General features: G+C 53.5%; 81 protein-coding genes, 1 tRNA gene and 2 pseudogenes (1 of these 84 running past the window's edge). 51 read left to right on the forward strand and 33 right to left on the reverse strand.

Going from position 1 to position 115343, the window contains the following annotated elements:
* Window positions 1-53: 53 nt before the first annotated feature.
* Entirely contained in the window at window positions 54-1256 is a 1203-nt protein-coding gene (gene pheA / locus MK110_01710) for a prephenate dehydratase (protein MCH2209990.1), read from the reverse strand.
* Between the two features lie 545 nt (window positions 1257-1801).
* Here pheA and dnaK point away from each other — a divergent pair.
* Window positions 1802-3700, forward strand: coding sequence for a molecular chaperone DnaK (gene dnaK, locus MK110_01715; protein MCH2209991.1), 1899 nt, complete (start codon window positions 1802-1804; stop codon window positions 3698-3700).
* 208 nt (window positions 3701-3908) lie between these two features.
* The gene (clpB, locus tag MK110_01720; protein ID MCH2209992.1) at window positions 3909-6530 is read left to right on the forward strand and encodes an ATP-dependent chaperone ClpB; all 2622 of its coding nucleotides are present in this window, start codon (window positions 3909-3911) and stop codon (window positions 6528-6530) included.
* Window positions 6531-6663: 133 nt separating this feature from the next.
* Here the strand turns inward: clpB and MK110_01725 are convergent, their stop codons facing one another.
* The gene (locus tag MK110_01725) at window positions 6664-8163 is read right to left on the reverse strand and encodes an AAA family ATPase (GenBank protein MCH2209993.1); all 1500 of its coding nucleotides are present in this window, start codon (window positions 8161-8163) and stop codon (window positions 6664-6666) included.
* Window positions 8164-8587: 424 nt separating this feature from the next.
* Here MK110_01725 and MK110_01730 point away from each other — a divergent pair, with 424 nt between their 5' ends.
* From MK110_01730 to MK110_01745, 4 genes are all read left to right on the forward strand, one after another.
* The gene (locus MK110_01730) at window positions 8588-9667 is read left to right on the forward strand and encodes a protein arginine kinase (GenBank protein MCH2209994.1); all 1080 of its coding nucleotides are present in this window, start codon (window positions 8588-8590) and stop codon (window positions 9665-9667) included.
* Window positions 9668-9684: 17 nt separating this feature from the next.
* Window positions 9685-11538, forward strand: a complete 1854-nt coding sequence (locus tag MK110_01735; GenBank protein MCH2209995.1) for a UbiD family decarboxylase — start codon at window positions 9685-9687, stop codon at window positions 11536-11538.
* 228 nt (window positions 11539-11766) lie between these two features.
* Window positions 11767-12819, forward strand: coding sequence for a DUF1080 domain-containing protein (locus MK110_01740; GenBank protein MCH2209996.1), 1053 nt, complete (start codon window positions 11767-11769; stop codon window positions 12817-12819).
* 102 nt (window positions 12820-12921) lie between these two features.
* Entirely contained in the window at window positions 12922-14808 is a 1887-nt protein-coding gene (locus tag MK110_01745; GenBank protein MCH2209997.1) for an MBL fold metallo-hydrolase, read from the forward strand.
* 133 nt (window positions 14809-14941) lie between these two features.
* Here the strand turns inward: MK110_01745 and MK110_01750 are convergent, their stop codons facing one another.
* Window positions 14942-15256, reverse strand: coding sequence for a zinc ribbon domain-containing protein (locus tag MK110_01750; GenBank protein ID MCH2209998.1), 315 nt, complete (start codon window positions 15254-15256; stop codon window positions 14942-14944).
* Window positions 15257-15855: 599 nt separating this feature from the next.
* Here MK110_01750 and MK110_01755 point away from each other — a divergent pair.
* The 4 genes from MK110_01755 (at window position 15856) to MK110_01770 (ending at window position 19322) form a co-directional block, all read left to right on the forward strand.
* A complete protein-coding gene (locus MK110_01755) occupies window positions 15856-16200 on the forward strand; it encodes a DUF1501 domain-containing protein (GenBank protein MCH2209999.1) in 345 nt (114 codons plus the stop codon).
* Between the two features lie 424 nt (window positions 16201-16624).
* Entirely contained in the window at window positions 16625-17386 is a 762-nt protein-coding gene (locus tag MK110_01760) for a hypothetical protein (GenBank protein MCH2210000.1), read from the forward strand.
* Entirely contained in the window at window positions 17387-17725 is a 339-nt protein-coding gene (locus MK110_01765) for a redoxin domain-containing protein (GenBank protein ID MCH2210001.1), read from the forward strand. It begins immediately after the preceding gene.
* 529 nt (window positions 17726-18254) lie between these two features.
* Window positions 18255-19322 carry a cyclase family protein gene (locus tag MK110_01770; GenBank protein ID MCH2210002.1) on the forward strand — a complete coding sequence of 356 codons (1068 nt, stop codon included), beginning with the start codon at window positions 18255-18257 and terminating at the stop codon, window positions 19320-19322.
* Between the two features lie 261 nt (window positions 19323-19583).
* On the opposite strand, the gene MK110_01775 is transcribed toward MK110_01770, so the two are convergent.
* Window positions 19584-20450 carry a hypothetical protein gene (locus MK110_01775; GenBank protein MCH2210003.1) on the reverse strand — a complete coding sequence of 289 codons (867 nt, stop codon included), beginning with the start codon at window positions 20448-20450 and terminating at the stop codon, window positions 19584-19586.
* Window positions 20451-21029: 579 nt separating this feature from the next.
* Between MK110_01775 and MK110_01780 the strand changes: the two genes are divergently transcribed.
* Together MK110_01780 and MK110_01785 are read left to right on the forward strand one after the other, a co-directional pair.
* Window positions 21030-21980, forward strand: coding sequence for a 3-hydroxyacyl-CoA dehydrogenase NAD-binding domain-containing protein (locus tag MK110_01780; protein ID MCH2210004.1), 951 nt, complete (start codon window positions 21030-21032; stop codon window positions 21978-21980).
* Entirely contained in the window at window positions 21977-22924 is a 948-nt protein-coding gene (locus MK110_01785; protein ID MCH2210005.1) for a hydroxyacid dehydrogenase, read from the forward strand. The genes MK110_01780 and MK110_01785 overlap by 4 nt, the downstream gene beginning before the upstream one ends.
* Window positions 22925-23087: 163 nt before the next feature.
* Here the strand turns inward: MK110_01785 and dcm are convergent, their stop codons facing one another.
* A complete protein-coding gene (dcm, locus tag MK110_01790) occupies window positions 23088-24281 on the reverse strand; it encodes a DNA (cytosine-5-)-methyltransferase (GenBank protein MCH2210006.1) in 1194 nt (397 codons plus the stop codon).
* Between the two features lie 347 nt (window positions 24282-24628).
* Between dcm and MK110_01795 the strand changes: the two genes are divergently transcribed.
* The 4 genes from MK110_01795 (at window position 24629) to MK110_01810 (ending at window position 29886) form a co-directional block, all read left to right on the forward strand.
* Window positions 24629-25990 (forward strand): aspartate aminotransferase family protein, encoded by a 1362-nt coding sequence (locus tag MK110_01795; protein MCH2210007.1) that lies wholly within the window; start codon window positions 24629-24631, stop codon window positions 25988-25990.
* 382 nt (window positions 25991-26372) lie between these two features.
* Window positions 26373-27815, forward strand: coding sequence for an Nramp family divalent metal transporter (locus MK110_01800; protein ID MCH2210008.1), 1443 nt, complete (start codon window positions 26373-26375; stop codon window positions 27813-27815).
* Between the two features lie 14 nt (window positions 27816-27829).
* The gene (locus MK110_01805) at window positions 27830-28861 is read left to right on the forward strand and encodes a hypothetical protein (GenBank protein MCH2210009.1); all 1032 of its coding nucleotides are present in this window, start codon (window positions 27830-27832) and stop codon (window positions 28859-28861) included.
* Complete coding sequence (locus tag MK110_01810) at window positions 28858-29886, forward strand: zinc-binding dehydrogenase (protein ID MCH2210010.1); 1029 nt, start codon at window positions 28858-28860, stop codon at window positions 29884-29886. Before MK110_01805 ends, MK110_01810 begins: the two co-directional genes overlap by 4 nt.
* 77 nt (window positions 29887-29963) lie before the next feature.
* Here MK110_01810 and MK110_01815 read toward each other — a convergent pair whose 3' ends face one another.
* Both MK110_01815 and MK110_01820 read right to left on the reverse strand, forming a co-directional pair.
* Complete coding sequence (locus tag MK110_01815) at window positions 29964-31229, reverse strand: Gfo/Idh/MocA family oxidoreductase (protein MCH2210011.1); 1266 nt, start codon at window positions 31227-31229, stop codon at window positions 29964-29966.
* Between the two features lie 3 nt (window positions 31230-31232).
* A complete protein-coding gene (locus MK110_01820; GenBank protein MCH2210012.1) occupies window positions 31233-32594 on the reverse strand; it encodes a hypothetical protein in 1362 nt (453 codons plus the stop codon).
* A gap of 1105 nt (window positions 32595-33699) precedes the next feature.
* On the opposite strand from MK110_01820, the gene MK110_01825 reads away from it, so the two are divergent.
* The gene (locus tag MK110_01825; protein MCH2210013.1) at window positions 33700-34188 is read left to right on the forward strand and encodes a histidine phosphatase family protein; all 489 of its coding nucleotides are present in this window, start codon (window positions 33700-33702) and stop codon (window positions 34186-34188) included.
* A gap of 129 nt (window positions 34189-34317) precedes the next feature.
* Here the strand turns inward: MK110_01825 and MK110_01830 are convergent, their stop codons facing one another.
* The 5 genes from MK110_01830 to MK110_01850 form a co-directional block, all read right to left on the reverse strand.
* Window positions 34318-34734, reverse strand: a complete 417-nt coding sequence (locus tag MK110_01830) for a peptidyl-prolyl cis-trans isomerase (protein ID MCH2210014.1) — start codon at window positions 34732-34734, stop codon at window positions 34318-34320.
* 554 nt (window positions 34735-35288) lie between these two features.
* Entirely contained in the window at window positions 35289-36083 is a 795-nt protein-coding gene (locus tag MK110_01835; protein MCH2210015.1) for a phytanoyl-CoA dioxygenase family protein, read from the reverse strand.
* A complete protein-coding gene (locus MK110_01840; GenBank protein MCH2210016.1) occupies window positions 36074-37138 on the reverse strand; it encodes a Gfo/Idh/MocA family oxidoreductase in 1065 nt (354 codons plus the stop codon). Before MK110_01840 ends, MK110_01835 begins: the two co-directional genes overlap by 10 nt.
* 250 nt (window positions 37139-37388) lie before the next feature.
* Window positions 37389-37475, reverse strand: a tRNA-Ser gene (locus MK110_01845).
* A gap of 403 nt (window positions 37476-37878) precedes the next feature.
* On the reverse strand, window positions 37879-38583 hold the full coding sequence (locus MK110_01850; GenBank protein MCH2210017.1) for a PTS sugar transporter subunit IIA: 705 nt from the start codon (window positions 38581-38583) through the stop codon (window positions 37879-37881).
* 1131 nt (window positions 38584-39714) lie between these two features.
* Here MK110_01850 and MK110_01855 point away from each other — a divergent pair.
* Window positions 39715-40893 (forward strand): hypothetical protein, encoded by a 1179-nt coding sequence (locus MK110_01855; protein ID MCH2210018.1) that lies wholly within the window; start codon window positions 39715-39717, stop codon window positions 40891-40893.
* Here MK110_01855 and MK110_01860 read toward each other — a convergent pair.
* A complete protein-coding gene (locus MK110_01860) occupies window positions 40890-43376 on the reverse strand; it encodes a TolC family protein (protein ID MCH2210019.1) in 2487 nt (828 codons plus the stop codon). The two genes, MK110_01855 and MK110_01860, sit on opposite strands and share 4 nt — an antisense overlap.
* Before the next feature lie 522 nt (window positions 43377-43898).
* Between MK110_01860 and MK110_01865 the strand changes: the two genes are divergently transcribed.
* The 3 genes from MK110_01865 (at window position 43899) to rseP (ending at window position 48734) form a co-directional block, all read left to right on the forward strand.
* Window positions 43899-45140, forward strand: coding sequence for a peptidylprolyl isomerase (locus MK110_01865; protein ID MCH2210020.1), 1242 nt, complete (start codon window positions 43899-43901; stop codon window positions 45138-45140).
* A 298-nt stretch (window positions 45141-45438) separates the two neighbouring features.
* Window positions 45439-46680, forward strand: coding sequence for a 1-deoxy-D-xylulose-5-phosphate reductoisomerase (gene dxr / locus MK110_01870; GenBank protein MCH2210021.1), 1242 nt, complete (start codon window positions 45439-45441; stop codon window positions 46678-46680).
* Window positions 46677-48734: an RIP metalloprotease RseP gene (gene rseP / locus MK110_01875; protein MCH2210022.1), complete on the forward strand. Its 2058-nt coding sequence runs from the start codon at window positions 46677-46679 to the stop codon at window positions 48732-48734. Before dxr ends, rseP begins: the two co-directional genes overlap by 4 nt.
* Window positions 48735-48790: 56 nt before the next feature.
* Here the strand turns inward: rseP and MK110_01880 are convergent, their stop codons facing one another.
* A complete protein-coding gene (locus tag MK110_01880; GenBank protein MCH2210023.1) occupies window positions 48791-48982 on the reverse strand; it encodes a hypothetical protein in 192 nt (63 codons plus the stop codon).
* Window positions 48983-49060: 78 nt separating this feature from the next.
* Window positions 49061-50338 carry a nickel pincer cofactor biosynthesis protein LarC gene (gene larC / locus MK110_01885; GenBank protein MCH2210024.1) on the reverse strand — a complete coding sequence of 426 codons (1278 nt, stop codon included), beginning with the start codon at window positions 50336-50338 and terminating at the stop codon, window positions 49061-49063.
* A gap of 223 nt (window positions 50339-50561) precedes the next feature.
* Here larC and MK110_01890 point away from each other — a divergent pair, with 223 nt between their 5' ends.
* On the forward strand, window positions 50562-52400 hold the full coding sequence (locus tag MK110_01890; protein ID MCH2210025.1) for a divalent metal cation transporter: 1839 nt from the start codon (window positions 50562-50564) through the stop codon (window positions 52398-52400).
* Window positions 52401-53169: 769 nt separating this feature from the next.
* Here the strand turns inward: MK110_01890 and MK110_01895 are convergent.
* Window positions 53170-53331: pseudogene (locus MK110_01895) on the reverse strand (prepilin peptidase).
* 748 nt (window positions 53332-54079) lie between these two features.
* Between MK110_01895 and MK110_01900 the strand changes: the two are divergent.
* The gene (locus MK110_01900; GenBank protein MCH2210026.1) at window positions 54080-54559 is read left to right on the forward strand and encodes a hypothetical protein; all 480 of its coding nucleotides are present in this window, start codon (window positions 54080-54082) and stop codon (window positions 54557-54559) included.
* Window positions 54560-54836: 277 nt separating this feature from the next.
* Here the strand turns inward: MK110_01900 and MK110_01905 are convergent, their stop codons facing one another.
* Window positions 54837-55571 carry a hypothetical protein gene (locus MK110_01905; GenBank protein ID MCH2210027.1) on the reverse strand — a complete coding sequence of 245 codons (735 nt, stop codon included), beginning with the start codon at window positions 55569-55571 and terminating at the stop codon, window positions 54837-54839.
* Window positions 55572-56071: 500 nt separating this feature from the next.
* On the opposite strand from MK110_01905, the gene MK110_01910 reads away from it, so the two are divergent.
* The 4 genes from MK110_01910 (at window position 56072) to MK110_01925 (ending at window position 60572) form a co-directional block, all read left to right on the forward strand.
* Window positions 56072-56866, forward strand: coding sequence for an aldolase/citrate lyase family protein (locus MK110_01910; GenBank protein ID MCH2210028.1), 795 nt, complete (start codon window positions 56072-56074; stop codon window positions 56864-56866).
* Window positions 56867-57101: 235 nt separating this feature from the next.
* On the forward strand, window positions 57102-57686 hold the full coding sequence (locus MK110_01915; protein MCH2210029.1) for a hypothetical protein: 585 nt from the start codon (window positions 57102-57104) through the stop codon (window positions 57684-57686).
* Between the two features lie 94 nt (window positions 57687-57780).
* Complete coding sequence (locus MK110_01920; protein MCH2210030.1) at window positions 57781-59328, forward strand: hypothetical protein; 1548 nt, start codon at window positions 57781-57783, stop codon at window positions 59326-59328.
* A 407-nt stretch (window positions 59329-59735) separates the two neighbouring features.
* Window positions 59736-60572 (forward strand): SMP-30/gluconolactonase/LRE family protein, encoded by an 837-nt coding sequence (locus MK110_01925; GenBank protein ID MCH2210031.1) that lies wholly within the window; start codon window positions 59736-59738, stop codon window positions 60570-60572.
* A gap of 35 nt (window positions 60573-60607) precedes the next feature.
* Here MK110_01925 and MK110_01930 read toward each other — a convergent pair whose 3' ends face one another.
* From MK110_01930 to MK110_01945, 4 genes are all read right to left on the reverse strand, one after another.
* The gene (locus tag MK110_01930) at window positions 60608-61966 is read right to left on the reverse strand and encodes a DUF1501 domain-containing protein (GenBank protein MCH2210032.1); all 1359 of its coding nucleotides are present in this window, start codon (window positions 61964-61966) and stop codon (window positions 60608-60610) included.
* 268 nt (window positions 61967-62234) lie between these two features.
* Window positions 62235-63641: a DUF1501 domain-containing protein gene (locus tag MK110_01935; protein MCH2210033.1), complete on the reverse strand. Its 1407-nt coding sequence runs from the start codon at window positions 63639-63641 to the stop codon at window positions 62235-62237.
* Window positions 63642-63744: 103 nt separating this feature from the next.
* Complete coding sequence (locus MK110_01940) at window positions 63745-66345, reverse strand: PSD1 and planctomycete cytochrome C domain-containing protein (protein MCH2210034.1); 2601 nt, start codon at window positions 66343-66345, stop codon at window positions 63745-63747.
* Between the two features lie 164 nt (window positions 66346-66509).
* Window positions 66510-67628, reverse strand: a complete 1119-nt coding sequence (locus MK110_01945) for a muconate cycloisomerase (protein ID MCH2210035.1) — start codon at window positions 67626-67628, stop codon at window positions 66510-66512.
* Window positions 67629-67965: 337 nt separating this feature from the next.
* Between MK110_01945 and MK110_01950 the strand changes: the two genes are divergently transcribed.
* From MK110_01950 to MK110_01965, 4 genes are all read left to right on the forward strand, one after another.
* A complete protein-coding gene (locus tag MK110_01950) occupies window positions 67966-68157 on the forward strand; it encodes a hypothetical protein (GenBank protein MCH2210036.1) in 192 nt (63 codons plus the stop codon).
* Window positions 68158-68557: 400 nt separating this feature from the next.
* Window positions 68558-69496 carry an aminotransferase class IV gene (locus MK110_01955; protein ID MCH2210037.1) on the forward strand — a complete coding sequence of 313 codons (939 nt, stop codon included), beginning with the start codon at window positions 68558-68560 and terminating at the stop codon, window positions 69494-69496.
* Window positions 69493-70452, forward strand: coding sequence for an amidohydrolase family protein (locus MK110_01960; GenBank protein MCH2210038.1), 960 nt, complete (start codon window positions 69493-69495; stop codon window positions 70450-70452). The genes MK110_01955 and MK110_01960 overlap by 4 nt, the downstream gene beginning before the upstream one ends.
* Window positions 70453-70492: 40 nt before the next feature.
* Window positions 70493-72004, forward strand: coding sequence for a sodium/solute symporter (locus MK110_01965; protein MCH2210039.1), 1512 nt, complete (start codon window positions 70493-70495; stop codon window positions 72002-72004).
* 514 nt (window positions 72005-72518) lie between these two features.
* Here the strand turns inward: MK110_01965 and MK110_01970 are convergent.
* Entirely contained in the window at window positions 72519-74651 is a 2133-nt protein-coding gene (locus tag MK110_01970; protein ID MCH2210040.1) for a hypothetical protein, read from the reverse strand.
* A 292-nt stretch (window positions 74652-74943) separates the two neighbouring features.
* On the opposite strand from MK110_01970, the gene sppA reads away from it, so the two are divergent.
* The 9 genes and pseudogenes from sppA to MK110_02015 all read left to right on the forward strand — a co-directional run bounded on the left by sppA (window position 74944) and on the right by MK110_02015 (window position 86065).
* Entirely contained in the window at window positions 74944-75990 is a 1047-nt protein-coding gene (gene sppA / locus MK110_01975; GenBank protein ID MCH2210041.1) for a signal peptide peptidase SppA, read from the forward strand.
* Window positions 75991-76037: 47 nt separating this feature from the next.
* Window positions 76038-77879 (forward strand): apolipoprotein N-acyltransferase, encoded by a 1842-nt coding sequence (gene lnt / locus MK110_01980; GenBank protein MCH2210042.1) that lies wholly within the window; start codon window positions 76038-76040, stop codon window positions 77877-77879.
* Window positions 77880-77932: 53 nt separating this feature from the next.
* Entirely contained in the window at window positions 77933-78289 is a 357-nt protein-coding gene (locus tag MK110_01985; GenBank protein MCH2210043.1) for a hypothetical protein, read from the forward strand.
* A 193-nt stretch (window positions 78290-78482) separates the two neighbouring features.
* Entirely contained in the window at window positions 78483-79022 is a 540-nt protein-coding gene (locus MK110_01990) for a DUF2062 domain-containing protein (GenBank protein ID MCH2210044.1), read from the forward strand.
* Between the two features lie 429 nt (window positions 79023-79451).
* Window positions 79452-81200 carry a phosphoenolpyruvate--protein phosphotransferase gene (gene ptsP / locus MK110_01995; protein MCH2210045.1) on the forward strand — a complete coding sequence of 583 codons (1749 nt, stop codon included), beginning with the start codon at window positions 79452-79454 and terminating at the stop codon, window positions 81198-81200.
* 437 nt (window positions 81201-81637) lie between these two features.
* Complete coding sequence (locus MK110_02000) at window positions 81638-83176, forward strand: Rne/Rng family ribonuclease (GenBank protein MCH2210046.1); 1539 nt, start codon at window positions 81638-81640, stop codon at window positions 83174-83176.
* A 262-nt stretch (window positions 83177-83438) separates the two neighbouring features.
* A complete protein-coding gene (gene rplU / locus MK110_02005) occupies window positions 83439-83816 on the forward strand; it encodes a 50S ribosomal protein L21 (GenBank protein MCH2210047.1) in 378 nt (125 codons plus the stop codon).
* A 264-nt stretch (window positions 83817-84080) separates the two neighbouring features.
* Entirely contained in the window at window positions 84081-84842 is a 762-nt protein-coding gene (locus MK110_02010) for a glycosyltransferase family 2 protein (GenBank protein MCH2210048.1), read from the forward strand.
* A gap of 363 nt (window positions 84843-85205) precedes the next feature.
* Window positions 85206-86065 (forward strand): annotated as a pseudogene (locus tag MK110_02015) (nitrilase).
* 279 nt (window positions 86066-86344) lie between these two features.
* Here MK110_02015 and MK110_02020 read toward each other — a convergent pair.
* Both MK110_02020 and serC read right to left on the reverse strand, forming a co-directional pair.
* Window positions 86345-86725 (reverse strand): hypothetical protein, encoded by a 381-nt coding sequence (locus MK110_02020; GenBank protein MCH2210049.1) that lies wholly within the window; start codon window positions 86723-86725, stop codon window positions 86345-86347.
* Between the two features lie 84 nt (window positions 86726-86809).
* Complete coding sequence (gene serC / locus MK110_02025; GenBank protein MCH2210050.1) at window positions 86810-87895, reverse strand: 3-phosphoserine/phosphohydroxythreonine transaminase; 1086 nt, start codon at window positions 87893-87895, stop codon at window positions 86810-86812.
* Window positions 87896-88371: 476 nt separating this feature from the next.
* Between serC and MK110_02030 the strand changes: the two genes are divergently transcribed.
* The 4 genes from MK110_02030 (at window position 88372) to MK110_02045 (ending at window position 94513) form a co-directional block, all read left to right on the forward strand.
* The gene (locus MK110_02030) at window positions 88372-89391 is read left to right on the forward strand and encodes a ribose-phosphate pyrophosphokinase (protein ID MCH2210051.1); all 1020 of its coding nucleotides are present in this window, start codon (window positions 88372-88374) and stop codon (window positions 89389-89391) included.
* A gap of 163 nt (window positions 89392-89554) precedes the next feature.
* The gene (mutS, locus tag MK110_02035; protein MCH2210052.1) at window positions 89555-92191 is read left to right on the forward strand and encodes a DNA mismatch repair protein MutS; all 2637 of its coding nucleotides are present in this window, start codon (window positions 89555-89557) and stop codon (window positions 92189-92191) included.
* A gap of 174 nt (window positions 92192-92365) precedes the next feature.
* The gene (locus tag MK110_02040; GenBank protein MCH2210053.1) at window positions 92366-93295 is read left to right on the forward strand and encodes a sulfurtransferase; all 930 of its coding nucleotides are present in this window, start codon (window positions 92366-92368) and stop codon (window positions 93293-93295) included.
* Window positions 93296-93595: 300 nt separating this feature from the next.
* Complete coding sequence (locus MK110_02045) at window positions 93596-94513, forward strand: alpha/beta hydrolase (GenBank protein ID MCH2210054.1); 918 nt, start codon at window positions 93596-93598, stop codon at window positions 94511-94513.
* Window positions 94514-94722: 209 nt separating this feature from the next.
* Here the strand turns inward: MK110_02045 and MK110_02050 are convergent, their stop codons facing one another.
* Genes MK110_02050 through MK110_02060 form a run of 3 tightly spaced genes read right to left on the reverse strand, consistent with a single transcriptional unit; the run spans window position 94723 to window position 97253 of the window.
* Window positions 94723-95526: an ABC transporter permease gene (locus tag MK110_02050; GenBank protein ID MCH2210055.1), complete on the reverse strand. Its 804-nt coding sequence runs from the start codon at window positions 95524-95526 to the stop codon at window positions 94723-94725.
* Entirely contained in the window at window positions 95523-96314 is a 792-nt protein-coding gene (locus tag MK110_02055; GenBank protein MCH2210056.1) for an ABC transporter ATP-binding protein, read from the reverse strand. Before MK110_02055 ends, MK110_02050 begins: the two co-directional genes overlap by 4 nt.
* A gap of 9 nt (window positions 96315-96323) precedes the next feature.
* The gene (locus MK110_02060) at window positions 96324-97253 is read right to left on the reverse strand and encodes a PmoA family protein (GenBank protein ID MCH2210057.1); all 930 of its coding nucleotides are present in this window, start codon (window positions 97251-97253) and stop codon (window positions 96324-96326) included.
* Between the two features lie 607 nt (window positions 97254-97860).
* Here MK110_02060 and MK110_02065 point away from each other — a divergent pair.
* On the forward strand, window positions 97861-99402 hold the full coding sequence (locus MK110_02065; GenBank protein ID MCH2210058.1) for a hypothetical protein: 1542 nt from the start codon (window positions 97861-97863) through the stop codon (window positions 99400-99402).
* Between the two features lie 318 nt (window positions 99403-99720).
* Here MK110_02065 and MK110_02070 read toward each other — a convergent pair whose 3' ends face one another.
* Window positions 99721-100911: a Gfo/Idh/MocA family oxidoreductase gene (locus MK110_02070; protein MCH2210059.1), complete on the reverse strand. Its 1191-nt coding sequence runs from the start codon at window positions 100909-100911 to the stop codon at window positions 99721-99723.
* 351 nt (window positions 100912-101262) lie between these two features.
* On the opposite strand from MK110_02070, the gene ahcY reads away from it, so the two are divergent.
* Complete coding sequence (ahcY, locus tag MK110_02075) at window positions 101263-102579, forward strand: adenosylhomocysteinase (protein MCH2210060.1); 1317 nt, start codon at window positions 101263-101265, stop codon at window positions 102577-102579.
* A gap of 27 nt (window positions 102580-102606) precedes the next feature.
* On the opposite strand, the gene MK110_02080 is transcribed toward ahcY, so the two are convergent.
* Complete coding sequence (locus MK110_02080; protein MCH2210061.1) at window positions 102607-103797, reverse strand: CPBP family intramembrane metalloprotease; 1191 nt, start codon at window positions 103795-103797, stop codon at window positions 102607-102609.
* Window positions 103798-104008: 211 nt separating this feature from the next.
* Between MK110_02080 and trpC the strand changes: the two genes are divergently transcribed.
* The 4 genes from trpC to MK110_02100 all read left to right on the forward strand — a co-directional run bounded on the left by trpC (window position 104009) and on the right by MK110_02100 (window position 109767).
* Complete coding sequence (trpC, locus tag MK110_02085) at window positions 104009-104812, forward strand: indole-3-glycerol phosphate synthase TrpC (GenBank protein ID MCH2210062.1); 804 nt, start codon at window positions 104009-104011, stop codon at window positions 104810-104812.
* A gap of 47 nt (window positions 104813-104859) precedes the next feature.
* Window positions 104860-105468: a phosphoesterase gene (locus MK110_02090; GenBank protein ID MCH2210063.1), complete on the forward strand. Its 609-nt coding sequence runs from the start codon at window positions 104860-104862 to the stop codon at window positions 105466-105468.
* A 144-nt stretch (window positions 105469-105612) separates the two neighbouring features.
* Entirely contained in the window at window positions 105613-106275 is a 663-nt protein-coding gene (locus tag MK110_02095; GenBank protein ID MCH2210064.1) for a hypothetical protein, read from the forward strand.
* Window positions 106276-106776: 501 nt separating this feature from the next.
* On the forward strand, window positions 106777-109767 hold the full coding sequence (locus MK110_02100; protein MCH2210065.1) for a proline dehydrogenase family protein: 2991 nt from the start codon (window positions 106777-106779) through the stop codon (window positions 109765-109767).
* A gap of 173 nt (window positions 109768-109940) precedes the next feature.
* On the opposite strand, the gene MK110_02105 is transcribed toward MK110_02100, so the two are convergent.
* The 4 genes from MK110_02105 to MK110_02120 all read right to left on the reverse strand — a co-directional run bounded on the left by MK110_02105 (window position 109941) and on the right by MK110_02120 (window position 114431).
* On the reverse strand, window positions 109941-110546 hold the full coding sequence (locus MK110_02105; GenBank protein MCH2210066.1) for a hypothetical protein: 606 nt from the start codon (window positions 110544-110546) through the stop codon (window positions 109941-109943).
* Window positions 110547-110971: 425 nt separating this feature from the next.
* Window positions 110972-112198 carry a c-type cytochrome gene (locus MK110_02110; GenBank protein MCH2210067.1) on the reverse strand — a complete coding sequence of 409 codons (1227 nt, stop codon included), beginning with the start codon at window positions 112196-112198 and terminating at the stop codon, window positions 110972-110974.
* A gap of 194 nt (window positions 112199-112392) precedes the next feature.
* Window positions 112393-113493 carry a 50S ribosome-binding GTPase gene (locus MK110_02115; GenBank protein ID MCH2210068.1) on the reverse strand — a complete coding sequence of 367 codons (1101 nt, stop codon included), beginning with the start codon at window positions 113491-113493 and terminating at the stop codon, window positions 112393-112395.
* Between the two features lie 425 nt (window positions 113494-113918).
* Window positions 113919-114431 carry a carboxypeptidase-like regulatory domain-containing protein gene (locus MK110_02120; GenBank protein ID MCH2210069.1) on the reverse strand — a complete coding sequence of 171 codons (513 nt, stop codon included), beginning with the start codon at window positions 114429-114431 and terminating at the stop codon, window positions 113919-113921.
* A 673-nt stretch (window positions 114432-115104) separates the two neighbouring features.
* On the opposite strand from MK110_02120, the gene MK110_02125 reads away from it, so the two are divergent.
* Window positions 115105-115343 carry the 5' portion of an SLBB domain-containing protein gene (locus MK110_02125; protein MCH2210070.1) on the forward strand. The gene runs 937 nt beyond the window's last position, so the window shows 239 of its 1176 coding nt (coding positions 1-239); it begins with the start codon at window positions 115105-115107; its stop codon lies off the right edge, out of view.

Genomic DNA, 115343 nt, shown 5'->3' on the forward strand with positions numbered 1-115343 from the left:
GGAAAATTTTCCTACTGCAGTCCGGTCACGGTCGGTATGCAGCTGACCACGCACTAATCAGCAGGCTGGCTGCGCGGGTAGGATCCGAGAATCTCAAGTCGGTCCGCCATCCTTTCCAGTTCTCGAATTGCCTTGCGGATTTTTGTGTCGCTAACGTGCCCTTCGAAATCCACAAAGAACAAATAGCCGGATTCCGGAGCACGGAGTGGAAAGGATTCAATCCAGGTCAGGTTCACTCGACACGTTTTGAAAACGGTCAGGGCGTCGGACAGTGCTCCTGGTTTATGTGAAACCTGAAGCAGGACCGCGGTTCTGTCTCGGCCGGTTGCCTCGGCGATCGTATCACCAATTACCGCGAATCGTGTGATGTTGTTCTGGTTGTCTTCAATATTTGCGGCGACGATCTGCACTTCGTACTGCACGGCTGCCTGGTGACTGGCCACAGCCGCAGCTCCCGGCTTTTCACGGGCCAGCTGAGCTGCGGTGGACGTGCTGGTTACTTCAATCAGCCGAGCCTGCGGCATATTTCGGGCCAGCCAGTCTCGACACTGTGAGAGTGCCTGTGGCTTACTGTATATTTCGTTGATTTCACTGCGATCGCAGCGAGCCAGCAGATTGTGATGCACGTGAAGCTGGATTTCACCACAGATCCGCAGCGGCAATCGGGTAAACATGTCCAGCGTATCAACAATCCTGCCGTCGGTACTGTTTTCAATCGGGACCAGGCCAAAGTCGACATGTCCTCGATTCACTTCGTCGAAGACCGTGGCAATTGTGCTGACAGGAACCAAATCTGCCGAATGTCCAAAGCGATTAATTGCGGCCAGATGTGTGAAGCTGTACGCGGGGCCCAGGTAGGCAACACGTGTGCGACGCACGCGTTGTCGGCCGGCACTCAGTAAGGTGCGGAAAACCTCTTTTAATTCAGTTGATTCCAGCGGTCCCTTGTTGGACTTTTCCAGATGCTGCCAAAGTTGAGCGTCGTCGCTCAGGTCGAAAACAGCCTTGGTCGGAATCTCTGACTCACCAGCTTTTCGAAGAAATAAAGTCGTCCGCTCATTGAGCAGTTCGACAAGTAGTCGGTCAACCTCAGTAAGTCGTTCCTCGGGAGTCTGAACGATTTTCTTCGGTCGGGATGATGCCGAACTGGTCCGCTGCGTTGTTTTCTTCTTCTTGGCAACCGGTTTTTTGCGGGCGACTTTCTTTGCGGGTGCCTTAGCTCGAGGAGACCGTTTTGTTGTTTTTTTCTTTGTCATCGTCGTATCCGATCAAATCACACGGCCGCCTCACGTGAATTAAGGGAACCGACAACCAACAGGCGTCCTTTTCGAGCTTGTACTGCTCCCCAAATCGAGTGTCAAGTACCCTGTACTCAAGCGCCGGTTGATGCATCTAAATGCAGCCTGCCAAATGGTTTTAGTCAACCTGGTTGATCTAACCAGATCAATCCGCTGCCACAGTGGCACAGCAGGAATGCCGGGAGGAGCTGCCACTGTGGCATGTAAAAATGAAGGTTGTGCAGGGCCAGCCACTGTCAGTCTGACACCATGATGACAGGCTAAGGTCGATCCGTATGTTACAAGTCATTTTAGAGAAAAGACTTGTGGCATTCTGTCGAGTTTCGGCACGGCGGATGCTAATCGAGGGTCTACTAAGCGGTTTGTGGTCTGCCGACACTGATCTTATTCGGCGGAATAAAGTTGAACAATTTTCACGGTGAATGATTGTCTGGAGCAACGCCGCTGACGCGCGGTTTCATACAACGTCGAAGTCATAATTCGTGTGCCGGGAGTAAAGAGTCATGCAGGGTGAAAAAATCATTGGGATTGACTTGGGAACAACCAACTCTGTGGTTTCGGTCATGGAAGGTGGTGAGCCGCGTGTGATTGCAAATCAGGAAGGCGCACGAACCACTCCCAGCGTGGTGGCGTATACGGACAAAGGTGAGACTCTTGTCGGGGATCCTGCGAAGCGTCAGGCCGTTACGAATCCAACAAACACAATTTACTCAATCAAGCGGTTTATGGGCAGACGCCACAGTGAAGTTCAGTCAGAAGAAAAGATAGTTCCTTATACAATCGTTGGTGGCGAAAGCGACTACGTCAAGGTTGATGTTTCGGGCAAGGATCAGACTCCCCCGGAAATATCTGCACTGATCCTGCGTAAACTAAAACAGGCAGCGGAAAGCTATCTGGGTCACACTGTCAACAAGGCTGTCATCACGGTTCCCGCCTACTTCAACGACGCCCAGCGACAGGCTACTAAGGACGCCGGACAAATCTCCGGACTTGAAGTGGCGCGTATTATTAACGAGCCAACCGCAGCCGCACTGGCATATGGCCTGGAAAAAAAATCGGATGAAAAGATCGTTGTTTTCGATCTGGGAGGCGGAACGTTCGACGTCTCCATCCTCGAAGTGGGAGACGAACTGGTCGAGGTGTTGAGTACAAACGGTGATACTCATCTTGGCGGAGACGATTTTGATGAGGTGTTGATCGATCATCTGGCCACGGAGTTCAAAAGAACGGATGGTATCGATCTTCGCAGTGATCCGATGGCTCTTCAGCGACTTCGTGAGGCAGCGGAGAAAGCCAAGAAGGAACTGTCGACCCAGCAGACAACGGACATCAATCTTCCGTTCATTACGGCAGATGCGTCCGGCGCCAAACACCTGCAGCTGTCCATTACCCGATCTCAATTTGAAGAGCTGATTGATCCGCTTGTGGAGCGTTGTCGGCAGCCGGTTCAGAGTGCACTCAAAGATGCAAAGCTCGACCCGTCACAGATCAATGAAGTTGTTCTGGTCGGCGGGTCCACTCGTGTTCCCAGGGTGCAGGCCTTTGTACGGGAAATGTTTGGTAAGGATCCTCATCAGGGTGTCAATCCTGATGAAGTGGTTTCACTGGGTGCTGCCATTCAGGGTGGGATCATTGCAGGTGATGTTAAAGATGTTGTATTGCTGGACGTTACGCCGCTGTCACTCGGCATTGAGACTGAAGGGGGCATCATGACGACACTCGTCGAACGCAATACGACGATCCCGACGACCAAGTCAGAGACCTTTTCCACCGCTGCAGACAATCAGCCGGCCGTCACGGTGCGGGTTTTTCAGGGTGAACGTCGAATGGCTGCAGACAACCGACTGCTGGATCAGTTCGACCTGTCGGATATTCCTCCGGCTCCGCGAGGCGTGCCGCAGATCGAGGTGAAATTCGATATTGATGTGAACGGGATTCTGAATGTTTCCGCGAAAGATAAGGCAACGGGCAAGGAACATTCTATTCAGATTAAGCAGTCCAGCGGACTTTCGGACGACGAGATCGACCGAATGAAGCAGGATGCTGAAGCCCACGCCGAAGAAGACAAGCAGAAGGAAGAACTGGCGACGGCAAAGAACCAGGCATCAACACTGGTCAGCGCTACCGAGAAGACACTCAAAGAACACGCCGACAAGCTTGATGATGCCTCAAAATCGGCCATTGAAGCGTCGATTGAGAAAGTGAAATCTGTTTCTGCCGGTGACGATGCTGCTGCGATCAACAGCGCCCTGGAGGAACTGTCACAGGCTGGTCAGGCCCTTTATCAGCACATGGCCGCCGATGGCGAAGCCGGTGCAGAATCACCGGAGGCAGCTGCGAGCACCTCCGCAACAGATGATGATGATGTGATCGACGCGGAGTTTGAAAAGAAAGAAGCGTAGGCACCGATTTTCACCGCTGTGTTTTCCTGATTCGGGATTTCTGCAGCGGCGAACCGTCCTTGTTTCTTTTTCGAATCCCAGCTGCACGATCGTTCCGACGTACCGTGCCCTGCACTGACGACACTGTTTCCTGGGCAGTCGTGTTATTTGCTGCGCCGTGTGCAGTCTTCTGCGGAATTCTTCTGACCTGACGAAGGGAGAAAAACTGATGGCATTCAATCCGGAAAAGCTGACCGTAAAAGCGCAGCAGACGCTGCAGCGGGCTCAGGAACTGGCGGAATCAAAACAGCATGCCATCCTGCGGCCACTTCATTTACTGAAATCACTACTCGATGAATCCGATGGCATCATGTCTCCTCTGCTGCATCGAATTGGAGCAAACAAAGACCAGTTGTGTGGAATCGTTGATACCGAACTAAATCGTTTGCCGCAAAGCGGTGGTCAGTCTGATTCGCCCGGTGCCGGACCGGAAACTGTCAAAGTCCTCAATGCTGCACAGGATCAGGCTCGTCTGATGAAGGACGAGTTTCTGTCCACCGAGCATCTGCTGATTGCATTGACGCAGGTCGATGATCAGGCAAAACGTATTCTTGAGATGCACGCCGTGGACGAAATGGACATCCTCGCAGCTCTGAAGGAAATTCGTGGCAGTCAGACGATTACGGACGCACATCCGGAAGACAAATTCATGGCTCTGGAAAAATACGGTCGTGATCTGGTGGAGCTGGCTCGCCAGGGGAAGGTCGATCCTGTGATTGGTCGCGACACAGAAATTCGTCGGGTGATTCAGGTGTTATCGCGCCGGCGAAAAAACAATCCGGTTCTGATCGGAGAACCAGGTGTCGGGAAGACCGCAATTGTAGAGGGACTGGCTCATCGGATCGTGCTGGGGGATGTGCCGCAGAACCTGAAGGATAAACAGGTGTTTGCACTGGATATGGGGTCACTGATTGCCGGTGCAAAATTCCGGGGTGAGTTTGAAGATCGACTGAAAGCCGTTCTGAAGGAGGTTCAGGAATCGAACGGCCAAATCATCATGTTTATTGATGAGCTGCATACAGTGATCGGAGCAGGCGCCAGTGAAGGCGCGATGGATGCATCCAATCTCCTGAAGCCGACACTGGCCCGGGGGGATTTGCACTGCGTGGGCGCAACCACTCTGGACGAGTATCGAAAGTACATCGAAAAGGATGCTGCTCTGGAACGTCGGTTCCAGCCTGTCATGGTTCAGGAACCCACGGTGGAAGATACGATTTCCATTTTGCGCGGGCTGAAGGATCGATACGAAAGCCACCACGGTGTCCGAATCACCGACGATGCCATCATCGCGGCAGCCTCCATGTCCGATCGATACATCGGCGACCGGTTTTTGCCGGACAAAGCCATCGATCTGGTTGATGAGGCTGCGAGCCGTCTGCGAATGGAAATTGACTCAATGCCGGTGGAGATTGATGAGGCAACCCGTCTGCTGACCCGAATGCAGATTGAGGCCACAGCTCTGGAGCGGGAAAGCAGCGATGACAGCCGAGCCCGGCTGGACGAACTGCGAAAGCAGATCGCCGAGAGCAAAGAAGAAACCGACCAGCTCAAAATGCGGTGGGAAGCCGAAAAAGCGGTGCTGTCCGGACTGAGACCGCTGAAGGAGGAGATCGAACAGCTTAGATCCGCCTACACCCGCGCCTTTTCACAGGCTCAGCAGACCAACCGCAATGAAGATTTTCAACAGGCGTTCGAGGCCGAGCAGGCGCTCAAGGTCAAGGAAGCCGAACTGACCGGGCTGGAATCGAGATCGCTTGAACTCGCTGAAAGTCAGGATGAGCGTTTGTTGCGTGAAGACATCACTCAGGAAGATATCGCCCGGGTGGTCAGTTTGTGGACCGGGATTCCGGTGGCCCGGATGATGCAGGGAGAACGGGAAAAACTGCTGCGGATGGAGGAAGAAATCCACAAACGAATGATCAATCAGCACGAAGCCGTGACGGCTGTGGCCAACGCGGTCAGACGAGCGAGATCCGGCATGCAGGATGCCAGTCGGCCGATCGGATCATTCATCTTTCCCGGACCAACTGGTGTGGGTAAGACCGAATTGTGTCGGTCCCTGGCCGAATACATGTTTGATGACGAACGGAATATGGTGAGGATCGACATGAGCGAGTTCATGGAACCTCATTCGGTCGCCCGACTGATCGGAGCCCCCCCCGGCTATGTGGGTTATGAAGAAGGAGGTCGACTGACAGAAGCCGTGCGGCGAAATCCTTACTGCGTCATCCTGCTGGATGAGATTGAGAAAGCTCACCGGGACGTGTTCAACGTACTGCTGCAGGTGCTGGACGACGGGCGACTGACCGATGGTCAGGGACGAACCGTGGACTTTACCAACACCATCGTGGTGATGACGTCCAATATCGGCAGTCAAATTATTATGGAGAAGGCCGAATCCGATGATCATGAGTCCATTCGCAGCAGCATCGACGAAGCCTTGCGCCGTGAGTTTCTTCCGGAATTTCTGAATCGAGTGGACGAAATCATCGTGTTTCATCCGCTGGGGCGTCGGGAAGTTCGGGAGATTGTTGATTTGCAGATCGAGCGACTCAGAAAGCAGATGGAAGCAGCCGGTTATCATCTGAGCGTCAGCGACAACGCGCGTCAGCTGGTCGCTAATGAAGGATACGACCCTCGCTACGGGGCACGTCCGGTGAAACGAGTCATTCAGCAGCGTCTGCAGAATGCTTTGGCCGGTGAGATTCTTTCGGATCGGTTTGTCGAAGGTGATTCGATTCAGATTGATGCAGCCGCCGACGGCTTCGTGTTCACGAAAGACGCTGAATAAAGGCCCCGTCTTCTGCACTCTGACCGTTCTGTCTGTGCAGACCTGTCAGCGAATCCAGAGTGTTGAGTGGCCGGCAGATGTTCCGATCAAAGGCAAAGTTTCGGCGCTGGACACTCCGGTTGCGACCCGACACTCAGTCTGCCAGAACACAGCGGTTTTTGGCCCAGCTGCGCAACTGATCGATTTTTTCGGCCATCAAAGAAGACAACGGGTGTGTTTCCGCAATTGCTTTAAGAACGTCTTCTGTGGTGACCTGTCGATCTTCGGAGAAGGCATGAAACAGTCCCGATATGATCGCATGTTCGATTTCCGATCCGGTCAGATCTTTGGAGGAATCGGCCAGCTGGTCCAGGTCGAAATCGGCCGGATCACGATTACGTCGCTGCAGATGGATTGAAAAAATCTGACGACGAGCGTCTGTTGGCGGCAGGTCAATAAAGAAAACTTCATCGAACCGGCCCTTGCGCATCAGTTCCGGAGGAAGAGCAGATATGTCGTTGGCTGTGGCGACCATAAAAATGGGTTCACGATGGTCCTGCATCCAGGACAGCAGCGTTCCGAACATACGTTGAGATAACCCACCGTCTGACGAGCTGGATGATGCTGACGCAAATGCCTTTTCAATTTCGTCAATCCACAATATGACCGGTGCCATGGCTTCGGCCTGCAGAATCGCCTGACGCAACTCGTTTTCGCTTTCGCCAATGAATTTCTGATACAGCACGCCGGGATCCAGTCGTAAAAGCGGCATTTGCCAGTCGGCAGCAACCGCTTTGGCGCACAGGCTTTTACCACAGCCTGGAACTCCCAGCATCAGCACGCCGCGAGGAGGTTCGATGCCAAACGCCCGCGCCTTCTCCGAAAACCCGTCCCGTCGTTTTTTTAGCCACTGTTTCAAACCTCGCAGGCCGCCCACTTCACTGATATTGAAATCGATTGTCATCGATTCCAGTGAACCGGTTCCTTCCAGCAGCCGGCGTTTGGCTTCGATCACACGCTGCAGATCCGTTGCTGTGAGTTGCTGATCATGCAGCAGCACAGATTCCACAATTCGAACAGCCTGAGATCGTGTGAGTCCCCGCAGGTTCAGGACCAGCTGCTGAAACTCACTTCTTCTGATGTTCGTGTTCAGATCTACGTCGAGCTCACGTTTCAGTCGTTTGTACGTGGTGCGGACGAGTTCGCCAAGTTTATCGGTATTGGGCAGACCAGGATGCCAGGGCACCGCCAGTCGGCGTACGCGGGGGGACAGTGTTTCTTCGTCCATCAGGATCAGACTCATCTGACTGCTGTCAGCTTCGATGATGTAGTCCTGCAGCAATCGCTGGACGCGGGGCTGTTTGGTGTAGGAAGCCAGTCCTCGGAAGCAGGACAGATACGGACGTTTTTGCCGCAGCAGGTATTCGAGGGCAAGCTCGGGTTTTTCTGTGTCACTGACGGCCGCAGCATCCGGTGTGAGCGGAGAATGGACGCGGATTCCCTGAGTGACGGACCAGTCGATCAGATTGCGATCCAGATCCTGCGCGAGGCTGGAAATGGTCTGTCTTTCAAACACTTCATCTGTGCTGACCAGACTGATCAGTGCGTTGTGTGTTTTAATCAGTGAGTGAAGTTCGTCAGGCTGTTTGGACATGACACGTTCGTTGCGATAAGGCAGAGATCGCCGTCGGTTTCGTGAATCGGACCTGTAACATACGAGACTTTCCCGCAGTGTCCGGCTGTGAGGAACGCACTACACACATTATTCCCCTGTGGTATCCGAGAAACCAGTGTTTGCCCTTTCTGCCTCGGAACTATAGTCACCATGACACTAAGTCCGGCTGAGTGCCCCAATCTATGGGTCCCGACAACCGGCCGCTTCCCACAGAGCATTGAATGTAGACTGATCCGGCTTTCCCTTATCTTTCTAGACAATATAACCGATCGGGCGGGAGACCATTTCCGGGCAGGAACAACGGTTCTTTGTCAATCGCGTACGGACTCCTATAATTACGGACGGTGTCGGCTGTTCTGCCGGCAAAGACTCAGATTGCGTGCACTCACACCGGGAACACCACGTGTCCGCGGATGACAAAAAAGAGACTGAATTTCTGGACGATCTGGCAAAGTCCAGTGGGGCATGGCTTCGTGGTGACGGACCTGATGCCGATATCGTGGTCTCCAGTCGGATTCGTCTGGCTCGAAATGTGGCTGGATTTCCGTTCATGGCAAAAGCCGACGATGACGTCCGGCTGCGACTTGTCGAGACACTTCGGTCTGCTGTGACAGCTGCGAGTTCCAGTCAGAATTTTCAGTTTTTGAATATTGCCCTGCTTGAGGAACTCGACGCTCAACTGCTCATGGAACGTCAGCTGATCAGTCGTGAACTGGCCGATATGAACGGTCCGCGTGGAGTGATTGTGGGGCCGGGTGAACACGTGAGCGTTATGCTTAACGAGGAAGACCATCTGAGGATCCAGGTGCTGCAGAGCGGTTATGCTCTCAAAGAGTGCTGGAAGACTGCCGACGAACTGGATACCGGTATTGAAAAGTCGGTGACATATGCCTTTGACGAAGAATTCGGATATCTGACCGCGTGTCCAACCAATGTGGGGACAGGAATCCGCGTCAGTGTCATGATGCATCTGCCAGGTCTGCGAATGACCCGTGAGATTCAAAAGGTCAACCAGGCGGCTCAAAAAATTAACCTCGCAGTACGCGGTCTGTATGGGGAAGGCAGTCAGGCACTGGGTGATTTCTTTCAGATCTCGAATCAGATGACGCTTGGGTGTCCTGAACAGGAATTGATCGACAACATGATGGAGGTTGTTCCTCAGATCGTCGGGTACGAGCGACGCGTTCGCGATTTGTTGTGCCGCGAAAACCGTCAGGCCCTCGACGACAAGATTTCTCGCGCGCGAGCCATTCTCACAGGTGCCCGGTCGATCAGTTCCGACGAAACCATGCATTTGCTGTCGAATCTGCGCATGGGGATTAACCTGGGCATCATCGAAGATATCAGCATCGGTGATGTCAATGCGTTGTTTGTGCATACTCAGCCAAGTCATCTGCAGAAGCTGCACGGTGGACCACTCAAAACAGCTGAACGCAATGCAGCGCGAGCCGGATTTCTGCGCAATCGACTTGGCAGCCTTTAACAGTTCGCACGTTCAGCATGGGATATCGTAACCTTCGGCAGTGTGTGGATGACCTGCAGAAGACCAGGCAGCTGGTTCGTATCGACGAAGAAATCGATGCGGATCTGGAAGCGGCAGAGGTCCAGCGTCGTGTTTATGCGGCCGGCGGTCCTGCAATATTTTTTGCAAACGTTCGCCACTGTTCGTTTCCGATGGTGAGCAACCTGTTCGGGACGATGGACCGGGCAAGGTATATTTTTCGTGATGCCATTCACGGCGTTGAAGCCCTGATTGCTTTAAAGAAATCACCGCCGGCTGTCCTGAAAACTCCCTGGAAACTGCCGGAAATTCTGAGAACTCTGGTTTCCATGCGGCCTGCTCTCCGTCGGTCCGGTCCGGTCATGGAATGTCGGACCACGATTGATCAGCTGCCGCAGCTAAGGTCGTGGCCGATGGATGCGGGTGCGTTCATCACACTGCCACAGGTCTATTCCGAACACCCCGATCAGCCAGGCTATTTTCGTTCGAACCTTGGTATGTACCGTATCCAGCTCAGTGGCAACAGGTACCAAATCAATGAGCAGATCGGACTGCATTATCAGATTCATCGCAGTATTGCCGGACATCATGCAGCCGCATTGAAACGTGGCGAATCTCTGCCGGTTAATATCTTCGTGGGCGGCCCTCCGGCCATGACTCTTTCGGCCGTTATGCCGCTGCCCGATGGTATACCGGAGGTCGCATTTGCCGGTGCACTGTCGCGTCGAGCCATTCGCATGGTGCGACAGGCCTCCGGTCCCCTGGTCTGTGCCGAGGCTGATTTCTGTATCAGCGGAACCATCTCTGACGAACAAATGCCGGAAGGTCCCTTCGGTGATCATCTGGGTTACTACAGTCTGGCCCATGATTTTCCGGTTCTTAACGTGAACAAAGTGCGGCATCGCCGGGACGCCGTCTGGCCGTTCACCGTCGTCGGTCGTCCACCACAGGAAGACACCGTCTTCGGAGAACTGATTCATGAACTGACGGGCCCGGCTATCCCGGCCGTACTGCCCGGCGTGAAAGCGGTTCACGCTGTGGATGCGTCCGGTGTGCATCCCCTGCTTTTGGCGGTTGGCAGTGAACGCTACGTGCCGTGGGCAAAAACAACCGACCGCTATCCTCAGGAATTGCTCACACTGGCCAACGCCATACTCGGTCAGGGACAGTTGTCTCTGGCAAAATATCTGTTGATTGCTGCGGAGGGAGATGATCCTCAACCCGATATTCACGACATTCGTTCATTTCTGATGCATGTGCTGAAACGCGTGGATCTGACGCGTGATCTGCATTTCCAGACACGGACCACGATCGACACACTGGACTACACTGGTTCCGGATTGAATCGCGGCTCCAAACTGGTGATTGCTGCGGCAGGTCCGGAACGTCGTCAACTGGCAACGCATCTGCCGCCGGATCTGAAACTACCGGACCGATTTCGTGATCCGATCGTCTGTCTTCCGGGGGTGCTGGCTGTGACTGCACCGCAGTGGTCCGCAGAAGCACACGGAACAGATCCGGCTGTGGCCGAATTTTGCGAGGCAATGGAACCAGCAGACGGGCTGGATGAGTTCCCGCTGATTGTTCTGGCAGATGACAGTCAATTTTGTGCGGAGTCACTGAACAACCTGTTGTGGGTAACGTTTACGCGGTCAAATCCTGCATCAGATATCAGTGGGATCAGGGCGTTTCACCAGGATAAACACTGGGGCTGCCGCGGCAGCCTGGTCATTGATGCGCGGATTAAAGCTCACATGGCACCACCGCTGATCCCTGATCCGCAGGTTTCCGCGCGTGTTGACCGACTGTTTCGCAGAAGTGGACCGTTGCACGGAATCGCTAGTCAGCGTTGAGCAGTACCATACCGCTGTTTCGAACACACGGTCCTAGTCAACATACGACTCTTTTCAGCCGGGAGGCCGTTTGCACGAACAGACGGGGACACATAAGCAAACCTGATCCGGTATGTGTCGGCGGTGTGAACTGTGTTGTCGGCAGGTCATACGGGAGATTCCCGGACCGGGGCGATTGTTGCTGCCTTGTCTGCCGCGGGCTACGATGTGCCCTGAGGAGTAGCAGACATGAAGAACACGACCGTTATCGTCATTACGGGACTGATGTCCTGGATCACCACGCACAGCATGGCTCAGGCTGAAAAGGGAACTGCGTTTCTTGACGCCGAGTCTGCCGGGCCGGACTTTAAAGTGCAGGGTGAGTACACAGGTCTGGTGGGAGGCACCGTGAAAATTGCGGCGCAGATCATCGCCCTTGGAGACGGACGGTTTGAAGGAATCCTGTATGCCGCTGGTCTGCCTGGTGATGGATGGGACGGGAAACTTCGCTTTCATCTGAAGGGAGAACGCCAGGGGGACGTTTCGCATTTCGCAGGGGCGCACGGAGAACGACTCAAATTCGTCAACGAAAATTTCTCCGGTCGCATCGTTGACGGAATCTTTACCGGTCGGGCCACTATGTTCCGAAATGTTGTGGACGATCACGAATTCCGCATGCACAGAGTGCAGCGGGAATCCCCCACGCTGGGAGCAAAGCCGCCGCAGAATGCGATTGTTCTGTTTGACGGCAGCGACGTCGATGAATGGATCGACGGTACGCTTGAGGAGGGTGGTTTGCTTGGTATTGGAACCGTGTCCCGGCGGCATTTCGGCAGCGTGATGTTTCACATTGAGTTTCGCACTCCGTTCATGCCGTTCGATCGAGGCATGAAACGCGGCAACAGCGGAGTTTACGTCAAGAACGAATATGAAATTCAGGTGGTGGATTCGTTTGGGTGGAATTCGAGCAATCGAAAGTTCGAACGACTCTCAGGATTCGGTCGTTGCGGCGGGCTTCACGAAATGCTGAAACCGCGGATCAATGTGTGTTTTCCGCCGCTGTCCTGGCAGACTTATGACATTGATTACACCATGGCTCGTTTCAACGACGCCGGTGAGAAACTGGCCCCTGCCCTGCTCACCGTGCGCCACAATGGTGTGCTGATTCACGATCGGGTGGTGCTGCCTGCGACTCCGGCGGAGAGTCCCACTACGAACGAGCGTGCGACCGGCCCGCTGTTTTTGCAGAACCACCGTGATCCGGTGCGCTACCGAAATATCTGGGCCGTTCCCAGGTCCTGAGACAATCCGACGAGCGTAATGGCCGGTAGATTTCCGGACAACGTATGACCTGCTCAAAATCCAACCTGGCTGAACACCGAGTCCGGGCTCCGGAGGATAACGATGACCGACAAACTGACTCAACTGTCCGAACACCTGTACCGGTTTACCGATACCTGCAACGTATACGTGATTACCGATGGCGACAGCGGGCTGCTGATTGACACCGGGTCCGGTGAGATTGTTGAGCATCTTGATGAAATTTCAGTCCGACAGGTGGAATGGGTTCTGCATACACATCATCACCGTGACCAGTGTTCCGGAACTCCCCGTCTGCAGGACCACGGAGCCAAAGTTGCAGTCCCCGAGTACGAACGACATCTATTCGATCAGGTCGAACTGTTTTGGCAGATGCGCCGCACATACGACAACTACAACGACCGCAATACATTCTTTTCGGTCGGTACGGATATCGCCGTCGACGAAGTGCTGCAGGATTATGAAACGTTCCGGTGGCGCGGATACGAGTTTCACGTTCTGCCTGCCAAGGGGCATACACTGGGATCCAGTGCGCTGCTTGTCCAGGTGGATGGCCGCATGCTCGCGTTTACCGGTGATCTGATGAGTGCCGGGGGGAAACTGTATCAGCTTCATGCGATGGAATACTGTTACGGGTCGATGGAAGGCATCCTGTTCACTCTGCAGTCGATTCAGGCGCTGCGCAAAAAATCACTCGACATCGCCTATCCGTCTCATGGGGAACCGATCTCAGCGGTCACACGAGACATCGATGTCCTCGAACGCCGACTGATGGACTGCACAGAACTGGGACGCGGAATGCGTGTGGCAGGTCGCGACAGTCTGCCCGAACCGATTTTCCTTCCGGAGCCAAAATTTATCCCGCTGTCACGGCATCTGTTGTGGGGTGGAGTCTGGACCTGTTCGAACTTTTATGTCGTGTTGAGCGAATCCGGCAAAGCCCTGTTTGTGGATTACGGACATGCGTTCGCACCACACATGCACACCGGTGCCGATCACGATGGCCTGGAAAGCATGCGGTTTGTCGAACACCACCTGGACGAATTGCGCGATGATTATGGTGTCACGGACTTCGATCTGGTGGTTCCCACACACATTCACGATGATCACACCTGCGGTATTCCGTATCTACAAAGGCATCACGGGACCAGGTGCTGGGCACTTGAACAGGTCGGTCAGGTGCTGGCCGATCCCGCAGCATGGGCAAGTACGCCCTGTACCTTTCCAAAACCGATTCGTATCGATCGCTGGCTGAAGGACGGTGAGACATTTCAGTGGGAAGAATACGAATTCGAAATCCACTTTGCTCCGGGACAAACGGAATTCCATTCCGTTTACGCCGGTTTGATCGACGGACGCAAGGTGGCGTTTACCGGAGACAATTACTTCACTGCTGAAGTGTATGCAGGTGGCAAAACAGAAATGCGTCCCTATCAGACAACTGTTCTGCGAAACAGCTTCCAGTTAGGGATGCATCGTCGCTGCGCCGAAGTGATGCGCCGAGTTAATCCTGAGCTGATTTGTCCGGGACACCGCGACGTGCATCAGTGCAACAAGCAGGAGCTGGATACTTACTGCGACTTCATTGTCCAAAAGGAACAGGTCTTTCGTGAACTTGTTGGCGAACCGGCAGACCACTACATCGATTTGTTTTGGTCACGACTGATTCCCTGGCTCAGCGTGGTGGAACCCGGTGAAACCGTTGAATACCGACTGCTGTTGAGAAACAACTTCGAACGATCGGCGCGGTATGAGGCTCGACTGCGGCCACCATCGGGCTGGGACACGTCTCCGGAGTTTCAAACGCTGACGCTGGAGGCAGGCGGACGCGGTGAACTGCAACTGAGTGCCACGGCGCCGCCGCAGGCAGACAGCACTCGCCGATTGCTCACTGCGGAGATCCGAGTGGACGGACAGTCCCACGGTGCTGTCAGTGAGGCGTTGGTTACCGTCAGGCCCCCTCAGTCGTAATTCGATGTCGGACATCCGTATCGACGCCGCCAGTCCGGTCCTGAATTCCGGCTGATTGTCGATGCCGCATCCCAGCCTCGATCGTTTTCATGTTGATCGCCACTTGCACTGGCTGTGTGTGTGGAACGCCGGGCTAAAAAAAAGACAGTAATTGCACGGCAAACGGCAGCAGCAGTGAGACGACGACTGCCAAAATCACAAGTTGTATCCAGAAATTTTTTGTTTGTTCTGTCGCGGGACGATCGCTATTGCCAAATTCACGTTCCACGAATGCTTCGTAATCAAAGGTATCGTCTTCCGTGTATCCGTCCTCAATGAACTCTTCGCAGGACTCCTGCCAGCCACACTCATTTGACGCTCCGCAGCGACGACAACGGTTCGCTTCTGCTGGCAACTCCTTACCGCAGTGTGGACAATTGAAAGAATCTGCAGGACAGAATCGGGACATTCTCAGGCAATTCCTGGATCAGAAATCTAATACGTTATTCTGATGATCCGCAGCAAATCAATCCACAACACCGGGTAGTTGGGCCGTGCTGACAGGCAGCGGTTCTCGCGAACTCCAGGATCGTCACTCTAATGGCCAGTGAAATCCGCGGCAACAATCACACCACCGGGGCCGAAAGACTCATATCAGGATCAGGAAATGCCACGGCAAATGGCAAGATCGCCGACACATCGGCTGTTCGTCTCGCAGGCACAGACAACCGCAGTGTCCCGAATAAGAGTTTAAAAGGTCTGTGGAATTCATCTGGTGTGGACAGTCCCAACAATGCCATCATGATTTATTTTCCAACTGTTCCTGTCGGGAACCGCCGCCCACCCCGGCTGTCTTTCCGTCTACAGAGCTATGGCGTATGTGTGTGACCCTGTAGAAGCAGCGGTCGGTCTGACATGCCATTGGCAGCTTGCTGGTCACGTACTTCGGTCCGGCGGTTACCTGTTGGTGATGGCGGGTAGCAGGACCGCAAATGTCAAGAACTTTGCTTCGGTCGCGATTATCATGGTCGTGCACATGACTGGTGAGACATAAGAGACGTTGTCACTGTGTGGGAAATAAATCAGTATCCGACCCACGACTTCGGTCATATGTGTCTGTTGCTGAGACGGGTTTCCAAGCGGGGAGTTGGATTGTTTCATTCGTCTCGCAGCTGCAAACGCGATCAGCATGGAGGATTCAAGGTGGAGTATGAACCTAACGTCCTCACGGTTGACATTTTTGTTGCCGGTTTGCTGAAGGATTTGAAACGCCGCGGTCTACCCGTTGATACACTGGTCTTTTGGGCCAGGGAGCCTGACAGAAATTCGGTCGAGGAAAGCAGGGAAGGACGAGCCATCAATTTTATGGCGAGACCCTCTGGATGGCTGGTGGCGACGTCAAAGGCGGTGTGACCAATAGTCCCGCGGACGAAATCGGTGTTTTTGCAGTGAAAACAAAATGATGCCCTGTGGTCTGCACGTTGTCATTCTGGGTCACTGGGGATTGGATCATGAACCGTTGACCAGCTAATATGACGTAGTGGATTTTGATGGTGAAGTTGTTCACGGTGTTCTGGTCTGGTGCTCCGGACGTATCGCGATTGGTGCTCTGCACAAATTCTTCGATAGAACCGTTCGGACAGAATTACGGAAGCGCTGAATCCCGAATTCCAACCAGGGTACGCCGACACGACGGCCGTCTCCTGCATTCATGTTTTCGATTGGGTACTCGGCGATGAAACATAATATTCCGATGTGCCTTTCCCCGTCCTGTTTGCGACGTGGTTTGGCTTCCCGCCGTCTGTTGTCAGACGAGGTGACGGAAATTCTTTGTGCAATGAACATCAGATCCTGTGTTGTTGGCTGGTGGGCGTTTCTTGTTGTCGCGATCATTTGTCAGTCCACCCAGGCACAACAAAATCCACATGGTCAGTTACCCGTGGGCAGATCTTCTGAACCGTATTTGTTTCTGCTTCGGGATCCGCTGGTCCATGTGCAGCTTGCACTGACCACGGACCAAAAATCGCGGTTGCAGACCATCAATGATCAGTTGGATGATTCACTGTGGCCCATGCGAAACCAGCCGCTGCAGCAGGTCAAAGCAAAGGCGCGAGTTTTAAAAACAAAGACCATGCAGCAGTTACAAAGAGTTTTGCGTCGCGATCAGATTCGGCGTCTGGATGAAATCGAAATGCGAATACTCGGGATGAGAGCGTTTTTACGTCCCGAGATTGTTCAGATGTTTGAAGTGAATCAGGAACAACAGGATTCCATCCGTGCAATCTTTTCGGAAACTCGTGAATCGGTGAAACAGTTGAGACTGAAATCACTGCAGGACAGCCTGAATCAGCATATTGAGGATGCTGTCCTGCAGTTGCGGATCTCGGAACAAATGAAAGTGCTTGCCGTTTTGAACGACCAGCAACGACAGAAATGGGAGACGTCACTGGGGTTACCCGTGGATTTGCGAAAGATCGGGCGAGTGAAATTTCGGGCGCCTGAATTTTTGGGACAGGGGGAGTGGCTCAACTCTCCTCCTTTGACCCGCCAGAAGCTTTCCGGAAAAGTCGTCGCCGTGTTTTTTTACGCCTATGGCTGAGTGAACTGCCATCGGAATTACCCTTGGTACAAGGGTTGGCAGAACACGTTTCAGCAGCAGGGTTTTACGGCCCTGGGAATTCACACTCCTGAATCAACCGAAGAAAAGGATCTCGAATCTGTTCGGCAGCGGGCTGCCGAACAGCAATTGGACTTTCCGATTCTGGTTGACAATCAAAAACAGAACTGGGACGCCTGGGGGAACTCGATGTGGCCCAGCACCTATTTGATTGATAAACAGGGGTACGTGCGCTACTGGTGGTACGGGGAACTGAACTACCGGCAACAGGGTGTCCAAAAAATTTTGCGTCAGCGAATTGAGGAACTGCTGAGCGAATAAGCACGCAATGGCTGCGACGACCTGAAGCTTCGGTTATGTTCGTTTTTGTATCGGTAACCGTTGTGATTCCGGATCATACGACACTTGGCCCTCGGAAAAGTTCAGAGGTGTTTGCGGTGCCGTTTCAGCACGTGATGTATCCCGCAGGTTTGTTATACAGGTTGGGGTGGTCGCTTCTTTGGCAGCCACGTCGTTGCGCTGGTCACCCTTCAGATGGCCTTTCCGCCCGTACCTGTTGAACTGTTCGCAGCGGTCATTGCGGAAATAAATCTGACTTCGATGCTGTCGCAGGTCATATGACAGCGGTGGAATCTATAACGTGTGCCTGGTGAAAATGTCGGCAATGCGTCCACTGAGCCGGCACAACTGGCGAAGTTCGACTCCTGGAAGTCGCGCAGGATTGTTCTGTTCCCGCTGGAATCAGAGGTACCTGCAACGATACGATCGTTGATCAGAAAACACCTCTATTGCCATCTGTCGAATCATGCCTCTGGATAATCGGCGTGACAAAGAAACTGGAGCTGTGGTCATGATTAAACAATATCGTTCCGTTGTTTTGCTGATGTTGGGCGTTGTGTTGGGTGTTCTGCTGACACAAATCGGACCGCAGTTGCTAAAGACGTCTTTGGCGAACACCGCCACCGGGCAGGACGACACTTTACTCGCGGCTGCGACCCTCGAATCGACGCGGGAATACACCGGCAGTGAGACTCCCATCGGAAAAAAATGGTGGCCGTCGAAATGGGGTGCGAACGATCAGCGGGGTGCTGCCAATCTGATGACGGCAGAAAAAGTTCTCGAAGCTCAACAACTGATTAACACCGGAAAGGTTTACCAGCTGGGACGTGTGTATGAGCGTGACATGCCCACGTTTCCGATGCGTACTTTTCGACTCACGATCCCCGCGTTCCGGGCGGCACCACGCGGCCCCAATATGCAGGTGGGACGTGATGAATTTTTTGTTGGCGAAATCGGACAAATGGGTACGCAACTGGACGGCATGGGGCACGTCGGTGTGCGTTTGCCGGACGGTGACACGTGGTACAACGGCCACAAATCGACCGATATCGAAAGCGCCTACGGTTTGAAAAAACTGGGCATCGAAAACGTGGGAGTTTTCTTCACCCGTGCGGTGCTTGCGGATGTTGTGTCCTATCGAAATGTGGATCGGCTGCCGGTTGGTTATGAGATTTCCCTGGACGAGCTGCAGGGAACGCTTGAGCAGCAACAGACGACGATTGGTGCCGGTGATGTGGTCCTGATCCGCACCGGACATTCCAAGGCATGGATCACAGAGAACGAAGTGTATAACTCAGGACAGCCCGGGATCGGGATGGAGGCGGCTCAGTGGCTTGTGGAGCAAAACATTACCATGGTGGGGGCTGACAACTGGGGTATTGAGGTCGATCCGCCACCCAGCGGCAGAGCCATTGAAGTCCATCAGCACATGATCACAAGAAACGGCATCTACTTTCTTGAGAACCTTGATCTGGAGGAGCTTGCCGCTGACAAAGTTTACGAATCCGCCTTTGTGTTCGCTCCGCTGCGGTTGAAAGGAGCCACCGGATCGCCCGGAAATCCGATCGCCGTGCGTTAAAACCCGGGGGACTTCCCGGTGTCCGCCTCCGTGTCATATTCGGATTCCATCATTCGTGTCAACTCGTGTGTCGGTGTGAGGAAAACACAGCTAAAAGTGCCGGAAAGGGATTCCTCGGAGCGTTACATTGATCTCGGAAGGATTCGTCACCGGCATTCCTGCGCGTCGATTCCTGTTTCAACTGGATCCGTCACGGTTTACATAAAAAACACGACCATGACAAAAGTTATCAGTGCAGGAAGGAGGGACGGGATCCGGTGATCATCCGGAGTATCGTTGTTCAGGAAAATCCCCACGATAACGCTTTAGCAGTGCCGATTCGTCGGCCGGAACAACATACAGCCTGCCACGAATCGTTTTTGTTTGGTCAGGTTTCAGGCCTCCGATGCGAAAATCATTATGCAGGCAGGTGATCACTCCCTGGAAGATTTCCTGATAAGGTTCCCAGGCGACCGCAAGAATCATGTTTTCATCGGCTGAATAACACCCTGTCAGGCCACTTGTCGGCACATGATGGCTGAGAGGCCGGGGATTTACGTCGTTTCGATCAACGTGAGCCGGAACATAGACCTGGCCGGGAACGTAACGAGCCTGCACAGCCCACGGTTCGGTCGGCATCCGCATCAGCTTTCCGTCCAGAATCAGAAAACACTTTCGCAGATAAGGCGGAGACACTTCTCGTGCAGCCGCCGGATCTGATCCGGTGAATCCATCCACCCGCATGCACGGCTGAGCCCAGTGCGCCTGTGATTCCGTCTGCGTGGGGTTGGTGGCCGTCACCACAAATGTGACCTCGTCGATCCCGGCCTGTATCAGGTGATGCACAATCACACCGTCACTGAGCCGGTCTTCGATTTCAAGGCGTTTTTCGTCTGCTGACGCCGATACCAGTCGGCTTTGGTGTGGTATGACGGTTTTGTTCCAGTCGCGGTCCGTTGAACCCGGCCGACAGTAAGCTTCCAGATAAAGCGTGCGCACAGGTCCGCCGGGAATCGCGGCTCCTTTGACTTCCAGATAACTGTCTGCCCAGGAAATCGTCAGTCCGGACGGATTCGCCCTGTTGTGGGATGATCCGGACACCGGTGCCTGGCCGGTCATGAAAGTTGTCACGGGACGTTGTACGGACACTGTGTTCTCCTGCGAAATCGGGCTACCGAGTCCGGATGCTGCCACAGAGAGGAATCACGGTGAAGAAATATGTCGAAGATTCACGACCTGTGATCAGGACCGGTGAGCACGGGACATGCTGTCCAAACCATGCTGTTGGTGTACTGCTGAACACATTTGTGACAGATTGTGAGACACTTTGCATAGTCATTTCGTTTCATCAGACGCACGGGCATCTACTGATGCTGTTGCATGACTGGATTCAAGATGACGTGGATCGGCACTGCGGATTTGCCGCAGCCTGGAGTGCTGAAGTGTGTGTATGGTATCATCACTCTGTGTGACATTCATGGTGACACAACACTGGCCGAAGTGTTGTGAGACTGGTGAACCTGTGGTCAGGGACGACTCCTGGTCCGGCTGCGGTGATGGATGTGAACAATGTCGTTCGACTTCGTTGCCGGCTGAGTATTTTCGATTTGGCACCGTTGACAGAAGCTGAGGTAACGGAGTGATGTCCGGTGCCGGTGGTGCGGGATTTCGATACGGTGTTGTGTTGACGTTATATTTCTTCAAACGATGTCCTTAATGGTGCATTCAATGCCGGATATTCGAACAGTAGGTGTTTGTGGTCTGGGACAAATGGGAGCTGCCGTTGCGGTTTCTTTTAAGCGTGCCGGATACCGGGTTCTTGCCTGGAACCATCATCCCGGTCGGCTGGAATCGCTGCAGGAGACAACCACAAAGCTGGACACCTGGATGGATCAGCACGGTGCACCTGCATCCGGGACCGACGGTGTGATCGAAGCCCACGCCGATACCGCCGCTTTGGATAAAGAAGCGGACGTGATTCTGGACTGCATTGCTGAAGACATGGAACTGAAAATTTCGCTGTTTCGGCGTTTTCCGGCGGCCCGGGACCGCGATGCTGTGTTCATTACCACCACCAGTGGTTTGAGTATCACTGATATGGGCAGAAGCAGTGGTTGCGGCCACGTACTGGCCGGAACGCACTTCTGGAACCCGCCGCATTTGATGCCACTGGTGGAAGTGATTCGGGGAGGCGATACTCCGGACTGGGTGATGGACAGCGTTTGTGAACTGGTGACTTCCATCGGCAAGAGACCCGTGCGTGTCAACCGGGATGTGCCGGGGTTTATTGGCAATCGTCTGTTGCATGCTCTGTGGCGCGAAGCCATCAGTCTGGTCGATCGCGAAATTGCCACGCCGGAAGACATTGATCTGGTGGCTCGACTCACCTTCGGTTTAAGACTGCCGGTGATGGGTCCTCTGGAAAACATGGACCTGGTGGGACTGGATCTGATTGAACGCATTCACCAGTACCTGCTGGACGACATCGCAGACAACCATGGACCGTCTGAACTTTTGACTAAAAACGTGCAGGAACAACGTTTGGGAATGAAGACCGGACAGGGATTTTACGACTGGAACGCCCGCAGCGGCGACGAACTGATTGAACGTCGGGATCAACAGATTGTTCGGCAGCTTGAGTATCTCCAGGAAATTGAACAGCAGGAGAAGAAATCATGAAGCCGATTGTGTTTATTCCTGAACCGATTGCTGAGTGCGGTCTGGATCTGCTGAAGTCGGATTATGACTGTGTGGCTCCGTGGCAGAACGGTACGGAAGCCGATCGGAAAGTTCTGTATGACGCCGACGCGGTGATCGTGCGACTGTTTAGTGTCGGTCAGCAGGACTTCGAACAATGTCGGCGGTTGAAGGTGGTGGCCAAGCACGGTGTGGGTGTGGACAACATCGACGTCCAGGCGGCTGCGGAGGCCGGGATTTCGGTTGTCAGTACGCCCAGAGCCAATGCCAATGCGGTGGCGGAACACACCTTGACGTTGATGCTGGCTCTGGCACGAAATATTGCTCCGGCCGGGTCGGCCATTGCGCAGGATCGCTTCAGTGACCGAGGTCAGTATCAGGGAGTGGAACTGGAGGGCAGGACTCTGGGAGTCATCGGTCTGGGGAACGTGGGGCGTCGAGTGGCTCGGATGGCGGCCAATGGACTGGGTATGTCGGTGCTGGCTTACGACCCGTTTTTACCGGAAGGTGCTGAAACCGACCCGGCCGTGCTGGAACCGTCTTTGGAAGCCCTGTTGTCCGCGGCAGATTTCCTGACGCTGCACGTGTCGCTCACTCCGGAAACCAGGCACCTGATCAATGCAGAGTCGCTGCGGCTGATGAAACCTGACTGCCGCATTGTCAACACGTCGCGAGGCGCAGTGATCGACGAGATCGCTTTGGCCAGTGCTTTGTCGCAGGGGCATCCGGGCGGGGCCGCCCTGGATGTGTTTGAGGAAGAGCCCATACCGGCCGACCATCCACTGGTCAGCGCTCCGAACACTCTGCTGACTCCCCATATCGCCTCCTCGACCAAAGAATCCCTCGACCGTATGTCTCTGCAGGCGGCTCAGGGAGTGATCGACGTGCTGAATGGCAAAACACCGCAGTATCCGGTGAATTCATGATTCCATGAATTCCCGGCCGGGATCGTTCATTCTGCAGAGCACACCACAGCAACACTGAAACCGACTGACCTAAATTTGTGTAGTGTCGGCATGTGATGCGGGGCGCGGTCGAGAGTGATTTTGCCGATCAGGTTCAGCACGCTCCGGTACAGCGTCAGGCGTCTTATCCCTGAGCCGGCAGGGTCAGTCGTTGCCACAGCATGACTTTGACGATTTGACGTGCCACTGCTTCGGCAACCGGAGGGACGACCGCGTTTCCATACTGTTTGTAGGCCCGGGTGTCTGACACAACCTGATTGTCGGCGTATTGCGGCGGGAATCCCATCAGCCGTGCGCTTTCCACCGGCATCAGTCGGCGTGGGTTTTTGCGTTTTTGCGGAATCAGGATCTCCGCGCCATCTTTGTAGTACCGGGCACTGAGTGTGCGGCTGATCCCGTTGCGATCTGCCAGGCCAAAGCCGAAACCATTGCCGCGGGCCGCATGCCGCTTTTTGTATTCCTGCAGGTAGTTCCACAGTTGGTCCGACAGTGTGTATTTGTCGGGCACTTTTGTCGAAGGTTCCAGAATGTCGCCAAACCGAGGCCTGGGAATATCGGGCGGGTCCGGAAATTCGAATGGTGGATCCTCACCGTAGATGTCCTTTCGGAATCCCACGATAAAGATTCGTTCCCGATGTTGCGGCACGTAGCTGGCCGCATCGATGGTTTCATCAAAGACACGATACCCCAGTTGATCCAGGCGGTTGCAGATCGTCTGCCAGGTGTCACCCTTGTTATGGGACCGCAGATTTTTCACGTTTTCCAGCAGCAGAATTTCCGGTCGTTTCATCTCGATGATGGTTGCCAGCTGAAAGAACAGGGTTCCCTGTGCTTTGTCTTTGAATCCGTGGTCGCGTCCGAGGCTCTTCTTTTTAGAGACACCGGCGATTGAAAACGGCTGACAGGGAAAACCGGCTGCGAGGACGTGATGTTTCGGGATCTGTGCGCCGGACGCAAAATCCCGAATGTCTTCATCAGGTTCGTCACCAAACCAGGCCTTGTAAGTTTTTCGGGCATACGGATCGATTTCGCAGGAAAACACGCACCTGCCACCCGCCTGTTCCAGACCAATTCTTAACCCGCCGATTCCGGCGAAGAGATCAATGAATCGAAACGGAATCTGTCCATCCTGTGTTGATGTGCTGTCCGGAACAGCAGGTTCGTCAAACAGCGATGGTCCGTTTGACCGCTCCATCGCGTCCTCGATCAACGAAACCACGAACGCTTTCTGTGAAAGTCCGGTTCGTTCCGATGTGTGCCGAACCCATTTGTGAATCGGTTGAGGAACACGGATATTAAGTTGAATCGTTTCTGTCACGGCATCCTCCGTCGAGTGAACCTGCCGGCATGCTAGCAAGTTGACCCGCCGGAGGAAGGCCTGGATGTTGTCTCTGCCGGACGGATGAAAAATCAGCTGAATTCGTAACGTCGGAGTGACTGATGCCATGTTGATCGGTGGCGTTGTTTCGCGGAGTGGCCTGCGGTGGACAGTCGATCTTTGCCGACCTGGATGCAAACAATCGTGTGCGTGTTTCGCCTGCAAAGAGGCGAATCTATACTGTTTGGAATTCCATTGAACAGCACGGGTGCCAATTGCCTGGATGCTGGTCAGAGACTTCGTTCAGTTAACTTCTGTGTTCGTTTGTCCGAATCCGGAAATGCATGATGTCCAAAACGTCGCTGCCTGATGCTGACTCTGACCCGTCGAAGGCTGCTGCACTGCGTGCCCTGGCGGATGAGCACCTGATCCGATACGGCGGTGAGTTTGTTGCTCCGCTGATCGAACGTGCTTTCGGTTGCAGTCTGTATGATTCCGACGGCCGTGAAATTCTTGATTTCACGTCGGGGCAGATGTGTGCGACCCTCGGTCACAATCATCCGGATGTTGTCTCCGCCATCGAACGGAGCTGTCGGCAGTCGATTCATCTGTTCAGCTGGATGCTCTCACCGCCGGTGATTGAACTGTGTCACGCCCTGGCTGAAATGCTGCCACCGACATTGCAGAAAGTGCTGCTGCTGAGTACCGGCGGAGAATCGAATGAAGCCGCGCTGCGGATGGCCAAGTTGTATACAGGTGGTTTCGAAATCGTTGCGCTGACGAATTCGTATCACGGAATGACCAGTGGAGCCGGTTCCAGTACGTATTCGATCGGCCGCAGTGGCTATGGACCGGCGATGCCCGGTGCGATGGCGATTCCTGCTCCGAACTGCTACCGCTGTCCGATTCGGCACTGTGTTGACCAGTGTGATTTGGCCTGTCTGGATGCGGGGTTTGAACTGGTTGATAATCAGTCGGTGGGTGCCCTGGCGGCTGTGATTGCTGAACCGATCATCAGTGCCGGCGGGGTGATTGTGCCTCCTCCAGGCTACTTTCCACGACTGAAAGAACTGTGTGAAGCCCGGGGAATGCTGCTGATCCTTGATGAGGCTCAGACCGGACTGGGACGGGTGGGTGCTCGTTTCGCCTTTGAACAGGATGGAGCTGTTCCCGACATTCTGACACTTTCCAAAACACTTGGCGGCGGTCTTCCGCTGGCGGCGACGGTGACGGGAGCGGAAATTGAAGAATCGTGCTATCAGAAGGGATTCATTCACGTGACGTCTCATGAGTCGGATCCCATGCCGGCCGCTGTCGGACTTGCCGTTCTTGAAGTCATCCTTCGTGATCGACTGATTGAGCAGGCGGCGCAGATGGGTAACTATCTGAAGCGAGGACTTGATGAGTTAATGCAGCGGTACGAATGCATTGGAGACATTCGTGGGCGGGGACTGTTGTGGGGTGTGGAAATTGTCAGGGATCGGTCGACGCGTGAGCCGGATGCAGACTTTGGAGCTATCGTGACGCGGCGCTGTCTGGAACTCGGGCTGAGCATGAACATTGTGACGTTTCCGGGGCTGGCCAGTGTCTGGCGAATGGCTCCTCCCCTAAACGTGGGTACCGCAGAAATTGACAGGGCGCTGACAATCCTGGATCAGGCACTCCACGAGACTCTGCACAACACGGCGGCTGGTTGCAGTCCCGACTAGCTCTCACGCTTTGGGCATGACTCCGTGTTGAGGCGTCTGCTGCGAACACGGCCCGGCCCCGATGGGTTTACTGCAACCTGCTCGTGCCGCGTTATCAGTCATCAGTTATCGGAGCCGGTTTGTATTTGCCCGACCGGAGAGAAGTGTGGACGAACGCGCCTGCTGATTGGCGGTGGCTTTGGAAACTCGATACAACCTAAAATGTCGATGATTGTGCGAGGCATGGAACGGGAACGGAACTGTCTACCAAAAAATTCATGTTTCCGGACTGCCACATGTGTCGGTCTGTTGACGAATGACGAACAAAAGACGTGTTAAACCATAGTGGACGCGGTGCACCGGCGGCGACTGTCGGGATGCACGGCGAGTATGAGGAACCACAGTGACGTCAAAATATCCTGAACTCCCACCCGAAGTTCGTGACCTGTCATTTCGGGGTATGCTCTTGATCTTTGGTCCTGGTGCCATCATTGCTTCGGTTACTATTGGCAGCGGCGAGACTGTATTTCCGTCACGGAGCGGTGCGATCTTTGGCTATTCGCTGCTGTGGTGCTTCGTGTTGGGTACGATTATCAAAGGATTCCAGATCTACAGCGGGGCCCGCTTCATGACGCTGTCGGGACGGCATCCGCTGGAAAGCTGGAGCGAACTGCCGGGGCCCAAAAACTGGTTCGTGTGGTGCATGACTGTGCTTTCTCTGTTTTGTATGCCGCTGTTCCTGGGAGGCGTTCTTCCGAGAATGCTGGCTGACTTTGTTGTTTCGGATCTGGTGGGCGTTTCTGCCGACGATCAGAACTTCAATCTGTATGCGTGTCTATGGGGGACGTTGTTCATTGTGGTTGCCATGGCATTGACGTTTGTTCAAAGCTATGACTTCCTGGAAAAAGCTCAGACCGCCGTTATCGGTCTCTTGCTGCTTTGCATCATCATGGCGGTTGCTTCATCCTCGCCGGATTTGGTCGCCATTTTGAAGGGGATGTTTATTCCCACCGTTCCCCGATTTGAATCGTGGGTCACCGCGCTTCCCGATTTCAAAGATCGTGACCCGTGGATCGAAGCGATTGTGGCGATGGGTGTACTGGGAGGCGGGACACAGGACTACTTCGGATACCTTGGACTGCTGCGTGAAAAGGGTTGGGGACTGATGTCCCGAATCGGCAGTTCCCGTGAGTTAACAGACTGGAACGTTGATTCGTCTGACGACAATGTGACTGTCGGAAAAAAATGGCTTCGCGCTCCACTCATTGATATTTCGATGTCGTTCACTGCGATTCTGTTTTTCACAATTTGTTTTGTGGTTCTTGGAGCCGTGATCCTCAACCCGCAACAGAGAATTCCCAGCGGTACCAATCTTCTGACGGAGCAGGCAGCCTTCCTGGTGCGGGACGGCCAAAGCTCGATCGTTCAGTCCGCACTGGGCCTTCTTTACAAGACGGGTATCTTTTTTGCGTTCTTCGGCACGATTCACGGTGCGTTCGAACTTTACACACGCACGACCCAGGAATGTCTGATCGTGGCCGCTCCCAAATTGCGGCAGGTGCCCCTGAAAAAATTTCGTCTTGTGACGGTGTTCACCATCGGCATTGTGGGACTGATTCTGCTTTGGTGTTCACTGGATCCGGTGAAAATTCTTACGCCTGCTGCTGTTATTTCTGCAACTCTCACGTGCGGCCTGTGGTGTTTTGCCATCATCTGGTCTGACCGGTCTCACCTGCCGCAGCCGCTGCGAATGGGGCGTCCGCTGGTGATCTGTGTGTTCCTGTCCGGAATTGCGTTGACCGTGTTTGGAATCAACGGAATCTCCAAATGGTTGCAGAGCCTGTAAGATCTGGCAGAGTGATGAGTTATTTTCATGACGTGTCGACGCAGTGCGGCACTGAGCTTTGGATCAACAATCCCTCGCTGGCCGACATCAACCTGGGGCTTTCGGCCGGAGCGGTCGGGATTGCGTCCAATCCGCTTTACATTGCTGCTCTGCTGGAGTCGGAGCCCGAATTTGTCGGTGAGACAATTGACGAGGTCATACGGGACACCGGCGGACAGGACGACGAACAGCTGACGATGGCCGTCATACGGAAAGCGGTGTCCCGGCCACTGAAAATGTTCCACCGACTTTTTGAAGAAACCCGCGGTCGACACGGACACGTGGCGATCCAGGGAAACCCTTTTCAAAATGACGACCTGACTGCATTGCTCAACGAGGCGGAAGAGTTTCGAAATCTTGGCGAGAACGTGATTATCAAACTGCCGGCCACTGTGGAGGGTGCTCAGGCACTGGAGGAACTGACGGCTCGCGGCTGGTCCACGATCGGCACGATGAGTTTTTCGGTGGATCAGTACATCCATATGGCCGAAGCGCATCGTCGCGGATTGCAGCGAACAACTCAGCGACCCAGGTGTCTGATCACCATGCTGCCCGGGATGTTTGACGACTACCTTGCGGAGGATGCCGATCGACGCGGTGTCGAAATTTCGAACGAGGTGAGGTGTCAGGCGGGGATTTGTACGGCCCGAGCCGCCTGGAGGATCTGGCGAGAACGAAATTATGAAGCCGGAATTCTTTCCGGAGGTGCCAGTTCAACCACACACTGGACGCAGCTGGTGGGACACGGGATGGCGATGACTCTTTCGGGAAAACTGACCGCCGCGCTGATCGAGCAGTCGCCATCGGTGCAAAAGCGGGTTGATGCCGCCACGTCGCATCCGGTGATTGAAGAACTGCGAGTCAAGTTCCCCGATTTCGTCAACGCGTGTGAACAGGGATCCCTGAAGCCGGAAGAGTTTCGAGATTATGGACCGGTCGTTCGGTTTCAGAACAGTCTGGCCGGTGGCATTCAGGTCATCCTGAACCAGATGCGGACACGGCAATGAAGGCCCTGGTGAAGACTGCGGCCGGTATCGGTCACCTCGAATTGCTGGATCTGCCGGAGCCGATTCCCGCACCCGATCAGTTGAAAGTGCAGGTCAAATTTGGGGCGATCTGCGGGACCGATCTTCATATCTGTGATGACGAATATGTGAATTGTCCGCCGATGGTGCTGGGCCACGAAATGTCGGGCGTGGTCGTTGAAGCGGGTGAGCAGGTGACAAAGTTCCAGGTTGGCGATCGAGTGACCTCGGAAACATTCAGGTACACCTGTGGCCGATGTCGCTTTTGTCGGGACGGACTGATTGGGCTGTGTCCTGATCGACGCAGTATGGGGGTGCATGTCGATGGTGCGTTTGCTGAATACGTCTGTCAAAGAGAAGAAAGTCTGCACCGTCTGCCCGACAATGTCAGCTTTGAAGCCGGTGCAATGTCGGAACCGACTGCGGTTGCCGTCAGGGCCGTGTATGAGCGGGCGACGATCTCGGCCGGTGACGTGGTTCTCATCTCAGGGCCGGGGGTGATTGGCCTGCTGTGTCTGCAGGCCGTCAAAGCACACGAGGCCCGAGTGATTCTGGTTGGGACCGCTGGAGATGAGCAGCGTCTGGCCCTGGGGCGGGAACTGGGAGCAGACCTCATCATCAACACTCAGACCGACTCTCTGGATGCGGTCCTTGAATTCACCGACGGGCTGGGAGCCGATGTTGCTGTGGAGTGCGCTGGTTCAGCGGCATCTTTGGATCAATGTATTACGTTGGTGCGCAAGGCGGCTCAGGTTGTCACCGTGGGTTTACCCGGTCGGCCGGTTTCGGTCGATCTGGACCAGGCGATCATCAAGGAACTGACCATACTTCCGAGTTTTACTTACTCTCATGAGACTTGGCGACGGGCCCTGGAACTGCTGGAAGCGGGTAAGATCAGCACCACTCCGCTGGTCAGCCGGCGGTTTCCGCTGACAGAATGGAAAACGGCGTTTGAAACGGTGCGGTCCAGGCAGGGCCTCAAATGCCTGCTGGAGCCGGTTGGCTGAAACGGCACCGGTTCCAGGATTGACATCAATCACCCCGCACCGATGACCAACCTGCATTTTAGTCGGATGGGCGAACGTCAGGCGGACCGCATGGTCCTCGACTGAGGATCGAATGTCATTTTCCGACCTGTCCAGTAGGATTGAGCACTCAGAATGCAGGCCACCGAATGACCGTAGCCGGCTTCGACGGGGCAGTAAGTTCCTTTGATGTCCTGACGTCGCACGCAGTCCAGCCAGTTTGCCATGTGATGCAGGGTTCCCGGCGCGTCGGAGATTTCGGTTACCTCGGTAATTCGATTCTTCGACTTGACGCCGTCACCGGTGATGCGGAAGTCGTGTTCCACCTGCATCGTCCCGCGTGTGCCCATGACCCGCCATGCGGAACCCGCACCGTTCGACAGACTCACGCTGTACTGTGCGAGGAATTTGCGATCATCCTGTCCGTAGCTGAGGGCTACCTGGATTGTATCCGGGTTTTCGCGGTAATCGTGGAACTGATAGATGCCGCCATGAGCGACAGCACTTTCGGGATACGATTCACCGGTCAGCATGTGAACGGCGTCAATCGAATGGGTCATCCACTGATCGATAATGCCGCTGGAAAAGTCCCGGAACAGCCGAAACGAACGATAAATTCTTGGATCAAAGGGACGGTCGGACTTGCCCATCAGGAAGGCGGACCAGTCCACGTTGTGCTTCTTCAGTGACGCGAGATCCTGTTTGCTTTTTGCCCAGCGATAGGGGCTGTAGGCGTTGGCGATGATGTCGACTTTGACAATGTCGCCGAGCACCCCGGACTGCATCAGTTTCTGTGCCTGGCGGTACTTTGGATAGCTGCGGCGCTGAGTCCCAATCTGGACGACTCGACCGGATTTGTTTACCGCATCCAGCGCGGCATTGGTTTCTTCAAGAACGTTGCCCATCGGTTTTTCGCAATACACATCCTTGCCGGCTTCCACGGCCATCCTGAGCATTTTTGCGTGCTGATGATCTGCTGTACCGATGATCACGGCGTCGATGTTGGGATCATCCAGGATGGTCGCGATGTTTTTGCAGACGCGAGGGTCCGAACCGGAGACCTCTTTTACTTTTTGTTGAGCGACGTCACGGCGTTGATCCCAGATATCGCACACCGCGGTCACCTGAGCTCCGTAGTTCGACCCGTGGTCCATGCATTCGAGCATCAGCTGCGTGCCGCGTCCTCCGGGTCCGATCATTCCGACGCGGATTGTATCGTTGGCACTGAACCGGGATTGTGCGACGGAAATTCCGGCGTGCAGTCCGGCTGCGGTTGCTGCTGTGGTACCGACAAACGCACGACGTGAAATGTCTGAGGTGTTCATGATCTAAAACCCCTGCTGTTCGAAAAACGGAGCCATTAACGAATTGTATGCCCGGCCGCCGTTTTGAAAGTAACCCATCAGAAAATAGGGTACGGAGCCTCTTCGAACCATTTCGTCGGCCCATTGAGCAATAATCATTTGTTGAATGACATTGCCCACGATGCCGGAAGTTGGACAAATGCTTTCCTCACGGCCTGAAATCTGAATCACGCCGCCGGATTCCGGTGAGAAATTATCAAAACCGACGTCGGCAACGTCGATCAGACGTCCTGTCGGTTCCACACCGTCCATGGACCGCGGACCGACCCCAATCACAAAAGCGCCTTCCACCTGTTTTTCCAGGGCCAGTTTCACCTCTTCGCGATAGGCCGGGGAAATCGCGTTGATGAGCATGACATTTTTTTCCAGAGTGGCTTCCCAGGTGTGAGTTTCGTTCGTCCAGTTAACGACCCGGACACCCGAAGCCACGTTGAATTCTGATTGGAATCCGGCGAACTCAATGCTCCGTCCAAACCACCGACCTCCGTCACGAATCCGTCGCGCCATCGTCACGGCTGTCTGACGGATTTGGTCCATGTGGGTTCTGACCCGTTCGATTCGCTCGGTCACGATGCCCAGATATTCGGCACTTTTGTCGACGGCTTTCGCTTCGGGGTTTGCCAGCTTGTTGGCAATTTCCGCACTGAGCATCCAGTGTATGCAGCCGCTGCCGGTGCCACTGGACGGGCAGATAGCGAATTGCGGGATTTCCGGTGCGTGAACAAGTCCCTGGTAATAAGGTACGTGACTGTGAAGTATCTCATTCGACACGTCTTTCAGCAGCAGACCGTCAGGGTTGTTGTGAAGATTGTCGTTGGCCGTGAATCCGGCCGGCCGGAACTCATTGTGGTGGTAGTTGATCGTGACGCAGACCACATACACACCGCGTTCGCGGGCAGCCAGGACATCCTTGTTGCAGTGGTTGGTAAAAACCATGTCGCCTTTTTTCAGCTGAGAAAAATCTCGACCGTGTTCTCTGAGAATTCCAGGGTTGCCTCTGCGATCTTCTTTAAGCTCGTAGTGCGGCAGATGGCCGGAATTCATGGACGTCCATACGCTGCCGCCGTTTTTGATAATGCCTGCGGCGCGTGATGTCAGTTCGCCGATCTGTTCCAGCTCTCCGGACTGACAGCGAACAATCTCCATTGTTCCCTGGTGATACTCTTCCATGAACAGCATCGTGTGGCCAAAAGTGTATTCGTGATCCCACTGGCCTCCCGCACTGTATGGTGTGTGAGCGTTAACGGTTTGTGGTCCGACAGCCGCACATCCTGCAATTCCGGCGGCAGCGGTACGCAATACATCACGTCGAGTCGATTCAGTCATTCCAGTTCTCCGGTTCAGATTCTGTGAATTGATATTTTGCAGGACATGTCTTCCGGATACCCGGTTGAGATGTTTTATTGAGCGTCAGACAACACGCAGCGTTGACGGACACGGATCGGCCTGACTGTCCAGGTTTTCTTCATGCGGTTCGCTGTCACATCAGACGATGAGTGCATTGTAGTCGTTCGGTGGAAGGATCTGCCGATAACAAACAGAGGTCCGATTACCGCCGGGTGACCATATTCGTTTTTTTGTTGATAGTTCATGTCTGAATCGTCAAAAGTAAACAGACTGTTTCCTCGCCCGTTCGGTTGCGGCTGGTCATCGGAATATTGCCGGGCGTTGACCCTTTCGGATACAAGCAAAGTGTTGCCCGCCAGCGGGACCGCCGGAGCTGAAACCGTCGTAAATAGTCCATCCTTTTCAGGGGCGTCGGTAGCAGGATGTTGATCACTGACTTTGCAGACCCATCACTTTCAGAGGCCGCTTGCCCACCCAGGAGCATCGGAAGAGCCAGGCTACTCTTTCCCGGTGATCCTATCTGCAGAATGTTCCGCCGGGTTTGCCCGTCGCAGCATCGATGGCGATGGCCATCAATCGTGAGCATAAAGAACCCTTCCTGTCGAGTCGCGCCACGCAGGACATCGAGCGGGTGACGCAGAAGACCGTACACCGGATTGCACTCGATGTCCAGAAACGCTGTCTGCGACACCACAAATCAACAGACCATCGGAATTGGTCAACAACAATCCCGGTCTTTTCGAAAAACCGGACGTTTTGTGCTGCAGTTGCATCTGTCGCAGAAAACGTCAGGTGTCGCTGGTGCAATGTCCTAAAATCCGATCTGTTTCGTGATTTGACAATTTCCGTTATGACATTGATCTGGCACTGGACCGATGGCACGACACCCAACGTGAAAATTTGATGCGGTTGAATCGTCGGTCTTGGATCCTGAGATTGGACAGCGCACGGTCGCGTTCGATGTTCACATCTGCTTTTCTGTCCACAGCCATTCACAGACAATTTTCAGCAGGGAAGTCGCGATTTCAGGTAGAGGACGGTGAACGGGTCTGAATTCGATAACAGAGTTTTGGGGGGGCAGCACGTGCTTACTTCGAAGACATTGCTGTTGGTTCGTCATGCGAAATCCAGCTGGAAGAATGAGGAGCTGGGCGACATTGATCGTCCGCTCAGCAAACGTGGTTTCAGAGACGGTCCCGATATGGGAAAACGGCTGTCCGTACGGCTGTTGATTCCGGAACTGATTGTTTCCAGCCCGGCGGTGCGAGCCCTGTCGACTGCGGGGGCCATTGGAAAAGAAACCGGCTATACGGATGAGATCATTGTGGAGGACAATCTGTACGGTGCGGCTCCGCAGGAGGTGCTGGATCTCATTTCTGAATTTGATGACTTTCTTCGGGTGGTCATGATTGTTCTGCACAACCCGACCATCACTGAGCTTGCAAACATGTTTTCCGTTAAGTCCATTGAAAATGTGCCCACCTGTGGTGTGCTGGTGATTGAAGTGTCAGCGTGGTCGCGCGTAGCAAAGGCCCGGCTGACAGATTTCGATTATCCAAAGAACCTCGCCTGATTCGGTTCAGAATGCGGTCGTCAGCGAGACGGTTGACAATTATGCCGCCGGAGATTTCCTGAAGTGTCCGCGGCTGGTTCGACCCGGTTGACAGTGCACCTCAGGCCACCTGCGAAATCCCACTTTGCGCTACGGCTGCTTGCGCAGAATGATGTGGTAACCGAACGGTGTCCGCACCGGATCACTGATGGCGCCGATTTCAAGAGCCTGAGTGGCTTCACTGAATGGTCTTGCCATTGTTATAGGAGAAAAAATACCCAGATCGCCGCCGGCCGGTCCGGTTGGACTTTCAGAATACTCTTTTGCCAGCGCAGCAAAGTCTGCGCCGGTCGCCCGGGCTTTTTCAACGACTTCCTTCGCCAGTTCCAGGGCTTCGATTTGTGTTCGGGTTATGTTCGGGGGGCGTCCTGAGCTGTACTTATGCGTGATCAGGATGTGAGCGGCGGCCAGTTCATTTCCTTTGCCCGGATTATCCTCAGCGCATCCGCAGGTGAATGACATGGTAGTCGCACAGACAATCAACAGGAACGAGCGATAGACTCGCATGGAATTGCCTTTTGAACGGATGGATTATGAAAGCAGACCGGGATGTCGCATTGCGATGACAGATCTGCATCAGAGCATAATTACCGCATGGACAAATGTCTTGAGCTGAAGTGAGAGGTTCCAGGCGATTTCATTTTTTTGCGGGAGAAACTCAGGATTAACCAAGTTGAAGGAGCGGTATCTGTCTCCGTCTCGCTCGTATAGAAATCCAGTCGTTATGTCCTGTCGTGTGGCGATATCAGATCAGGCCGGTTCTTGTTCACGAATCAATGTTTCAACTTCCCGTGATGGGCCCTCATCGCAGTTCACCCATTCGATCAGGTTCCGACCTCCGGATTTCGAAATGCGTGGTCGTTGTTCTTTCCGGCAGTGAACATATTCACACGGGTGACCGTTGTTGACCGGGTTGAGGCAGCTGCAGGACCGGCAAACGGCAGACATGACGCAAGTTGATAAAGACTCACAATTCGTGTGTCACAACGCCTGATCCGGAATGGTGCGACCGGACCGATATTTCTGGTATTCTGGCAGGACGTCGAATGGATGTCGGTCGGTCATTTGCCCTGCGTCTTCAGACAATTGTCGTCGAGCGGCAGCAGTGCTGAAAAATCACGATTGTTGTGATACCAGGCACGGTCGGTGCCGGTGCACGCATTATCCACTGCATTGTAAATCAGATACATAATTGCGCGTTGCCACGGGGAGACATTGTTTGCTGAACCGTGCACGACATTGCAATGGATAAAAGCCACAGATCCGGCGGGGCCGACCAAGGCCTCAATCCCGTGGTCTGCGGCCAGCGATTTCAATGTGACCTGATCGATGTGATGCAGCGCGTACTCTTTTCCCGCTGTGTCGGGGTGCGGTTCCGAATCAAGCAGACCGTGGCGCTGAGAGCCAGGTACGATCAGCAGAGGTGATCTGGCCACACTGCAGTCGTCGATGAAAATCGCCGTCATGATACACATTGGCTGAGGCATGCCGTCGATTTTATTCCACGGCGGATAGTCCTGGTGCCAGTCCCATGAAGCGCCTCCTGCAAAACCATGCTTGGGGTTCAGCCGACTCTGATGCAGATAGACATCTTCACCCAGGAGTTGACGCACCGGGTTTAACAGGCACGGCAGTCGCATTAGACGTCGGAAAGCGTCGCTGTACGTGTGAGCCCCAAAGGCCAGCCTGACGGCCGTCGGATCGTCCGTCTCACAGACGATTTCCGGTCCCCGGCGATCCAGAATGGCGGGCATGGCTTTCTGCAGCGCAGTGACCTCGTCAGTATCCAGCAACTCGGGGAAAAACAAATAACCCTGCTGGTCGAATTGTGAAATCTGACTTTCGTTCAGCTGCATGGTGAGATTGCCTCAACGTCCACGGGAATCCGGTCCCGGATTGACTTCTGCACGGCCAGCGTGACCGCCAGCGATCGAGTGCCCTCACGCGCGTCAACCATCGATCGTTCGTCCTGTCTGACGACTCGACAAAAATGCTGAAGCTGAAGCTGAAGCGGGTCGGCGCAAACCACCTGCCGCTGCGACATTTTCATCGGATGCTGCCAGTCGGTTTGAGTATTGTCGGCATACTGCCACAACTCCATTTTGGGAAATGCCAGCGACGCCGATGTTCCGAGAAAACGGTAACAATTCCGGTCCGCGTGAAAGTAGTGCGGGTTCTCTCCCGTTGTGGTTTCCCAGGACCAGGGTGAGGAAACCGTGTCAGATGCAAAAATGGAACCCAGTGCGCCGCTTTCAAATGAAATTGCGATGCTGAGCGAGTCTTCGACGTCTAGTTTCCGCACGGCTGATCCCGCAAAAGCACACACCTGACGGATTTCTCCGCAGACAAAACGCAGAGTGTCAAATTCATGAATGAGGTTTATGAAATTTGGTCCGCCACCTGGACTTCTGCACCGCCAGTCAACGTCGAAGTATTCAGTCGGCTTCATGAGTGCCCACAACATTGATACGCCAACCAGCCCTCCCAGAGTTCCACTGCGGATGATGTCTCGCGTTTCCCGAATAAGAGGATTATGGCGTCGATGATGGCCGACAAGCACTCTGATTCCGGTGTCATCTGAGGCATGCTGGATACGGCGCGCTGCGGAAAGTGTATCGGCGATCGGTTTTTCGATCAGAACATGGACTCCATGCTGCGCGCATGTCTCCGCAATCTCAGCATGCCATTGATTTGGCGTGGCAATGACGGCGCCGTTCGGTCTTTCACGATCAATCAACTCTTCAATGTGCCGGTAAAACGGAACGTCAAGCTGTTTTGCAATTTTGCTGCGACTCGAATCGGTATCACAGAGTCCGAGGAGCTCACAGCCGTCATGGGCTTTGATGAGTTCTGCGTGTCGTTTGCCAATCCAGCCGAGACCAGAGACGACTAATCCGACGGACTTCAGCATCGTGGTTCTTATTGAGAAAAAGGTGGGTTGTCAGTTCCGTGAACCGTAAGGCTCACCCCGGGCTGACGGGCAATCCAATCCTTTCATCCGTACCGGGCAGGCGTGGTTGCCAATGCAGCCGCTCTGACCCACGTCGACGCGACCCTGACAGAGATCGTTTTGGCCACCAGCGAATTTTTTTTTCGGTGGTTCCCTGGTCGGACACCTGCCTCTGAGTCACAAGTGTGTGACTCAGAGGCATTCCGTTAAGCGGAGAGGGGGGGATTCGAACCCCCGGTCCGGTTACCCGAACACAGCATTTCCAGTGCTGCACAATCGGCCACTCTGCCACCTCTCCGTATGCAAAAATTTTCAGCTGTTCCTTGCGTGTCCTGTCGTTAACGACCTGCAAAATCCACAACAGATGTGTATCCCCGGACAGACCGCTGAAGTCGTTCCGGCAAGTCCAGGAAACAATACTCTGAATTTTGTCTGACGTCCCGCCGGAATCGCCGTTCATACTGCAAAAATTTGTTGATTGTTACTGAGGAGTACTGAATCAGCATTCAGTTGTGTTAACCGGGTGATTCTGAGGTGCTACATCCCTTGTCCTTCATCGAGTGGTGTACTGCCAACCCGGTTGATCCGTAGGTCGAGTGTTGTGTTCACCGATGTGCGGGAACGATTTCGTTGCTGTCGTTCACGTCAAAGAACGGAGACTGCCTGGTTTCAGAATTCCGGTTTACTGTCTTAAAGAAGCCTTATCCGTCGATGATTGTGTCGGCTTCGCATATGAGCGTGTGTGCGGCGATACTGGTATCCGCTGCGCGCAGGTTGGGCACAAATTCGGGTAACTGCATCAGTCTGCCTATCCGGGCCAGGATCTGCAGATGAGTTTGAGAATCCCTGGCAAGGACCAGAAAGAACATGTCGGACAGCGCTCGTCCGGGAGCTCCAAATGGAATTCCGGACGACGTTCGTCCGAAGGCAACCACTGAATCACTCAGAGCATCGGGAAGCGGATTGCGTGGATGTGGAATCGCGACACCGTTTTCGAATCCGGTCGACATGACTGCTTCTCGCTGTTTGACGGCTTCCAGCACGGCTGTCGGTTCCAGTATCTGCCAGGTACGGCCGGCAACCTCTACAAGTGACTGCAGTGTGGATGGTTTTGTGCCGGCGTCGAGCGGTACCTGGACCGTTTCGGGGTGGATCAGTTGGGAAATCGGTGAACGTGGATCAAGTTCGGCAGACTGCTGCGTTTGTTCCATTCGAGCCAGGGCCTGGTCATCCAGACTCGGAATTTCGGTTTCCAGCCACTGGGTGATCTCCATACGATTGAAACGCCATTCTCCTGCCACACGACGGCCAGGGATATGCCCCCGACTGGCCATACGTTCAACGACTCGTCGCTCCCGCCCGAGTTGAGTCATCAATTCTTCGATGTTCATAGAATCGTAGGACATGCACGCCGTTTCGATCGACTCAGGGAGACAATGCAAGTGGACAGGTTCTGGCTGAAAATCGTCCGTAATCTGATGGACTCACTGTCCATCCTTAAGAATTTACCGTCCCAACGTGTCGCAACGTAACGGTTTGTTGTGGAATTACGGATCCACCTCGCGAATCCCGTCGTATGATTCGATAATCAATTGGTGGAAACTCAGAACAGGAAATGACGACGATCATTTGAGCCATTCAGGTCCTGGTTACCCTCTGGAATGTTTCCGTGGACTGAGCCACTGCCTTTGCGGGAGTGGAGTGGTCAGCCTTCCTGTCGTAGACCTACTGATTGTCGGTGTGAAAACTGAGCCGTTCAGCGTTAGACAAGTTCTGTGAAGCAAAGGCGTCGACGATTGTTGTCGGCGGTCTCTATGGAAATACGGTAAGTCATGTGATATTTTGAGGTTGTAGCCAACTCTGCCGTGGCATTATGGTTTAAAATTGTCGAAGTTTGCGGGCAGTGATGTTGCTCTATGATTGCTCGATCACTCTTGAATATGGTTGAAAATGTAAAATTGGCCAATTTGGGAAGCATGGGGATTGTGTGATTTTTTTGTAATTAAAATGGTGGTTCAGTGTTCAATTTTGGGGTTAAGGGTCACTTTAGAACCTATTCTTGAATGTCGAACTTCGAGATCTGCCGTTGTTCCAGGATACGAATCGCTTATGGTTCGCAATATCCACCCTGCTCTTTCTTCCCTCCGACTTTCTTTCCTTTGAGTGCTGTCCGTTACTCACATCCAATCCCACGGAGTGACGGGCTCATTACTGCTTTTGTGCGTATCTACTGTATCGCGATGAATCTTTTTCATAACTCGCAGCTTCTGTATCGCAATCCCGTCCTCTTGTTAATTGGTTTGGTGGTTTGGCTCGGTTTGCCGGACTGGCGATCGATTCAGGATTGTTCATTTCCTCTGCCGGTTGGGTTGCGTCCGTGTGGAATGGCTGGATTGTCATCGGAGGTGCATGCGGAGGATTCTTTGGAACCGTTGCCGTTACTTCCGGCAACCCGGTCTGCGTCCGTCCCGACAGATGATCATGTTGATGAATCACCCACGTCTGATGCCTCAAAGACACCATCGACAGATTATTTGATGAGAGAACGATTTATCGCCAGGCTGTCCGTGGTGAATTCACGAATCACGTTGGTTCAGGCGGAAACATCGAAAATACGTCATAAAGTTGAGTCACAGCGGCAAATTGAGTTGGCCGAATTGAAACTCCAAATGGCTGAACGCAATCGCGATCGGTATTCGGAAGGTGAATCTCAGCGCAAGCGGGAGTCACTGCAGAATCAGGTTCAGTTGGCTGAGGAACAGCACAGGCAACTCTCAGAGCGTTTGGCGTGGTCCGAAAAACTGGCCAATGGAGGTTTAATCAGTCAGGCAACGGTGGAAATCGATGCTTCAGCGGTTAAGGGCAGTCAGTCAGAACGGAAGGCTGCGAAAGACCGACTCAAGGTATTCGAAACCATTGACCTCGAACGAAATCGAACTCAGCTGGAAACCAATGTGTTAACAGCTCAGGCTGAACTTGAGCTGTTGCAACAGAACGCCTCCAGCAGACGTCAGGAGCTTCACAGCAATTATCTTGCAGCCCGGCAGGATCTGGAGATCGTTAAAAGTCGGCAAGAGGAGTTGAATGATGCTCTGGCAGCTGAACCAAAACCTGCGGTTGCTGATGCCGTTGAGTTGTCCGGGCAGGCCAGGGAGGTTGAATTGGCCCGAGCGTCGATGCTTCGTGCGGAACAGGAATTAACGACCATGAAAAAGCACGTGAACGCTGTTTCCCGAAACGGTGAACGCCTGCACAAAGTCAAATCGCTTCAGCTGAAAGCATTTCGTCAGGGACAACATTCAGGAACCCTTCATGAACTTTCCAGCAAGATCCGGGTCATTTCCGAAGGACTTGCTGCCGATGAGCAACAGCTTGCCTGGTCGCGTCGTGTCATTCGCAAAGGATATATTACTCCCGCAGAACTGCGTAGCGCAGAATTGGCGGTTAACAAACGCAAAGCTGAGCTCAAGAACGTCCGTCAGCAAAAGCAGATCCTTTCGGAACACACCCTGGAACGAGATGAGTTTGAATTGAGCACGAAGCTGCAGCATGCAGCGAACGAACTGGACCGACAGGAACAAATGTCGACTGCCCAAATTCAGGAACTCAAAGTCGTGGCCAGTGCCAAGCGAAGGGCCTGGGAAATTCGACGAGCAAGATTCGTGAGCCTTGGTGGTCAAACCGGTGATGTTGTTGCCGAAGCGGGAGGTCGTTAGTTCGACTGCGGCAGCGTCGCCTCGATCTCGCTGGATTCTTCATTGTTGGGGTTAATGATTGAGCCCGGGCTGACTATAGCCGGACTCTCATCGTCCTGTGAACTGGATGAATTGACGTCTTCAGTCCAGTATCCATCTTCTCTGATGACCATTGTTCCGGTGTCTCTGAAGAACCTGAGTCGAGCGCTTTCATATTTGACCCAGGATTCAATCAACTCGTTTTGAGCGAGGATGATGTTGTCCAGTGCACGGGAAATATTGATGCCTTGGCTGCCAGGACTGCCTTGCGTGCCTGGGCGTTCGCCAAATTCTACTGCCTGATCCAGTTCGCGAGCGGCCGTTCTCAACGCACGTTGGTTGATTTTAAATGTCCGTTCCTCTGCTTTCGCTCTGCGAAGGAAACTGCGTACATCCAGCTTGACCTGATCTTCACTGGCCATGTAATTGCGACGTGCACGCTGATAGGAGATCTGGGCGGCTCTGAAATTGTTTCTGGCTGCAACACGGTCCAGCGGCGTGACCACTTCGATACCTGCCCGAAAACTACTGTCGTCTGCTTGAAAATTCGCTGGATTGTTGTTGAGGAGCAATTCAGGTGTATTGATTTCACCTTCCGCGACCACGTTCAGTGTGGCCTCTAATCGATCAGCTGCGATTTCCAGCGCTCTCCGTGAGTCCATGACGAATCCGCGACGATTCATCAAATCGTTACGTTCCTGTAAAGCCAGTTGAATTGCTTCTTCCGGTGTGTAATTGATTGATTCCAGCGTGATGAGGTCGGTCCGGACTCCAATCTGAATTCCAATCAGTTCCCGCGTTGTTCGGAGCAGATCTCGTCGAATTCGACGCATCTCTGCGAGAAACGCTGACTGCTCTTCTGTGGTCAATCCGAAGACGTCCTGAGTTTTCTGTTCTCCCAGTTCAATTGCTGCCGCAAGCGTCAGCAGTCGCGACTCAATTTCTTCCAGTTGGCTGGACGTAAGTTTGTTTTCCTCAGCGCGATCGCGTACTTGACTGTTTGAGAGATCGATCTCCGGAGGCTGATTAGTTTTTCTCGCCTGGAAAAATTCTGTTCTGGCCCCGGCCAGACGCTCTGTAAGTTCGTCGTAGAATTCAGTGAACTGATGTAGCGACTGTTGCCACTGCTCAGGATCGGGTGTCAATTGAACATCGGTAATCTGTTTTTCCAGATTCAATAGATCCTGATTGAGAAACTGGAACGGTTCCAGCAGCGTGTCATCTATCTGGACTTCAACATCAGGTGGAAGGCCCAGCTGAACCTTGAAATTATCGAGTTGTGTCAGGTAGGCACGCTCAAACTTAATTTTTCGACGTTTTGCCGTCACCAGGCTACTCTTGAGTTGTGTTACGTCGAGGGCTGTTGCCCGACCGGCTTCCGCCAGTTTCTCCAGGTCACTAATCAGGCTTTCGAGACTTTGAACATTGGTACCCTGATTGCGAAGACTCTGGAGATAGTAAAGTATCCAGTAAAATCCAACAGTCGGGCTTCGGGCTCCACGGATCAGAAATGCGAGTTCTCCTCCGCCAGCAGTACCTGGCAACGGGATGGCCTGTTCTCCGGTCAGAACTGTGACGTAAAAGTCCTTGCGGAATCGGGCAAAGGTGCGGATGCCGTACACAACGTTCCGCTCCGCCTGGGTCAGTTGCTCAAGGGCGATGTTACGCCCGGCACCGATCATCAGCGGTTGCACAATCGAATAAGCCAGTGTTGTCGCTGTACGAGCCTGATTCGGGCCGCCGGAAAACAGCCACAACGTACTGTTGGCGAGTTCGGCGACAATTTGTCCGCCAGCCGGCAGTAGTTTGCTGAGACCGGCCGTGGTCGGGCCAAGACGCAGATTACCGGCATCGTCGGGTTGATGTTCATAGGTCAATGCCGTACCGGGCTCCACACCGTCCAGATTGAGTGGCCGCACGTCAAAACGGTAGCGGTTCAGTGTCAGGGACAGAGCCCGAAGATACATGTCTTCCAGTTGCTCCTGGTATTCCCGGCTATGAATCAGCCCAAGTTCGATCGCCTCCTGAAAGCCCAGTTTTTCAATCTTTGGAAGAGAAAACGTAGGAGCCTGGAATGGATCACCGTCGAGGTAGGTCGGCCACATTGGGTTTTCGACGTGGACCAGATCGCCCGTTTCGTGCCAGCCTTTCCAGCCACGCATTCCGTAAACGGAATGCATATAAGGATGGACTGCCGGATCGTCCGGCGGCAGAGGGGGTGAGTCTGGATCGTATGGATCGTAGAAGCGACTGCGTTCGTCGGGCGTAATATTGACGCGCGGAGGTGTCCAGCGCGGATCGTCCATTTTTTCCGCAAGAATCTCGTATGAAAGTCGATCTGCGGCGAGACGGTATTTCTTACGTGTACAACCGGATCCGCACAGTGTCAGCAGCAGGAGAAGCGTGAACTGAAGCCTGATGTAATGTGATAACCGACTGCTGACGGATCCCATGAGATGCTGCACCACAGGCGCAAAGGTTATAAACGACGCCCTCCGATGAATATTCGGATTTTTCCGATCCGATCGTTAAGGCAATTTTGACGGGCTGGCGCCAATTGTCACAGGTAGAGTCTTTCGGTGTTCCAGTGGCCAGATGGCAAACGTATGCAGGAGAGCGACCCGAGGAGTCGTGGCCCGCGGCAAAGTGGCTGTGTCCGGCCCGTGAGAAGACACTATCCTAACCGCGGCCGACAGCAGGTAACGGGTTCAAAAGAACACGACGAAGTGCCGATAAAAAGACAGGACCGGCTGACGACAGGAAAGCCTCGGCATGACTACCGAATGAGGCCGGTCATCGGCAGAAATTGCCGCAAAAAACACAGGTTTTTCTTTGCTGCTGCTGCTCAGACCGGTCTTGATCCGGTTTGATCACGATCGATAGGATTCGGCTGTTTCCGAGTCGGTCCCGGATACTTGATTGGTGTGATGCGAATGTCCGCCGCGAAAATTTTTTCCAACTTTTTACGCTGTATGGACACATCAGTCGTGTCAACACAAACCGACAGGTTTCTCACTCAAGGTCACAGTGGTGCTGCAGATGCGGAGCATCAGCAGCATGTTGCGTCTGGTACGACCGGACGACTGGTGATCGTTTGCCTGCTGGTGATCGTGACAGGCTGTCAGGGTAAGGGACTGGTTACAGAGAATCCTGTCTTTTCAGATTTGCCGCCGCGGCGTTCGCTGGTCAACAATGCGACCACCGAACTCTCATCTGACAAAGGTGACACACTGAGTGTGACGCAGGTTGCGGTCCGCGATGCGGAACCGCTTCAGGGCAATACTGTCGTTGCTGATATCAATGGACGTCCGTTGTTCGTTGACGATCTGATTGGCAGTATTCGGCTAACGCTCGAAGCCGACGACCGTTACACCGATCGACAGCGCCGTCAGTTCATGCTGCAGGAGTTGCAGCGAGGACTGGACCAGAGAATTGATGAAGAGATTGCTGTGCAGGCTTTAGAAGCCAAGGTCCCCGAGGAACAGCGAGAGGCAATGAAGGAGCACCTTGGCACAGCCTTTGAACAGTTTCTGGAAGCTCGCAGGACCGAGCTGATCCGTGAAGGAAAGATTTCATCCGGTGACGAACTTGATCAGTTTCTTGCTCAGGGTGGTATGTCGGTGGGGCAGCTGAGAGAAACGTTTTTCCGTATCCAAATGGTGAATGGGTACATTAAATCACTGACAGAGGCGACGGAGGGGCATTCACCCGACCGTCTCGAACTACTCGAATACTACCGCACGAACATCGATCAGTTTACACCGAATGAACGAGTGCGATGGCAGGAAATTCGTGTGAGTGTCAGCGCCCACGGCGGTCGGGAGCAGGCACGGCAGCGCATGATGCAAGTCCTCAATGCGATCAAGTCCGGAGAAAGTGAGTTCGCTGAACTGGCTCACATGTATTCGGATGCCTTTAGTGCCGAACAAAACGGCAATCGCGGTTGGTTGAATCGCGATTCCCTGCGGGACAAGAAGCTGGAAGAAATGCTGTTTAATCTCAAGAGTGGTGAGATGACTCGCGTTATGGAAGACGACAGATTCTTTTCGATCTACAGAGTTGCTCGACACGAATACGCCACGCCACGGCCGTTTTCCGTTGTCCAGTCCGAAATTGACGAGGCGATCAGGCGGGAACGGGCGACTGCTGCTAAGCAGACAATCATCGCAGACATGCGAGCTGAGGCCAGCGTTCGCACAATTTTCGATGACCATACAGAACTCCGGTAGGTTCAACCTGGATTGGTGTTTGGCTTTCTGGACCTGTCTGTTTCGGCGATGTTTGCGTTACTGGCCACGGTCGAACCGCCCGGTGAGACCCGCCGCGGACACGGGCCGGTGTCATTTGATTCGTCAGGGCAGATTACAGTGATCTCTGCCTGACCGGTGCAGTTGCTGATGGATCGCACGACGGCACCGGAAAGCCGGTCGGTCAGCATTTTCGTGTTCTGTCAATCGCGGGGTGTTCGGTGGCTCTGAGGGAATCTTTCAGCCATGTCGGACTGCTGACAGCCCGGGTTGTGACGACTTGACTGCCTGCTTAGAATTTCGAATCGAATTTTCGTGGAACTCGTTTCAAAGAACGCTGTTTCGGCCGTTGCCGCAGCAGTGGCCGGGAACCTTGGTTGCTGCACAGTCCATCGTGGTGCTTGGGTCGACCGGATCCATCGGCACCAGCTGTCTTGACGTGATTCGAAGTCACAGTGACTGCATGCGCGTTCACGGAATCACGGCATTTCGCAGCCGATCGCTGTTACTTGAGCAGTGTCGTGAGTTTCGGCCGCGCTGGGCAGTTCTGGGTGATCCTGAAGCAGGGCATACGGCGGAAGGGATTGGTGATACTCGTTTCTTGCAGGGAATGGAGCACGCCGACCGGCTGGTCCGGGAATCTGATGTTGATACGGTGATGTCTGCAATTGTCGGTGCTGCAGGGTTGTCTCCGACGTGGGCGGCCGTTGATGCCGGCAAGCGTGTTGCGGTGGCAAACAAGGAGGCATTGGTCGTCGCCGGTCCTATAATCACTGAGCGTGCCCGGGAGACGGGTGCCCGACTGCTTCCCGTCGACAGCGAGCACAGTGCCGTTTTTCAGGCACTTCAGGCTGGAAGAAAAGAGGATCTGCGGCGAATTATTCTTACAGCCAGCGGAGGTCCGTTTCGTGGATGGACACGGCGTCGAATGCAGGATGTCACTCCGGAGATGGCCCTGAACCATCCCACATGGGAAATGGGGCCAAAAATTACGGTTGATTCCGCCACTATGATGAATAAGGCACTGGAGATCATCGAAGCCCGTTGGTTGTTTGACGTGCCCGTCCACCAGATTTCGGTCGTCGTGCACCCGCAGTCAATCGTGCATTCGTTTGTGGAATACCAGGATGGCTCTGTCATTTCACAGATGTCACCACCAGACATGCGACTGCCGATTCAGTATGCTTTGACGTTTCCCGAACGAATTGAATGTCCAGGAACGGATACGAACTGGACTCAATCGATGAATCTGGAATTTGAGCCGCCGGATCTCGATGCGTTTCCTGCACTGCAGTTGGGATTCGATGCAGCTACGCGTGGAGGAACCTGTGGAGCTGTCCTGAATGCAGCCAATGAAATTGCAGTGAATCGTTTTCTGAATGCCGAAATTCGATTCGATCAGATCCCTCAACTGTGCAAAGAGGTTCTTTGCCACCATGATTTTGACTCGCGACCATCGCTGAAAGGCCTGGCGGCTGTGGATGCCTGGTCGCGAAAGGAAGCACAACGTTGGACAACATGATCGTTTCATCATTGATCACTCTGGCAGCCGGGGGCGTTTTCGGCAGTATCGGCAAAGCGCTGATGGTAGTGCTGGGACTGGGGCTGGTCATCTTCTTTCATGAACTTGGACATTTCGCCGTGGCGAAATGGTGCAATGTGCATGTCGAGCGATTCAGTATCGGCATCGGTCCGATTTTGTGGAGCCGTCAGAAGGGTGAAACGGAATACGCCCTGTCGGCGCTTCCTCTGGGCGGCTATGTCAAGATGTTGGGGCAGGATGATATGGACCCCAATCAAATGACCAGTGACGAAATCGCAGAGAATCCACGGGCGTACTCTGCGAAAAAAGTGTGGCAGCGAATGTTGATCATTTCTGCCGGTGTCATCATGAACATCATCACAGGCTTTGGCTTTTTTGCGATCGCCTACAATATGGGTGTTCATGAAGTACTGCCGGTAGTGGGACTGGCGGTTCCCGGCAGTCCCGCCTGGGAGGCCGGAATCAAACGTGGGGATCGGATTCGCGCGATCAATGGCGAAGAAGTCCACAGTTTCATCGACATCAAACAGTCGATCGTTCTTTCCAGTGGCCCGATAGAAATCGAGGGAACCACTGAAAACGGAGTGGACTACAAAAAAACGGTGACTCCCCGACAGGGAAAACAGTTTCGGCAGATCGGAGTCAATCCGGGCAAGTCACTGAGAATCTCACCGCAGGCCGGAAAAGACTATTCGATTGACATTACAGGTCTGCCTTCTGCGAGGGCTTCGGCACCGTTCAAACCCGGGGATCGGGTGGTTTCGCTCAACGGTGCCGAATTGAAGTCATGGCATCAGCTTTCGACATTGACTGCTCGTGATGCGGCTGATGATCTGGTTTATTCAGTCGAACGTACTGTCGGAGAAGAGAAGTCACTCAAAACACGAAGCGTCGACATCACCGTTCCTCCAGGTCAGCTGAGATCCATAGGCATTTGGATGCACATCGGTCCGGTCGAGTCGGTTCAGGCTGATTCTATTGCGGCGAATGCCCGGTTGCAGAAGGGGGACGTCATCCGAAAAGTTGATGACCTCGAAGTCGGAGTCGACATCGACCCGCTGCGCCTGCCAAATTATTTTGCAGAACGCGCCGGTACTATGGTGCGAATTTCAGTTGTTCGAAAGAAAGACGGTTCGGTTGGAGAGGTGGACGAGGAACTGACACTGGTGCCGGCCGATATTCCTGGCTGGTCTGAATTGCCGGTGACATTAACCGCGCCGTTGCCCATTCCTGCCATTGGTGCAGCGTTCGGGGTCAGTACAACCATTGCCAAAGTAATCGAAGGCAGCGAAGCAGCGGGGATCACGGATCCCGGCCAACTGAAGCCGGATCAGAAAATCACAAAAATTGTCCTTCCGTATAAAGAGGACGATGGACTGGGAACTGCCGGCGACGAAGCAGCCATTTTTGAACTGCCCGATGACTCGCAGGTCAACTGGGCACATATCTTCTACATGATTCAGCAGGCGCCCCTTCGGGACATTCGCATTCACATTGACGAATCCAGTGACTCTGCCAGTTTTTCTGTGTTGCTGCAGAAACAGGAATTTGAGGAGAACTGGTATCTGCCAATTCGCGGTATCCGGGGATTCGAAGATCTGTCTGAAAAACGGGTTGCCGACTCTACAGGACAAGCTGTTCAGCTGGGTGTTCGCCAGACTCGCAATTCCATTGTGAACATCTATATGACGCTTCGATCACTGGTTCGAGGTGACCTGTCTGCAAAGGCACTGAGCGGTCCGTTAGGCATTCTTAGTATCGGATATCAGGTGGCCGACAGCGGGCTGGCTCAACTGCTGACCTTTCTGGGTCTGCTGAGCATCAATCTGGCAGTGCTGAATTTTCTGCCAATTCCGATCCTCGACGGCGGACATATGGTGTTTTTGATCTGGGAAGGCGTCACACGACGGAAGCCAAGCCCGCGGGTGATTGGCCTGGCTCATGTTATCGGATTGTTCTTTATTATTTTTCTGTTTTGTTTTGTTATGTATCTGGACGTGGTTGTGCGGTTTCTGGGCTTCGGTGCCGATTAGAAGATCACACATACGTTTTCAGACCCGGGCGTTTTGTTCGAGGACCGAACAGAACTTTAAGCAGCCCGACGCGACCTGATTGTGATATCCGGCTGGCGAACAGGAATCATTTTTCCGACCAGGTTCTGCGACGGTTCCTGTTTCGACAATTGTTTCTTACGCCGTTCAATCACCAGCTTCAGTCGTTGTGTCTCGATACTTTGCAACGCATCCACCAGGTCGAGCGACTGTGAACAGAGCTCGATCACTCTGCTGCATTTTCCAGAGGCGTTCTGTTCAGTATTGTGCATCCCTGCGTCTGTACTGACGGAAGTCATGTGATTCGATCAATGGTCATGATCACCATCGTGACGGTGATCGTGGTCGTGGTCGTGTTGACGAGCATCTGCCGGTGACGTCGTTCCGGTGTCCTGTTGTTCCGGTAGTGTGCCGGATTCCTCGTCTTTCAGAAAGGCCGACTCTGCAGACCGCCAGACATCCCGCAACGGAACTCCGTTTCCTGCAGCGACCTTTGCACAATCCTCGAATTCGGGGGAAAATCGAGCTGCATGCCCGGTTTGCCAGGCTCGCTTGCCGCGCACGTTGCCCCACGGCGTGGCCACGGTGACAATATCCCGATACTGAGTACTCCGCTCCAGCAATTGTCGACGGATTCCAAGTGTCCCTGTTTCACGGAACAGAATGGATTCCATTGAATCTTCACTGCCGTGAGCTGCCAGAACGCTGAGGATGACACCAGGTCGATCTTTCTTCATCTGGACGGCTGTTACGTAGACATCCAGGGCCCCGGCCTGCATCAGGCGTTCGCGAGTGTATCCGATGGTTTCCGGTGTCACGTCGTCCAGATTGGTTTCCAGCAGCGATACCATTTCCATATTTGAGGTGCCAATCGCCTCACCTACGAATAACCTGAGAACATTGGCCCGCTGTTCAAACGTCATTGTTCCCGAACCGTATCCGATGTTTTCAATTGTCATGGCGGGCATCGGTCCAAATCGGTCGACCAGACAACTGACGATGGCAGCGCCGGTAGGAGTTGTGAGTTCTGCTTCAATGGGAACATTTTTCAGCGGAATTCCCTTAAGAATTTCTGCGGTACCGGGTGCGGGTACCGGACAGATGCCGTGATCGATATGTACAAAGCCGTGTCCCACCGGAACCGGGTCACAAATCACCAGGTCAGCGCCTAACAGATCGAAACCCACAGCTGCACCGACGATATCGACGATCGAATCCACCGCTCCCACTTCGTGGAAATGGACCTTCTCAACAGTGGAACCGTGTACGCGAGCTTCAGATTCGGCAATTTTCAGGAAAAGACGATCGGCGATTTGCCTCTGGCGTGTTGTGAGCTTTGCCTGATTCAGAATGTCGCGAATATCCGACATGTGTCGGTGAGCGTGTTGTTCGGGATGATCGACAAGCACCTGTGTTGCTCGAAATCCTCCCTTGATGACGGTTTCAATCCGCAGGCGAACATCCGGCAGATTCAGTGATTGGACTGCCGATTCGACTGCAGTACGATCGACACCGGCATCGATCAGAGCTGCCAGGGTCATATCCCCACTGATACCGGTCGCACATTCCAGCCAGGCCACTCGCATTGTTTCAGGTTCTTTCCACTTAGGCACTTTCAGACGATTCGAAGCGATTCAGTCTCTGACTGATTGAATCAACTCGTGTCCGCAGGTTAAGTCATTTTCCTGCCAGTTCCTTTGTACAGTGATTGACAGGTGTGGAACAGTCTGCAGGCTGGCGATTGAAAACTCCGAACTTGGCATGTAGCCTTGACGAAACATTGGTGACCGATTTTCCTGGAGTTGTTGCATGTCGTCGGAAACAAATCGAACAGAGCAGGAACGCAGTGTTCTGGCAGAAGCTCAGTCCCGAGGATCTCTGGCGACCCTGAGAGCCTTTGTTCGGCTGTCGGGTCCTGGATGGCTGCAGAGCGCAATCACACTGGGAGGCGGTTCGCTTGCCGGGGGGCTCTTCCTCGGAATTCTCGGCGGCACGAGCCTGTTGTGGCTGCAACTGGTAGCAATCGCCATGGGCGTGGTGATGTTGTCTGCCATCAGCTATGTGACTCTTTCCACAGGTGAACGACCGTTTCGAGCCATCCGGAACCATATCAATCCGGTACTTGCCTGGGGGTGGGTCCTGGCCACAATCGCGGCCAATATTATCTGGTGTATGCCACAGTTCAGTCTGTGTTTTGCCGCTCTGGAAAACAACCTGCTGCCTGATCAGACAGACGCTTTGGTTGTCAGTTTTTACGCCGATCAGGTTGAGGATCTCAAACGCGAAATGACTCCTGATCAACTTGAAACACTCACAAACAGTGCGCTGAGTGATCAGATTCAGGACAAAAATCGGTTTAAGTTTGCGGTCTCCGGCATGTTTCTGGTGATGGCCGGCATCGCTGTTTATCTCAACGGCCAGCGTGGCAAAGCAGCAAAGCTGTTCGACATTTTCCTGAAATGTCTGATCGGACTGATCGTGCTGTGCTTTGTGGGTGTGGTTTTCAAACTGACGCGCGGCGGCAGCCTCAACTGGTCAGAAATCGTCAGGGGATTTGTTCCAAATTTTTCTCAGTGGAATCAGCCGGCCGGAACCATTGCCGATCTGATAGGTGAATTGTCTGCTGATGCGCAGAAATTCTGGACAGCCAAAGTCGTCAGTGCTCAAAGCGGAGTGATGATCGCTGCTGCTGCGACGGCCGTTGGAATTAATATGACGTTCCTGATGCCTTACTCCCTGCTCAAACGTGGCTGGGATCGAAATTTTCGCGGACTGTCGAGATTCGATCTGGCCACTGGCATGGCAGTTCCCTATGTGCTCGTGACGAGTTGCATTGTGATTGCTGCGGCGACTCAGTTTCACGGCAAAGCCGATGAGAAATTTCTTAGCAGCGATCCGGCGATCATGCAGCAAAGTGTCCTGTTCGGTAAGACAACTGCAATGCTGAAGGAACGCGTGGTCGGTCCGGAAGCCTGGAGCAAACTGGCGAAGGCAGACCGGGGGACGCTGACCGACGAAGAACTTTTGCAGGTGGCTGCCTTGCCGGCAGCCGAAAAAAGAATCGCGTCCTCACTGACAAAACGTGGAGCTTTTGATCTTTCGAAAGCACTGGAACCGCTGTTGGGAAAGAGAACATCGGGTTACGTGTTCGGACTTGGGATTTTGGGAATGGGGTTTTCAACTATTATCATTCTGATGCTGATCAATGGATTTGCCTTCTGTGAAATCCTCGGCCGACCTCTGGGAGGCTGGCCGTACATCACGGGGTGTTTAATTGCCGGTGCCGTTGGAGCGTCATGGCCGTGGTTCTGGGACGGGCAGAGTAAGGTCTATCTTAGCATTGTGGCGTCCAGCTTTGGATCCATGCTGTTGCCCATCGCGTATGTGACATTTTTCCTGTTGATGAACAGCCCTCGTGTTCTGGGCGACGCGATGCCCCGAGGGTTCCGTCGCCTGATCTGGAATCTACTGATGGGGATATCTGTTCTGGGCGCGGTCGCGGCTGCCGGTAAAGCAATCTTTGATAAAGCATCCAATCCACAGACCGGGCCGGTGGTTATTACAGTGGCGGCGGGATTTGCGGTTGCTGTGATTGTGAGTCTGCTTGATGGGCGCCGATTCTCGAAACAAAAACAGAAGCAGCCGTGAGCAGGGCGACAGTGGCGACCCAGTCGATCCAGGGAGGTGTCACGGTCCACCGCCAGCCATTGTAACTGGGCAGGGTTGTTCCGTTTAGCAACTGATCCCAGCAGAGGATCAATGTACAACAGGTGACGAACAGAAACAGTGGCAGCAGTTTTTGCAGGTTCGACACGGCGAACCGCTTCAGCAGTCCGATTGCAGCGACGGCGATTGCCAGCAGAGCCCAGGTCATCTGCCAGCCACAAAAGACTCCGGTGAGCAGAAACAAACTTCTGACCGTCAGCGCCAGTGAACGGTTTTGTGACACCGTTCGAGCGGCGAGCCAGCCTGTCATCAGACCGGAGACTGCGCCAGCCAGGCCATCAATTGATCCAGGCAGACTGATTCCTGTGACCAGTACAGATCCACCCAGCCACGGTGGCAGCGTCCAGTCAATGCCCCAGAATCGATCGATCGTTTCCGGCAACGGGACAATAACATGAACCGGACGCAACTCCGGCCACAGTATACCGAGGATCAATCCCGCAGCGGCACCCAGAGCAACCAGACGATTGGGAGGTGCGTGACCGTCCAGACCAATCATGCACAATGCCAGCACCACGGTCAGATAGAACGTGTGCGCAATAAACCAGCCCAGTAACTCCCCGCGGCCCTGCTGAACGATCAGTTCAAATGTACTATATCCGTTTCCGATTCTGTCACTCAGGGGCAGATTTGCTGCATTGCTGCCCGTTTCCACAAAAAGAACGATGAGAAACAGAATGCCGACCGTGAATTCGATGAGCGGATATCGGGACGAAATGGGAACCTGGCAATAGCGGCACCGGCCTCGAAGTGTCAGCCAGCCCAAAATGGGGATGTTGTCGCGGGCGGTCAGTTCTGTTTCACAGAACGGACAGCGGGAACCTGGATGAGACAAGGCCTTTCCGGCCGGCATACGATAGATCACGACGTTCAGAAAACTGCCGATGCAGGAACCCAGTACAAAAATCCATAGTCCGGCCATCAATTCGTACAACTGATGTCTCAGGGAGTGCCACAGTTCCTCCGGACCGGAATGGTGGGTGATTTCAGCTGCCTGGGCGGCTTCCGTCAGCAGTATCCATGTCAGGAAACACAGTACAGAACCGGACACGAGTGCTTTGGACCTGCGAGAATATGTTCTCTGGGCAGAGTTCAGAAAGATATTCTGATCCTTTTTTCGTGTTACCATCTGCTAATTTTGTACCGGGACACTGAATGATTCAATGCAAACACCCTGGTAAAGCAGAACAGATGACATCGTGAATCAATGTGCAGAGTGTCGGGAATACAAGGCAACCTTGCCCGATATTGCACGCCAAAAACGGAATCTCCGCTACGAGCCGCACGTTGCAGCCGGTGGCGACGGAGCAGCCGGATCAACCCGTACGTCTGGTTTAACGTGTGCTGCTGAACGTGGCAGGCAGGATACGAACAGCACTTCATCCAACTACTGCTGCTCCAATGCTTTGTGTAATCTCAAGTGAATTTGATCCCGATAGAACAGGCATCACCAGGGGCATGCAGGCAATTTTGAGACTGCGTGCGGAGCACGGGCCGTTTGCCGTGTTCTCCGTGCCCTCTGACAAGGAAGACATGACAGTTCGAAGCCCTGGATGGCAGTGTTAACGTTCCATTTTTATTGCTTTGCTTCGTTGAAAACCATGTCGCCTGAAGAACTGCTGCAACAACTGGAAGAATACGAGTCGCGCAGAAAACGTAAAGATCGACGGCCAAAATGGCTGAAACACTTCATTCAGCGGGTAGCGGAGTTGTTTGAACCTTTGCGTGATGTTGCTCGGGTTGGATACGACTGCCGAATGGACGAACACGGCTGGCTCATCCGCATGTATCTTGGCACGACCGAGATTATCGGAGGTCCCAAAGACGGACAAATTGAACATGCCGGGTTCCGAATGGATATCCGGCAGCTGATTGAATCATTCGGCCGCATTGATCGACTGGAATGGTATTCGGTATCCAATGATGAACCCCATGAATTCGGCGGACAGCTTCGCTCACTGCTGAGTCTCGTGGGGACTGTGGATGACGGTCACAGAATTCAACTTGAACTGCTGGCCAGTCCGCCAAAGTACATACCATCCGGCGTGCACCGCACTGCAGATGACAGGATTCAAAATTAGTCACATGATCCACGATCATCGAAGGAAACAGGACTGCCTTCGATCGCTGACTCGCCGACAGGTGAAACGACAGCCAAAATTAGGGTGAACTGGGTCGGGCAACGGCACTTCGGAGAGAGTTTTCGGGATCTCAACGAAGTGCCGTTCTCTTCTTTGTGTCGTGCGGGACACCCAGGACTGGTTCTGCAGAGTGGCCGGACGGCCACGGAAACACGGCGGGACGACCCCGTGTTTGGTTATGTGTAGTCGTCTGCTTATGAACCGGACCTGTCCGGCATCACTTTGATTTTGATTTCTGCCTGCGGCGGTCAAATCGAATTGTCAGTTCCTTTTCAGTGAGTTCCCCGTCTCCGTCTGCATCAATGCGGTCGAATCGGGTCTTAAGCCGGTCGGGTGCCTCGTTGCGACTGATGCGACCGTCCTGGTTTTTGTCAAAACGCCGGAACCGCTCCAAAGGAACTGATCGACGCCCGTCTTTTCGCTGTTTTTTCGTCAACCGGTCTTTCTGTTTGCGAGTGCCTTTCATTTCGGAATCTCTGATGCGGCTGTCCTTTGGATCTTTCCGCATGGTCTTCGATTTTCCGCCGCGTTCCGTCATCTGAAAAAAGTCTTTGACTGAGATGGCGTTCTTTCCGGTCCGTTTCAGAAGTTTTTTAAAACGCTTTTTTCCAGGGGCAGGGACTTCATTCAGCGTGATCAGGCCGTCCCTGTTACGGTCGAGTCTTTCAGGGTTCAGTCGTTGTCGCTGACTTCGCTGGCGTCCGGCAGGCGTCTTTCGAGGCTGAGGATCGGTCAGTGCCTGGTTGAGTTCCTGCGACGTCAGACGTGCGTCTCCGTTGTTGTCTGCAACACGCAGTGCTCGCGCGAACCAGACTCGCTGAGGCTCGGCCACCTCACCTGAGACAATCACACCGTCGTGATTTCTGTCAAGAACTTCAAACAGTTCATTATTCACCGCAGGATTGCTCGCGACAGCCAGTAGTGTGGCAATCGCTCCAGATATAAAAGTCATCACCGGTTCCTCAATGGGTCAGCAGGCCTTGGAAATGAGTATCTGAAATTTTGAGTCGACACCGAGCGGTCCTGACAAAGCCACTTCAGGAGTGGTTGCCGGCGACCGCCGTTTCATGGTGGATGCGGTCAGGGTGGCGGGGTAGCCAGCAAACGAAAACACAGTACCGCAGTATCCCGACAGGCATCATTCTATTGATCTTAAACCATCGTCTGTCGGAAAAGTGTCGTTCTGATTGTCCGAACCGGGAAATTGTCTGCGAATCGGACGGATGCACATGTTTCCCGTGTCCGACGATTTGCGTCCGAACAGGCAACCTGCTGCAATCCGAACAGTAGATTGTGTTTCACAGCAAAGGCCTTTGTCCTGCCTGTCGCCGGGGTTTGTTCCCTGTACGCGGACATCTGTGCAACCTGACCCGGACCGAAAGAAGTCCCGGCACGCCGAAAAGTGTCTGCCGGGTTTGGTTGTGACCCCATCACTCTTTGAGCCCCGTTCCCATGAAATCAAATCCTGTCAAGGCGGCTCTCGCCGATGGTAAACCGCAAATCGGTACCTGGTTGTCTTTGCCGTCGGTGTTTTCTGCCCGGCTGATGGCCCGAGTCGGGTTTCCGTGGCTCACAGTGGATCTTGAACACAGCCCCACCAACTGGGAAACGGCATCTCTGATGTTTGCAGCGATTGCGGATGCGGGATGCGTTCCCCTCGCTCGTGTTCCACGAGGTGACCATGATCTGATCAAGCGGGTACTCGACGGAGGGGCTATGGGGATTGTCGTTCCTATGGTGGATACCGTCGAACAGGCAAAAACAGCCATCGCGGCGGCCAAATATCCGCCGACCGGGAACCGGTCAATTGGAGGAACAATCCCCGCGCTGAACTATCAGGCCACAGCCGGTGAGTATTATGACCGAGCCAACGATGAAACGATTGTGGTGCTGCAGACTGAATCTCCTGAGGGGATTGCCAACGCTGACGAGATTTATTCTCTGCCAGGCGTCGATGCAATTTTCGTCGGGCCAAACGACCTGTCCTGGCAGATGAAGGCTGCTGACGGAACCCCGCCGACGCCTGACGAATTTGAAGCCGCTCTGCAGAAAGTACTGTCGGCCGGAAAAAAATCAGGGACACCTGTGGGAATGCATACGAGGTCCGTTGAGGAAGTCGAGCAGCGAGTCAGCGAAGGCTGGCAGTTTTTGGCGATTAAAAGTGAATTGCGAATGATGGTGGAACAGGCTGACAGAGACGTGAGGGCACTGGGTCTGCAGGCGGCTGATGACTTGGCACGATACTGATCACATCGAGCCCTGATGAAATGTTCAACAGGGCTACAGAACGTACAGAGTGATGAACTGTCCCGTTTCATGAGAAACTGTGTGAAGCAGAACTGAGTTTTCTTTTTTCTCTGAGACGTCAGGATCTGACGAAGGCCCTGAAGTTCTGGCGTCTGTTCAGGATGAAGGAAGTGTCTGCGGGAATGGCGCTCAACCGGTCTTCGACGGTTCCTGGTGAAATCCGGCGATCAAAGATATGTCCGCAAACACGGATCTCTATGACAAAGAAATCTCCGGTCGGATTGTTGGAGCTGCCAAATCCTCTCTTCCTGTTGAGATCACGGAACGCTACCACGACCTGCTTTGCTGGATCGACAGTGTGCTCGATTCCAGCCTGCGTTTTGCTCGACCGGTCAGCGAATTCACCATGCAACGGCTCCCCGGGTATTACTCTGAGGGGTTTCTGAGTGCTTCCCGGGCCATCATCTGCAAACAGTGCCCTGCCGTCCCGCTGACAGAATTTGGTCTCCGAGACGATGCCCTGCCCTCGCCTTCGGACGCCGCCGGTTTTACGCTGAGAGATGTTTATTTTGTGACACATGAGTCGGTTGACGACGAGTCCACTCATTTCCATGAATTGATCCACGTTGTCCAGTGGCACATACTGGGAGACGAGTGTTTCTTTCACCTGTACGCCAGTGGACTGCTTTCTGCCGGCTATCGGTTAAGTCCACTCGAAGAAATTGCATATGATCTGCAGTCACGTTTTGATTCCGATGACGCAGAATTTGACGTGATCATGGAAGTGCGCAGACGCCTGGCGAATCTGTGTATGCCGTGAAAGCTGAATGGGTCCCGTTGCTCACTGTGAACGGCAGCCCTGCTGCGGAATGACCCGGCTTGTTTCCCTTCAGGCAGAATCTAACGAGATCAATATGAACCGATGTGGAACGGCGAGTCGGATGTTCATTCCTCAGGTTTGTGTCATCTGCATTCTGTTCGTGCTGACAGTCGCCACTGCGGACTGTCAGTTGGTAACGGGTGCAAACCATGATGATTCTGAAATTGATATCGGACTGGAAAACCAGCTGCTCTTTGACGACAGCCTGATTGAATCAAAGCAGGGTTTTCGGACAACGATGAATCCTGCAACCCGAACAGATCATCCGGTGCTGGAACCACAGAGAGAATGGGAGACGTACGGCTGCTTTGCTCCCACAGTGCTGGTCCGTGAGGGTGTGTACCATATGTGGTACGGTGCCACGGGAGAGGACAGCAAATCGCGACTTTGCTATGCGACTTCCGAAAACGGGATTCAGTGGCAACGAGCCGGTCTTCGGATGTACGCGTACAAGGGACGCAGAGAAACGAACATTGTCTTCCCTCATTACGGAAGTGTCTTTTTCGATCCTGCTGCCAAACCGGGGCAGAACTTCAAGATGATCGGCGGCTGGCGGGAAAAGTATCAGTACAGGAACGTATATGACGGCGGGGCCCGGTTTCGCTATGAGGATCCGCCGCCCGCCACATGGCATTACACGGCGGTTTCCGGTGCCTGCTCTCCCGACGGTATCCACTGGGCCGAATGCAGCCGCAACCCGATCATGCCCTGGTATACAGACACGAGAAACGTGGCTTTCCGGGACGACCGTACCGGAAAGTATGTGGCATACGTTCGCTGGAATGAACACTTTCGGATTGAGGACGGTGTCGTCAAGGGTTCGTTTGATTATCGAGCCATCGCGCGAGCCGAGAGTGACGATTTCGAAAATTTCCCCCCACCCGAGAAGATCATGGAACCGGACTTCAGTGATCCCGAGGATAAGGACCTTTGGGGCGGTGGTCTGTATGATTCGGCGGCGATGAAGTACCCGTTCGCTGCAAATGTCTATTTCATGTTTACCGCAGCGTACCACCATACGAGCGACACCCTGGACATCCAGCTTGCCGTGAGTCGCGACGGAAAGAGTTTTCACCGCTGGCACGAACCTTTTCTTCGACTGGGACGTGAAGGAACGTTTGATTCCTCCATGATTTATATGGGCGTGGGGATGCTGCCTGTCGGTGATGAAATCTGGATGTACTACGCCGGCTACGATAAGCTCCACGATCAGGCTCCGGTCGACAGTTATCGATCGGCGATCGGCCGTGTGAAGGTGCGGCGCGACGGCTTTGTTTCGCAGGATGCTCCGGCGGAAGGGGGCGTACTGACCACACGAGCCTTCAATCTGCAGGGGAACCGCCTGCTGGTGAATATGGATGCGAGTTCACGGGGCGGGCTTCGTGTCGAGATTCTGGATGAAGCAGGACGCGTGATTCCAGGCTTCAGTCGGGTAGACGCCGATCGTCTGGATCGAAACGATTTGCGTAAGGTTGTCACCTGGAAGGGCAATTCGGCACTGTCAACGCTGGATGGTCAAAAGGTCCGGCTTCGATTCATCGGCGAACGGGTCAAACTCTATGCATTCCGGTTCGTTGAGTAACGTGCTGAACGCCGATGAACGATCACGGAGTCTGTCGTTGGGTCGTGTCGACATTTGTTTGTCTCTGTCTCCTGTGATTTTGAGGCTGATAACAGGATGCGATCTGTCATTCGATAAAATATCTGAGATAGTTCTGAACAAAGCGGCGAGCCAGGACCCGATGGCCCGGTTATGGTGAGGATCCAGTCGCCGGCAGGTGACAGAATCGCTCAGTCAGGGTGGTTAGTTCTGAAAATTTGGTTTGTCATCATTCGCGGCAGGAAGATCGCAAAACAGGTCGCGGGTAATGCGCAAGGTTAAGTTTTTATTCTCTAATGAGTGGAACAGCTATGATTCGAGTATCTTTTCTTTCTGTGACATCGATCATCATGTTCAGCGTTCCGTGTTTGCTTGCGGCGGAACCTGAGATGCCCGAAACCGTTGCCGCAGGAGCAACTTTGACAGAGGTTTATGCTGCCGACCGGTTTTTCGAAGGGCCAACCTGGGACCAAAACGGACAGCGCCTGTATTTCACCTCGTTTGCTGATGCCAGTGCACAGGTCCTGCGTCTGGATGCGCCGGGACAGGTGACGGTCTGGATGGATCAGTCTGAAGGGGTCAACGGAACGTATCTCTCTGTAGACGGTCACTTCCTTGGAGCACAGGCACATGGTCACCGGGTTGTCAAATACGCTTTTGGATCGGAAGGCCCGGAGAACCCCAAGACGTTAGTCGCCAGCGACCTGTGGCACCAGCCGAACGACATCTGTCAGACCCCCAACGGTGATCTTTACTTTACCGACCCCGACTTTAATGAGCGGGAAACCAGCATTGTGTATAGATTCTCTCGCAAAGGTGAACTCAGCAAAGTTGTCACAGACATGCTGGTCCCCAACGGGGTGATTGCATCGAATGACGGAAAAACACTTTATGTGGGTGACAGCCATTTGAAACTGTGGCGATCGTATGCGATTCACACAGACGGGACTGTCGGTCCCGGAAAGGTCTTCTTCGACCCCGATACGGAAAATCGATCGTCACCCGACGGAATGTCGATCGACATTGACGGTAACCTGTATTTCACGGGACGGGGTGGCGTGTGGGTTGCCGGGCCGCAGGGCGGGTCACTGGGACTGATTCCGACTCCGGAATTCTGTTCCAATGTAACTTTCGGCGGGAGCGACGGAAAAATTTTGTACCTGACCTGCAACAAGAAGGTTTACAGTCTCCGGATGAGCGTGCGCGGCGGCCAGTTTGCAGAATAGAAGTTTCGGCTCCAGAAAGTGCGGGGCATCGTGGGTCAGGCCAGGATTTCCTGGATCACATGACCTTTCGGGACGACTTCATGAGGCCGGTCCAGTGAGTCGAAAATCTGTGTCGTGGGATCAACACCCAGCAGTCGATAAATCGTTGTGATCACGTCACCGGGAGTCACGGGATTCTCGGTTGGCGTGGCTCCGTAACGATCACTGGCTCCCAGTACGAATCCTTTTCGAATGCCGGCTCCGGCCAGCATGACGGTGTAGCACGAATTCCAGTGGTCTCTGCCGACACGGTCGTTGACCTTTGGAGATCGACCAAAGTCACCGAGGACTGCCACCAGGGTACGGTCCAGCAGGCCACGATCATCAAGATCCTGCAGCAGACTGCTGCACGCCGCATCGAACTCAGGCAGGAGTCTGTTTTTCAGGTTTTTGAAGTTGTTGCTGTGAGTGTCCCAGGTAGCATTGGCATGTTCGGCCCATGACAGGGTCACAAACCGCGTCCCGGCTTCAATCAAACGTCTGGCTAACAGAGTACTTTGTCCGTAAATGTTGCGGCCGTAACGAGCTCTCGTATCTGCGGATTCACGTTCAAGGTTGAAGGCCTGTTGAGCAGCATTCGAAGTCACCAGTTCAAAGACCTGATTTCGAAAGTCGTCAATGGCCGATACAGAAGGTTCATGTTTAATAGAGACGCCTCCGCCAAGACCCTGCAGCAATTGCGATCGATTTTTCATTCGTTCACTGGACACACCTGCTGGGAGTTGCAGATTGTCGACATGGAAATCGTTGCTGTTGGGGTTATTCAAAACCCAGAACGGGTCGTAAGTCTTTCCCATCAGGCCTGCCAAAAACCCTGGCTGCAGCGGACCATTTGCTCCTTCTTTTGTTTTGTAGGGTAACGCCACATAGGGAAGCGTGTGGTTTTCCGGCGGCCGTAGCCACGCCAGCACCGAACCTGGCGACGGCCGATCTGTGGGTTTGGCACCACCACCCAGCTCACCACGATCATGTCCGGTCAGGGCAGCGTAGACAGCGGCAGCATGCGAATTATTCACACTGTGATTCATCGATCGAATCAGGGTCGTGTGATGCATCTGCTGCGCCAAACGAGGCAGATGTTCGCTGAGCAGGACCCCTGGCAGTGATGATTCGACGGGCTGAAACTCCCCTCGGACCTCGCGTGGTCCGTCGGGTTTCATATCCCACATATCCAGGTGACTCGGACCGCCATTCAGGAACAGCAGGATACAGTTATCGGCGCGTGGCGGGACGGTCTGTTGTTTGATGCCGGCTGTGGCGAAACAGGGATTGAGCGCTGAAAGTCCGAAGGCACCCAGTTGCAGGGCATTACGGCGATTCAGGTGTTGAACAACACCGGATTGTTCAGGTCTCATGGTACGTCCCTTTCTCACGGGAACCACGGACAAAAGTCGCTCTTGCGTATTTGTGTTTGACTTATTTGGACTGCTGCAGGTCTGTTGTTTAAGACCTTCTGCGTCTGGGCACGATTCGAAACTGCGGCAGCCGTCCGGAGTTATTTAATGCTCGACCAATGTCTGTTGCTATTTCTAACCGACAATGCAGCATTTGTCACGATTCAATCTGAACCGTGACGGCAATCCACTCAGCCATCAGTCCGCTTCGCATTAAAAGCCACTCATCTTACGTGATGAGTTCTTCAATGAGCCGGGCGTCATACACATCGGTGAGTCGTTCGTCGCGACCATTATGGTGCCAGGTCAGCATTTCGTGGTCCAGACCCAGCAGATGCAGCATCGTGGCATGCAGATCGGCCGTCTGTGTTCTGTTTTCCACCGCACGATGACCGAAGTCGTCCGTAGCTCCGTAATGCTGACCGCCTTTGATTCCTCCACCGGCCAGCCACACACTGAATCCGTAGGGATGATGATCGCGTCCGAAGACTGCTCCTGGCTTTTGCTGCTCGGCTGTCGGAGTTCTGCCAAATTCTCCGCCCCAAAATACCAGTGTGGAGTCCAGCAGACCCCGCTGCCGGAGGTCTGTGAGTAAAGCGCCGACCGGCTGGTCGGTTTTCCGGCAACACTGTCGGGTACGTTTATTATTATCGGAATGAGTGTCCCACGGTTGCTGGTACATAAACAGGGACACAAAACGTACGCCGCGTTCCACCAGTCTGCGGGCCATCAGACACCGCGTGCCGTACGACTTGGTTGTTTCATGATCCAGGCCGTACAGACGCTGCGTGTGAGCGGTTTCCTGTGACAGGTCCAGGGCGTCTGTCGCGGCCAGTTGCATGCGGGCGGCGAGTTCAAAAGTTTCAATACGGGCGTCCAGTTCCTGTTCTCCAGGACGGTCTGCGAGGTGTCGTTGATTCAGTCGGCGCAGCAGTCGCATTCGGGTATCTTCGATCGCCGGGGAGCGTGACTGCTTCGGGTGCAGATTCGCGACCGGACTTCCCTGCTCGCGGAACGCGGTTCCCTGATAGTGAGGCGGCAGCCAGCCGTTTGACCAGTTGCGAATTCCGTCCACTGAATTACCATCGGGATCGGGCAGAGCAATGAAAGCCGGCAGGTTGCGATTCTCCGTTCCCAGTCCGTATGCGGACCAGGCTCCCAGTGTGGGCCGCCCTGGCACTGTCATGCCGGTTTGTGCCATCCAGATCGCCTGTTCATGATTTCGGTGTTCGGTAAACATCGAACGAATCACAGCAATCTCATCGGCGTGTTTGGCGACAGATGGCTGGATCTCTGAGAACTCCAGGCCGCTCTGCCCGTACCGTCGAAAACGAAACGGTGATCCCATCAGGTTTTTGGTGCGCTCTTCATCGTCGGCGACTTCATCCGGAGGAATCGTTCCGTCAAATCGATTAAGCACCGGTTTTGGATCCAGCAGATCCACATGGCTGGGTCCGCCGTGCATATACAGCTGAATCACGGCTTTGGCCGGCGCATTAAACTCAGGCACCACAGGGGACGCTGCGCGGGCTGCAGCAGTCGCTTCGTTGAGCAGTGTTCCCAGGGCCAGTCCACCGAACCCGGAGCCGAATCGATTCAGAGCATCTCGTCGTGATGTCCGGTTTAACCGTGTCATAACTACCGGCCTTTCGGCGGTTCTGTCTGTTGATTGGCTCCGGTGTTATTATGCCGATACGGGTACCACGGGGATACCCGGCAACCGTCAATTCAACCGATCTTTAATCCACATAGATGAATTCGCTGCAACTCATCAGCATATGGCAAAGATCGCCCAGTGCCTGCCTCCTCGCGGTATCTGCCAAATGCGATTTTGTTTGATCCTGTTCGCTGCGATACTGCAAAGTCAATTCGTTCAGGAATTGTGAGAGAAAAATTTGTTCATCGCTGCCAGGCTGACGCGAGTAGGCGATCAGACAGGCACCTCCGACGGGATCTTCGGGAAATTCCGCCAGAACCCGGTCGGCAAATGCGGCCGCCGCTCGCGAGAGGGTTTCACCGTTGAGCAGGGTCAGGGCCTGTGTTGATACTGTTGAAGTGCTTCGCTGCACGCAGTTGACGGACATCGTCGGCTGATCAAAGACCTGCAGCATTGAATCCGGATACAGGCGTCGGTTTTGCACGTAGATCGAGCGTCGATTTCTGTCCTGTCCGGCCGGAACAATCAATTTACCGTATTGCTCTCGGGGGATCTCCTGTGAGACCCCGTACAATTCTGTGTTCAGCATTCCGGATACTGCCAGAACGGAGTCACGCAGAGTTTCTGCGTCAAGTCGTTTTAATGTCTGCTGCCAGTACAATCGATTTTCAGGATCGGTCCGCTCGCCGGCTTTTCGATGTTCGGCGCTGACTCGCGAGTGCTGTCGCCAGGTTGCAGACGTCAGGATTAGTCGATGCAGATTCCTGATGCTCCAGCCGCTGCGTACAAATTCGGTTGCCAGCCAGTCAAGCAGTTCCGGATGAGACGGCGGGGACCCGGAAACTCCGAAATCATCCGGCGTGGCAACCAGTCCGGTTCCGAAATGGTGCATCCAGATGCGGTTGACGATGACTCGTGCCGTGAGCGGATGACGAGGCTGGGTGAGCCATCGGGCAAATGCCAGTCTTCTGCCGCTGGTTTTTGCATCTGGATTCGGGGCCGTCCATTCAAAAGCCTGGGGAGTTTCAAGTGAAGCAATCACGCCCGGTTCCACCAATGGTCCGGGAGTCAGTGCGTCACCTCGCAGAAGAACGGGAGTTTTCGATTCGCCCGGCACGTCGTACAGTGCACGCACTTCATCAAACCGCCAACGTCCACGTTCCTCGGCGTCTATCAGGGAATTGAGTCTGTCCAGCTGTTGTTTGTATTCATCATATTTGACGAGTGCGGTGTCCAGTTCACTGCCCTGCGGCCGGAGCCGCTCTTCATACTCTGCTGCAAGGTCCCCTTGAATGTCCGTCCGTTTATCTGCTGTTACGGCCAATGCAGCCCTGACCTCATCACGGACGTCAGTCGGCAGTTCAGCAAGTCGGTCTTCGAACAGCCGTTCAGCAAACGTTTTTTTCAGTTCCTGCAGATCTGAATGAAGTTTACTGACGTTTTGGTCGACTTCAGCATTCCTTGTTTCGGCTGCCTGTTTCTCTTTTTTGGACGCGACGGGCAGTCGCCGTTCCATTTGAGGAACCCAGTTGTCGGGTCGGTAGGCCGACATAAATACGGCCTGCATACGGTAGTAGTCGAGCTGTGGAATGGGATCAAACTTGTGGCTGTGGCAGCGGGCGCACTGTATAGTCAGTCCCATTGTTGATGAACAGACGATCTGCAGAGTGTCGAACAGCGTTGGATAAAAGTACTGTGAGGCGGCGTTCTTAATTTCTGAAAAATCAGGTCGGCTGGGGTCGGCGGCTGTTCGCAGGAATCCGGTAGCAGTGATGCCTTCGATCACCTCATCATTCAGCCGGTCCATCGATTCGAAAGCTGTCCAGTAGTCAGTGAGTTCGTCGCCGGCAATCTGTTCCTGCAGGAATCGGTCGTAAGGCTTGTCGCTGTTGAACGCACGGACAACGTAGTCTCGGTATTTCCAGGCAAGCGGGAGCTCGCGGTCTTCGTTGAGGATTCCGGCGGTCTCCGCAAAACCGGCGATGTCCAGCCAGTGTCTTGCCCAGCGTTCTCCGTAGTGAACACTGCAGAGCAACCTGTCGATCAATCGTTCATAAGCGTCAGGACTTTCATCGCTCATGAACTGTTCAACCTCGTCAGGAGACGGGGGAAGTCCGATGAGATCGAAAAAGACGCGACGCAGCAGGGTCAGACGGTCTGCTTCGGGTGCCGGCGTGAGTCGACTCAGCTGTAACTGCCTGAGCGTGAATGCATCGACAGGATTTCGAATGCGATGGTTCTCTGATACGGCGGGAATAGCAAAACGGTCGGGTGGACGAAACGACCAGTGTTCCACATGTGTCACCGCATCAGACTGATCGACGCTTGCCGCATTGCTCACGCCCTGTGCTCCATCATTAATCCATCTGCGGATGATTCCTTTTTCCTGAGCGGTCAGTTTTTGACCAACCGGTGGCATCTGTCCCGAGCTGATTTTTTCGTACAGCAGGCTGGATTCTGCCGCACGAATTCGCAGAGCAGCACCCGATATTCCGCCCGTCAGCAGTGAAGACGGACTGGTGAGATTCAGTCCTGCTTTGGGTTCTACACCGGCATGGCATCGAATACATCTGGATCGGAAGATCGGCAGGACGTCCTGATCGAACGTCAGTGGCTGTTTCCCGTCCTCCGCGACGAGATTCGGTGACAGCAGTACCAGTGTCAGTACGCCTGCTGTTCGCATGAATTTGAGAAGTATGACTCTCATCGAACGATTACGAGCTGAGTAAACAGGCTGCATCCGGATACGGCATACTTCACTTAGTGTACCGCAAGCCGAACAGGGGTCGCCATCGTATTCGGACGCCAACGATTTTGTTTCTGCTGAATTCGTATGACGATTGTGTATCAGGAAATTTGATGTTGCCGGACGAGATCCCAGTCCACGTCGACCCCCAGTCCCGGTCTGTCTGACAGAGTGGTGAATGGTCCGTCGATAATCAGAGGATCCCGGACAACTGAAAATTCGTGATACGAAGGTCCCAGACAATCGCCGGGGATCGATTCAATCTGCACATTTGGAGTCGACACAACAAAGTGCATCATGGCGGCTGCGCCAACATCCCACTCCAGATTGGAACCGATTGTGCAGGGGATGTTGTGTTCTTCTGCCAGGCAGGCCATTGCATGTGCCCGCTGAATACCTCCCTGTTTACCGGGGTACAGCGTTACGGCATCACAGCAGTTGTGCAGGATCAGTTCCTGCAGCTGCACCTCGTCAAAACAGCTTTCATCGGCCAGGATCCTGATGCCCAGATCAGAACGTAAATTGCTCAGTTGTGTGTAGTTGCCGCGACACAGCGGCTGTTCGACCAGGGCAATGTTGCAATCTGTCATCTGTTTCAGGCATGCACGCGCTGACGGATCAGCCCATCCTCCATTAGCGTCAATTGTGAGTTCTATGTCCGGACCAATTGCCTGGCGGACTGCCTGGACTCGAGCCACGTCCTGCTCATCGCCTGTACCAACTTTAACTTTGATTGTCTGAAATCCTGCCTTGACCCGCTGTGTCGCTCGTTCGGCTGCGATCTCCGGTGAATAAGCTCCCAAAGAAAACCGGTTACGTATGCTTAGCGGTCGAACTGCACCCCCGAACAACTCATAGACCGGCTTGTTTTCCTCCTGACCGACCGCATCCCAGCAGGCCATTTCGATGGCAGATTTTGCGAACCAATTTCCCACAGCAACCGCATCCATGCGACCCATGATTGCGGAGATGTCACGCGGATTACATTCTTCCACAATACCAGCAAAGGTGTTTTTGATGATCGCAGCTGCTCCCCAGACGGTTTCACCACTCCAGCCGGCTGTCACGGTCGCTTCACCGGCGGCCGTGATGCCGTTGTCCGTTTGTAGTCTGACCAGAACAAATTCTGAGACATCATGACGCCCCAGAGCCGAAATCATGCGATAATCCGGCTTGAGCGGAATTCGAACGGGGATGGCTTCAATACGCGAAATTTTCATTTGTTACATATCCCCACTAAGTCTTATTCGGCTGCTGCGCCAAGAGTACCGAAAATCCATCGCAGCGACACGGCACCGGTTCGCCAAAGTTTGTCACTTTACATTGGACCGCTGCAGCCGGCCGTGGTCCGGATGGACCCGCTGACGCGTGTTGTATCTCTGCTATTTTGATTGTCTTGCGTCAACGATTGGAGTGCACTATCGTCAGAGTCGGAATTTGTCAGCACCTCTCAGGTGCATCATTCACATTGGCTGTCGATCGACGGTCTTCCCTGAAAAATCCGACTTCGTTCCGCGAACGTTTTGTTGTTATTTGAATCCACCAGGATTTCAATCAATGGATTCCGCGACCGTCTTCCGTCCTCTGATACGTCCACCCACGGCGCTTCTGGACGATGGTATGAGTATGAGTACAGGTGAGACGTTTCGACTGCGTGCTGACATTACAACGGTCGGTCGAGCCGGGGCGGATATTAACAGTGCCGCACGACATGCAGATATCCAGTCAGCATTATTCGTCGTCAGTTAGAAGGCGAGTGGCAATGGTATCTCCGAGATCTCGACAGCAAAAACGGAACGTTTCTCAGAGTCTTCAAATGTTCTGTTGGGGCGCAAACAACCGTTCTGATAGGAGCGTATCGATAACAATACATTACTTCCTTCTTCGCAACAGCAGCCTCGGACCAACCCGGGTTCATTACTCGACATTATAATTCGTCATCCTAATGTGGTTTCCCGGGTACCGGTTTTTCTGTAACACTCTTAGGTGATCGGTTTCTTCGGATCGTATGAAGTCTTCAATGAAAAATCGGCCAGTGTGAAGTTCTGGGGACGAACACTGTCAGATTCACTTAAGTCGTTCGGTTGCATGCAAAAACCTGAAATTCAAGAGATTCGGGTTTGTGCATTGGACCAGATGGGAAATATATATGTCAGAACCATTCGTCTATCTCAACGGAGAATTCGTCCCTGCATCGCAGGCTCATATCGCAATTTACGATGCCTCCGTTGTCCTGGGTGCAACCGTCACGGATATGACTCGGACGTTCGGTAAGGTTCCGTTTCGACTGGAAGATCACGTCGCCAGATTCTATCGGTCATGCCGGTACGCTCGAATCTCACCAACGATCACCGCGGCAGAGACAACCGAAATCGCTCAGGAACTGATTCGTCGGAATTCTGAACTCCTTCACCCGCACCAGGATCTGGCACTGGTGAAGTTCATCAGTCCCGGAGAACTACGTGTCTATACGGGTGCGGCGGGCCGGGCCGGAGATATGCCCCCAACGTACTGCATGCATACGTTTCCACTCCCGTTTAATTTTTGGCGGCACTACTTCACTGAGGGTGTGCATGTTGTGACACCATCAGTTCGGCACGTCCCGCCACAGTGCGTCGATCCAAAGATCAAATGTCGAAGTCGTATGCACTGGTGGCTTGCGGATCAGGAAACACGCCTCGTTGATCCGAATGCAATCAGCCTGTGTCTGGATCTTGACGGAAACGTCACCGAAACCTCCGGTTCCAATTTTCTGATCTATACGGGCGATGAAATCGTGAGTCCAGGCCGCCGAAATGTCCTGCGCGGAGTCAGTGTACAAACGGTCTCGGAGTTGTGTCAGGAACTGAATGTTTCGTTCGTGGAACGTGATTTCCAGATCCATGATGTCATCAACGCACGCGAAGCATTTCTTGCCAGCACTCCGTACTGTCTGGCTCCGGTGACACAGGTGAACGGGATCCCTGTTGGAAACGGTCAACCTGGTACGATGCTTCACCGTTTGCTGGATCGGTGGAGCCAGCGTGTGGGAGTTAACATCATCGAACAAATAACATCTACAGCACACGAGGCGGAGGCAGCGCGATGAATCGAGGACCGGACCGCAGGAGATGGATTGTTGCCTGTATGATTGTTCTGGCAGGCCGGAACTACGGTCACGTGATGGCTGACGACACAAAGCCCGATCTGGACATCATCGACTGCCACACTCATTTTTATGACCCGACTCGCCCGGAAGGCATTCCCTGGCCTGGAAAAGGATCGTCTCTCTATCGAACCGTTCTGCCAAAACATTTGCGCACTTTGAAGCATTTTCGCAGGGTGACCGGGACTGTCATCGTCGAAGCCAGCCCGCGTGTTGAGGACAATGCATGGCTGCTGGACGTAGCCAGGGATGATCCGTTCGTCGTTGGAATTGTCGGCAATCTGACGCCCGGTACACCGGAATTTGCGAATCAACTCAATCGATTTGCGGCCAATGAGCTGTTCCGGGGTATTCGAGTGTCATCCGGTTTGGTGCGGGAATTGATGGCAGAGAGCGATGTGACAGATCTAAAACTTCTGGCCGATCACGATCTGGCGCTGGATGTCAACGGCGGCCCCGACACACCGGCTGTGGTTGCAGAACTCGCTGCCCGTCTGCCCGAACTGCGGATCGTTCAGAATCACATTGGCAACGTTGCCATTACGTCTGCGTCGCCTCCTCGGGAGTGGCAGCAGGGGATTGAAGCTGCGGCAAAGCATCCCAATGTCTTCTGCAAGATTTCAGCACTTGTGGAAGGTGCGGCCCGTGACGGGAAAACGGCGCCGGTTGATCTGACATTTTACAGGCCGTATATCGATGTGGTCTGGAACGCGTTTGGCGATGATCGGGTCATTTACGGGAGTAACTGGCCGGTTTCAGAGTACGCGGCAGATTATCAAACCCTGCAGCGCCTCGTGATGGAATATGCGGCGGAAAAAGGCGACGAAGCCACCGCCAAATTTTTCTCACTGAATGCCGGACGCGCCTACAAATGGATCGAACGAACGGGACGTCGCTGATTTCTTCTCCATTGATTGTACCTGTCCTGCATACGTCACCATGCACACACTCGATTACATCACCATTGTTTTGTACCTGCTGTTGGTGCTCGGTCTGGGACTTGCCTTCCGACAGAATCAGTCGCGGCGGGAGTTCTTTGTAGCGAGCGGGTCGATGGGCTGGCTGCCTGTCGGGCTAAGTGTCATGGCGACGCTGTTCTCTTCCAACAGTTTCGTATTTTACCCTTCAGCAGCTTTTGGTAACAGTTTGCGGATTGGTCTCTCGCTGATCGCGTTTTCACTGATGATTCCGGTGGTGATCTGGGTGTTCATCCCGGCATATGCCCGACTTAAAGTGGAAACGGCATACGAATATCTGGAGCTGCGGTTTCACGTATCCGTTCGCACGCTTGCCAGCGGACTGTTCGTGCTGTTGCGGATCGGCTGGATGGCTTCGGCGACTTATGCGGCATCTTTGGTCGTCTCGAGTGTGATGGGAGTTCCCGAGACGGCCGTGATTATTGGCCTCGGAGTGGTGTCCATCGGTTACACAATGCTTGGTGGACTGCGAGCTGTGATGTGGACCGATGTGATTCAGTTCTTTGTGTTCGCCGCCACGATCCTGCTGACACTGGGTCTGATTCTGAACCTGACCGATTCCGGCATTGATGAGATCGTGGATTCCTACTTTGACGGGCGTGATGGTCTGATTATTGATTTTTCGCCGTCCATGGTTTTGCCCTACGGCAGCTGGGTGATGTTGATTGGCGTGTTTCTGGAGGGACTTTCGGCCTATGGTGTCGACCAGGTTGCGGTTCAGCGTTTTCTTTCTTCGCGATCAGAGCGAGCGTCACAACTGGGAGCTGCGATGAGTCTGGCCGCCACGTGGATCGTGGTTCCCGGTTTATTGATGATCGGCGTTGGGCTCTATTCCTGGTTCACTCAGCATCCGGCCGAACTGGGAGAAGGAACACTGTCCGAAATTCTGGCTGGTGATTCCAAAATTGCGGATCACGCCATGCCCGAATTTGTGCGTCTTCATTTTCCACCTGGGTTAGCGGGTTTGTTTCTTGCGGCATTGATGGCGGCCATCATGTCGAGTATCGATTCGGGAGTTCATTCCGTCACCACCGCACTGATAGTGGATTTTCGAGACAGACTGTTACCCGAACTTCGTCCAAAAGATGATGGTACTGAGGTGCTGTGGATTCGAATTTTGGTGGTTGTTGTCGGAACCATGGCCATTACGCTCGCCTGTTATGTGGAGCCGCTTGGCGACGTGTTTGATATCGGAAAGAAACTGACGGCTGCTTTTGGCGGACCACTGCTGGCGATCTTTATTCTGGCTCTGTTTTCCCGTCGAGCGACTTCACTCGCGGTGTTAGTCAGTGTTTCGCTGTCCACCACACTGACGTTGTACCTGATGTCCACACAGGATTGGTTTTCCGTTTGGTACTGGCCGATTGGGTTTAGCACCACACTGATTCTGGGATACATCATGAGCTTTGCACAAACCGCCAGACCTACCGAATACACGTTCTCTCAGATCATCCGCAATCACCCCGGACGTTGAACTGTTCTGAACGAACGGTTTGGTCCTCAGCGGAGCCAGGGACAGAAAAGTGCGGCGGCCGGGCGGCAGTAGATGCCTCTGGTTTGATTTCTGATTCAGGACCGCAGGACGAATATCTTTTGCGGGCCTGACAATACCAGGAGCTCCACAGCGCGGTGTCTTCCGCGTCAGGATCGTCATGTGACAGGTTGAGTGATCCGCTGGTCCGTTTGAAAGAGTGGGCCATGTTTTCTCAACGGCCACCGACATCTTCCGGACTTTAGTCGGCACTCAGACGGCCGCCGGGCTGATGTCCCGGGAGAATTTCGCTGAGAGTTCGGTGAATGACTTCCCGTCGTCTCTGACAATATTCAAACGCTGACAGCGACAGCAATTCGATGTATGGTGGCTGGGTGTGACAAATGAGTCACGACCGATTTAGTACTATAGAAATCCGACTGCCGCGCTGACAACAGCCACGAAAACATATCAGTGAAAGGTGTTGTGAAGCGGGACTCTGTGAGCCCATTCAATATTAATTTGCGAAGCTGGCCGGGGCGTTCCAAAACATTTGCATTGTTTCTCTTGAGCAAAATAGATACAGCCGGTCCTGATACCACAGGGCGAATTCAAGCGAACCGGCATGTAGTTCACCGGAATTCACCAGTGATACGATGTCTGCTCCGCCGATGGCCGGTGCGTACCGAGTTGGATTGGCTTCGAATCGATCTCGAGCGATCGCGGAACTGAAGTGATATGTGTTAGGTCCAAACCTGGATTCATGAGACACGGAACCTTCCGTCAGCTGTTTTGCTTCTCGCAACTGGACCGGACAGAAACCCATGAAACCGGTCATGTGTCGGCGGGCTTCAATTTTTTCACGTCGGGACTGTTGTTCGTCCGATGACTCACCGACACTCAGAGCGTGTTGTTGCCAGACATCAAATGGATGTTCTTCGGCGACGTCTGCTTGCAGGTGGGGGGCTTCAGCTGTTATGTGTTCTGTTTCTGCGACGTTGGTTGTTTCCTGCAACTCCTCATCATCTGTTTCATTCCGCATTTGGAACGGATTGTCGAATTCTTCTTCAGAATATAATCGCACACCGGTAAAGGGATTCCGATGCTGTTCTGTCGATGAAACTTCCTGTTCCTCTTCTGTTGCAGGCTGCTTCGATGTTGACTGTTCTGCTGGAAACGCGTCCTGATCGGGGACCGTCGGTGTTTCATCGACAGTATCCAGATCCACATCCCAATCCAGATTGGGAATATCCTGGGAAACGGAGTCGGCCGTTTCGAACGGATTTACAAATTCGTCGGGTGGAAGTTTGTCGATGGGGGGAGCGGCAGGACGGATTGTGTCCGGAGTCTTCGGCTGAGACGCCGGACGGACGAGAACGGCTGGTTGATTTCCGGTGACTGCACGCGACAGCTGTCCCGGGACGGGTTGTATTGCGGGATTACGCTTGTGCGGTCCTGACGCACGATCCTGTCGCGAAACAATGGGCGTAGTTTTCTGTGCCCCGGTTTTGTTGCGGCGAAAACGGCCAAAAATCCTGGGCAGCAGGCCCTTTTTCCTCACAGCGGTTACTGATTTGGACTGAGACGGAGTTAATGTGTCTTTGCTGATGACTTTGGAAATTTGACCGAAGTGTTCCGGTTCCGAATTTGGAACATCGTTGGAAACCGGTTCAGTACGTTCGAACGGATTTGCAAATCCGTTGGGTGAAATTCTGTCGACGGGAGTCGTCGCGGGGCGAGTTTTGCCTGAAGTATTCGGCTGAGATTTCGGACGGACGAGCCGAGCCGTCTGTTTTTGGGCGATCGCACGCGACTGTTGTTTCGGGACAGGTTGTGCTGTCCGACTGCGATTGCGCGGAGTTGACTGAGCGTGCCTGGGATCAACGGACCCAGCATTCTGTGTCACAGTTTTGTCGCGGCGAAAGCGGCTGAAAATCCCGGGCAGCAGTCGCTTTATCCTGGCAGGGGCTGTTGACTTCGATTCTGCCGGCGGCAACGTGCCCTTGTTGGATACCGAGCGAATTATGGCATCAGGCTTCTGGATGTCTTTGGAAACAGATTCCCCAGGTTGGAACAGGTCCACAATTCCTTCCGCCGGAATCATATTTTCGCCTGGACTTGAGGGGTGACCTGTATTTGGTGTCTTTGGTTGAGATACCGGGCGGACGAGACCGGTCGGATGATTGCTGGTGACCGCACGCGACTGTGATTGCGGGACAGACTGTGATGTGTGCTTGGGCGGGGCTAATGCATGAGCGTCGCCGTGGACAACAGGCGGAGCTTGCTGAGCCGCGGTTTTGTTACGGCGAAAACGGCCGAAATTTCCGGGGATCGCTCGTTTTTCCATAGCTGGTGCAGGGGATGTTGCTTCGCGTTTTTTGACTCGGTCCATCCTTGGCGTCTTCGCATATGGAAGATCAGCCATCTTCATGGAAGGCATCTCCACGCCGGATTCCCTGAACAGTTTTTGCAACTCCCTGTTGACGGACGATGTTCCGGACGACCTTGAGGGTGACGTTTGCCCATGAACGGCGACCGGAGAGGCAGCCTTGTCGGTACCATAGACGTAGCCGGTGGAAAGACTCACGACAGTCATTGTAAAGATACACAGTCTGCGTGCGTCGCGGAAATAAACACAGGGTTTGATCATGATCTGATTCTCTGTCGTCCGTGAACGTTCAAGTCATGGCCGCACCGGGTTCGTGAGCGGCAATAACGTGGAGTTGGCAGCGATTCTTGAAATCGGGCTGTCACACGGTGTACCTATCGACAGTTCCGATTGTTCGGATACTCGGGCAAGTAACGGTTTTTGCCTCTGTATAAAGGAGAATACGTGCAGGAACTGCATAATCTGAATACCCGGCAGACTTGAACCGAACCCCCTGTTTTCACAAAGTCCGCAGTGACAAGTCACTGAACGCGTATTCAAAAAGAGTGAATCGATGAATCGAGATAACACAGTTTCAGCAGGAGAATCGGCGACGATGTCCGGCGGAACCATCGTGGTCAGGGTCGAATCAGATCGGTCGCACGCCCGCAGAAATCTGGGAAGTCTGATTCTGTTAGGGTTGTTGGCGGCTTCCGTGATGATGAACCTCGCATTGATTGCCGGATCGGCAGTGAGTGACTCGTCACTGAACACTGTGCGGCAGGTTCATCGTGACGGCAGTCTTGACTCGCAGAACAAAATAGCGGTCATTCGGTTTTCCGGCACGATTATGCCTCCGTTCACCGATCGATGGATTAAGCAGATACGTCACGCTGCTGAGGACGACGTGGTTCAGGGAGTGTTACTGGAAATTGACAGTCCAGGCGGCCTGGTCGCTGACAGTCATCAGATCTACCACGAATTACAGAAACTGCGGGTCATCAAACCTGTTTATGTTGCCATGAAACGGATGGCAGCGTCAGGTGGATATTATGTTGCGATGGGGGCGGGCCCGGACGGTCTGGTCTTTGCGGAACCTACCACCTGGACCGGTTCGATTGGTGTCATTCTCCCTCGATACAACGCCGCTGAACTGGCGTCGAATTTAGGCGTTAAAACCGAGCCACTGGTGACCGGACCACTCAAGGGCAGTTTAAGTCCGTTTCGGGATCTGCGGGAAGATGAACGAGTGGTTTGGGAAACCATCATTGATGATTCCTTCCGGCGATTTATTGCAGTGATTGCTGACAACCGAAAGAGTCTCGATACGGAATCTGTCAAAAAACTGGCGACCGGTCAGGTGTATACCACGACTCAGGCTATACAGAACGGACTGGTGGATGAAACGGGATTCGTGGATGATGCGATTACTGCACTGGCGGAATCACTGAATCTCGCTGACTATGAAGTTGTCGACTACACGTCGCCGACGGGACTGATTGAAGTCTTACTTGGCAGTCAGGAATCACCGCCCGGCATTCTGGACCGATTGCTGCAAGCGGGGGTACCGCGAGCGTTCTACTATTGCTCCTGGAATCCCGTGATTCCGGTGCGTCGTTAGTCCATTCTCGGCAGACTGGAGACGCGTATCCAGGTACGAGCTGTTCATTGAATAAAGGGTCTGTGGACGTGACTCAGTCGGCTGACACTGAAATTGACAGAATTATTTCGGCCGGACGAATCAGCTTCCGACATCATGGTCCTCTTCAGCCAGTCGTGTGGCTGAGTCTTCTGTCGATGTCGCTCCTGTGGTTGTGTTTCACTCCATTGGAATTTGCCGCAGCTGCATGGATATCACTTACACCGGCCTGTGTTCTTCTCCGTACACCCGTACTCTCGCGTCGGCAGTATGCTGTTATAACTGTCTGTGGCTGGATCTGGGCACTTTGCACCCTGCAATGGATGCGACTTGGTGACCCGACAATGTATCCGGCGCTGCTTGCAATGGCGTTCTATGTGGGACTCTACATTCCCGCATTCATTGGTGTCAGTCACAGGCTGATCCGACACCGATTTCCGCTGTGGCTGACTGTTCCGATTGTCTGGACGTCACTGGAGTTTCTGCGGGCGCGGCTGATGACCGGGTTCGGATGGTATTTTCTGGGACATTCACAGTATCGCTGGATCGAACTGATTCAGATTGCAGACATTACCGGTGTGTACGGGATCTCTTTTCTCACGGCAATGTCATCGGCCGTACTGGCAGAATTCATTCCGGAATCCTCATTCGCAAAGCCCGGATTCGAAACTCCGAAATTGATGTCCGCAGGACAGCGACTGTCTGCAGCCGCGACCTGTGCACTGCTGGTTGGTATGTGTGTGGTTTACGGCTGGCAGCGCAAGCAGTCACTGGATGTCACCCACGGTCCTGTTGTTGCGTTGGTTCAGGGGTATTTTCCGCCCGACGTCAAACATGATCCGAACCGGGCGCAGGAACTGATTAACACACACGATCTGTTGTCACGTCGCGCGGGTGAACTCCAGCCCGACCTGATCGTATGGCCGGAAACAATGTGGCCGGTTCCCGACTGGAACGAAGATCCGCGTCTTACGGATGAACAGGTGAAACAGTTCCTTGAGACGATGCTGCACGTCCCTCCGGAACGAAGTGCCGAAGCTCTTCTGTTCTATCGGAGGCTCAGCGTCCGAGAAAGTCTTGTTAACCGCAGCCAGGAGATCGGAACTCCTATGTTATTCGGGATCCAGACGCTCGACGTCTCAGCGTCCGGAATAAAAAATTATAACTCTGCTGCGTTTGTGCGGCCGGACCTGGGTTATATGGGGCGCTACGACAAGATGCACTGTGTCATCTTTGGCGAATATACGCCGTTGAAGTCGATCGTTCCGTTTCTGGCAGACCTTCGACCACCCGGGATGCCGGAACTGGATGCCGGAATGGCACCGCAGATTTTTGAATCCGGCGGCGTCCGTTATGCGCCGGTTATCTGCTTTGAAGACACGGTGCCTCGTGTGGTTCGACGCATTGTTAATCATCATGAAGATTCAGCGGTTCGTCCCGATGTTTTGGTGAATATGACGAACGACGGCTGGTTTCGCGGATCCAGTGAACTGGATCAGCATTTGATAACATCCTCGTTTCGCTGTGTGGAAACGCGACGACCGATGGTGCGGGCGGTTAATGGAGGGATTTCTGCATTCATCGATTCCAGTGGCCGAATTCGCGATCCGGAACATTTTCTGATCATGACATCGTCCAAAGGGATCGATGGAGAATTCAAACAGGTCGACAGCATGATCGATGAGGACACGGGACGCTGGTTTCGTGAGTGTTCCGGAGTACTGACGGGGCAGTTACCACTGGACGGTCGACACTCGATTTATTTGCAGTATGGAGACTGGTTCGCCATGCTGTGCAGTGGCTTGGTACTGGCTCTGTGCATCCGCAGTTTTGTGAAACCCCGTAACCCGAATAGGGAGATGAATCCATGAAGCTCCTCTTGCCAGTCGTTTTATGTTTGCCGACCGGTTGTATGGACGGGTCGGTGTCGACGGATTCCTCCCGCAGTGAGAAGCCGCTTCGGGTTAAGACGACCGATAATATCGGTGAGTTCAAAGGTGACAAACGAGTGGTTGAGCCTAAGGTGAAGGCCACGAATCCGATCACGGCGCCGCTGCAGGCTTACGAGCCGATGAAACAGCGAATTGCCGGTTTGGGTATCGAGCACGCTGTGAATCTGTTTCATGCTTTGGAGGGGCGTTATCCGAAAGATCATGAAGAGTTTATGCAGCGGATCATCAAAGAGAACAATATGCAGCTGCCCGAACCGGCCAGAGGGTTCAGTTACGAATATGATGTCCAAAACCACAAATTGGTTGTGGTCAAAGACGCCGAGGATTGACCGGTAGCCGACTAAGACAAATAACCAACGCCCAGCGACGACTGAGCACACGGGCCCTGTAGCGTCTGTTCCGGTGTCCACTTGCCGAATTGAACAGGAATTTTGGGCCCTTTTTTGCAAATGTCACGTTTTTTGTGCCTATAGTTGCCGCGGTCTCATACCTTTGCCTAGGTCTTTGAGTCTTGCATCTCACATGTGGCGTCGATTATTCATTCTTTGCTCCGGCCCGAGAGCCTTTCTGCGTCAGATTCTGGCGCTCGACGATACTCCGCATGCCGTTGCACTGGGAGCTGCGGTCGGAATGCTTTTCGGTATGACTCCGACTGTCGGTCTGCAAACTGTTGAAGTGATCGTGTTTGCTCTGTTGACTCGACGTTTGTTCTATTTCAATCGAACGGCTGCCCTGGTACTGATATACGTTTCTAATCCAGTTACTGTTGCCCCGATTTATTACGCTCTTTACAAAGCCGGCACCTGTTTTGTTCCTGGTGAGGCTACGTTGCAGCAATTTCGGGAGATCCTGGCGTTTCGGGGATTTGCCGGCTGGTGGCAATCGCTAAACCAGCTTGCGACTGACGTCGGCCTGCCACTTGTGGTCGGAACGGCTGTTGTCGCGCCTGCGGCCGCGGTGGTTACATATCCCGTGACCCGATTTCTTATTCAGTGGTATCGCGGAAATCGCCTGTCGAAGAAAGAACGTAAGGCGATGAGTCAGGGACCGCCGGACCAGTAGATGGCAGGAAAAGACCACGGATCTGTAAATTCTCCGCATGCGACCATCACGCAGTCACAGGATTCACAGTCGGTTTAGTCTGCCCCGTACTGTCCGCTGACAACACGGATTCCTGCGAGTCTGCTGAAATTCCGGTCCGTGCCGGTCGATCGGCGACGTCTGGCGGGATCAGCACGGCCGGGGCAGATGCCTGACTAATCACCTGTACGGATTGTCGGTCATTCGACATTCGGGACTCTGCATTAGTAGACTCTGACGAATCAGTAACTCCGGCCATGCGTGCTGTTGCTTCTCGGTGCCATGGTAATCGGTTGGTTGCTCTGAAAATTCGACTCAGCTTGAACAGGTTTGACGAACATATGCCGGGCTAACGTGGTCGCGGTCACAGCTGAGCCGATTTAAGTCGTGTCAGGTCAGAGATTTCTCTTTATGCAGGTTCGAAATGGAATAGCCGTCTCTCCTGGAGTCGTCGTCGGTCCTGCGCTGGTGCTGGGTACCGAGAACTTCCGCATTCCGCGGAAATATGTTGGCCGTGATGCTGTGGAAGTTGAACTGGGCCGATTTCACTCAGCACTTGAGCAGGTGTGTACAGAGATCGAGAGTAATGAAGTATTGGTGGCCGACAAACTGGGTACAGAGTACGCTGCGATTTTCTCTGCTCACCTCCAGATGGCTCGTGACCCCCGGATGCTGGGTGAGGTGGAAAGTCTGATTCGGGAGCGAAGTTATTCGCCCGAGTACGCCGTCAGCCGCTTTCTGCGCCAGCATGCTGAGCAGATGCAAAACCTGGGAGATAAATATCTGGCTGAGCGGGCGCTGGACATTTTTGATCTTGAAAAGCGTCTGCTGGGATGTCTGTTGGGGGAAAGCCGAGAAGAGCTCAGCAGCCTTACAGCACCAGTCATCATTCTCGCTCACGATCTGACTCCAAGCGAGACGGCTCAACTGGACACCGAATTTGTATTGGGATTTGCCACGGAAGTTGGTGGTCATACGAGCCATACTGCGATTTTGGCAGGAGCCCTGGGAATTCCGGCTGTCGTCGGACTTGGAAGATGTTTGGCAGGTATTTCCGGAAGTGAAACCGTCATTCTGGACGGAGATCACGGTCAGGTCCTGATCGATCCTGATGAAGGGTCCATTGCAAATTTTCGTACGTCCGAAGCGCACAATCTCAAAATTCGCGAACGATTGCTGTCGCTTGAGGATTTGCAGGCGGAAACACCGGATGGTGAGCGGATTCACATCTACGGAAATATCGAGTTTCCCAGTGAAGTTGAACAGTGTATCAAACGGGGTGCTGAAGGAGTTGGACTCTACCGCACAGAGTTTCTGTACCTGGGTGGCAGGATTGAGCCGTCCGAAGAGGACCATTATCAGGCCTACTGCCGGGTGATTGAAGCCTGTGGCGATCGGCCGGTCGTTATTCGGACGATGGATATCGGTGCTGACAAGATTCCTCAGCGTTTACAGGAGCGATTCGATGAGACTCACAACCCAATGCTCGGCCTGCGAAGTATCAGATTGAGCCTGCAGAGTACCCCGGTTTTTAAAACCCAGCTTCGTGCCCTGCTGAGAGCGGCCGTGAAGGGCAATGTGCGCATCATGTTCCCGCTTGTGGCAACACTGCTGGAATATCGTCAGGCGAAAATGATCCTGATGGACGTGATGGAAGATCTGGAGGACGAAGGAATCGAGTTCAATAGGGATATTCCGGTTGGAATGATGGTTGAAGTTCCCTCTGCTGTTATGCTGGTGGAACAATTTGCACAGGAAGTCGACTTCTTCTCGATTGGTACCAACGACCTGATTCAGTACACTCTTGCCTGTGATCGTTCGGACCCTTCAGTAGCCAGTCTGTACCGTGCCGGTGATCCGGCGATTTTGCGTTTGATTCGAATGGTTCTGGCGGCGGCAAAAAAACACAACCGCCCCGTGACCGTTTGTGGGCAAATGAGTTCTGACGTACGGTTTGTTCCGTTATTACTGGGGTTGGGGTTGCGCCACCTGAGCGCGACTCCTCATTCGATTCCCCGACTAAAGGAAGTTGTCAGACACGTATCAATTCTGGATGCGGAACGAATTGCGGAGCACGCAATGTCGTTCGATCTTGCTCGTGATGTGGAACATTATTTGCTTGGAGAACTTGGACGACTGTGTCCGGATCTCGTTGTTTGAAATGACCCGTTTCGGGGGCGTTGCAGGTCGTCTCCGATTGACAAAACACTTTGCCTTTGATTTGAAACAGGAACGAACAACCCGTCATAACGAATTCAGCCGACATCCATCGTTCGCGAGGCCGTTGCGGCTTTCGACGAACCAGTCAGTACATGATCGGAACCGTCAAGTTGCGATCGCTTCGGATATTATCATATCCGGCAGGAGGCCGTTGTTGCACCCATGAAAACAGACCGGATTTCAGTCGACAGTTCGTGTCATTTCGAACGAACGGGCCGAAACCGGAATGTCTGAACCTGCAGGAGGATCTGTTTCGGCAGGAGACTGGTGTGCCGGCACACATGCTGCTTATGCAGCAGACTGTTGAGATTGTCGGAGTACTTTGACCAGACACGTTGTTCGTTCGCAGGAACGAAAGTCGTGTAATGAAAAAAGAAATGTTAATCAACGTACTGCAGCCGGAAGAAAGCCGGATTGCAATCGTTGAAGATGGCGTGCTGGAGGAACTGTACGTCGAACGCAGCAGTGCTGAGAACTACGTCGGCAATGTCTACAAGGGACGCGTGGTCAATATTGAGCCAAGTATTCAGGCCGCGTTTGTCGATTTCGGTGTCGGTCGTAACGGGTTTTTGCACGTCAGTGATGTCGAATACCAGTACTACAAACATCTGGTGGAAGACGAAGCCGGCGACGGCAAACGGCCGCCAAAACATCTCAATGAACGTAATGCCCGCAACAAGCCGCCGATCCAGCGCATTCTTCAGCGCGGAAGCGAAGTGCTTGTTCAGGTCATCAAGGAGGGCCTTGGAAACAAGGGGCCCACACTGTCGACGTACGTATCAATTCCCGGTCGCTATCTGGTTCTGATGCCGGGGCTGCAGCGAGTTGGAATCAGTCGAAAGATCCAGGATGAAAAAACTCGCCGGGAACTGAGGCAAAGTATGAAGAGTCTGCGCCCGCCGGAGGGTATTGGATTCATCGTACGAACGGCCGGGGTTGATCGTGATCAGGAGGATCTGAAACGGGACCTGAACTACCTGCTTCGACTGTGGGAAACCATTGTCAGCCGACTCAAAAAAGTACCGGCGCCGGCCACGATCTACGAAGAAAGTGACATGATGATCCGGACGATCCGGGACATCTACACGGCTGAAATTGATAATGTGTGGATCGATTCGGACGAAGCCTGCGATCGAGCGCGTGATTTTATGAAAATTGTCATGCCTCAGCATCAGAAGCGTGTGCGTCGTTTTGACGGCACAGAGCCTTTGTTTCACAGTTACGGCATCGAAGATGAAATCCTGCGTATTCAGGACCGCAACGTTCCCATGAAGGGTGGTGGGTCGCTGGTGATTGATCAGACGGAGGCACTTGTTGCCATTGATGTCAACAGCGGGAATTTTCGCGCTGATGATGATGCAGAAACATCGGCTTTCCATATGAATATGCGGGCCGCGAATGAAATTGCGCGTCAGGTCCGTCTTCGGGACTTGGGGGGAGTCATCGTCAATGACTTCATTGATATGCGGGATGAACGACATCGTCGAAAGGTGGAACAGGCCATGAGGCTGGCCGTGCAGCGAGACCGGGCCCGGACCCGGGTTCTCCGCATCAGTCCGTTTGGTCTGATTGAGATGACTCGACAGCGTGTTCGACCATCACTCCGACGAAGTGTTTACGAAGACTGTCCCTGCTGCACCGGTGTGGGGCAGGTGAAGACCGCCGAAAGCATGTCGATTGAAGTGATGCGGCTGGTAATGGCAGCGGCCAGTCAGAAAAACGTTGCCGAAATTGCCATCGAAGTCCATGACCGTGTCGCGAACGACTTCAATAATCGGAAACGTAAAGAGCTCATTGACATCGAAGACGATCGAGACGTACGGGTTGTCATTGGGTCCAGAGCTGACGTTGCTCCGGAACATCTGACGGTGGCCTGCAAGGATGACGACGGTCGTTCGATTGCTTTGAAGACCTGATGAGCGGCTTTTCGTCAGACTTGAACAGAATTAACACGGGCTAAATCAGTGACAGGCTGTGTAGATTTCGCAGTTCTGCCGGATGTGGTCGATGTTGTAACTCATTTTCAGGATTCCCTCCCGGATCCTGGTATCGGGTTGTGATTCCGGCTCGATCTCATGACTTTGGACGTTATACTGCCGAAAATTACTGATCAACGCCGGAAATTTCAGGCGTCTCTACAGCTTGTTTGCGGTCAGCCGCAACAACCCGGGTGAGCTCATGTTTGCCGTAATTGAAGATGGAAGCCGTCAACATCGAGTCCAGGAAGGCGATTTGCTGTCAGTTGACTATCGAGCTGACGCCGAAATCGGTGCTGCTCTGGCATTTGAACGGGTTCTGCTGGCTAACGCCGGCGGTGCCAGTGTTATTGGTAAGCCGTTAATTGACGGAGCGTCGGTGACGGCAGAGGTTGTTAATGACGAGGAAAAGGGTCCCAAGTTGGAGATTCAGAAGATTCGTCGCAGAAAAAACAGTCGGCGGCACAACGGACACCGCCAGAAGTACACTCGGGTGAAAATTACCGAAATCAGGATCCCTGACTTGGTGGTTGTTGTAGATGCAGATGCGTCTGCGGATGGCGAGGACAACAGCGAATAACTTGTCGGTCTGGTCGTGACTCATGGCCCTTCCCGGGTGGTGGTCCGACGCGGGAGAGGACCGTTGTCGGTCTCAAATTATAGCCGGCGGCCGTGAGCAGGTGGTTGTCGATTCCGGGGCACTCTATTTCAGCAAAGTGTGTTCGTTTTGAATCGATTTGCTGTCGTTGAGTAAACAGACTGTCTGATAAATGTCGTTCGTGGCAGTGCGTGACGAACCGGTTGCTCTCAAATTCGGTTGCGACCCGAAGCACAAGGCGAGCCGATGAATCACAGCAAATGTACTAAAGTGATTGCCGTCATGCCGGCCTATAATGCGGCCACGACACTGGAGCGGACGATCGCCGATATTCCGGAAGGCAGCGTCGAAGAAATCATTCTGGTTGACGACTGCAGCACGGATAACACAGTTGAACTGGCTCGTTCTTTGGGGCTCACGGTCATTGCACATGAAAGCAATACCGGGTATGGCGGCAACCAAAAGACATGCTATACCCGGGCGCTGGAACTCGGGGCAGACATTGTGGTGATGATTCACCCCGACTATCAGTACGACAGTCGAGTGATTCCGGTGGCAGCTGAGCTGATCCGTCTCGATAACTGTGACATTATTCTTGGATCCCGCATTCGAACCCGAGCCGAAGCACTGGCTGGTGGTATGCCGGTCTGGAAATACATTGCAAACCGATTTCTGACGATGTTCGAAAACGTTGCCCTCGGCCAGAATCTCGGTGACTTCCACAGTGGTTTTCGTGCATATCGCCGCGAGGTTCTCGAATCAGTTTCGTGGCAAAACAACTCGGATGACTTCGTGTTCGACACGCAGTTTTTGGCTCAATCGGTTGCTGGCGGTTTTCGGCTTGCCGATATCCCGGTTCCAGTGCGGTACTTTGAGGACGCCTCCAGCATCAATTTCCGGCGGAGCTTCCGATACGGACTGCTGACCGTATGGGTCATGCTGCTGTTCTGGATGAATCGCCTGGGCATCTACCGGTCGGTGATTTTTCAGTCGGAGTCGGATGGGTGACGCCGTGTGCGTTTCCGCCAGCTCTACCGGTTTCAGGTGAAGCTCCACAGGTGCTGCAAAAAAATCTGCCCAGCTTAGAAGCCCCGGCTTTCGATAAAGCCGAGCTTTTTCGAGATCGTTTTCGTTCGGTTCTTGTTATGCGGTGCCGGGCTGTGGCAGCTGGCAGGTCGATTGCTCTGCACAGCAGACTGTGAAAGATTCGGCCAAAATATTTTACGTGCGGTCGTTACACCGGCCGCCGGAGATTTAGCTGGAGTCTTCAATTCAATTATCGAACCGGATTAAGGGCTGGCGAGAAAAAATTTAAAACGGTGTTCGTGATGAACTAAAAACACGCTTAGTCTGTGAACAAAACCTTTCAGTATGAGACAAGTAAAAGTTGCTGTAATTCAGTCATGTCCTGTGCTCTTTGACAGCGAGGCGACAATCGCGAAAGTCAAAGACCTGACCGCCCGTGCAGTCAATGAAGGTGGACTGATTGTACTTTTTCCTGAGGCGTTTGTTTCAGGCTATCCGAAAGGTCTCGACGTTGGGGCACGTATTGGATCCCGTACTGATAGCGGACGCGAAACGTTTCGCCGGTATTGGGACAGTGCAATCGACGTGCCTGGTTCCGGCACCGAAAAACTTGGTCAGATCGCTCGTGAGGCCATGTATACCTTGTCATCGGGGTGATTGAACGAAGCTCCGGCACTCTGTACTGCACGGTTTTATTCTTTGCAGCGACTGGCCGGTTATTGGGCAAGCATCGAAAGCTCATGCCAACCGCGATGGAGCGGATTATCTGGGGGTTTGGTGATGGATCCACGATGCCCGTATTTGACACCCCGCATGGAAAAATCGGAGCAGTGATTTGCTGGGAAAACTACATGCCTCTTTTACGAACGCACATGTACGAAAAGGGCATACAGATATACTGGGCTCCAACGGTTGATGACCGAGAGAACTGGCTGTCCAGTATGCGTCATCTCGCAGTGGAGGGCCGCTGTTTTGTACTGTCCGCCAATCAATACCTGCGACGCGCTGATTGTCCGGAACAGTATGAGGGTTTTGAAGACGTACCTCCCAAGGCAGTACTCATCAAGGGAGGGAGTTGTATCATCGCTCCAACAGGCAGGATCCTTGCCGGCCCGTCTGTAAAAGGCCCGGAGATACTCACAGCTGAGCTGGATCTCGATGAAATAATACGAGGCAAATATGATTTAGATGTGGTTGGCCATTAGGCTCGCCCTGATGTTTTTCAGCTGAGCGTCAACGAAGCTGCTCAGTTAGTAACTGTGTGTTTCCGGCAGCCCCAAAAAGACGAATGATCTACCCCGAAACGCTGCTGGTATCCGCTCGACGCGGGCGCAAAACCATCCACGCTGCCGTTGCTTGTGGACGTTGCCGGCCGCACCTGACAGCTTACGGAACCGGCTGCTCTGAGTGATTCCGTGGTGGCCTTCGGACGAACGTCGTTCCGGGCGTCCGTTCACTTCGGTTTGGTCCCGCCGCTTAGTGAGTTACTTTGCTTCCACGATTTCATCAATTGAAAAGGGACCGTGTTCCTGGTCGCCAATCAGCACCAGTTGACCTTTCAGACTGCGTCGACCATCGGGAAACCCTGTCGCTGTACTTCCGTTTTTAAGTGTAATGGTCACTTCGTGAGTTTCGTTCACACCGGCCAGATCCTCATGGACCAGCGACGGATGCCTTTCCCACGCCCATGTCCACAAAGTTGCCTGAGCATCAACACGACCCGCAAACTCGTGCCATTCTGCATCCGCCTGTCTGAGCTGTTTGAGATCTGCCTGCCGGCACCAGGGCCGCAGGACTTCTTCAATCCAGCAGCGTCGTGATGCCGCCAGATCGTCGAAGCTCTTCGGGATATCCGAAATTGACATGTCTTTCTCCCGCGACTGAAGCGTTCACCGTCCGTGACTTATGAACCGGACTCGGCCGGCACTGTGTTCAATCATTCGCTGTGCTCAAATGTCGGCGTTCTCAAAGTCTGCCATAAACTGAATCAGGGCATGGACACCTTCGATCGGAAACGCATTGTAGATACTGGCTCGCATTCCGCCGACACTCCGGTGTCCTTTGAGCGAGTTAAAGCCTGCAGCGGTTGCTTGCTGAACAAACCGGGCATCTCTGTCAGCATGATCTGTGACAAATGTTACGTTCATGTGTGAACGGGATGATGCTTCCGCGGTGCCGTGAAACATCGAGCTGGAATCGATGGCCTCATACAGCAGTCGGGCTTTTTTGCGGTTCCGCGCTTCCATTGCGGCCAGACCGCCGTTGTCACGAATCCAGCGGAAGACAAGCATCATGAGATAAATGCCAAATGTTGGCGGAGTGTTGTACATCGAGTGTGTATCAGCATGCGTTCGATACTGCATCATTGAAGCCGGCTGATCACTGCCGGATTCGATGAGGTCGTTCCGAATAATCACCAGAGTGACTCCGGCTGGTCCCAGATTCTTTTGTGCACCGGCGTAGATCAGTCCGTATTTTGAGACGTCGATCGGCCGGCTGAACAGGTCGCTGCTGGCATCACAGACCAGGAACGTATCACCATCAATTCCCTCCGGTTCCGTTCTGAACTGTGTTCCAAAGATCGTGTTGTTTGAGGTGAAGTGCACGTACCGGCTCTGCTGACTGAACGAATGGCCGGCAGGAATACTGTTGAAATTAGTGGCTTCACTTGTGGAAGCCACATTCACCCGGCCAAACAATTTTGCCTGGGTAACCGCCTTTTTAGCCCAGGAACCGGTGACAATGTAATCAGCAGTCGTCTCAGGATTCAGAAAGCTCATTGGCACCATAGCGAACTGTGTCGAGGCACCGCCCTGTAGAAACAGCACACGATAATTATCCGGAATACCGGCCAGTTGGCGACAAAGTGAATCGGCCTCTTCCGCCACTTCAGTGAATGCAGTACCGCGATGTGAGTGTTCGCAGATGCCGACTCCGGTGTTTCCGAATGACAGCAGAGATTCCTGTGCTTCCAGAAGAACTGTTTTCGGCAGAACAGCCGGGCCGGCTGACAGGTTCCAGATACGGTGGGTCATGGCAGATCTGCCTTCGATTATTTGGAATAACAACTGCAGTTGTGATGGTGGAAAACGGTTGGAAATACCTGACCTGCAGAACATCGAGAACTGAACCAAACGGTCAGTTCAATGTCACTGGATTGTGTGACGCGGGCCCCGCAGCGGATGCCGGTCCCTCCAGCGAACCAGGGAAACCGCAGCGGGACGGCATGCGATTTTCAAATTCTAATTCGAAACGGACTGAATTCATTCGAACGAGCCGATGAAACACCAGGTATTCCCGTGATGTGGACACACCGGCCGGACTCGGTCAACTGCCTGGCCCGAAAGCGGACCGTACGTTAATCTGAGACGGTCTCGAATTGTCAATCTTTCGGTCAGGCGACCATCCAGGACGGGTAAACGGAAGGAGCTGACACGACTTTCAGGTCGGTTCTCTGTTACTGAGACAATCTTCCCGGTCCGCTTCTTTCATTTCCGGCGAATCCACTCCTATGAATCAGGATTCAGAATCTTTATCGCACCGCCCGGGGCCGCGTATTCAGCAGTTTCAGGCACCCCAGGGTGATCTGGCCATTCTTGCGGGGTCCGGCAATCCTGTGTTCGCGCAGGCAATCGCCACAGAGCTGGGAGTTCCGCTGACCCCGTGTCAGGCCCAGGTGTTTAGCGAAGGCAATGTGTTTGTCCGTATACTGGAAAACGTCCGGGGCCGGGACACTTTCATTGTGCAGGGGGTCCATCATCCGGTCAACGACAACTTTGTCGAGCTGCTGTTCTGGGTGGATGCACTGAAACGCGCAAGTGCTCAGCACATAACGGCCGTCATTCCGTATTTCAGCTACGCCAAGGGTGACAAAAAAGACGAGCCTCGAGTATCGATTCGAGCCCGGGTTTGCGCAGATGCCCTGGAGGCGGCCGGAGCCGATCGCGTCCTCACCATGGACCTGCACAGCCCGCAGATTCAGGGATTCTTCAGTGTCCCTGTTGATCATCTTTATGCCCGAGCTGTGATTTGCGAGTATATGCAGCAGATGGAAATTGAGGATCTTGTTGTCTGCAGTCCGGACGCCGGATTCGCAAAATCCGCGGCGGCCTTCGCCAATCTGTTGGGGGTTCCTGTGGTTATCGGGAATAAAGCCCGACCCGACCACAGTGAACAGGCTGAGATTCTGGAGGTCATCGGAAACGTCGATGGTAAAAACGTTTTGCTGGTGGACGACTTTACGATCACCGGCGGATCGCTGTGCAGCATGGCCAAATTACTCAGGGAACGAGGAGCCGGACAGATTTATGCAGCGGTATCGCACGGTGTTCTGGCAAAAGGCGCGGCGGACCGAATCCAGAACAGTCTGATCGAAAAACTGTTTATGACGGACACGATTGAAGCTGTCGTTGAGCCGCCGTGTCCAAAAATTGAAGTGCTTTCTGTGGCACCGGTTTTTGCCCGGGCGATACGATCTATCCACGACCGTACCAGTGTCAGCATGCTGTTTCCCGACGAAAAATCGTTGTAAGCTGAACGGGCGGAATGAATACACCAGTGTCGTCTGGAAACGGAGCAGCGGTGTGATGGCTGCCGGTTCCCGTCCTTCGTCGACTCGTATTTCTTAATCGACCGCTTACCTGTTTCGTTCGAGTACGTCCCTTCGACTCAATCAATGTCATCAGCAATACGTCATGGCCAAAATGTCCCCGATGATGGAACGATATCAGGAAGTGAAGTCCGAAAATCCGGGCACGCTTCTGTTGTTTCGCATGGGTGATTTCTATGAGCTGTTTTACAATGACGCCGAAGTCGCATCCGAAGTGCTTGGTCTCACGCTGACCAGTCGCGACAGGAACTCGCCAAATCCCGTTGCCATGGCCGGGTTTCCGTATCATCAGCTGGACAATTATCTTCAAAAGCTGATTCATGCCGGGTTCCGAGTCGCGATCTGTGACCAGGTTGAAGATCCCAAGAAGGCCAAAGGACTCGTTCGCCGCGAAGTCACCCGCGTCGTCACACCCGGTACCATCACCGAAGATGAATTACTCGATCCTCGGGCGAGCAATTTCATTGCGTGTGTGGCGCCTTCGGGGACAGTATTGGGACTTGCCTGGCTGGAGTTATCCACCGGACGATTCCTGGTCAGTGACATCGAGCCCGCTCTGCTCCAGGATGAACTGGCCCGTATTCACGCGGCCGAATGTATCATCCCTGAGGATGATGCGGACAGTACACAGCAATGTGTGGCAAGAACGGACCTGGGTGGCCCTGTTCTGACGTCCCGTCCGTCGTGGTGTTTTGCTTATGATGAAACTCGTCGTGTTCTGCGCGAACATTTCGGTACCAAAACGCTGGAAGGTTTCGATGCCGACGAGAATTCTCCTGCGGTGACCGCGGCGGGTGCACTTCTTGAATACATTCGGGAAACACAGCGATCTGCACTTGGACATATTACTCGTCTGGAAACTTGGCGACGGCATCGGTTTATGATCGTCGATGAAGCGACTCGACGCAGCCTGGAGCTCACCAGCACGATACGGGAGGGTCGTCGGGAGCAAAGCCTGCTGGGTGTCATCGACGAAACCAAAACGCCGATGGGAGCCCGACTGCTGGCGGACTGGCTTTCCAGTCCGCTCACAGATATCGAACAAATCACTCAACGTCTGGACGCAGTGGAAGACTTTTTCCACGATGTTGCTCTGCGTGACGATCTGCGCACATCTTTAAGACAGATCCATGATCTGCAAAGGCTGACGTCGCGGGTGGCAACCGGACGCTGCAGTCCCCGGGACCTCAGCAGCCTCGCTGTGACTCTGGGGCATCTGCCGGGTGTCAAAGCCCGGCTGGCCGGTCGGGCCGCTCATCGACTGCACACTCTGGAAGAACGTTTGGACCTGTGTCCCGAGGTGCGAACTGCAATCGAAGATGCCTTAATCGCAGATCCGCCTGCAGGAGTAGCTGATGGAGGAGTCATCCGTCCTGGTTTTCACGGACAACTGGATGAACTCAGAGACCTTGCCAAAGGAGGAAAACAGTGGATTGCGGCGTATCAGGCGGCGGAAAGTGAACGTACGGGAATCCCAGGTCTCAAGATCGGCTTCAACAGGGTTTTTGGGTACTACCTGGAGGTGACCGGGGCCCATCTGAGCAAAGTTCCCGAAGACTACATCCGCAAACAAACACTCAAGAATCAGGAACGCTTCATTACTCCGCAACTCAAAGAATATGAAGACAAGGTTCTGCGAGCAGAAGAGCAAAGCAAAGCACTGGAGCACGAACTGTATGGTGTGCTGAAGGAAGAAGTCGCAGGATATGTGGCTCGTCTGCTGACCACCGCCGAATCTTTGGCCGAAATAGATGTACTCACTGGTCTGGCGGCACTGGCGGAAACAGCCGGGTACTGCCGTCCGGAACTAACCAGTGAGCCCACACTCGACATTCGGGAAGGACGCCATCCTGTGCTGGATCGTCTGATGCCCGCAGGAGAATTCGTTCCCAATGACGTGCTATTGGGGGTGTCGAACTCCAGCGCGAATTCGGAGCTTTCTGCCGGTCGTCTGCAAATTATCACGGGTCCGAACATGGCGGGCAAAAGTACGTATATCCGCCAGGCTGCACTGATCACATTGATGGCACAAATGGGATCGTTTGTGCCGGCGAGCGGTGCGCGAATCGGTATTGCCGACCGAATCTTCGCCCGCGTGGGGGCCAGCGATGAACTTGGCCGGGGTCAGAGCACGTTCATGGTTGAAATGACCGAAACGGCCCGGATTCTGAACAGTGCCACATCAGCGAGCCTGGTAATTCTGGACGAAATCGGTCGAGGCACAAGTACCTATGACGGAATCTCACTGGCCTGGAGCATTACCGAATACCTCCACGATGAAACGCTGTGCCGCACGATGTTTGCCACGCACTATCACGAGCTTTCTGTACTCACTCAAACCCTTAAACAGGCATCCAACTGGAATGTGGCCGTTCAGGAGAACAATGATGATGTTATCTTTCTGCACCGCATCGTGCAGGGCGCTGCGGGACGTAGTTATGGCATCCATGTCGCAAAGCTTGCCGGCGTACCCCGTTCGGTGACAGATCGCGCTCGTACAATTCTGGATACCCTCGAAAACGACCACATTAACCAGGACGGCCGGCCCAGTGTGCCTCGACGCGAAACAGGTCGGCAGAAGTCTCGGCAACTCAGTTTGTTCGAACTGCCCGAAGACCCGTTGCTCGATGAGATCCGAAAGATGGAAGTCGATAGTATGACACCGCTGGAAGCCATGCAGGAACTGCATCGACTGAGAAAGCAACTGACCGATCGCAATTAAAGCCTTTCAATGACGCGCGGCGGGGTCTTTGTGATGCAAAACAAAAAATGCAGGAATCAGGATCAGGCTGATCGATTGAACCGATCAGGGCCGGCCTGGCGGTTCAGCCGTTTTGATGCTCCGGAAACAAATGACACATGCACCCGAACACGATTGTACGCAATTTGCCGATTCATGATCGTGTGTTCGTCCCTTATTATCTTTGCAACATCTGACTTTCTGCCTGCGCAGGCTGCTGACGTCGATTCATCGACTTCCCGATCTGTCCTTGTCGATGCTGCCTGGATTATGGATCACGTTGATTCACCTCATGTCAGTGTTCTTGAACTCGGTCCGGACATTCGGAAATACAGAGACGGCCATATTCCGGGCGCTCATTTTGTGCACTGGATCGATGACATTACTGCACCATCCGATCGGGCGATGTATACGGTGGCTCCGCCCGAAATGATCCAGATGATGCTGCGGCGACTGGGGATCGAAAACAGTACGACGATTGTTTTGTACGACGACCTCAGTAACCGAGTGTCCGCAAGGATGTTCTGGACGCTGAGATACTATGGACACACAGCGATCCGGATTCTGGACGGAGGCCGGTCGGCATGGTCGGTTGCCGGCCATGAATTTGTTTCGGAGACGCCGGTCGCGGAACGGAGTGAGTACAACATTACCAGGACACTCGAAAAGCACCGGATTCGGATGAATCGAATTCGTAAGTACCTTGGCAGGTCTGACATTGCAATTGTTGACGGACGCTCACCGGCGCAGTACGCAGGCGAAACACCCGGGACGGTTTACCATACCGGCAGACCCCACGATCAGTCCGGTCATATTCCAGGGGCGGTGAATATCCTGTGGCAGGACAACTTTCGGGCGGACGGTACCTTCAAATCTTCTGAGCAACTGCGTCGGCTTTATGAAGACCGCGGTGTAATTCCGGACCGAGAAGTTATCACCTACTGCAACGAAGGTCTGCACGCAGCGTCTCCCTGGTTCGTACTGACTGAACTGCTGGGATACCACAGCGTCTGCCTGTACGACGAGTCTATGGCCGAATGGGCCAACAAATCTGAAATGCCTGTCATGACGGGTGACCTGCCCTAGCGTCCTCCAGTCAACATCTCAAAACCCTGTCACGGTTCACACGACTAAGTAAAACGCTGTGGCTGATTCCGTCGACCAATCGGAACCGTGTTCCCTCTGTATTTTGCCGTAATCAACAGGATTTTCCGGAGCAACATTCCGGAAAAGCGGGCTGATGGATCTGATTGATTTTTCCGTGTTAATTTGGCGGCACATGAACACGGAGAAATTTATCTTAGGCGTGCTGGTATGCAGTACGAGTCAACGATGCAGGTACCGGCTGAGGTCATACAATCGGAATTCCTTAGGCGGTAGAAACGCATGAAGAGCGAAGATCATTCACCAAAGTCTTCGAAACAGCAGCGATCCATTCGGCAACGAGTTTTTCGGGCATGCGGGATCTATGTCGTTGTTCCGTATCTGGCTGTCACGGTGATCATTGCGGGACTGCAGCGTCGACTCATTTACAAACCCACGGTTGCTGACAGTCTTGCCCTCAGTACCGTTGGTCTGGACCACGAATTTGGTCGTGACGTCGAACTAATCACGACCGATGGCAATACGATACGAGGCTGGTTGGTATACGGCAGCGAAGAACATCGGTCCGGCGACGGTGTGCGCTCACTGGTGCTGTATTTTCCTGGTAATTCTCGTAACCGTCGTGAACGCGTCAGCGATCTTCGCGAATTCGCATCAGGTGGATTCGATGTGCTGATATTCGACTACCGAGGTTTTGGAGACAGTACAGGATCGCCGGACGAATCTTCGCTCTCTGATGACGCATTGCTTGTATGGAAGTACGCTCACGAGCACCTTGGGTACGATGAAGGACGGATCATTGTGTATGGTGAGTCGCTTGGTGGTGCGGTTGCGCTTTCAATGTGGTCCGGTACAAATCCACAGCTTCCGCAACCTGCCGCATTGATTCTCAATTCGACATTCGCCTCCATGCCGCAGACGGTCCGATGGCATTACCCGCTGTTTCCGTTTCATATTTTGTTGTTTGATCGCTGGCCGTCAATCGAACGAATCGACCGTGTTCAGACACCAATTATCGTATTCCATGGTACAGACGATCAAATAGTACCCGTTGCCCACGGCCGGTATCTGGCACAGGCTTCCCCGCATGCTCGATTCATTGAGATTGGGGGTGCAACTCACAACGAGATTCCGATGCCCCCATTACGTAAAGAACTGGATTCGCTTATGGCCGGGCTTCATGCCTCAAACTCTGAATAGAGGACGGAAACGGATAATACCTCAGCTTTTGATTTTGCGGGCACAGACTGTCAACCAGCAATAAATGGCCTGAGTTGAGAGCTCCGGTGGTGAGCGTTATGGAAATGGTGAGACTTGATTTCTTAAGGGACACGGAAAGACGAACGCACACGAACCACTGATAATTCGTCGAAAACGCAGGAATGACTTCAAAACCTGCAGTCGTTCAGTTATCCCTGAAACGGACTTCCATCCAGTCGAGTACCAAACCACCGCCGGAGCACTGCATCCCCGGTCCAGGTCAGTGCTGCGAACACGCCAACACCCAGTGAGGTGGACGCCACAATGGTCGCATACAGTGCCGGGAGGTCGGCACTTGCCGTTTTGCGCTGAATCCATGCGCCCAGTCCAGGTTGGCTGGATCCCACGAAAAATTCGCCAACGATTGCTCCAACCACAGCGACTCCGCCCGCTATTCGAATTCCACTGATCATCCATGGAAGTGCCGAAGGCAATCTCAGTTTCCAATGCGTCTGCCACCAGGTGGCACCGTGCAGCCGAAACAATTCATGCAGTTGGCTGTCGATCTGCAGAAGTCCGGTTGTGGTGTTCGTCACGACGGGGAAAAGGCTGATGACGACGGCAACCAGCGTCACACTGTGAAAACCCCGTCCGAACGTGAGGATGATCAGTGGGGCAATGGCGATTACGGGTATGGTCTGGAACAGAATTGCGTAGGGATAAAATGCACGGCGAATGACCACAGACTGAGCGAATGCAAACGCAACCGCCGTGCCGACCACCGTACTGACTGCAAGGCCGCTGACCGCGGCGATGGCCGTCCTGACAGTTGCTTCCGTCAGTTCCACACGCATCGTTCTGAGGGATTCAAGCACAGAAAGCGGGCGAGGCACGATATACGGGGGAATATCAAAGACTTCAATGGCCAGATGCCATGCTGTGGCTGCGGCCACAAGTACCAGCAGCGGCAGCAGACCACTGCCCAGTATGATGAATGTACGTGCCCGACTCATGACTCGTTCGTGGAACAGTGGGGAGATTGAAGTGCCTGAAGAACCCGGCCAACGGTAGCGGCGAATACGGGGGTGCTGCGCATTTCGGACGACCGATCAAGCTGTACCGTGGTGACACTGGTAATGCTGGCGGGAGCCCCCCCAAGTGTAATAACACGGTCGCTCATGCAGACGGCTTCAGTCACATTGTGTGTAACCATCACGGTGGTCACACCAAGATTTTTCTGAATTCGAAATACGTCCGCCTGCAACTGCTGACGCAGCAGGTCGTCGACTGCTGCAAACGGTTCATCGAGCAACAAAAGATCCGGTTGCAGCGCCAGTGCTCTGGCGAGTGAAACCCGCATCTTCATTCCGCCGGACAGGGCCCCCGGCCGCTTCTGTAAATCGTGCGGTGACAGTCCCACGAGGTCAGCCAGTTCATGGACCCGGGAATTCGACACGATTGACTGTTCCAGTTCACCAGGGAGACGGATGTTGGCTGCTGCCGTTCGCCACGGTAGCAGCGTCGCATCCTGAAATACGAACCCGGTACGAACAGCCGGCCGATCTGTGGGTTGCGAAATTTCAAGTTCCCCTGAGACCGGCGCCAGCAATTGCGCAATGATTCTCAACAGAGTCGACTTGCCACAGCCTGACGGGCCGACCAGCGATACGAATTCTCCGCGGGCGATTTCCAGGGAATCGATTTGAACGACGGTGGTACCGTCGAATCCTGCACACAGATTCGTCAAACGTATCTGAGGTCGACCGGCGTGCTCAGTATGTTCGTTGGATGAATGGTTCACACCCGATAACTACTGTGCGGCCACCGTTGAAATCGCAGTGAACTGCTCATACGCCTGTTTCACTTTGCCCTGGACAGCGTCACCATCGTGAAAATAGATGGCATATTTCAGCTTCAGATTCTCACCCGGATTCAGATGAACCGGTTTTTCCGGCTCTTTACCTTTGGAATAGGCATGCTCTCCAAACGGATTGATGGAAAACAGTCCATAATTTCGAACGTGGTACCGCGACGGTCGAAAGTTGTCCGGGTGATCCATCAGTGTCACACCGTATGTTCTGCCGCCGACTGTGCCGGAGTAGTCAATCCACGGAAATGAACGTCCCCAGCAGTCAGCCGTACCTTTGGTTCCGTCACTGCTGACCACCCTGCCCGTGTTTTTTTCCTTCATTGACGAAACCATCCGATAACCAAACAGACCTTCTTTCGTGTCACGAAAATCCACCGGACCGTGCTTGGCAACAAACTGGATTTCGTAGGTCATCAGACGGTTCGCATAAATCGAAATACGGGTCGTTTCCCTGACAGTTGGTTCACCTGTCTCCGCTTTTTGCCATTCATTTGTCACTGCGAAAACAGCGGGGTTCCCTTCGGCGCACAGAACCGTCACGTCGCGCGTTACGATCAATTCCCGTTCCTTCCAGTGACGGCCTTCATTAACTTCGTCCACGGCTACCCAGACACCCTTGTGATGGGCATGATCTTTGTCTTCCGGGTCATTCAAAGCACGAGTGAGGATTGTACCGTCAGCGGCCCTGACGGGCAGAAAGAACGGCTTACGAAACTCAGAGGAGTAGTTATAGGTTGCAAAATCGGCTGCTCCGATCTTCACCTGCAGCTGGCCGACCTGTTTGATAATCTTCACGTCTGAGTCGGCTGCATACAGCACGCCTTGGCTCACCAGTGGACAAAACAACAGAAACAGAACCGAACGGTTCATCAATGACTCCCCTGAAAAACGATATCTAAGTGTAAAAGGTTCCAGCAACCAATTTTAAGATCGAAGACAACAGCTGTGTATACTACACGAGCGGACAGGGACCTGCCACGGAATACTGCTGTTGATACGATGTACGCGGATGCTCAATCCGGTCCGATTTTCGCCGGTTGTGTCCGGTTTCGATTTCCAGATGGGGTGGTTTGAGAGGTTACGCTCGCAATACACCGGCTGTTCTCCTTCGATTTTGTTTGGACTCAGTCTCACGCAGCGTCGGTCAGGAACCTGAGTTGACGCTTCAAAATTGAAGAGAGTGTGTTTAGTAAGTCGGCCGGAGCGGAGCGATATTTCCCGGGCGGCGCGGGAGACTCAGCGGGAAATGTCAAATCCACAGATTACGTATTTGTTATCCCGCTGACCGCGACTTTATGATAAAGTCGACTCTCTCACGAACAGCCGGTGTGCCGACATTGCTGCGATCACCTGACCATTCTGATTTGAACAGTGGAAGTCTGTTCGGCAGGCTGGGAAGAGTTGGGGAACTCCGCGAGCGGCTTATGGCATCAGTACACCAGGTGAACGTATGGGGCGATGGGGGTCAGATGATCAGATGAGTAGTGCCGAATTGAATGCAGGTATGACTGACGATCCATTCACCGCTTTGGGAAGCCGAAAGTGGATTTGGATTCTTCTGAGCCTGACCAGTGTTGCACTTGGTATCTCCGGTTACCTGATGTGGACAGCACTGACGGCAGGCAGTGTAGCCGGCTGCGGAAGCGGTGAGTTGTTTGATTGTGGGCATGTACTGAATAGTAAGTGGTCAAAGTTTGGTCCTGTCCCCGTTGGTCTGCTGGCTTTCGTTTTGTATTCCTGTGTGTTTTCGGCGCTGGTGTTCTGCTGCTGTTCCCCGGTTGCCCAGGTCCGACGTATCAGCTGGATCGGTATCACCGGAGGTGGATTGACGGCTGGTCTGGCGGCTGTGTGGTTCACGTCACTACAGATTTTTGCTTTGGAGCAACTTTGCTCGTGGTGTCTTGGAGCTCATGCCTGCGGCCTGATCATTTGTGGTCTCGTGCTGTGGAAAAATCCGCTTGGTGCACAAACCACTTGGCGGCTTACTTTCGTCGGAATGTTAAGTGTGACTGTTTTGATCACGGGGCAGGTTCTGACCCCGGCGCCTTCCACTCATGAGACTGTTCGTTTTAACGATCAGTCAACCGCGGTTGGCACCGACGATCCCGGCGATTCTTTGGATGGTGAAATTACGGACGATATCTTCACTGCCCCGGAAAATATTTTTGAAGCCCCTGCAGAGAATCTGTTTGAGGCTCCCTCGGACGTGTCAGATGTCGAATCTGTCATCAATGCCGATGGGCAGGACGATGAGGCCTCAGCAGGAGACACATCGGCCGCCACAGCTGCGTCGTTACTGCTGCTGACGCCGCCGCAGTTGTCCCTGATGATGACTCGTGTTTTGGTTTCGACCGGGGCCGGTGAGGTGGGTTTAGCTGACGACCAGGGTCGGATTCAGCAAGCCGAATCTGCCAGGCAGGAAGAGACAACTCCTGAACGACGGATCATTGGTGTGAATGGGAACAAATTCCGTCTGAATATCCGGCAGTGGCCGCTGCTTGGCCAGCCCGACGCGAAATATGTCTTTGTCAAAATGTTCGACTACACCTGTTCGCATTGTCGGAATACGCACCGAGCGATTCGCGGGGCATTCGGTCGTTATGGAAACGATCTGGCTGTGGTCGCGTTACCTGTTCCGCTGGAACGAAGCTGTAACCGCTATGCGAGCAGCAGCGGCGGGACTCACCGTGATTCATGTGAAATCTCGCGGATTGCCGTTGCCGTGTGGCGTATCGACCCGGAAAAATTTTACCAGCTGCATAACTGGCTGTTTGAAATCAGCAGAACGGCCACTTCCACAAAACGCAAGGCCCAACAGCTTGTCGGCAGAGAACGACTGGTTCGGGAACTCAGCTCTCCGGTCGCCGGTCAATACATCGGCAAACACGTTGAACTTTACAACATAGTCGGCAGAGGGGCTGTTCCCAAACTGATGTTTCCCAATTCATCCATGATTGGAGAAGTCAGTTCGACACAAACACTGTGTAATGCGATCGAACGCGAACTGGCCAGCCGTTAGACCGGACGGCTTCGAATTCCTTCTCTGCTGCTTCCTTCTGTGACCTCGGAACGTCTCCGGCTGGTCGTGTTGATCTGAAGGAGAAACCTGTGGGGCTGCTGTCGTTTCAAATACTTCTGATTGTCTAACGCCGGTACACGTGTTCCGGAATCTCCCGGGAAGCAGGCCAGGTGATGGTCCGGTTGAATTCAACGTCCAGAAAGCCAAACAGCTTCACAAGTGTCGCGGCGGTTTCGCTCACGCTTTCGGCACGTTGCTGGTCGCTGGATTCGAATGTTTGGATTCTGAGAAAAACGCAGTCTTGCTGTTCCGAATACCTCATTTCGTCTGCTGAATAATGCGGCCCGTTTCTTTATGGCGCAGGATGATTCTGAGAGTACCGTCCGGCATCTTTTCTTCTTTAATCAGCAGATGGTCTGCATCATATTCACGCATCGAGCCTACACGGTCAGTACCGTTGCTTCCTCGCCAAACCGGCAACTGAACGGTTTCCCAGCATTTACTGTTTGCGGACCGGTATGCGGCATCGACAATTGCGTTGACCACGTAGCCGTCGTAAAAGTCTTCCATGGGAGAACGTGATTCCTCAATCGCCGACAACACGTCTGCAAACATATCGACATAACCGAGAGCCACAGGCTCATCGCCAACAGGGAACATCCAGCCGGATTCAGATTCGGTCTTTTCGGCCACATAGCCGGACTGTCCCTGTGAGGAGAACATTTCGAACCCGGTCCTCAGCCAGTGGTTCAGCCAGATAGTCCCTTCCGTTCCCGAGATCTCGTCACGCAGATCCATGCCGCCGCGAAATGCCCAGCTCACTTCGAACTGACCAATCGCGCTGTTCTCGTACCGTACCAGGCCAACAGCATGATCCTCCGATTCGACGGGATGTACGAGAGTGTCCGCCCAGCACATGACCTCTGCGGGGCGAATGTTTTTTCCAATGAAATTGCGGGCAATCTCGATGCAGTGGCAGCCCATGTCCACGATTGCACCCCCGCCTGACAGGTCCTGATTCCAGAACCATTCGCTGTGAGGACCCGGATGGGTCTCTCGTGAACGAACCCACAGTACATCGCCGATAGTCCCGGCACGTACGGCTGCCAGCGACTTCTGAGTCCTCGGTGTGTAGACCAGATCTTCCAGATATGCATGGAAGACGCCCGCATTTTCGACAGTACGGAGCATTCTGAGAGCTTCTTCGGCATTGCGTCCCAGCGGCTTGGTGCAAAGCACGGCCTTTCCTGCCTCTGCTGCTGCTGTGACCGCGTTTTCGTGCAAATGGTTCGGAAGTCCGATAATCACGGCATCGACATCATCGGCGGCCACTGTTTCGTTTACATCGGTTGAGAAACGGGGGATCTGATGTTGTTCAGCAAATGCCTTTGCATGTTCGGCATCCCGGCCGTACACAATCTGAACCTGATCGCGCGACCGGGTTCGGTGAAGCGCTTCCGTGTAAAACCGTGCGATGAAGCCGGTTCCCAGCATCGCGATCCGAAGCATGATTGTTTCCGTTTAAAAAATTTTGGTTAAACGCTGGCCGTCTTCTGCCTGCCATTGCAGGGGTTCGATACATACGGGGCACGCATGATCATCAGTCAAGAGGTCCGCAGCCGAACAGTTGAATGTCTTCCGTTCTGATGGACTGAAATACTCAGGGAATTCTTCGGAAGACGAAAAATGAAGGATCGCCAGTATTGGGTCTGCCTGCTAGTATCTTATAGTAGGCGTGTCCGGTTCCTGACTGACTCAAACAGAGTTTTGCCGCAGCCTGTCAGGAACGTGTTGAAAATGGTCTGTTAGCGTCACCGGCCGGTGTTATAGAGCGGATATTGTTTCATTATGAGTGCAACGTTGTCACATCCACATAAGGTCGCTGATCTGTCACTGGCAGAGCTGGGCCGCAAAGAAATTGAAATCGCAGAAATTGAAATGCCGGGCCTGATGGCTCTGCGTGAAAAATATGGTCCGACGAAGCCGCTGGCGGGAGCTCGAATTGCCGGCTGCCTTCACATGACGATTCAGACGGCCGTACTGATTGAGACTCTGGTTGAACTGGGTGCAGACGTCACGTGGTCCAGCTGCAACATTTTTTCCACCCAGGATCATGCGGCTGCCGCGATTGCGGCGGCAGGCGTTCCCGTCTACGCCTGGAAGGGCATGAGCGAGGAAGAATTTGACTGGTGTATTGAACAGACGCTGACGTTTCCTGACGGTCAGCCGTTAAACATGATCCTGGACGACGGTGGCGATCTTACTCTGATGGTTCACGAGAAATTTCCGGAGCTTCTCAAAAACATCAGAGGACTGTCTGAAGAGACGACAACCGGCGTTCACCGTCTCCATCAGATGCATGCGGTTGGAAAGCTGGCAGTGCCTGCCATCAACGTGAACGATTCTGTCACGAAAAGTAAGTTCGATAATCTCTACGGCTGTCGTGAATCACTGGCCGACGGTATCAAGCGGGCAACCGACGTGATGGTTGCCGGTAAAGTTGTTGTCGTCTGTGGTTACGGAGATGTTGGAAAAGGCTGTGCCGCGGCGATGAAGGGCCTGGGTGCTCGCGTTATCGTGACCGAAATCGATCCCATTTGTGCTCTGCAGGCGACCATGGAAGGTTATCAGGTAACCAACATGGCGGAGGCAGCTGTTGAGGGTGACATTTTCGTCACCACCACCGGAAACAAAGACGTCATCTGTGGTGAGCACATGGATCAGATGAAGCACCAGGCAATCGTCTGTAACATTGGACACTTCGACAGCGAAGTTCAGATCGCTTATCTGAATGATCGTAGTGACATCGAAAAGGTGAACATCAAAACTCCGGCCGACGAAGGCGGACCGGTTGATAAGTACGTTTACCCGGACGGTAAAGCACTGATTGTGCTGGCCGAAGGTCGCCTGGTAAATCTGGGATGTGCCACCGGCCATCCGTCCTTCGTGATGAGCAACAGTTTTACGAATCAGGTGATGGCTCAGCTGGCATTGTGGCAGGATCCCGATAATTACGAAATCGGCGTTCATATGCTGCCAAAACACCTGGACGAAGAAGTCGCACGACTGCATCTGGAAAAGCTGGGCGTGAGACTTGAAGTGTTGTCACAGGAGCAGGCGGAATACATCGGCGTTCCCGTCAATGGTCCGTTTAAACCGGATCATTACCGTTATTAGAGCACATCCGGTATCAGCCAGGGTTTCTTACAGCATTGTCAGACCGGCGACTGCGATGTTGAAACCATTGAACAGAACGTGCACCAGTACCACCGTCCGATAGCTGCGCCGCTGACAGTATGTCCAGCCGATAGCAGCGGCGAGCGGCAGAAGCGCGATACTGTCCGGAAATCCGTGAGCGAATGCAAACAGGAGTGAGGTCACGCATATTGCCAGTGGTACCGGCAGCCGGAACGGACTGCGGTGATTTAAGAATCCGCCCAAAATGACGACACGGTACAGAAGCTCTTCCATCAGTGGTGCGAGGACCACTGCAGTTACGGCAATCAAAAGCAACGATTCCGTACTCACACCATTCATGATCATTTCCAGAAACGGATGCTGGTCCTGTGCCGGAAGCAGCAGGGCCAGCGTTAGTTTCAGGAGTGCAGTGGGCAGCCAGGCCACCAGACAGATCTCTGTGGCAAACTGCAACTCCGGTTTCCATTGCCATTCTTCAGCCGGAGTTTCATTCCGGGAGATGTCGTCATCAGAAACTAAGGATGAAGGGCCTGTTACGTTTAAGTGAACCAGGCTGAGATTCTGATCATCAACGGTTTGGGTTTGACCGGTCTGCGCCTCGTCATTGTGCTGACTGGTTTCAGGAGAATTCAGGAACGGCAGCTGTCGCCAATTCAGGAGTAAAACAGGTATTCCCAGCAGGAGGATCAGGACAATGTCGTAGATCACAGCCTGACGAAGTTTTTTAGCCAGATTGGGGGAATCCGGTCGATCCGCTGCGGTTGAGTCTCCGGTCAGCGATGTTGTCGGAATGCTTTGTTGTGTCCGGCGATCATCCGGTAACCTCAGGCCGGAGGAGTCCGTATCGGATACAGGGGGCTGTCCGCGGTCTGATTTGATGCTGTCAGTGAGGGCGGTTGACGTTTGCCGGTCCGGGTTGATATCTGTGGATGAAACCGCAAGTGCAAGACCGGCCATCATCAGGGCCATCAGCAGTCCGGAGATGAGCAGCGGTGCCGTAATCTGTAACAATGGTCGACTGGCTGCGGGCATTACTGAAGTGCCGCGTGAATATCGATTCCACCAAAATGCAAGGATGCACAGACTTCCTGTCAGAGCGGCCATCACACAGGACCCTGCCAGGATTTCACCGATGCGGAACTCCCGTTCTGTCACCGCAGAATCAGCCAGCAGCCGTGGCAGGTCAGATAAATTCATGTAAATTTCTTCCGCTGAAATTCCGGCTGTAGACAAATGTACGGGCACAGCAAGTCTCTGATGCCGGTAACAGAGCCAGGAAACTGGCGTTGAGACTGATCAGCAGTATGATCCTTACCAGCTGTTGTCTGAATGGGGTAAACCAATTGTTTTTTTTACCCACGTTCGACTGAGTTTGTACAACGCTTTATTTCTACGGAGCTGCATCGTTTTGTCGAGCCTGCTGTCTGATATCGTACGTCATAAGCGAACTGAAATAGCGGCTGCACGGCGGCGAACACCGGAAAAACAGCTGTGGCAACGGGCAGAATCGGCACCACCCGTCCGGGATTTCCACAATGCCCTGTCGGGCAGCAGGCCTGGGCTGATCGCTGAAGTCAAAAAAGCATCACCTTCCGCCGGAATTATTCGAGCTGATTTTGATCCTGTGGACATTGCCCGCACTTACGAAGCTGCCGGAGCCCGGTGTCTGAGTGTTTTAACGGATGAAAAGTTTTTCCAGGGACACCTGAAGTTTCTGCAGCAGATTCGGTCTCAGGTGAGCCTGCCGGTGATGCGAAAAGAATTTATCCTTGATCGCTATCAGGTTCTTGAGGCCAGAGCCTCGGGAGCTGACTGTGTTTTGCTGATAGCCGAATGCCTCAGCCAGGATGAACTCAATGATCTTCACCGGTTTGCCGGGGAGTTGGGAATGCAGACGTTGATCGAACTTTACGATGCCACCAATCTGCAAAGTGTTCTGAATACCGGGACACGGCTGGTTGGCATCAATAACCGCGATCTGCGAACCTTTGCGACGTCTCTGGACCACACATTCGATTTAATGGATCAGATTCCACCTGAGGTTTTGCTGGTGAGTGAAAGCGGAATTCGAACTCATGGCGACGTCCTCAGACTGGCTGCTGCCGGGGTTGGTGGAATTCTGGTGGGTGAGTCACTCATGCGTCAGCCGGATATTGGTTCCGCAGTGCGTCAACTGATGGAGGGGCCGTCAGCGCAGTTGGATGCTTCTTAATGATGTATTTCAGGTTTAACCTGCCAAATTAATGAAGGAGTAAAATCATGTCTCAAACTCATACGGCAGTCGAACATGTGCTTGTGATCCCGACGAGTGTCTTTCATGAAATTGGTCATTTCCAGGGATTCTGTAGCGATACTGATCGCTATCTGGATGTGATTCTTGATCCCGCTTATGCCAGTTACCGCCCACGTCCGGACATGGAGGAAGATCCGTCCTTCAAACAGTTGATTCCCTACTGCATTTTTCAGTATGACGATCAGGTGTTTGAATACCGTCGAGGAAACGGCCAGGGGGAAGCGCGTCTGCACGCAAAACGGTCAGTAGGTGTTGGCGGGCATGTGTCGACAGTTGACGTGGGTGGCGACCGGACCCCTTACCTGGAAGGTATGAAACGCGAGATTGAAGAGGAAGTTGATTTGCAGGGCGGATGGACTGAATCGTGTGTCGGACTGATCAATGACGACGAATCCGACGTGGGAAAAGTCCATTTGGGCATTGTGCACATTTTCAATCTGGACAAACCCAAAGTTGTGCCACGTGAACAGTCGATGATAGACGCAGGATTCGCGCCACCGGAACGTTTGGCAGGCGAATTAGAAGAGTTTGAAACTTGGTCACAAATTTGTCTCAAGCATCTTTACGGGTGCTGAAGTCCAAAAACGGCAGATTTTGCGACCTTAAGCAGCTCACAGTGAATACTAGCCGCTATTGAGGACGGGGCCCGAGTGGAACTTCTCCCCTTGCCCGCAGCGCCGGACAGCACAATGACAGTCATTGCCAGGAGGGCAATTCCGATGAGACGTTTCAATCTGTTTCTGTTGACGGGTCTCCTGGTGGCTGCCGGAGCAGGTGCGGTCATTGCTCAGCAGGTTGATGACCGTCCTCAAAGACCACCGGGACAGCTTTCCGAAGAAAAGCTGGGCAGCGCTCTGAGAGCTATTGGTCTGAAGCCGGCGAAAACAGAAAAACGTTATGATTTTGTGTTCAAGACCAGCATTCAGGGTGAAGAGTGGAAATTCAGCATGTCTGCAGTGCTGAGCCGCAACGAAGAATCGGTGTGGGTCATGGCCTGGCTGGATCAGCTTCCCCGAAGTTCAAGTGCAGTGCCCCGGACCGCACTCCTCAGACTGCTGGCAGCTAATGATCGCCTTGGGAATGGAAAATTCTTTGCCTATATTCCGACCAACAAACGGTTTGTGCTGCAGCGAGTGGTTGCCAACGAAAAGATGACATCACGCAAATTACGGGCAACGCTTCAGGATCTGGCGATCAGTGTGGCAGACGAGTATCCAACCTGGGCTACTGCCGGCTGGAACCCGCAGAAAGCGGGTCCGCGAGTGGCAAGCGATTCCTCAGGCGGCCAGTCTGTTCCTGTAAACCGGGAAGAATCCGGTCTGTCCAGACGAATTCGTGCGTCCGAATCGGCAACGAAATTTAGTGATCGAAGTGTGAACTAGAAAAACTCTGATCGGGCAGAATTGAGGGCGGAGACGTCTGTTCTGCGCCGACGGAACTGCCAAATCGCTATTTCACGTTCGTACAATCACTGCCAGTACGAAGATGACATCGTTCAGAGACGCTTTTGAAGGCCGAATTACAGCATTGTAATTCGGCTCTTTTTGTATGAACTGGCAGCAGCATTCGAATGATCCGGAATATATTTGTATGAGGTTTCAGATTCCCGGTTCGCAGAAAGAGGTCTTCCGGCGTTCGTCGGCCACGTCAATTCATTTTTCTGTGTCTTAAGTGATGTGTGGATTGTTTATCTCTGCAACGCGTCACGAATCAGCGTGTATGTTTGCTGCATGTCGTCAAACCGGACTTTGGGAACAGAAGAATCTGGGACGATCCGGTACTTCAAACAATCTGTGAAACCGGTACACTTTTCATTCGGATTGTGACTTTGATTACATCTGTTTCCGCTCATCCCTGCCTCTGTCATTCGCTGCCGTTCGCTCATGGCAAAACGCTCTCGAATCGAAGATCGCGTTGAACGACGTACGCAGGAGATCGGGCAGGACCTGCTGGACCGACTGGAACATGGTACTCCATCCATGTTCCACGGACGCTGGTGGGAGGACCAGTTGCTGAACTGGGCCATGGAAGACGAAGCCATTAAGTTACAGATGTTTCGCTTTGTCGATGTCCTGCCGATGCTCAGGGACCACCGATCGATTGCCCGGCACCTGGAAGAATACTTTCAGGAGGTTCGTGAACGGTTGCCGTTTGCAGCTCGTTTGGGTCTGGATCTGTCGACGGGTAACAGTATTTTGAGTCGGGCGTTAGCCTGGAACGCCCGCACGAATGTGTCGAGGATGGCACGACGGTTTATCGCGGGTGAAACAGTCTGTCAGGTCCTGGATTCGGTTGAGGAGCTGCGTCGGTCCGGCTATGCGTTTACGCTGGATCTGCTGGGTGAAGCCGTTATCAGCGAAAAAGAAGCGGACCGTTATCAACAGACATACATGGATCTGATTGTCGGTATGTCCGAACCAGTCGGAAGCTGGTCCGAAGTCAACCGCATTGACCGTGATAGTGCCGGTGCACTGCCGCGACTCAATCTCTCACTTAAGCTGTCTGCTCTGGACAGTCGATTTTCGACCATCGACCCCATCGGTACCACCGAACGTGTGTGTTCACGTCTGCGTCCCATCCTGAGGCTGGCTCAGGAACACCATGTTTTTGTCAACTTCGATATGGAACAGCGTGACTACCGCAGTCTGACGTCCGGGATCTTCAGACAGATCCTTATGGAAGATGAATTTCGTGAATTCCCTGATGCCGGGATCGCAGTACAGGCCTATCTGCAGGACACCGCAACCGAACTCAAAAGTCTGCTGAAGTGGGTTAGAAAACGAAAAACGCCCGTTACAGTGCGACTGGTTAAGGGGGCCTACTGGGACTATGAAACCACCATGGCCGAATCCCGCGGCTGGCCGTGTCCTGTTTTTCAGCGGAAGTGGCAGTCGGATGACAGCTTTGAGAAACAGGTCCGGTTCATCCTGAAGCACCACCAGTGGCTGCGCCCGGCCCTGGGCAGCCACAATCTGCGCAGTCTGGCTCATGGACTTGCCTGGGCCGAAGAATACGGTGTGCCGGAACAAAATCTGGAAATTCAGATGCTGTACGGCATGGGTGACGAACAGGCACACCTGTTTTCGGAAATGGGATATCGTGTCCGAATTTATACGCCGTTTGGCCAACTGATTCCCGGCATGGCCTACCTGGTTCGTCGCCTGCTTGAAAATACGTCCAACGATTCGTTTCTGCGTCAAAGTCTTACAGAACACCGACGTCCGGAATTGCTGCTTATGAAACCGTCCGAACATGCTGCCGAGGAACCTGTTACTGAATCTGTCACTGCGACAGGATTTTCGAATGAGCCTCCGACCGACTTCAGTATCGAAGACAATCGCAGCGCAATGCAACAGGCGCTGGAAGACGTCCGGTCCGAATTTTCACGTGAATATCCACTTGTTATTGGCGGCAAGTCGTGTGACAGCCGCAGCATCCTGGTGTCGCGGAATCCATCTGATACCTCACAGGTTGTCGGGCGAGTTGCGAGTGCCAGTTCGGATCAGGCTGCCGACGCCGTTCGGGAAGCCGAACGTGCGTTTCCGCAATGGGCGTCGACCGATGCCGGACGACGGGCTGATTGTCTGGAACTGATTGCTGCAGAGATCCGAACACGACGGTTTGAACTGGCGGCGTGGATCATCAGTGAAGTTGGCAAGCCTTGGGTGGAAGCTGATGCAGAGGTGTCTGAGGCTGTCGATTTTTGCATGTACTATGCGCAGGAAATGAGACGTCTGCATCAACCACAGGAGTGTCACCTCAAAGGCGAAGAAAATACGTACTGCTATCGACCTCGGGGTGTAGCGGTTGTGATCGCGCCCTGGAACTTTCCTTTGGCAATCCTCACCGGTATGACGGCAGCTGCCATGGTGGCGGGTAATACGGTGATTATGAAGCCGGCCGAACAATCGTCGGTCGTGGCGTCGAAGCTGATGGATATCATACAGAATTCCGACGTTCCGGACGGCGTTGTCAATCTGGTTTCCGGTGTCGGTGAAACCATTGGTCCCGAACTTGTCTGCAGCCCGGATGTCGACCTTATCTGTTTTACCGGTTCCCGCAGTGTTGGCCTTGAAATCAACCGCCTGGCAGCGGAAACGGACGATCGTCAGCTGAACGTGCGACGAGTGATTGCAGAAATGGGAGGCAAGAACGCAATTATTGTTGACGAGGATGCCGACCTGGATGAGGCCATTCCCGGTATTCTCCGCAGCGCGTTTGCCTACGCCGGCCAAAAGTGTTCTGCCTGCTCGCGAGTTATTGTTCTGGGCGGAATTTATGACCGGTTTATGCAGCGGCTTGTGGAAGCGACAGAGTGTCTGAAGCTGGGACCGGCTGACGATCCGGAGACTCAGATCGGTCCGGTGATCGACGATGATGCACGCAAACGTATTCTGGCCACAATCGCCGGTCTGGATCCGGAACATGACGGAACACTGGTCTGGGAAGGTTCATCAGAAGAACTAGCCAACCAGGGGACATTTGTCGGGCCACACGTTATAGCGGATGCCCGGTCGGACTCTCCGATTTGTCAGCAGGAATTATTTGGTCCCGTACTGCCCGTGATTCGGGCCAGAACTCTGGACGATGCGTTTGCTCTGGCCAACGACACTCGTTTTGCGCTGACGGGCGGTGTCTACAGCCGTAGTCCCGTTACTCTCAAACGCGCTCGCAGTGAATTTGAAGTTGGCAATCTGTATCTCAACCGGGAAATCACCGGAGCGATGGTACAGCGTCATCCGTTTGGCGGGTATCGCATGAGCGGGACCGGCAGTAAGGCAGGTGGTCCGGATTACCTTCTACAGTTTCTTGTTCCTGTGAATATCACGGAGAACACAATGCGCAACGGGTTTGCACCTGCGTCCGTCGAATAACCATTAGGTAGAACAGGACCGGTCAGACAGTCTGATACTGCAAAAATCTGTAGCGAGACGGATTCCGCCGTGCGTCAACATGTTTTTCAGCCTGACGGACATGCCGAATAAGGTCACTGTGGTCATCGGCTGCATCCCCCTGGATGCTTCGCCGGTTGGAATTCGATGATTTGCTATCGAACCACGGAATTCGGCTGAGCAGCAACCCGTGTTTCCGGACGTAATTCGTTCTCGTACACATTCATTACCAGATCAATCCAGTCAGATGGTACGAGTTGAGGAAAACGGGTTCGCAGGTACCAGCTGGTGTATTCTTCTTCATGGATTGCCGACAGCAGCATTTGACGTTTAAGTTGCTCGTCGTCTTCCGTTTTGCCGTGTTTCGTTTCCAGCGCTTTGCGGAGAGCCGGTTGATTCAAAACAGTTTCGTACCCCGACATCTGATGCCTGATCAGCTTTGTTTGGCGAAATGCCTTACGGCGCAAAAGTTCCTCCATCAGGGGACTTCCCAGTTCACGATCAATCTCAACCAATTCGTCGGACTTTTGAGACATGACAATGGAGAATGCCCGCCGACGAACATCATCGCCAGCTTCAGGACGGAAGAGATCAATTCCTGCGGTTGTAACAATTGCCGCTTCAGTAATCTTACCCGGGAACGTGGTAACTTCCGGCATCTTCCACGAATATCGGACATACACGAACGTCATGACGATGCCCAGCAGGACTCCTCCGATGAATTTCATGATCGATGGTGACTCGTCAGATGACCGGATCATGCAGCATCCTCCCTTACAGGACATGTGATCAATCAATACAGCAGCCTAGCACGAACGTTATCGAAGGGGCTACATTGATTTTTTGTCATTGCCGGTGTTCGCAGCCCGGTCAGGATTCCTCAGGGGACTGCCGACGCATGATACGCTTCAGCAGACACGGGGCACCCCGCACAGCCCGGATCATTCACAGGCTGCGGAGGAAGCAGAAACCGGACCAGGACGGTTTCGCTAAGTCAAACAATTGCTGTGCCGGCGGGCACGGTGTCTGACGTTTTTGGGGAGACCTCCTGCTGGCCGGAGGAGCTCGGGGACAGACACATGACTCAACAGGTTAAAGTGTTTGTGCCCGTTCACTTATGGCAGTGAGCCAGTCCCTGTTTGTCGTGGATAATCGGTTAGAGACCGGTCGCACTGCAGCAGGACCACTATTCCGGCAATCGTCCGGAAGCAATTTTCGGATAACGGCCTGTGACAGATCGCATGAAGGCCACCAGGTCATTCTTTTGTTGTTTGGTGATCTTGAGTGGTTTCATTTTTTCACTCAACCAGCGATTTTTTGTGCCTCCTTTGACGTAGTGTTCAACTACTTCTTCAAGTGTCTTCAGGCTGCCATCATGCATGTACGGAGCGGACAGGGCCACGTTGCGAATGGTTGGAGTTTTGAAAGCCCCTTTGTCCTTTTCGTCTTTGGTCTCCGCAAAACGGCCCAAGTCTGGCATGCTGGAATCCATTCCGATACCAAGATTGTGATACTTTTCATCCGAAAGGTTGGCTCCCACATGACAGTTACTGCAGCCGATTTCTTTACTGAAAAAGAGTGCCTCTCCACGGACGGCGCTCTCTGACATCGGATTGTTCCTGGCACCCTTCTGCAGATTCAGGTACTTATGCCAGGTTTCCGGATCATCTTCCCTGAGATCTTTCAGGTCTTCGTCTTCCAGTGAGGTAAATGGTTTCAGTGCATCGCGATAGTCAAACGGAGTGGCACCGGTAACGATCGTTCGTTCAAAAGATGCGATGGCCTTGCCCACATTGTCAATCGTTACACCGGACTTTGGAAACACGGCCCTGAATTCTGCTACATAGACAGGAATTTGCTTTAGTGTTGACACCGCTCCGTCGTGCGTGTTGCCCATTTCGATTGGACTGGCGATGGGGCCGACGGCCTGAGCTTCCAGAGAACCGGCTCGACCGTCCCAAAACTGTGCATCACTCAGAATTCGGTTGTAACTGACAGGAGAATTCCGGCCACCCTTCAGCCCCTCGATGCCGACTCCAAACTGTGTATGCCGCCCAAAGCCTTCCTGCGGATGATGACAACTTGCACAGCTGACTGTGTTGTCAGCCGACAATCGGGTATCAAAATACAGCTGGCGGCCAAGTTCAATTTTAGCCCGGGTGAGTGGATTTGCTTTGATGCCCCGCATATCCCGCTCACCGGCACTTAGGCCCAGCGGAAGTTTCACGTCGAGCGCCTCATGATTAGCCGGAACAGCCAGCCATTCTCTGGCCTGTTGCAGCGTTAGCTCGCCAGTGCCAGGAATTCCCGAGGTGAGATCATCCATGCCCAGAGTAACTAATTCTTCTGCGCTCAGCAGAGATCCCCAGTTCGCCGCTGCAACAGCTGCCAGACACAGAATGGTCTTCTTCATCGTTGTTCTCCACAGACTGTTTTATTTGTTTTACCCTGTTGTCGTGAATTGACAGCTTACAGATGTGGAAAGGAAGTGTCGCGATCGGATAACGATTCCCGGCGAAATGTTCTGATCGGGAACCAGCGTTCCCGACCGTGGTCTGATTGGTGTCTGAGATTGTCCACATAAACTCAGCGGGATTCTTCGGCGTTTTACCAGGACTGTGAATTCAGCCATTGAGATATCCTGTCCTGAAGCAGGTTTAGCGATTCGCCTCGCCTAAGCTGATTCAGATTCTCGTAACAAAGATTCGCGACACCAGCGACCGGCAGTGCGGTCTTCAGTGTTGGTTCGTTGGGGATTAGTTTTGACGGGATCCATTCTGTTAATTTTCGAATTCCGTCTCCCTGATCAGCCGATGTTGACAGCAAACTCAGTTCTTCCGGAGGTGTCTTACCTGACATTGGCAGATCATTTTTGCAATACACGACTGCCCGCTGACGGTCCTTTGGAATTTCCCGCACGATATCGTGATGATCGCTGGTCCAGCCAACGCTGCTGTCGACTGCAATCAGGATCAGGTCGGCTGCGGTAATCCGATCGTGGGCGTGCGAAATTCCGTGCACTTCAACTGGATCTCTGGAGTCTCGTCGAATGCCGGCAGTATCGACAATACAAAACGGCCATCCGTTGAGCACCAGTTCTGTCTCAACCGCATCGCGTGTTGTCCCCGGCTGATCGAAGACAATGGCACGTTCATACCCCGAAATTGCATTCAGCAGACTGGACTTACCAACATTGGGTGGTCCGGCAATAACGACACCCCAGGGGTCCACCAGATGATTGGCAACGCTTTCCCAGCGCAACAGGTTGTTGAGTTGCAGACGGAACGCATCAGCAGTGCCAGCCTGTATTGCGGCAACCAGCGCATCCCTAAGAACGCCGCTGGATTGCGCCAGAACGAGGCGGGCTGTTTTGGCGGTACGCGTCTGGAGCAACAACTGTTCGAGTGTTGACGGCAAAGTGATCTCCCGCGAATCCTCCCGGGAGAATTCCTCCAGGATTCGGGTGACCGCCGCTTCGCCGCCGTGGCAGTGAACTTCCCACTCTGTTTCTCCGGTTCGGACGACAACCACGTCTTCCCCTCGCCACGATCCGAACAACACACGATCAATTGGAGCAGTTGAAGCCGGCATGCCGTTCGCGGCGCAAAAGGCCATGTCAATGGCCTCAGTGCGTTCTGTTAATGGGCCTGACAGTCGAATACTCGCCACGGCACCGCGTCCGGGAGCCGTAAGTCGACATGCTGACATATTGTTTGAGGATGTCTGTGAATTGTTCACAAGGCTGTGTGTGTCTTCGCAAAACCTATCGATCTCAAAAGATTCTGACTCGGTAGTTTCTGATCTACTTTGCGTCCTGGCGACTCAGGGTTTTTTGGACTGAAACTCGAACTGCCCCTGAAAAAATCTCACTGTCTGTTTTTGGATTTCTCCCGAAACCTGTCAGTGCAGGATTTGCTCACTAAGAACCTGCCCGAGAGGGCCGTGCTGTATTAAACCAACCGTCACTGTTCGGAAAATGTCCTGACCCACACGTTCTGTTGTACCCTGACAGTGATGCAGTGACAAATGGACACACGAGGACGGTGTGTGGCAGGTTCAGCGCATGAGAAAACGAGGCTGGTACAGGGCCAGCCTCGTTTTGAGTCTTCAGTTGCGTATGCTGAGTATCGGGACTAGCTGGCATCGTCGTCAGCAGCGATAGCGATTGCCGTGATACCACCGGCAAGCAGCAGCAGGCCCAGCCACTGGGCACTTGTTAGACCGGCCAGCATGCCATCTCCGTCTTGTCCGCGGACAACGGTAATCGGCTCGTTGACCACAGTGAATTGTCTCAGAGACTTCGGTGGAGCTGTTCCCTGTGTCCAGAGGCGGGCACCGTATTTAGCATCATCAACCTGTATCGCACAAACGCCGCCACGGAAGCCGGTAAGTGTGAATTGTCCTCTTTCGTTGGTCTCAACGGCACGTTTGCCGTCTTTGGTCGAAATCTCAACCACTGTACCGGCAACGGGTTGACCGTGGATGTCGAGAACGCGTCCGATGACAGCACCATCTTGCCCCAACTCAACGTTTCGCAGTTTTGGCCTGGCAGGAGATTGCGTTGTCGAGCCAGCAATGAGGTTTGCCGGCAACACGAACAATACTGCCATAAAAAGGGCAGTGATTTGTTTGAAGGAGAAATGCATTCGTGTTCCTTTCGTGGATTCGAACAATGATCAGAATTTCCGAAACACTGCCGGATGAATTGCACAAAGTATCTGTCTGTTCATCGCATTCTCACAAGAGTGATGAACATTGTTATTCTCAAGGACGCTCTGTGTGTTTCGTAATGGGGCACCAACACCGGCAAAAATTGCTGGTTGCTTCAACGTGAATATGAGTTTCCCCGTGTGTGGTGCATGTCTGCTCAGTTGAACGCATTACCCGGTGATATTCGAAGTGCCCTGCCCTGCCCCTGCTTCACACCGTCTGTGGAAAATATTCGGGTCTCGCCATGACACAGGCCTGTAAATTGAGTGCACCGGGTATTCGCAGCAAAAGTGATCCAGGATTGAGCCCGGCTGTTGCATGTTCCTTAAATTGCCCAATTACTCAGTTTTGCTTTTTCGATTTGACGGATACCTGCCGAATCTGCCGATTCAGTAGGATTCGGTATTCTTCATTCCGTCGGCTGCGTGAACTTAGGCAAAAAATGCAGATCGTGGCTGACAAATGGGGGTTGCTGCCGAGAAGCAGTCTGCGATATCAATCTGCGTTAACTCTTCCGTCTCTCTCATCTCTTTAAGGAAGAGTAAGACCGAACCGGGCGACTCCACCCGTTCGTGAATACGGGCGTCTGTGAACTGAAAGAACTGCACAGTGATTCTCCGCCTTCCGGATTCACATACAGCGATTTTCGCGCCTGTGGTTACACGAGACCTTGAGGAATTCAATGGTTTCGCCGACCGGGCGAGTCGGGAACGGGAACCGCGGGGCGGCATGCCGGCCGGCTTTGTCGTCGTGGCTTCCATCGTCAGCTGTCTGTTCCTGACCGGTTGCGCCCACAACACGTATTCCGTTAGTTCAATGCCGAAGAAATATGCTGCTCGACCGGTTTC

The sequence above is a fragment of the Fuerstiella sp. genome (assembly GCA_022447225.1).
GTDB lineage: Bacteria > Planctomycetota > Planctomycetia > Planctomycetales > Planctomycetaceae > S139-18.

What these genes read in the sequence shown, in the direction of transcription:
- MK110_02040 (MCH2210053.1), top strand. Translation starts at nt 92,366, where the DNA reads ATGATCGTGTGTTCGTCCCTTATTATCTTTGCAACATCTGACTTTCTG.
- MK110_02095 (MCH2210064.1), top strand. Translation starts at nt 105,613, where the DNA reads ATGAGACGTTTCAATCTGTTTCTGTTGACGGGTCTCCTGGTGGCTGCC.
- MK110_01960 (MCH2210038.1), top strand. Translation starts at nt 69,493, where the DNA reads ATGAATCGAGGACCGGACCGCAGGAGATGGATTGTTGCCTGTATGATT.
- MK110_01925 (MCH2210031.1), top strand. Translation starts at nt 59,736, where the DNA reads ATGCCCGAAACCGTTGCCGCAGGAGCAACTTTGACAGAGGTTTATGCT.
- ptsP (MCH2210045.1), top strand. Translation starts at nt 79,452, where the DNA reads ATGCAGGTTCGAAATGGAATAGCCGTCTCTCCTGGAGTCGTCGTCGGT.
- MK110_01930 (MCH2210032.1), bottom strand. Translation starts at nt 61,966, where the DNA reads ATGAGACCTGAACAATCCGGTGTTGTTCAACACCTGAATCGCCGTAAT.
- MK110_01905 (MCH2210027.1), bottom strand. Translation starts at nt 55,571, where the DNA reads ATGACTTTTATATCTGGAGCGATTGCCACACTACTGGCTGTCGCGAGC.
- MK110_01970 (MCH2210040.1), bottom strand. Translation starts at nt 74,651, where the DNA reads ATGATCAAACCCTGTGTTTATTTCCGCGACGCACGCAGACTGTGTATC.
- MK110_02105 (MCH2210066.1), bottom strand. Translation starts at nt 110,546, where the DNA reads ATGATCCGGTCATCTGACGAGTCACCATCGATCATGAAATTCATCGGA.
- MK110_02080 (MCH2210061.1), bottom strand. Translation starts at nt 103,797, where the DNA reads ATGAATTTATCTGACCTGCCACGGCTGCTGGCTGATTCTGCGGTGACA.
- MK110_02110 (MCH2210067.1), bottom strand. Translation starts at nt 112,198, where the DNA reads ATGAAGAAGACCATTCTGTGTCTGGCAGCTGTTGCAGCGGCGAACTGG.
- MK110_01810 (MCH2210010.1), top strand. Translation starts at nt 28,858, where the DNA reads ATGAAGGCCCTGGTGAAGACTGCGGCCGGTATCGGTCACCTCGAATTG.
- MK110_02070 (MCH2210059.1), bottom strand. Translation starts at nt 100,911, where the DNA reads ATGCTTCGGATCGCGATGCTGGGAACCGGCTTCATCGCACGGTTTTAC.
- MK110_01735 (MCH2209995.1), top strand. Translation starts at nt 9,685, where the DNA reads ATGGGATATCGTAACCTTCGGCAGTGTGTGGATGACCTGCAGAAGACC.
- MK110_01750 (MCH2209998.1), bottom strand. Translation starts at nt 15,256, where the DNA reads ATGTCCCGATTCTGTCCTGCAGATTCTTTCAATTGTCCACACTGCGGT.
- MK110_02000 (MCH2210046.1), top strand. Translation starts at nt 81,638, where the DNA reads ATGTTAATCAACGTACTGCAGCCGGAAGAAAGCCGGATTGCAATCGTT.
- MK110_02090 (MCH2210063.1), top strand. Translation starts at nt 104,860, where the DNA reads ATGTCTCAAACTCATACGGCAGTCGAACATGTGCTTGTGATCCCGACG.
- MK110_02100 (MCH2210065.1), top strand. Translation starts at nt 106,777, where the DNA reads ATGGCAAAACGCTCTCGAATCGAAGATCGCGTTGAACGACGTACGCAG.
- MK110_02065 (MCH2210058.1), top strand. Translation starts at nt 97,861, where the DNA reads ATGAGTAGTGCCGAATTGAATGCAGGTATGACTGACGATCCATTCACC.
- MK110_01780 (MCH2210004.1), top strand. Translation starts at nt 21,030, where the DNA reads ATGCCGGATATTCGAACAGTAGGTGTTTGTGGTCTGGGACAAATGGGA.
- rplU (MCH2210047.1), top strand. Translation starts at nt 83,439, where the DNA reads ATGTTTGCCGTAATTGAAGATGGAAGCCGTCAACATCGAGTCCAGGAA.
- mutS (MCH2210052.1), top strand. Translation starts at nt 89,555, where the DNA reads ATGGCCAAAATGTCCCCGATGATGGAACGATATCAGGAAGTGAAGTCC.
- MK110_02010 (MCH2210048.1), top strand. Translation starts at nt 84,081, where the DNA reads ATGAATCACAGCAAATGTACTAAAGTGATTGCCGTCATGCCGGCCTAT.
- MK110_01955 (MCH2210037.1), top strand. Translation starts at nt 68,558, where the DNA reads ATGTCAGAACCATTCGTCTATCTCAACGGAGAATTCGTCCCTGCATCG.
- sppA (MCH2210041.1), top strand. Translation starts at nt 74,944, where the DNA reads ATGAATCGAGATAACACAGTTTCAGCAGGAGAATCGGCGACGATGTCC.
- dnaK (MCH2209991.1), top strand. Translation starts at nt 1,802, where the DNA reads ATGCAGGGTGAAAAAATCATTGGGATTGACTTGGGAACAACCAACTCT.
- rseP (MCH2210022.1), top strand. Translation starts at nt 46,677, where the DNA reads ATGATCGTTTCATCATTGATCACTCTGGCAGCCGGGGGCGTTTTCGGC.
- MK110_01950 (MCH2210036.1), top strand. Translation starts at nt 67,966, where the DNA reads ATGGATTCCGCGACCGTCTTCCGTCCTCTGATACGTCCACCCACGGCG.
- MK110_01745 (MCH2209997.1), top strand. Translation starts at nt 12,922, where the DNA reads ATGACCGACAAACTGACTCAACTGTCCGAACACCTGTACCGGTTTACC.
- MK110_01760 (MCH2210000.1), top strand. Translation starts at nt 16,625, where the DNA reads ATGAACATCAGATCCTGTGTTGTTGGCTGGTGGGCGTTTCTTGTTGTC.
- MK110_01805 (MCH2210009.1), top strand. Translation starts at nt 27,830, where the DNA reads ATGAGTTATTTTCATGACGTGTCGACGCAGTGCGGCACTGAGCTTTGG.
- pheA (MCH2209990.1), bottom strand. Translation starts at nt 1,256, where the DNA reads ATGACAAAGAAAAAAACAACAAAACGGTCTCCTCGAGCTAAGGCACCC.
- MK110_02115 (MCH2210068.1), bottom strand. Translation starts at nt 113,493, where the DNA reads ATGTCAGCATGTCGACTTACGGCTCCCGGACGCGGTGCCGTGGCGAGT.
- MK110_02030 (MCH2210051.1), top strand. Translation starts at nt 88,372, where the DNA reads ATGAATCAGGATTCAGAATCTTTATCGCACCGCCCGGGGCCGCGTATT.
- MK110_02045 (MCH2210054.1), top strand. Translation starts at nt 93,596, where the DNA reads ATGAAGAGCGAAGATCATTCACCAAAGTCTTCGAAACAGCAGCGATCC.
- MK110_01965 (MCH2210039.1), top strand. Translation starts at nt 70,493, where the DNA reads ATGCACACACTCGATTACATCACCATTGTTTTGTACCTGCTGTTGGTG.
- MK110_02060 (MCH2210057.1), bottom strand. Translation starts at nt 97,253, where the DNA reads ATGAACCGTTCGGTTCTGTTTCTGTTGTTTTGTCCACTGGTGAGCCAA.
- larC (MCH2210024.1), bottom strand. Translation starts at nt 50,338, where the DNA reads ATGCGAGTGGCCTGGCTGGAATGTGCGACCGGTATCAGTGGGGATATG.
- clpB (MCH2209992.1), top strand. Translation starts at nt 3,909, where the DNA reads ATGGCATTCAATCCGGAAAAGCTGACCGTAAAAGCGCAGCAGACGCTG.
- MK110_02120 (MCH2210069.1), bottom strand. Translation starts at nt 114,431, where the DNA reads ATGCATTTCTCCTTCAAACAAATCACTGCCCTTTTTATGGCAGTATTG.
- serC (MCH2210050.1), bottom strand. Translation starts at nt 87,895, where the DNA reads ATGACCCACCGTATCTGGAACCTGTCAGCCGGCCCGGCTGTTCTGCCG.
- MK110_01900 (MCH2210026.1), top strand. Translation starts at nt 54,080, where the DNA reads ATGTCGCCTGAAGAACTGCTGCAACAACTGGAAGAATACGAGTCGCGC.
- MK110_01835 (MCH2210015.1), bottom strand. Translation starts at nt 36,083, where the DNA reads ATGCAGCTGAACGAAAGTCAGATTTCACAATTCGACCAGCAGGGTTAT.
- MK110_01850 (MCH2210017.1), bottom strand. Translation starts at nt 38,583, where the DNA reads ATGTCCTACGATTCTATGAACATCGAAGAATTGATGACTCAACTCGGG.
- MK110_01830 (MCH2210014.1), bottom strand. Translation starts at nt 34,734, where the DNA reads ATGCGAGTCTATCGCTCGTTCCTGTTGATTGTCTGTGCGACTACCATG.
- MK110_01840 (MCH2210016.1), bottom strand. Translation starts at nt 37,138, where the DNA reads ATGCTGAAGTCCGTCGGATTAGTCGTCTCTGGTCTCGGCTGGATTGGC.
- MK110_01855 (MCH2210018.1), top strand. Translation starts at nt 39,715, where the DNA reads ATGAGAGAACGATTTATCGCCAGGCTGTCCGTGGTGAATTCACGAATC.
- MK110_01910 (MCH2210028.1), top strand. Translation starts at nt 56,072, where the DNA reads ATGAAATCAAATCCTGTCAAGGCGGCTCTCGCCGATGGTAAACCGCAA.
- MK110_01990 (MCH2210044.1), top strand. Translation starts at nt 78,483, where the DNA reads ATGTGGCGTCGATTATTCATTCTTTGCTCCGGCCCGAGAGCCTTTCTG.
- MK110_01890 (MCH2210025.1), top strand. Translation starts at nt 50,562, where the DNA reads ATGTCGTCGGAAACAAATCGAACAGAGCAGGAACGCAGTGTTCTGGCA.
- MK110_01785 (MCH2210005.1), top strand. Translation starts at nt 21,977, where the DNA reads ATGAAGCCGATTGTGTTTATTCCTGAACCGATTGCTGAGTGCGGTCTG.
- MK110_01740 (MCH2209996.1), top strand. Translation starts at nt 11,767, where the DNA reads ATGAAGAACACGACCGTTATCGTCATTACGGGACTGATGTCCTGGATC.
- MK110_01920 (MCH2210030.1), top strand. Translation starts at nt 57,781, where the DNA reads ATGAACCGATGTGGAACGGCGAGTCGGATGTTCATTCCTCAGGTTTGT.
- MK110_01935 (MCH2210033.1), bottom strand. Translation starts at nt 63,641, where the DNA reads ATGACACGGTTAAACCGGACATCACGACGAGATGCTCTGAATCGATTC.
- MK110_01940 (MCH2210034.1), bottom strand. Translation starts at nt 66,345, where the DNA reads ATGCGAACAGCAGGCGTACTGACACTGGTACTGCTGTCACCGAATCTC.
- MK110_01795 (MCH2210007.1), top strand. Translation starts at nt 24,629, where the DNA reads ATGTCCAAAACGTCGCTGCCTGATGCTGACTCTGACCCGTCGAAGGCT.
- MK110_01820 (MCH2210012.1), bottom strand. Translation starts at nt 32,594, where the DNA reads ATGACTGAATCGACTCGACGTGATGTATTGCGTACCGCTGCCGCCGGA.
- MK110_02050 (MCH2210055.1), bottom strand. Translation starts at nt 95,526, where the DNA reads ATGAGTCGGGCACGTACATTCATCATACTGGGCAGTGGTCTGCTGCCG.
- MK110_01945 (MCH2210035.1), bottom strand. Translation starts at nt 67,628, where the DNA reads ATGAAAATTTCGCGTATTGAAGCCATCCCCGTTCGAATTCCGCTCAAG.
- MK110_01725 (MCH2209993.1), bottom strand. Translation starts at nt 8,163, where the DNA reads ATGTCCAAACAGCCTGACGAACTTCACTCACTGATTAAAACACACAAC.
- MK110_01815 (MCH2210011.1), bottom strand. Translation starts at nt 31,229, where the DNA reads ATGAACACCTCAGACATTTCACGTCGTGCGTTTGTCGGTACCACAGCA.
- MK110_02020 (MCH2210049.1), bottom strand. Translation starts at nt 86,725, where the DNA reads ATGTCAATTTCGGATATCCCGAAGAGCTTCGACGATCTGGCGGCATCA.
- MK110_01770 (MCH2210002.1), top strand. Translation starts at nt 18,255, where the DNA reads ATGATTAAACAATATCGTTCCGTTGTTTTGCTGATGTTGGGCGTTGTG.
- MK110_01915 (MCH2210029.1), top strand. Translation starts at nt 57,102, where the DNA reads ATGTCCGCAAACACGGATCTCTATGACAAAGAAATCTCCGGTCGGATT.